Here is a 112,539-nt window from a genome sequence, read left to right as displayed (position 1 = left end):
CTGAGACAAGCATGACCCATACTGATTTTTCGACCCCGCAGCAACCGCCCTTGGACACCGGCCCCCTATCGTGGGTGATGGTGGAAATCCGCGAGTCGCTGGCCCGTTCGCGCACCGCGCTGTTTGAGGCGGGCGGCCGGGAGCCGGAAGATCAGGCCACGCAGCTACAACACGCCAAGTCGCACCTGCATCAGGCGCACGGCGCGTTGCAGATGGTGGATCTGGATGGCGTCAGCCTGATGACCGAGGTGGCCGAGGCGGCGCTGGACCGCTTCAAGGCCGGCACGCTGAAGTGCAGCACCGACAACGCACAGGCGGTGGCGCAGCTGTATCAGGCGCTGGTGGAGTATCTGGAAGAACTGCTGGCGGGCGCGCCATCGCAACCGGCCAGGCTGTTCCCGTACTACCGTGCGGTGCAGGAGATGATCGGCGTGGAGCGCATCCATCCGGCGGATTTGTTCTTCCCCGATTTGTCGCAGCCGGTCGGTTTGCCACCGTCCGAGGCCGCTGCTGAAGCCCCTGCTGAAGCGCCGGACTACGCGGCCTGCCGCCAGCGCTTCGAACGTGCGCTGCTGCCGTATCTGAAGAGTGCCGATCCGGCGCAGCAGCAGGAGCATGCGGCCGCGTTGCTGGATGCCGTCAAGCAGGTGGCCGATGCGCAGCAGGACGGCGCGGCGCGCGCGTTCTGGCTGGCGATGCAGGGTTTTGCGGAACTGGTGGCCGGCGGCCAGCTGACGGCCAGCCTGTACGTCAAGCAGCTGTTCGGCATGATCAATTTGCAGATCCGCCGTTTGAGCCAGGGCACGGCGGCGCAGCGGGAAGCGATGCTGCGCGATGCGCTGTTCTTCATCGCCACCGCTGGTGCGGGATCGCCAGCCAGCACAGTGCAGCAGCTGCGCAGCGCCTACGCGTTGGACGGTTTGGCGCCAGCCGACTATGAAACCCGCCGTTATGGCCAGATCAACCTTGAGGCGCTGGCACGCGCCAAGGCCGGCATCGCGCAGGCCAAGTCCAACTGGGACCGGCTGGCCAATGCGGAAATCGATCCGGACCTGGATGCGGCTTTCGAAGCGGCGCTGTCCGACACGGCGGCCGAATGCGAGACGCTGAACCTGCCGGCGCTGAGCGCTCTGCTGCGCCAACTGGCGGATGTGGCGCGCAAGGCGGTATCGGCCGGCCGCAGCGAGGAGCTGGCGCTGGAGATGGCGACCGCGCTGCTGTTCGCGGAACATGGGTTGCAGCATATCCGCCATTTGCCGGATGATTTCGCCGCCCATGCGGACACCATCGGCGCGCGCTTGCAGGCGCTGGTCGCTGGCGACACGCCGCCTGAACCGGCCCAGTGGCAGCAAGGGCTGACCAATCAGATGCAGCAGGACGACACCGTGGTGGCGCTGGCGATGGAAATGAAGTCCGGCCTGCGCCAAGTGGAAAAGGTGCTGGACGATTACTACGCCGATCCGTCGAAGCGGCCGTCGTTGCAGGAACTGGACCCGGTGTTGCATCAGTTGCAGGGCGCCTTGTCGGTGTTGGATCAGGACGACGCCACGCGCGCGGTGCAGCAGGTGAAGTCCGATGTGCAGGCGCTGCTGCATGGCGACGTCGATCCGTCCGCCGAGCCGAAGGCGCTGGATGATATTGCGCAGAATGTCGGCGCGCTGGGCTTCTTCGTCGATATGCTGGCGCAGAATGCCGATGGTGCGCGCGAGCGCTTTGCGTTTGATGCGGAGCAGGGCAGTTTCCGTTCGGTGCCGTTCAAGAAGATCGCGGCGTCCGAGTCGATTCCGGTGCTGGACGAGCAGGTGCCGGCGCCAGCGCCGGTGTCGATGCCGGTCGAAGCGCCGCCGCCTGCAGCCAGCGATGCGGCGGTCGAGGAGGAGCTGCTCGCCATCTTTATCTCCGAGGCGCAGGAGGTGCTGTTGTTTGTCGGCGAGGCTTTGCCGCAGCCGCGCAGCGAGGAAAATCTGAGCATGCTGCGGCGCTCCTTCCATACGCTGAAGGGCAGTGGGCGCATGGTGGGCTTGAACCAGTTTGCCGATGCGGCTTACGCGATTGAGAAAGTGCTCAATGTGTGGCTGGCGGAGCAGCGTCCGGCCACGGATGCGCTGTATGAGTTGTTGGGTAGCGCGGCGCAGGCGCTGGACGTGTGGGTGGCGGAGCTGGTTGCGAATGGCGTTTCGGAGCGTAATGCCGATGCGCTGATTGCTGCCGCTGCGCGCGTGCAGGATGGCGGTGATGCCGCGCTGGAGGCGGTGGAGCCGGACGTGGCTGAGCCGCCTGCTGTCGAGGAAATCGAGGCCATTGCCGCGCCGGATGAGCCGCCGCTGATTGCGCCGCCCGCGCCGCCGGCCATCAGTCATGGCAACGTGATCGAATTCCCGACCATCACGCCGCCGTCGGTGGAGCGCGACGACAATGTCAAGCATATCGGCGATCTGGAAATCCCTCTGCCGCTGTACAACATCTATCTGCACGAGTCGGATGATCTGGTGCGTAAGCTGGTGCAGGATTTTGGCGAGTGGCGTCATGAGCCGCGTCGTCCGGTGAATCCGGAGGCGCTGCAGGCTGCGCATACGCTGGCTGGCACCTCGGGTACGGTGGGCTTCAAGGCTTTGCGCGAACTGGCGCTGGCGCTGGAGAACACGCTGGAAGTTCTGCTGCCGCCGGCGCCGCATCTGGATCAGGTGCAGCATGATCTGCTGGACTTCACCATGGAGCGCGTTCGCCAGATGCTGCATAGCTTTGCGGCCGGCGAATTGCCGGATGCGCAGCCGGAGTTGATCGGCGCTTTGCAGGGATTGCGTGAAGAGCTGGCGGCGACGCCACCTGCGGCCAGCAATGAAATCGAAGCGCGACTGGATGATCTGGTGTCCGAGACCATGGATGGCATCAATGCGCCGCCGGTGGCGCAGGAGTCGGCACTGGACCAGTTGTTCCGCGAGACTTACAACGCGATCAGCGGAACGGTGCCGGAGTCTGAAGCGCCGGTTGCGCCGCCGTTGAAGAAAAAGCCGGAAGTGCATGTTGATGACGGCATTGATGATCTGTTCAACGCTGCCTTTGACGATGCTTTCGCCGATCCGCCGCTACAGATCGCCGAGCCAATCGCACCCGTACCGCCGCCAGAACCCGCGCCACCCGCCACCGAACCGGAGCCAGAGCCGGAGCCGGAGCCGGAGCCAGACTTCGACGCACCGCTTGCCGCCGAGCCGCTGTCGGAGCGAGAGCCTGACGTGCCGCTCGCCGCCGAGCTAGCGCCCGCGCCAGCCGCCACCGAGCCGGAGTCCGTTCAACCGCCCGTCGCCGAGGCTCCATCTGAGCAGGACGCCACGCCTGTCGAGCCGCCCGTCGCCGAACCGGATGCTGAAGTTATCGCGCTGGCGCCTGCTGCGCCGGAAATCCTGGCTGTCGCTCCCGCCATCTTCAATGATGAACTGGACGCCGATCTGCTGCCGGTCTTTCTGGAAGAAGGTGCGGATCTGCTGCCGCAAGTCGGCGAAGCGCTGCGCACCTGGCAGCACCATCCCGCCGACACCGCGCAAGCCCAAAGCCTGCTGCGTCTCCTGCATACCGTCAAAGGCAGCGCGCGCATGGCCGGCGCGATGCGTCTCGGCCAGCATTGCCACGAGATCGAAACGCACATTGAAAACATGGTGCACGCCGGCTCCGCCACGCCGCAAGCCTTCGATGAACTGCTGGCGCACTACGATCACGCGCTGCTGCTGTTCGAGCAATTGCAAAATCCTCAGGCATTGCAAGCCGGTTTGGCAGACAATGTCGACGCGCTGGCGGATGGCGAGGCTGTAGCCGCGCATCAAGGCGACAGCGCAGCCGGCGGTGCTTCAGCCATGCCGTCCGGCGAAGCTCCACAATCGACAGCGCCGGCCATCACCCATCCTGCCGATGAAGCCCAAGCCGGCGTCAAATCGCCACTGGTCCGCGTGCGCGCCGACATCCTCGACCGCCTGGTCAACCAGGCCGGCGAAGTGTCGATCTCCCGCTCCCGTCTGGAAAACGAAGTAGACACCCTGCGCACCTCGCTGACCGACTTCTCCGACAATCTGGCCCGCCTGCGCCGCCAGTTGCGCGAAGTCGAAATGCAGGCCGAATCGCAAATCGCCTCGCGCATGGCCGTCTCCAGCGACCGCGAATTCGACCCGCTCGAATTCGACCGTTTCACGCGCCTGCAAGAACTCACGCGCATGATGGCCGAAAGTGTCAACGACGTCGCCAGCTTCCACGAAAGCCTCACCCGCAGCGTCGACAACGCCCACAACGACCTGGCGCAGCAGGCCCGCCTGACGCGCGACCTGCAACGTGACCTGATGCGCGTGCGCATGGTGCCTTTCGCCAGCATCTCGGAGCGCTTGTTCCGCGTCGCCCGCCAGAGCGCCAAGGACGTCGATAAGCGCGTCAACCTGGATATCCGCGGCAGCAGCGTGGAACTGGACCGCAGTGTGCTGGAACGCATGGCCGCGCCGTTTGAACACCTGCTGCGCAACGCCATCGCCCACGGCGTGGAAACGCGCGAAGCCCGCACTGCAGCCGGCAAGAACGAAACCGGCGAACTGCTGGTGCAGGTGGCGCAGGAAGGCAATGAGATCGTCATCGAATTCAGCGACGATGGCGGCGGTCTCGATCTGGAGCGCATCAAGGCCAAGGCGATCAGCACCGGCCTGCTGGCGGAAGAAGACGCCGCCTCCGACGCGCAAATCGCCGACCTGATTTTCGAACCTGGCTTCTCCACCGCCGACACGCTGACCGAGTTGTCTGGACGCGGCGTCGGCATGGACGTGGTGCAGTCGGAGGCGCAGGCCCTGGGCGGCCGCGTGGACATGCTGTCGGAGCCGGGCAAGGGCACGCGCTTCACCATCCGCCTGCCATTGACGCTGGCCGTCACCCAGGTGGTGCTGCTGGCCGCCGGCGGCAAGACCTACGCGCTGCCGGCGATTCTGGTCGAACAGGTACTGCAGATGAAGGATGCGGCACTGGCCGAGGCGCGCGAGAACGGCATGCAGTATCTGCCTACGCTGCTGGGCGACAGCGCGCAGCCGCCGGTACAGCGTTCATCGCCGGTGATGATGCTCAAGAACGGCAACGAGCGTCTGGCCTTGCAGGTGGATGAGGTGCTGGGCAACCGTGAAGTGGTGATCAAGAATATCGGACCGCAGTTGGCACGCATGGTGGGGATTGCCGGCGCCACGGTGCTGGGCACCGGCGACATTGTGCTGATCCTGAATCCGGTGGCGCTGGCGCAGCATCTGGCGCATCACCCGGAAGCGCGGCTGGAGTATGCGCAGGCGGCGGCTGAAAGTCCGGCGGTGCTGCCGGCGCTGGGCCGCAGCATCATGGTGGTGGACGATTCGCTGACCGTGCGCCGCGTGACCCAGCGCCTGCTGGAGCGCGAAGGCTATCGCGTGCTGCTGGCCAAGGATGGCGTGGACGCGCTGGAGCAGTTGCAGGAGTCGACGCCGGACCTGATGCTGGTCGATATCGAGATGCCGCGCATGGACGGTTTCGACCTGACGCGCAATGTGCGCGGCGACGAGCGCACCAAAAATATCCCGATCATCATGATCACCTCGCGCAGCGCCGACAAGCACCGCAACGTGGCGCTGGAACTGGGCGTGAACGCCTACTTCGGCAAGCCGTATCAGGAAGCGGTGCTGCTGGAGGCGATTGGCGGCTTGATCGCGCAGTAGCGGCTGGCGCGACTGTTGTACCCCGCACACCGCTGCGGCGCGGGGTCTGACCCCGTCCGGGGTCAGACCCCTTAGGTTGGGGTTTTCTTGACTACTTCGTAGCGTTCCAGCGTCAGCTTGCGCGCTTCGTCGTGCATCACCACTGGCGCTGGATAGCCCGGCGCCAGCATGCGCGGCGCCAGCCATGGCGCGTGGATTTCCTTGTCGCTCAGCTCTTTCAGTTGCGGCAGATAGCGGCGGATGAATTTTCCTTGCGCGTCAAATTTCTGCGACTGCATCACCGGATTGAAGATGCGGAAGTAGGGCTGCGCGTCGCAGCCGGACGACGAGGCCCATTGCCAGCCGCCGTTGTTGGAGGCCAGATCGAAGTCGTTCAGGTGCTGCGCGAAATAAGCCTCGCCGCGCCGCCAGTCTATGCCCAAATCCTTGATCAGGAAGCACGCCGTCACCATGCGCAGGCGGTTGTGCATCCAGCCGGTCTGGTTCAGTTGCAGCATGGCCGCATCCACCAGCGGATAGCCGGTGCGGCCTTCGCACCAGGCTGCGAACAGTTCGTCGGCTTCCGGCCCGGTCTCCCATTCAATCGCGTCATAGGCCGGCTTGTAGGCGCCGCCCACCACGTGCGGATTGTGATACAGGATCATGGCGTAGAACTCGCGCCAGATCAGTTCCGACAGCCAGACGGCTGCGCCTTCGCCGCCGGCGCCGCGTTCCTGCAAGTCCAGCACCGTGCGCACCAGGTGTCGCACCGACAGCGTGCCGAAGCGGAAGTGCACCGACAGATACGACGGTCCCTTCACCGCCGGGAAATCGCGGGCGACGTTGTAGTCGGCCATGCGCGGCAGGAAGTCCTCAAACAGCTGCGCCGCGCCGGACATGCCGGTCGGGATCTTCAGCTCGGCCAGGTTGCTCGGCTCGAAACCCAGTTCGGCCAGGGTCGGCAAAGCCGGTGCAGGCGAGGGCGGCGGCGCCAGGCGCGCGGCATGCGGCTCGATGTTGTACGGCGCCAGCACCGACGGATCGGCCGCCAGCTTTTTCAGCCATGCATTCTTGTATGGCGTGAACACCGAGAACACGCCGCCGGTCTGCGACAGCACTTCGCTGCACTCAAAGATCACCTGATCCTTGTAGCTGAAAAACTTGCGTCCGGTCGCTTCCAGGGTCGCCGCCACCGTGGCGTCACGTTCGATCGCTTGCGGTTCATAATCGTGATTGCAAAACACCGCCTGCACGCCCAGTTCGGCGGCCAGCGCCGGGATCTCGGCGACCGGATCGCCATGCCGCACGATCAGATGGCCGCCCAGTTGCGCCAGTTCGGCCGCCACTTCGGCAATGCTGGCGTGGATGAAGTCGACCCGGCGGTCGCGGCGCGGCAGGCTGTCCAGGATCGTGGTGTCGTAGACAAAAACGCAATACACTTTTTCGCTGCCTAGCAGCGCCTGCTGCAGGGCGACATGGTCGAAAACCCGCAAATCGCGGCGCAGCCATACGAGGGAGGAAGTCAGTTTCATTCGGTCTGTATCAATATTGTGGTAGACGCAATCATGGTCGTCCACGCAATTCAGTGTAAACTACAGGGTAAACATAGTTGCTAGCCGCGCGAATACTACAGTAATTGTCAGCAGCACAGAAAGCACACGCACCCAGCAGAGAGAGCAACTTGTATGAAGAAGAGCAAAATTGGCACAACTCTACCTGTCCCCGGCATGTCGCATGAAGCCGGCGAGTCGGTCGGCGTCGCAAGCAACGCGCTGAATCTGGCTAATCATTTCCTAATAGCAATGCCGTCGATGCAAGATCCAGTCTTCGGCGGCGCCGTCGTGTATGTTTGTGAACACAATGAAAACGGCGTGCTCGGCGTCGTGATCAACAAGCCTACCGACATGACCATGCACACGCTGTTCGAGCGCATCGAGCTGAAAGTGGAGTCCGGCCTGGAAGGCCACGACGACGAGCCGATCATGTTCGGCGGCCCGGTGCAGGACGACCGCGGTTTCGTGCTGCACACGCCCGGTCACCGCTATTCGTCATCGCTGACGGTGACCGACGAAATCGCCTTTACCACCTCGATCGACGTGCTGGAGGCGGTGGCCGCCGGCGAAGGTCCGCCGCGCATGCTGGTGTCGATCGGCTACTCGGGCTGGAGCCCGGGCCAGCTGGAAGACGAAATCGGCCGCAACGGCTGGCTGACGGTTGGCGCCGATCCCGAGATCCTGTTCAATATGCCGATCGAGGAGCGCTACACGGCGGCCATGCGCCTACTGGGCATCGATCCGTTGATGCTGACCTCCGAGGCGGGTCACGCCTAAATGAGCAGTATCGACACCATCTTTGCTTTCGACTTCGGCGTGAAAAGAATCGGCGTGGCCATGGGGAACACCATGCTGCGCCAGGCCGAGCCGCTCAAAGTCATCAGCGCCATCGACAACGCCAAGCGCTTCGCCGACATCCAGAAACTGCTGGACGAGTGGAAGCCGGCCCTGCTGGTGGTCGGCCTGCCGATGCACCCGGACGGCAATGAACACGAGATGACGGCGCGCGCGCGCCGGTTTGCCAATCAATTGCACGGCCGCTTCAGCCTGCCGGTGGAGCTGGTCGACGAGCGTTATTCCTCGGCCGTCATCTCGGCCAAGCGCGGCGAGGTCATCGACGACCGCGCCGCCGCCATCATTCTGCAACAATACTTCGATACCCTGTGACCATGTCTACCCTCAATCCCCACCAACTCGATGCCGAAGCGCTGTACGCGACGCTGCTGGCTGATGTGAAAGCCGGCCTGGCCGGCGTGCCGGACGTTGCCATTGTCGGCATCCATTCCGGCGGCGCCTGGATCGCCGAACGCCTGGCGGCCGACCTAGGCCTGTCGGCGCGCTGCGGCGTGCTGGACGTGTCCTTCTACCGCGACGATTACGCCAAGAAGGGCCTGCCGGCCGACGTCAAGCCGACCAACATCACCTTCGACGTAGCCGCCGCCAACATCCTGCTGGTCGATGACGTGCTGTACACCGGTCGCACCACGCGCGCCGCCATCAACGAGCTGTTCGACTACGGCCGCCCGGCGCGCATCATGCTGGCGGCGCTGGTCGACCGCGGCGAACGCCAGCTGCCGGTGGCCGCCGATTTCGTCGCCGCCAAGGTGGCGGTGCCGGCCGGCCAGGCGCTGGTCCTGAAGCGCGCCGATGATGACAAATTCACGCTAACCATTGAATAACCGCTTAGATCCCACCTATGTTGAATCCGCAACTGAACAAACACGGCGAGTTGCAGCACTTGCTGTCGATCGAGGGCCTGCCCAAGAGCATCCTCAATCACATCCTGGACACCGCCTCGTCCTTCGTCGGCATCTCCGACCGCGACGTGAAAAAAGTGCCGCTGATGCGCGGCAAATCGGTGTTCAACCTGTTCTTCGAGAACTCGACCCGCACCCGCACGACGTTTGAAATCGCCGCCAAGCGCCTGTCGGCCGACGTCATCAACCTGAACATCCAAGCCTCGTCGGCCAGCAAGGGTGAATCGCTGCTGGACACCATCGACAACCTGGCGGCGATGCACGCCGACATGTTCGTGGTGCGCCACGCGCAGTCCGGCGCGCCGTACCTGATCGCCAAGCACCTGATGGAAACCAGGCAGAACCACGTGCACGTGGTCAACGCCGGCGATGGCCGTCATGCGCACCCGACCCAGGGCCTGCTGGACATGTACACCATCCGCCACTACAAGAAAGACTTCACCAACCTGCGGGTGGCGATTGTCGGCGACATTCTGCACAGCCGCGTGGCCCGTTCGGACATCCACGCGCTGACCACGCTGGGCGTGCCGGAAGTGCGCGCCATCGGCCCGCACACCTTGCTGCCGGGCGGACTGGAGCAGATGGGCGTGCGCACCTTCACCAATATGGATGAAGGCCTGAAGGACGTCGACGTGATCATCATGCTGCGTCTGCAAAATGAACGCATGAGCGGCGCGCTGCTGCCGTCGGCCGGCGAATATTTCTCCAACTACGGCCTGACGCCGGAGCGGCTGGCGCTGGCCAAGCCGGACGCCATCGTCATGCACCCGGGGCCGATGAACCGCGGCGTGGAAATCGATTCCGCCGTGGCCGATGGCGCGCAGGCAGTGATCCTGCCGCAGGTGACGTTTGGTATCGCAGTACGTATGGCGGTGATGAGCATCGTAGCAGGAACGCAAGCATGAACGTGACGAAAACTATCCACATTAAAAACGGCCGCCTGATCGATCCCGCCAACGGCATCGACGGCATTCATGACCTTTACCTGGCCGACGGCAAGGTGCTGACCATCGGTGCGCTTCCGGCCGAAATCGCGGCCGGCTTTACGGTCGACCAGACCATCGACGCCACCGGCCTGATCGTCTCGCCTGGCTTCGTCGACCTGTCGGCGCGCCTGCGCGAACCGGGCTTTGAATACAAGGCCACGCTGGAATCGGAAATGCAGGCCGCCATGCAAGGCGGCGTCACCTCGCTGGTGTGCCCGCCGGACACCGATCCGGTGCTGGACGAGCCGGGCCTGGTGGAGATGCTGAAGCACCGCGCGCACAAGCTGAACCAGGCGCACGTGCATCCGTTGGGTGCGCTGACCATGGGCCTGAAAGGCGAGTCGCTGACCGAGATGTCGGCGCTGACCGCCTCCGGCTGCATCGGCTTCTCGCACGCCGAGCAGCCCATCGAAGACACCAACGTGCTGCTGCGCGCCATGCAGTACGCCAAGACCTTCGGCTACACCGTGTGGCTGCGTCCGCAGGATGCGCACCTCGGCCGTGGCGGCGTGGCCGCTTCCGGTCCGCTGGCCTCGCGCCTGGGCCTGTCGGGCGTGCCGGTGATGTCGGAAACCATCGCGCTGCACACCATCTTCGAGCTGATGCGCGCCACCGGCGCGCGCGTGCACCTGTGCCGCATTTCGGCCGCCGCCAGCCTGGAACTGATCCGCAAGGCCAAGGCCGAAGGCCTGCCGGTGACCTGCGACGTTGGCGCCCACCACATTCACATGACCGATGCCGACATCGGCTTTTTCGATTCGAATGCACGCATGGACCCGCCATTCCGCAGCCAGCGCGACCGCGATGCGATCCGCCTCGGCCTGCTGGACGGCACGGTCGATGCGCTGTGCTCGGACCACACGCCGGTCGATGACGACGAGAAGCTGCTGCCGTTCGGCGAAGCCTCGCCGGGCGCGACCGGGCTGGAGTTGCTGCTGTCGCTGACACTGAAATGGGCCGACGATTACGCCTCGAAACAGGACACCGGCGACCACAGTGCGCTGTCGCGCGCCTTATCGCGCATTACGTCGGAAGCGGCGCGGGTGGCGGGGCTGGACGCCGGCACGCTGTCGGTCGGCGCGGTGGCGGACGTGGTGCTGTTCGATGCCGGTGCGCATTGGACGGTGGAGGCGTCGGCGCTGGCCAGCCAGGGCAAACATACGCCGTTCCTGGGTTACAACCTGTCGGGACAAGTCCAAACCACCATCGTGGCCGGCCACGTTGCATATCAACGCTGATCGCGCTGCATGAAACTGTCGACGATATTCCGCCTGGTGCGGGTGCTGCTGCACGTGTTCAAGGGTATGGCGATCTGTGCCACGGTGTTTCCGTGGATCGGCCAGGAGCAGCGCAATGCGCATATCCGGCGCTGGTCCACGCGCTTGCTGAAAATGTGCAATGTGACGGTGTCGCTGGCGCCGGGCAGCGTGCCGGTGCTGGAGCGCGCCATGGTGGTCGCCAACCACGTCTCGTGGCTGGATATTTTTGTGGTGCACAGCCTGTACCCCAGCCATTTCGTGGCCAAGGCGGAGATCCGCTCGTGGCCGCTGGCCGGGTGGCTGGCGGAGAAGGCCGGCACGGTGTTCATCTCGCGCGGCAACCGGCGCGATCTGCGGCATATCTTCAAAGGGCTAGTGACCAGTTTGCAGAACGGCGAGCGGGTGGCGTTTTTCCCGGAAGGGACGACCTCGGCGCAGGGCAGTTTGCTGCCGTTCCACGCCAATCTGTTTGAGGCGGCCATCGACGCGCAAGTGCCGGTGCAGCCGTTTGCGCTGACCTATCGGGATGGCAGCGGCGGTAGCCATCCGTCGGTGGACTTCATCGGCGAGACCAGTTTTGCCGAGAGCATCGCGCTGATTCTCAACGGGCCGCCGGTGCAGGCGCAGCTGGCGATTCTGCCGGCGCTGGACACGGCCGGCGCGCATCGTCGCGATCTGGCGGAAGCCGCGCAGCAGGCGGTGGCTGTAGCGCTCGGCGTGCCGGCCGCCACCCCGTAAATCGGACGTGGGGTCTGACCCCGTACGGGGTCAGACCCCTGTGGCCGCCTTGCGGGGTGAAGGTTCCTTGAACTGCGGACATTGCACCTGCAACAGGCTGCGGTCCTCCAGGCACACGGCGGACAACTGGCCGCCCCACACGCAGCCGCTGTCCAGGCCGATCACATTGGCCTCGATCTTCAAGCCCAGCGCCGACCAGTGGCCGAACACCACGGTGTCGCGCTGGCTGCGGCGGCCCGGCACGTCGAACCACGGCATCAATCCGGTCGACGGATCGACGGTGCCGCTTTCCTTCATCTTGAAGTCCATCACGCCATCGGCGCTGCAAAAGCGTAGCCGCGTCATGGCGTTGATGATGCAGCGCAGCCGGTCGGCGCCCTGCAAATCGTCCGACCATTGCGCCGGCTCGTTGCCGTACATCTCGGCCAGAAACTCCTCAATGCCATCGCCGCGCAGCATTTCCTGCACCTCGCCGGCCAGCGCCATCGCTTGCGCGCCGGTCCATTGCGGCAGCAGGCCGGCGTGCACCAGCACGTGTTCGCCGGAGCGGATCGCCAGTGGCCGGCGCCGCAGCCAGTCAATCAGCTCGTCACGATCGGGCGCGTGCAGGATCTCGGCCAGCGTGTCCGACTTGTGCTCGGGCCGGATGCCGTAGGCCACCGCCAGCAGGTGCAGGTCATGATTGCCGAGCACGCTGTCGACCAGGCCGCCGCTGGCGATGGCCAGCTGCCGCACCTGCCGCAGCGTGGCCAGTGAATCCGGTCCGCGATTGATCAGGTCGCCTGCGAACAGGATCGCCGGATCGGTGACGCCGCTCTCCGCAGCGTGGGTGCGTATGCGGTCGAGAATGGCCAGCGCCTGCTCGTGGCAGCCCTGCAAATCCCCGATGACATAGGTTTTCATCTGTGTGCTCACTTTGTTTTATTTTTACCCGAATGCCGGGTACTTCACATAAAATCCTAGCTACGATTAATTAACGCTTGCTGCGGGATACTAAATGATTTTTGTTACGGGTGGTGCTGGCTTCATAGGCTCGAACTTTGTTCTCGACTGGCTGGCGCAGTCGGATGAGCCGGTTCTCAACTTCGACAAGCTGACGTATGCCGGCAATCTGAACAATCTGGCGTCGCTGAAACAGGACGCGCGTCACACGTTTGTGCGCGGCGATATATGCGACCAGGCCCAGGTGCTGGCGTTGTTTCAACAACACAAGCCGCGCGCCGTGGTGCACTTCGCGGCCGAAAGCCACGTCGACCGCTCCATCGTCGGCCCCGGCGAATTCATCAATACCAACATCAACGGTACCTTCAGTCTGCTGGAAGCCGCGCGCGCTTACTGGTCGGCGCTGCCGGACGACGAAAAAGCGGCGTTCCGCTTCCTGCACGTCTCCACCGACGAGGTGTACGGCACGCTGGGCCCGGACGATGCGCCGTTCAGCGAAACCACCGCGTTTGCGCCGAACAGCCCGTATTCGGCATCGAAAGCCGCGTCGGACCACCTGGTGCGTTCGTACTTCCATACCTACGGCCTGCCGGTGCTGACCACCAACTGCTCGAATAACTACGGTCCGTACCACTTCCCGGAAAAACTGATTCCGCTGATCATCGCCAACGCGCAAGCCGGCAAGCCGCTGCCGATCTATGGCGACGGCCAGCAGGTGCGTGACTGGCTGTACGTCACCGACCACGCCGCAGCGATCCGCCGCGTGCTGGAAGCCGGCCGCCTGGGCGAAACGTATAACGTCGGCGGCTGGAACGAAATGGCCAATCTGGATGTCGTACATACCTTGTGCGACATGCTGGACAAGCTGAAGCCGAAAGCCGAAGGCAGCTACCGCGACCAAATCACCTTCGTCAAAGACCGTCCCGGCCATGACCGCCGCTACGCGATCGACGCGCGCAAGCTGGAGCGCGAACTGGGCTGGAAGCCGGCCGAGACTTTCCAGAGCGGCATCGCCAAGACGGTGCAATGGTATCTGGATAATCAGGCGTGGGTGGCCGACGTGCAGTCGGGCAGCTATGCCAAGTGGGTGGAAACCAATTACTTCAATCGCGAAGGCCAGCAATGAGCACGCTCAAGCGCAAAGGCATTATTCTGGCCGGTGGTTCCGGCACCCGCCTGTATCCGGTGACGATGAGCGTCTCCAAGCAGCTGCTGCCGATCTACGACAAGCCGATGATCTACCACCCGCTGACGGTGCTGATGTTGGCCGGCATGACGGAAATCCTGCTGATCTCGACGCCGCAGGACACCCCGCGCTTCAAGGATCTGCTGGGCGATGGCAGCCAGTGGGGTATCAGCATCAGCTACGCGGTGCAGCCGTCGCCGGACGGCCTGGCGCAAGCCTTCATCATCGGCAAGGAATTTGTCGGCGACGCGCCGTCGGCGCTGATCCTCGGCGATAACATCTACTATGGCAACGATCTGGACGGGCTGCTGCGCCACGCCACCGAACAGACCGATGGCGCCACCGTGTTCGCCTACCACGTGCAGGATCCGGAACGTTACGGTGTGGTCGCGTTCGACGAGCAGCGCACCGCGGTGTCGATCGAAGAGAAGCCGAAACAGCCGAAATCCAACTACGCCGTCACCGGCCTGTATTTCTACGACAGCCAGGTGTGCGATATCGCCGCCAGCATTGAGCCATCGGCGCGCGGCGAGCTGGAAATCACCGACGTGAACCAGGTCTACCTCGACAAGGGCCAGCTGAACGTGGAAGTCATGGGCCGCGGCATGGCCTGGCTGGACACCGGCACCCACGATTCGCTGCTGGAAGCCGGCCAGTTCATCGCCACCATCGAGAAGCGCCAGGGCCTGAAAGTGGCGTGTCCGGAAGAGATCGCCTACCGCAAGGGCTATATCGACACCGACCAGCTGCGCAAGCTGGCCGAGCCGCTGAGGAAAAACAATTACGGTCAGTATCTGCTGCAAATCCTGGAAGACAAGGTCGTGCCGCGACCTAGCCATTAACGCCATCCAGGGAGTTGTATCGATTGGTAAGCATGCTCGGTTGTGCGGGCCGGGGCTGGTATCATCCGGCCGCGTGAATCCTGTACAATCAGCTGTTAGCACGCTGATAATGCTTCGTGTTGCGATACAACGCAGAAATTAAAATAATATGTTTTCCTTCTTACTGAGCTTTATCGCTTCCGCGCTGCTGACACTGCTGGTCATTAAAGAGGCAAGATTGCACGGCCCGGCGCTGGACGCCAATTTCGACGGCGTGCAAAAAGTCCATGCCCACGATGTGGCGCGCATTGGCGGCCTGCCGATTTTTGTGGCGGTGGCGCTCAGTTCGGCCATTTCCATCTGGCGCGTGCCGGTGCTCAGCGACCTGCTGCTAGCGCTGCTGGCCTGCGCCGCCGTCGCCTTCGCCGGCGGCATCGTGGAAGACTATACCGGCCGCGTCAGTCCGACCCGCCGTCTGCTGCTGACCATGGCCGCCGCCACGCTCGGTTACTTCCTGCTCGACGCCCGTATCGACCGCCTGGACTTGCCGTTTGCGTCGTGGGCGTTACCGTATATGTGGATTACGCTGCCGCTGACGGTGCTGGCGGTGGCCGGCATTGCCAATGCGGTCAATATCATCGACGGTTTTAACGGCCTGGCCAGCGTGGTGTGCATCTGCATGCTGCTGTCGCTCGGCTATGTGGCCTTGCAGGTCAACGATATGTTCGTGCTGATCGCCGCACTGATGGTGGCCGGCGCCACTGCCGGTTTCCTGATCTGGAATTATCCGGTCGGCCTGATCTTCCTCGGCGACGGCGGCGCGTATTTCATCGGCTTCATGCTGGGCGAGCTGGCGCTGCTGCTGGTGATGCGCAATCCGCAGGTATCGACCTGGTACGCCGCCTTGCTGCTGATTTATCCGACCTTTGAAACCCTGTTTTCCGTCTACCGCCGCATGTTCGTGCGCGGCAAGTCGCCAGCCATGCCGGACGGCATCCACCTGCACAGCCTGATTTTCCGCCGCATCGTCCAGTGGGCGGTGGGCCGCAAGGAGGCGCGCGCGCTGATCCGCCGCAATTCGCTGACGTCGCCGTATCTGTGGCTGTTTTCGCTGATGGCGGTGATTCCGGCCACGGTATTCTGGCGTCAGACCTGGGTCTTGATGATTTCCTGCCTGCTGTTCATCGGCAGCTACATCTGGATTTACGTGCGCATCGTGCGCTTCAAGGCGCCGCGCTGGATGATACGGCATAAGAAACATTGATTTTTGTGCTGCGCACAATTGCAAGGCTTGCGCGTCGCCATTATCACAATTACTATATGAAAGTTGTGTCTGCTGCAATGCAGGCAAGCTCCTTCCTACTAATCCCGCACGCACACTTCCAATTATGGTCACCTTATCCAAAACTATCTTCAAAGCTTACGATATCCGCGGCATCATCGATAAAACCCTGGACGCCGGCGTGGCGCACCAGATCGGCGCCGCCTTCGGCCGCGCCGCGCTGGCCAAGGGTGAGAAGAAAGTCGTGATCGGCCGTGACGGCCGGCTATCCGGTCCATCGCTGGCCAAGGCGCTGGCCGAAGGCCTGCAATCGTCCGGCGTCGATGTGATCGACCTGGGCGTGGTGGCCACGCCGATGGTGTACTTCGGCACCAATGTACTGGGTGCGGCGTCGGGCATCATGGTCACCGGCAGCCACAATCCGCCGGACTACAACGGTTTCAAGATGGTGCTGGCCGGCGAAGCCATCCACGGCGAGTCGATCACCGGCCTGTTCGACAGCATCGAGGCGCATGACGGTTCGTCGGCGGCCACGCCGGGCGCCTACAGCACCCACGATATCCGCGCCGAGTACCTGCAGCGCATCATCGGCGACGTGAAAATTTCCCGTCCGATCAAGATCGCAGTGGATTGCGGTAACGGCGTGGCTGGCGCATTCGCCGGCGACCTGTATCGCGGCATGGGCTGCGAAGTGGTCGAGCTGTTCTGCGAAGTGGACGGCAATTTCCCCAACCACCACCCGGATCCGGCCCATCCGGAAAACCTGCAAGACCTGATCCGCGCGCTGCAAGAGACTGATGCTGAAATCGGCCTGGCCTTCGACGGCGACGGCGACCGCCTGGGCCTGGTGACCAAGGATGGCCAGATCATTTATCCGGACCGCCAGATGATGTTGTTCGCCGCCGATGTGCTGTCGCGCAATCCGGGCGCCGAGATCCTGTACGACGTCAAGTGCACCCGCCACCTGGCGCCGTACATCGAGAAATCCGGCGGCAAGCCGCTGATGTACAAGACCGGCCACTCGCTGGTCAAGGCCAAGCTGAAGGAAACCGGTTCGCCGCTGGGCGGCGAGATGAGCGGCCACATTTTCTTCAAGGACCGCTGGTACGGTTTCGACGACGGCCTGTACGCCGGCGCCCGCATGCTGGAAATCCTGACCAAGGAACAAGACCCGTCGGCGCTGCTGAACGCGCTGCCGCAGTCGGACAGCACGCCTGAACTGCACCTGCACCTGAAGGAAGGCGAGAACTTCATCGTCATGGACAAGCTGCGCGCCAACGCCGAGTTCCCGGGCAATGAGCGCATCATCACCATCGACGGCCTGCGCGTGGAATACCCGGACGGTTTCGGCCTGGCGCGTTCCTCGAACACCACGCCGGTGATCGTGATGCGCTTCGAGGCGGAAACGCCGGCCGCGCTGGAACGCATCCAGGGCCAGTTCAAGAGCGTGATCCTGGCTGCCAAGCCGGACGCGGAGCTGCCTTTCTAAGTTTGTGATGTCGACGCAAAAGCCGCTGAATATCCTGTTGGTGCGGGTGTCGTCGCTGGGCGACGTGCTGCATAACATGCCCATGGTGGCCGACATCGCCCGCCACTACCCGGACGCGAATATCGACTGGGTGGTGGAGGAGGGCTTTGTCAGCCTGGTGCGGCTGAACGCCCGCGTGCGCAATGTGATTCCGTTCGCGTTGCGGCGCTGGCGCAAGAGCCTCGGCAAGCCGGAGACGCGCGCCGAGATCAAGCACTTCTTCCGCACGCTGCGCCAGCAGGAATACGATTTCGTGTTCGATACCCAGGGCTTGCTGAAGACCGGCATCATCATGGGCGCCGCGCGCGTGGTCAAGGGCGGCCGCAAGGTCGGCCTGGCCAATGGCAGCGAGGGCTCGGGGTATGAGGGCATCTCGCGCATTTTTCATCATCTGAGCATTCCCACCGATCCGCGTACCCATGCGGTGGCGCGCGGGCGCATCGTCGCCGGTGCGGCGCTCGGCTATCCGGTCGATACGCCGGCCGATTTCGGCTTGCCGGCGGTGCCGGACGACACGCCGCGTCCGGAGTGGATGCCGGCATCGTATGCCGTATTCTTCCACGGCACGGCGCGCGACGCCAAGAAGTGGTCGACTGAAAACTGGATCGCGCTGGGCCGCGAGCTGTCGCCGTTGCCGGTGCTGCTGCCGTGGGGTTCGCCGAAGGAACTGGCGGAGGCCGAGCGCATCGCCGCCGGCCTGCCGAATGCGCGCGTGCTGCCCAAGCTGTCGATGGCCGATGCGATCATGGTGGCGCGCCGCGCGTCGCTGGTGATCGGCGTTGATACGGGGCTGGTGCACATTGCCGCAGCCTTCGTGCGGCCGACGGTGGAAATTTATGCGGATTCGCCGCGCTGGAAGACTGAGGGTAACTGGTCGCCGCGCATTATCAATTTGGGCGATCAGGGTACGCCGCCAGCGGTGGCGGACGTACTGGCTGCAGCCCGGAGTTTGCTGGGCTGATTGTATGCGTTTGTTTTATTCCCTGATGTGGTGGCTGGCCTTGCCGCTGGTGCTCACGCGCCTGTGGCTCCGCGGACGCAAGGAGCCGGGCTATCGCCAGCACTGGGGCGAGCGGCTGGGCTTTTACGGTCGCGCGACCGAGTCTTCGGCGGCGCCTGTGCTATGGGTCCACGCCGTCTCGGTCGGCGAAACGCGCGCCGCCGAACCGCTGGTGGACGCCTTGCTGGCCGAGTACCCGCACAGCCGCATCATCCTCACCCACATGACGCCGACCGGCCGCGCTACCGGCAAGTCGCTGTTCGCCAAGCACGGCGAGCGGCTGGTGCAATCCTATCTGCCGTATGACACGGCAAGCATGGTGTCGCGCTTCATCCGCCACTTCAAGCCCAGCGTTTGCATCTTGATGGAGACCGAAGTCTGGCCGAACCTGATTGCCGTCTGCGGCGCCAAGGACGTGCCGGTGGTGCTGGCCAACGCCCGCTTGTCGGAACGCTCGCTGCGCAAGGCCACGCGCTTCGGCTCCCTCCTGACCACTGCCGCGCGCGGCATTACGCTGGTGGCCGCGCAAACCGAAGCCGACGCGCAGCGCGTGCGGTCGCTGGGCGTGCAGCGGGTGGAAGTCACCGGCAGCATCAAGTTTGACGTGGTGGTGCCGGATGCGGCGCTGGCCATCGGCGCCGCGCTGCGCGCCGCCATCGGCGCACGTCCGGTGCTGTTGTGCGCCTCCACGCGCGAAGGCGAAGAGGAACTGATTCTGCAAGCGTATGTAAGCGCCCGCTCCGCCTTGCCGGCAGATGTGCTGCTACTGATCGTGCCACGCCACCCGCAGCGCTTCGACGAGGTGCAACAACTGATCGCCGCGCGCGGCCTGGTGGTAGAGCGCCGCAGCAAGCTGGCGCTGGATGGCGGCGCCATGGCGCACAGCGTCGACGTGCTGCTGGGCGACTCGATGGGCGAAATGTTTGCTTACTACGCGGCGTGCGACGTCGCGTTTGTCGGCGGCAGCCTGCTGCCGCTGGGCGGCCAGAACCTGATCGAACCGGCAGCCTTGGGCAAGCCGGTGCTGATCGGTCAGCACACCTTCAACTTCGAACTGGTAACGGAAGACGCCCTGGCCGCCGGCGGCGCCCAACGCGTCACGGATGCCAGCGACCTGCTCACCACCGCTGGTCGCCTGCTGGGCGACACGGCGGCCCGCAGCACCATGGGCGACAATGCCCTGGCCTTTGCCAACCAGCACCGCGGCGCTACCCGCCGTACACTGGCCCTGCTGCCGGCGCTGATCCGTCGCGCTTAGCCACCGGTGCCTCAGCCGCCACCGATGCCTTCCACGATCACACCGGTGCCGCCGCAATTGACGCAGGTTTGCGGCGCGCCTTCCGCTTCCACCTTGCCGCTGCCGTGACAGACCGGGCATACATCCTCACCGGTGCCCGGCGTACCCGCCGGGGCGTCGTCGCCGGGATTCATTGCTGGATCGGATTCGTTGTTCATGGCGGCCTCGCAAAGAAGTTCAGGCGCCCATTCTGGCACGCCTGACTCCGGAACGATCATTCGTTACGCCGTGACATCTTTTAACGCTGCGGCAGCGGATAGGTGGCGACGCTGACGTTGCCGTCCTTGTCCACCGCCTGCACGCCGAACAGGAAGTTATCCTTGGAGCGTGGCACCACATACTGCGTGGTATTGCCGACGTAGAGCGCGCCTTGCCACTGCGGCGCGGTGGTTTCGCGCCAGACGATGCGGTAGCCGGCCAGGTCCGGTTCCTTGTTGGCCTGCCACACCAGTTCCGTATTGTTATCCAGCTTGGCGGTACGTACCTTGACCTGCTGCGGTGCGGCCGGCGCCAGCGCCAGCGACGACAGCGAGGCCGCATTCACGCGCGCCACCTGGGCGATGTAGTTGAAGTCGTCGTATTCCGGAAGGTCGCCGATTTTCTTGCCGCCTTCTTCACGCAGATCCTGGTGCTGGTGGTTGAAGTCTTCGTTCGGCTCGGTGAAGCGCACCGCTGCGTAGCCGCGATCGAGGAACGGGCTGTGGTCGCCACCGCGCAGGTAGCGGTCGCGCCGGTAAATCACGTTGACGCTGAACTTGTCGACATAGCGTTCGCCGGTTTCCTTGATATGGCGCGCCAGCTGGCGAGTGATGGAGTCGTTCTCGCCGCCGGTGGCCACCAGCGCGCGGTTGGCGTCCGACATCTCCCTGACGGCCGGAACGCCTTCGGCGAACAGGCGCACTTGCGTATTGTCGACATGGCCGTCGTCGGCGCGCGAGCTGCCGATGATGTCGTTGTTCAGCATGCCGGCGATGTTCCAGTTCTTCTGCTTGGCCAACTCGGCCCAGTTGGCCGCGCCCAGCAGGCCTTGTTCTTCCGCCGCCACGGTCATGAAGACTAGCGTGGCGTCGAACTTGTGGCGCGCCATGACGCACGCCATTTCGATCACGGCGGCGGTGCCGGAGGCGTCGTCGTTGGCGCCCGGCGCATCGCTGGTGGCGTTCATGACGTCGGTCACGCGCGAATCGTAGTGGCCGCTGACCACGTACATGCGGTCCACCGATTCCGCCTGCGTGCCCGGCAGTGTGGCGACCACGTTGACGATCTCGGTCGGCTGGCTCAGACGCGCCATCACCGGATGCACATGACTGTCGTAGCTGACCTGCAGCCGGCCGCCGGCCGCCGCGCCGCAACGTTCCAGCTCACTTTTGATCCAGCGCCGCGCGGCGCCGATGCCGCGCGTGTCGGACACCGTGTCGGACATGGTGTGACGGGTGCCGAAGCTGACCAGCTTGCGCACATAGCCTTCGATGCGCTGCGGTGAAATCTCTTTGACGATCTGGTCGATCTCGGCCTGATGGGCGGTGACGTTGGGACCGGCATCGGCGGCGATGGCGCCGGTGGCAAAGCACAGCAGCAGCGCCGCCGGCAGGGTCTTGCGAGGAATGAATTGCATGAACTTCTTTCTGGATTTCAGGGGAACAGCACGGGCAGCTCTTGCGAGCGTTTGCGCAGCAGGTTTTTGGCGTCTTCGTATTCGGGATAAATCAGGCCGACGGTGTCCCAGAATTGCTGGCTGTGATTCATTTCCAGGATGTGCGACAGTTCGTGCGCCACTACGTAGTCGATCAGCGGCAGCGAGAAGTGGATCAGTTTCCAGTTCAGGCGGATCTTGCGGTCGGCGGTGCACGAGCCCCAGCGGGTGCCGGCCGAGGTCAGGCCGAACGAGTGGTATTGCACGCCCAGCCGGGCGGCGTACAAATCCAGGCGCTCTTCAAATAGCGCCTTGGCCTGCTGCTGATACCAGACCTTGACGCGTTCCTTCAGCTGGTTTTCGCTAGCGCCCGGCATCATGGTCATCCACAGCTCGCGGGTGTTGGGATTGTAGATGCTGCGATTGCGGCCGCCCACCAGCAGCCGCAGCGTGATGTCCTGGCCCAGATACGGAATCTGGGTGCCGTCGATCCATTCCACCGGCGGCTTTTGCAGCCGCGCCGCGCGGCGTTCGCGCCGCTCTTTCAGTTTGCTGAGGATCCAGTGCTGCTTGGTGCGGATCGCCTCGTCGATTTCGGCGATGGTGATGCGCTTGGGCGCGGTCACGCGCAGGCCGTCGTCGTCGATCATGAAGCCGATCGAGCGCCGCGTCGAGCGACGCAATTCGTATTCGAGGATGAAATCACCCACCATCAGTTGCCGGCGCGGCGGCAGGTCGGGCGGCGGCGCCACCAGCGGCCGGGTCTTGACCGGCACCGCGGTTTCCGGCGGGGCGACGTAGGGCGATACGGGAGGTGGCTTGGTCGATGTGGCGGGTGTCGGCGGAACCGACCATACCGGCGTGGTGTACACCGGCTTGGGAGGTGCGGAGGCCTCCCGTCCAAACAGGTCCGGCTGATTCGGATCGGGGGACGCCGGTTTGACCAGCGTCGCCAGATCGTCTAACCAGCGTTGTAGGCGTGGGGCGAAATGACGCGCATTTCTGATTCTATCCAAGTTTCCACCTGTTGCATCATGCTGTCCGGGGTTTGACCCTCCGGCGAGATTGGTTTGCCTATCGATACTGTAACAAGGCCGGGCCGTTTGATGAAAGAGTTTTTTGGCCAGCACTCACCCGAATTGTGGGCAATCGGCACAACCACGGCGTTGGTCTCGATCGCCAGCCGGGTGCCGCCGCTCTTGTACTTGCCGGTCTGGCCGACCGGAATCCGCGTCCCTTCCGGGAACATGATAATCCACAGGCCTTGCTCCAGCCGGCGCTTGCCGTGACGGACCACGTGCTTGAAGGCGTGCTTGCCCTGCTTGCGGTCGATCGGGATCATGCGCAGCAGCGCCATGGCCCAGCCGAAGAACGGAATGTACAGGATCTCCTTCTTGAACACGAACACCAGTGGACGCGGCATGTTCGGCAGCAGGAAGATGGTCTCCCACGCCGACTGGTGCTTGGACAGCACGATGGCCGGCGCGTCCGGGAAGTTTTCCTGGCCACGGATTTCGTAGCGGATGCCGCAGATGACCTTCAGGCACCAGATCATGAAGACATTCCAGCGCGACGTGATGAAGAAGCGCTGGCGGTACGGCAGCGGCGCCGCCAGGAAGCAGATGCAGGACCAGAAGATGGTCGACACCACCATGACGATGGTGAAGATCAGGGAACGCAGAAATAAAACGGGATGACCCAATGCAGACTCCAAAAACAATTAACTGACAACGTGCAGCGCCGGCGGCACGCTGGTCTTCAGCAGGTGCGTGACCATCGCGGCCAGATCCGGGAATACCACGGTGCCGGGCGGCAGACCGCCGGTGGACTGGGTCTTTTCGCCTTTGCCGGTTAGGACCAGGTACGGCACGCAGCCGCTGACGTAACCAGCCTGCAGGTCGCGCAGCGAATCGCCGACCACCGGCACGCCTTTCAGGCTGATTTTATAGCGCTGCGAGATTTCTGTGAACATGCCCGGCTTGGGCTTGCGGCAGTCGCAATTGTCGGCCGCGGCGTGGGGGCAGAAGAACACCGCGTCGATGTCGGCGCCGACTTGCTGCGCCAGGTTGTGCATCTTCTGGTGGATGGCGTTGAGGATGGTCATGTCGAAGAACTCGCGGGCGATGCCCGACTGGTTCGACGCCACCACCACCCGGTAGCCGGCCTGGTTCAACCTGGCGATCGCCTCCATCGAGCCGGGGATGGGAATCCACTCCGCCGGCGATTTGATGAAGTCCGGCGAATCGTGGTTGATAACGCCGTCGCGATCGAGAATGATCAGTTTCATGGACGGCGTACCCATTTACGCCGCCAGTTTCGAGATGTCGGCCACGCGGTTCATCATCCCGTGCAGGGACGACAGCAGCGCCAGGCGGTTGTTGCGCAGGGCGACATCTTCCGCCATCACCATCACGTCGTTGAAGAAGGCGTCCACTTCGTCCTTCAGCTGCGCCAGCGTTTTCAGCGTGCCGGCGAAGTCGCCGTTGTTGAAGGCCGCGTCAATTTCCGGCAGCACGCGCACCACGGCGGTGTTGAGGTTTTTCTCGGCGGTGTCCTGCAGCAGCGAGACGTTGACGCCTTGCTCGCCAACGGCGGCCAGGGCTTCTTCATTCTTCTTCAGGATGTTGGTGATGCGCTTGTTGGCGGCGGCCAGCGAGGCCGATTCCGGCAGGGCGGCGAACGCCTGCACGGCTTCCAGGCGCTGCACGATGTCGTCCAGGCGGTCCGGATTTTGCGCGACCACGGCTTCGATCTCGTTGACCGAGAAGCCGCGCTCGCGCAGGATGCCGCGCAGACGGTCGTACATGAAGGTCGCGACGTCGGCCGATGGGTCTTTGAAGCCGGGCACCGATTGGAACAGCTGCGCCGCTTGCGCCAGCAGGCTGCTGATCGACAGCGACAGGCGTTTTTCGATCAGCATGCGCAGCACGCCCAGTGCATGGCGGCGCAGCGCAAACGGATCCTTGTCGCCGGTTGGCGCCAGGCCGATGGCCCAGATGCCGACCAGGGTTTCCAGCTTGTCGGCCAGCGCCACGGCGGTGCCGGTGACAGTGGTCGGCAGGGCGTCGCCGGCGAAGCGCGGCTGATAGTGCTCGGACGCGGCCAGCGCCACGTCTTCCGGCTCGCCGTCGTTGCGGGCGTAATAGGTGCCCATGATGCCTTGCAGCTCAGGGAACTCGCCGACCATTTCGGTGACCAGATCGGCCTTCGACAGTTTGGCGGCGCGTTGCGCCAGCGTGGCGTCGCCGCCGATGGCGGTGGCGATGAAGCCGGCCAGCGCCGCAACGCGTTCGCCGCGCGCGCCTTGCGTGCCCAGTTTGTTGTGGTAGACGATTTTGTCCAGCAGCGGCAGGCGCGATTCCAGGGTTTTCTTCTTGTCTTGCTCGAAGAAGAACTTGGCGTCGGACAGGCGCGGACGCACCACGCGCTCGTTACCGTTGATGATGGCGTCAGGCGTGTCGGTGGCGATGTTGGAGACGATCAGGAAGCGCGAACGCAGCTTGCCGTTGGTGTCGGTCAGCGCGAAATACTTTTGATTGGTCTGCATGGTGAGGATCAGGCATTCCTGCGGCACGGCCAGGAACTCTTCCTCGAAGTTGCATTCGTAGACCACCGGCCATTCGACCAGCGCGGATACTTCGTCCAGCAGCGCTTCCGGCATCAGCACCAGGTCGGCGCCGGCCTTCGCCAGCAGCTCGGCGCGGATCTGTTCCTTGCGCTCTTCAACGGATGCCAGCACTTTGCCTTCGCTCTTCAGCGTGGCGGCGTAGGCGTCGGCTTCCGCGATGGTGACGGCGCGTTGGCCCGGTGCGGTCAAGAAGCGGTGGCCTTCGGTGACGTTGGCGGCGGTCAGGCCGAGCAGGGTCAGTGGCAGCACGGTCGAACCATGCAGCGCGATCAGCGCGTGCGCAGGACGCACGAACTGCACGGTGGCGCCGTCCGGACGCTGGTAGCTCATTACTTTAGGAATCGGCAGCTTGGCGACCGATTCTTCGAGCGCAGATTGCAGCCCGACCAGCAGATTGCTGCCGGCAGCCAGCGAGGTGTAGAAGAAGCTTTCGGCTTTGCCATCCTGAGCGCGCTCCATGTCGGCCACTGTGACGTGCGAAAGGTTCATGGCGGCCAGTTTTTTCAGCAGCGGCGCCGATGGAGACCCGGCGGCATCGAGTGCGACGCTCACAGGCAGGATTTTTTCGCGGATCATTTTATCCGGCGACACGGCGCGCACTTTGGTGATGGACACGGCCAGGCGGCGCGGCGTGGCGTAGGCGGTGGCGACGCTGTCAGCTTCCAGGAAGTCGCGCGATTTCAGGCCGTTGACGATGCCGTCCGCGAAAGCCTTGCCCAGTTTGGCGAGCGCCTTCGGCGGCAGTTCTTCGGTCAGCAGTTCGATGAGCAGAGTTTGAGTCATATCGTTTATATCGTTTATTCAGCGGCGGCAGGAGCGGCGGTCTTCGGGGCCATAGGGAAGCCCAGACGCTCACGCGAATCGTAGTAAGCCTGCGCCACGAGGCGCGACAAAGTGCGCACGCGGCCGATGTAGGCGGCGCGCTCGGTGACCGAGATGGCGCCACGCGCGTCCAGCAGGTTGAAGCTGTGCGAGGCCTTCATGATCTGCTCATAGGCTGGCAGCGTCAGTTGCGCTTCGATCAGGCGTTTGGCTTCCGACTCGTGGTTGTTAAACTGCGAGAACAGCAGCTCGGTGTTCGAGTGCTCGAAGTTGTAGGCCGATTGTTCCACTTCGTTCTGGTGGAAGACGTCGCCGTACTTCAGCGTCTTGGTCTCGCCGTTTTCTTCCCACGTGGTCCACACCAGGTCATACATATTCTCGACGCCTTGCAGATACATGGCCAGACGCTCGACGCCGTAGGTAATTTCACCCAGCACCGGTTTGCAATCCAGTCCGCCCACCTGCTGGAAGTAGGTAAACTGCGTCACCTCCATGCCGTTCAGCCAGACTTCCCAACCCAGGCCCCAGGCGCCCAGCGTCGGCGATTCCCAGTCGTCTTCGACGAAGCGGACATCGTTCTGCTTCAGGTCCAGGCCCAGCGCTTCCAGCGAACCCAGATACAGGTCCAGAATATTTTCCGGCGCCGGCTTCATCACCACCTGGTACTGGTAGTAGTGCTGACCGCGGTTCGGGTTCTCGCCATAGCGGCCGTCTTTCGGGCGGCGCGACGGCTGCACGTAGGCGGCGCGCCAAGGCTCAGGGCCGATCGCGCGCAGGAACGTACCGGTGTGGAAGGTGCCGGCGCCGACTTCCATGTCGTAGGGCTGGAGCAGGGCGCAGCCTTGCTTGTCCCAGTAGGTTTGCAAGGTCAGGATAATTTGTTGAAATGTCAGCATCTTGTATTGTCGGTGGCGCGCCCGGGCAGGGCCGGCGGGCGCGCGGTTGCAGTTTCGCTAAAGGGATGATTTTAGCGGGTTAAGCGGCTTTTGGCTGATTTTTTGCGCGGCGCGTCAAAAACCACGCTGCCGCCAGGGACAGCGCGGTCAGGGCCAGGAACAGCTTGTTCCCCCAGATGATATAGGGCGTGCTGCCCGCCATGCCCTGCACATTGGCGGCCAGCGTGCCGAAGCTGTTGGCCGGCAGCTGCTGTACCACTTTTCCTTCGCCGTTGATGATGGCGGTGGCCCCGGTATTGGTCGCCCGCAGCATGGGGCGGCCGGTTTCCAGCGTGCGCATCTGCGAGATCTGCAAATGCTGCGGAATGGCGATGGTGTCGCCAAACCAGGCCAGGTTGGAGATGTTGAGCAGCAGCGTGGCCGGTTTCTGGTCCTGCGCCGGATGGTTCAGCTGGTCGGCGATTTCCTCGCCAAACAAGTCTTCGTAGCAGATGTTGGGCAGCACGCGCTGGTCCTTGATCGGGAACGCCGGCTGGATGTCGCGGCCACTGGTCTGGTCGCCCAGCGGGATCGACATCAGGTTGACAAACCAGCGGAAGCCGAACGGGATGAACTCGCCATATGGCACCAGATGGTGCTTGTCGTAGCGATAGTAGCCATTACTCTGGCGCGGCGTGATGCCGATCGCGCTGTTGAAATAGGCGGTCTGGCTGTCGGCCAGCGGAATGCCGAGGATCAGGTTGCTGTTGGTCTTGTTGAGGAACTGGGCGATGCCCGGCAGGTAATCCGGCGGCAGCTGCTGCGGCAGCATGACGATGGCGGTCTCCGGCGTGGCGATCAGGTCGGCCGGCGCGGCGGTGATGGCGTCCTGGTACAGCTTGAGCGTCGACATCACCTTGGCGCCGTTGAATTTCTCGTCCTGCGGGATATTGCCTTGCAGCAGACGCACCGAGATCGGCTTGCCTTCCGGGTAAGTCCATTTCAGGAAACTGAGACCGACGCCGGCCACGCCGATGGCGACGATCAGGCCGGCGGCGCGAATACGCGTCCGGTGCAGCAGCAACAGCAGGGCGCCGGCCATGACGGCCGCCAGCCAGCCGAGGCCGTACATGCCGATGATCGGCGCAAAGCCGGCCAGCGGGCTGTGATTATGGGCGTAGCCGGACGACAGCCACGGGAAGCCGGTGAACAGCCAGCCGCGCAGCCATTCAAACAGCGCCCACACGGCCGGGAATACCAGCAGGTTGGCGACCGGCAGCGGCAGCGTCCAGCGCTGGCGCAGCCAGGCGGCGCTGGCCATGGCGGCGGCGCCGTAAATGCCCATGGCGGCGCCCAGCAGCAGCACGGCGGCGGCGGCCAGCGGCGCCGGCATGTCCCCATAGGTATGCATCGACACGTACAGCCAGTGGACGCCGGCGGCGGTCCAGCCGGTGACGAAGGCCCAGCCGATCAGCGCGGCAGCCTTGATGCTGGAGCTGCGCAAGACCTGGTAGAACAGCGTGGCCAGGCCGAGGATTTCGAGCGGCCACCAACCGAACGGCGCAAAGGCGAACACGCACAGTGCGCCGGCCAGACCGGTGATGATCATCCGGCCTCGGGTCGAGCGTTGCGGCTTAGGGGGATCGTTGGGATTGGCGCGGCGAAAGCGCATTATGCGTCGTCGTCGTGGCTTGGCGCCGGCGGCAGTTTTTCCACCGTCAGCACGTGGATCTGGCGGGCGTCGGCGCGCAGCACTTCAAAGCGCAGGCCTTCAAAGTCGAAGGTGTCGCCCTTGTGCGGCATGCGGCCCAGGTGCTTGGCGACCAGGCCGCCGATGGTGTCGACGTCGTCGTCCGGCAGCGCGGTGTCCAGCTCTTCGTTGAACTGTTCGATCTCGGTCAGCGCCTTGACGCGCCAGCGCGGGCCGTGCTGGCCTTCGCGGATCGACAGGATGTTGTCTTCTTCCTCGTCGAAATCGTACTCGTCCTCGATGTCGCCGACGATCTGCTCCAGCACGTCTTCGATGGTGATCAGGCCGGCGACGCCGCTGTACTCATCGACAACGATGGCCATGTGATTGTGGTTGGCGCGGAAGTCGCGCAGCAGCACGTTCAGGCGTTTCGATTCCGGGATGAAGATGGCCGGACGCAGCATGTCGCGCACGTCGAACGATTCTTCGGCGTAATAGCGCAGCAGGTCTTTGGCCAGCAGGATGCCGATCACCTTGTCGCGTTCGCCTTCGATGGCAGGGAAGCGCGAGTGGGCGGTGTCCAGCACCAGCGGCATCCATTCTTCGATCGGCTTGGAGATATCGATGACATCCATCTGCGAGCGCGGGATCATGATATCGCGGGCGGACAGATCCGACACCTGGAACACGCCTTCGATCATCGACAGGGCGTCGGCGTCGATCAGGTTGCGTTCGTGGGCGTCATGCAGAACTTCGAGCAGCTCCGATCGGTTCTCGGGCTCGGGGGAAATCAGTGCGGTCAGCCGTTCAAACAGCGACCTGTGGGGTTTAGCGTCAGTCTTGACGCTACTAGAGTGCTCTTGCATAGGAGGCGTGAGCCATTGTTTTGAAGGGGTATAGGATACACCAAAAGCGCCCGAAGGCCGATTTTGTCAGAAAAGCAGCATTTCTGGAGGCATGCTACATTGGCTTTATGCTACCAGAACCGCCTCATTTACACATCGTACCATTGGCAGATGCAGCGGCGTGCACCGCTGCTTTCCGGGCTGTGGAGAATGCCGATCAAGCGATCGAATGCCTGTCCTGGCTGCGCTGCGCGCCGCCGCCGGAAGTGGCAGCCGAACTGCGCCGCGTGCTGGGCGAGCCGGAGGCCTGGACCGAGCACATTCACCGCAGCCACGCGCTGGCGCGTTGGGCTGGCGCCGGCATCCAGGCGCGGCTGGCGGCGCTGGTGCGCGACCGTTACGCCAACGCCTCTTACCTGTTGCAGGAGCTGGAGCTGTTAAGCCAACTGAGCGATCAATCCGCGCTGGCGCTCGGCGGCTCGCGTTGGTCGATGATTTTCTGGGCCGGGCAGGAAGATGCGGATGCCGATCCGGCGCTGGTGCTGGCGGAAGATGCAGCGTATCTCGACTTCGCCCGTGACATCCTTGAGCAGGCGGGGCGGCGGCTGGATACGATCCACGCCGGCGCCGTGCCGTATGTGGCGGATGGCGCGTTTTCGGTCAACGATACGCCGGTGATTGCCCGCGCGCTGCGGGTAGCGGCCTTGCGCGACGAGCCATGGCTGGCGGAGTTGTTGCCGCGCCTGCTGACCTTATCCTGCGTGGCGCCGGGCGCGGCGAAGACGGCGCCGTCGCAGTCGCTGGCGATTGCGCTCGGCCATTCGATCGAGGGCGTGCCGACGCCGGAAGGCGTGCAGGCCCTGCGTGCGGCGCTGGCGGTGGTGCGGCATGCCGGCGTGCAGAAGAAGCTGGCGCGCAATCTCAAGCCGGCCGAGCGGACGTTGCTGGAGCGGCCGGCAGTGGCGTTGCGGCTCACCGGCATGCTGAAGGCCGGCAAGCGCGAACAGGGTATGGTGGCCGGCAGCCTGGAAGCCGGCTGGTGGCTGGGGACCACCCTGGACATGACGGCGTGGCGCGGCCTGCTGCAATCGGCTGCCGGCGGCCCGGTGGCGCGCACGCTGGTGTGGTGCGCGGCATGGGAAGGAGCGCGCGTCAGCTTTCTGGGCGACGACGAGCCTGATGGTCTGCCGGAGTTGGCGCGGCTGTCCGTGTGGCATCCGCTGCATGCCGACGAGGCGGAGCGCGCGGCATGGCAGGCGCTGGCTGCACAGCGCCGCTTGCGCCAGCCGCTGCGGCAGATTTATCGCGAGTTCTACCTGCCGCCCGAGGACTTTGCCGGCCATGTGCTGGCGGTGCGCCAACTGGTCGGCCTGGCGCGGCGCGAGGGCTGGAAGATCGATGCTTGCGCTGGCCTGGCGCGGCAATTCGGCGCAGTGCGCGTGGTACTCAAGCTCAGTGGCGACATCTATCCCGGCGCCGACGGTTATACGGAAACGCTGGGCCTGGCTTTCCACCTGCGCGACGGCAAGCACTGGCGCGAGCGCGTGCCGGAGCAGATCGATCCTGTGGTGTATTCGGAAGCCTGCCGCGCGGCTGACCTGCTGGTCAGCGTGGCCGGACTGGCGTTGCAGGTTGGGGATGAATTGCCGGATGTAGTGCGTGGACGCCATCTGGCGAACCTGGCGTCGCTGCAGCGCGGGCACATGGTGGCGATGCGCCGGCGTGCGCTGGAACTGGCGCTGGCGCCACTGATTGACGCCGGTAAGGTGATAGTGACGGAGCGGGAAGTGAATCTGGCTGATTACCGAATCAGCCTGGCGACCGGCCGCGTGACACGAGCCGGTGCGCCGGTGGAGATGGACATCAAGGCTGGCGGCAAGCTGGCCGCCGTGCCGTGGCTGCCGTATGACGAAGTGCTGCTGGAGCGCATCGCCGGCGCGGTCAGCGCGCTGCTTCAGGCGTAAGGATCGGCGTAACCAAGTTCCGCCAGGATCTCGGTTTCGATGCCTTCCATTTCGGTGGCTTCCTCGTCGTCCATGTGGTCGTAGCCTTGGGCGTGCAGCACGCCGTGGACGATCAGGTGGGCGGTGTGCTCTTCCACGGTTTTCTTTTGCTCGGCCGCTTCCTTTTCCAGCACGTCGGTGCAGAGGATGATGTCGGCCTGGGTCGGGGCGTCGTCCGGCAGTTCTTCCTCGCCTTCGTTGTAGGCGAAGGTCAGCACGTTGGTGGCGTAGTCCTTGCCGCGGTATTCGCGGTTCAGGGTCTGGCCTTCGGCGGCGTCGACAAAGCGGATGGTCAGCTCGGCCGGCGCGAACAGCGCGGCCATGATCCACTTGCGGATCATGGGGCGGGTGATGCTTTCCTGCAGGCGCGGGTCGGCGTATTGCACCGACAGCGTCAGTTTATTTTTTGCGGACATTTTTCAGGGCGGTAGCTTTGAGGAGCGGAGCGATTTCCGCCTCGTGGTTATGGGCGGTTTCGTAGGCGTCGACGATGCGCGCCACCAGCGGGTGACGCACCACGTCTTCGCTGTTGAAGTGACTGAAGGCGATGCCGCGCACTTCCTTCAGCACCTGGATGGCGTCCACCAGGCCGCTCTTCTGGCTCTTGTGCAGGTCGACCTGGGTGACGTCGCCGGTGATCACGGCCTTGCTGCCGAAGCCGATGCGGGTCAGGAACATTTTCATCTGCTCGACGGTGGTGTTCTGCGCTTCGTCCAGGATCACAAAGGCGTGGTTCAGCGTGCGGCCGCGCATGTAGGCCAGCGGGGCGATTTCAATCACCTGCTTCTCGAACATTTTCTGCGTGCGGTCGAAGCCCAGCAGGTCGTACAGCGCGTCGTACAGCGGACGCAGATACGGATCGACTTTTTGCGACAGGTCGCCCGGCAGGAAGCCGAGGCGTTCGCCGGCTTCCACCGCCGGACGGGTCAGGATGATGCGTTTGACGGCGTCACGCTCCAGCGCATCGACCGCGCAGGCCACCGCCAGATAGGTCTTGCCGGTGCCGGCCGGACCGACGCCGAAGCTGATGTCGTGTTCGAGGATGTTGCGCAGGTAGCGAATCTGGTGCGGCGTGCGCCCTCGCAGGTCGGTGCGGCGGGTCTTCAGCACCGGGCTGTTGATGTCGATGTCGATGGCCGGCACCACTTCGACCTTACGCGGCTTGGTGGCTGGCGCCTCGGCTGTTGCCGTGGCGGTCTCTGGCGCCAGCTCGGCGACGTTATTGGCGTGCATGCTGGCGCGCTGTTCGACCAGCGCCAGTTGCACTTCTTCGATCGGCACGATCTTGTTGGCGATGGCGTAGAAGTGTTCGAGGATCTCGACCGCGCGTTCGGCGTTGTGGCCGCTAACGATGAACTTTTCGCCGCGGCGGAAAATGGTGACGTCCAGCGCGGCGGAAATCTGGCGCAGGTTTTCGTCGAGCGGGCCGCACAAATGGGCCAGGCGCGCGTTATCCAGCGGCTCGGGGACGAAGTAGTGCGGCTGGACTGGAGTTTTGGTTTTCAATGGGTGCTTTGACGAGAGAAGGCCGTAGAAACGGCACAGCCGATAGTTTATCGTATTTGCCGCCAGCAGCACTTGATTTTGCTTGCCGTTGCGCTACAGTGGAGTCATGGCAATTAATGTTACTTCCACCTCCAACGCGAATCCGGTGCAGCTGAACCTGCGCGAGACCCGCGCCAACCGTGCCGAGCAGCGCAGCGAGCAGGCCGGCGAGACGCGTCGCACCGAACAGACCAACCGCGCCCAGAAGGACAACGCGGTGCTCAAGCAGCGCGTCAAGGAAAACACCGAAGCCACCCGCAGCGAATCCCGCAACAACGACCAAGCCGCCGCAGCCGACCGCCGCGCCGCCCAGCAGGCCGACAAAAAAGCCGACACCCAGCGCCGCGACAGCGAAAAAACGCTGGGCCGCAATATCGACACCACCGCCTGATTTTCTCTTCCCTTGCCGCTGTAAAGCTGAACTTGCTTTGTGTAACAGTTTCCTACAAGTTCTTGTGTGCGACAGTCTTCGTTCCCATGTGATGAAATAGCATTGTTGCTAAGGTTTCTAGCCACTGATTGATGTCCAACAATCTTAGCCCCGATGTGGGCTGGTATCTTGTGCAAATAGCAATTCCGTACTCTAAGTTTTGCTTAAGTTCAAACCAGCACTATCTGTTCACCCCAACTCACGAGGAATTTCATCATGGCACATCATGCACTCGCTTCCCAGGAAAGCTACAATCCTAACCACCTGCTGGATATCTTGCTCGGCAAGATGCAGCTGAAGAACGATGCCGCGCTGTCGCGTCTGCTGGAAGTCGCGCCACCGGTGATCAGCAAAATCCGCCACCACCGTCTGCCAGTCGGCGCCTCGCTGCTGATCCGCATGCATGAAGTGACCGGCATGAGCATCCGCGACCTGCGCGACCTGATGGGCGACCGCCGCACCAAGTACCGCCTGTCCGACGCCCAAGGCCGTCCGAAGCCAGAAGATCGTCCAGCAGCTGACAAGGCCTCGGCCGGAAACGCGGCCCATCACTGATGCGCCCCCAGCGCATGCGCCTGCCGGTGCGAGCTTGACCCGTCCCGGCAGGACACCACTTCAGGTTTTCAGGTTAGCAGCACCATAGAGATTTCTTCATACTGCAACTCCGTTTCACGGAAGATCTGCAGATATATTTCTTCATCGAGGCCCAGCGCAGTCCAGGCCACGGTGGATACGGGCGGCACCAGGTCGTCCTGTACCTGCGCCAGATCGAGCGCATGCACGATAGCGTCGGCCACATGAATGATGGCCGCCAAAAATCCCGCGCCCGGCGCTTCCGGGGCGTGATGGCCGCCGATGGCGAGGCGCATCGTATCCGAAAAATTCCAGTGTTCCGCCAGTGCCAGGCCGGCGTCGACATGATCGACGCCCAGCACGGTGCGTTCGGCGTCCAGCATATAGGCGTCATGCTGCTCGCGCCACGCGATGGCTTCCGAATACTGGTTCGGGAAGCACGACACCAGCACCAGCCGGCCGATATCGTGCAGCAGCCCGGCCGTGAAGGCGTAATCCTGGTTGAAACGCATCTGCCGCGCCAGCACCTTGGCGCAGGCGGCGGTGGCGATCGAGTGGCGCCAGAAGGCCTTGTGATCGAAGCCGGGGCAGTGGCCTTCGGCGAAGCAGCCGGTGACGGCGGCCGCCGTGATCAGGTTGCGCGTGGTCTGGAAACCCAGGTAGGTAATCGCCTGCTGGATGGTGGTGACCTTGACCTGCAAGCCATACAGCGACGAGTTGGCCAGGCGCAGCGTCTTGGCCGTCAGCGCCTGGTCGTAGCTGACCTTCTTGGCCAGCACGGAAATGTCGACGTCGTCCTGGTCGATGCTGTTGAGCAGCTCCATCACCACCGCCGGCAGCGAAGGCAGGTCGTCCAGCGTGCGCACCACGTCGTCGTAGCTTAATGTGTTACTCATGTTCCGGCGTCTCCTCTACACCCAGGCGGAAATCGGTGACGAAGCGGCGCAGCGTGGCAGTGGCCCAGTCGCTGCTGCTGTCCGGATCGGTCTTGCGGAACAGCTGGGCGATGCGCGCGTCGTGATGCTGCAGGGTGGCGGCCACCATTTCCGGCGTCACCTGATCCTTGACGATGGGCAGCACGGCGATGCCATGGCGCGGCATTAGCGCCAGCATGGCCTCGGTCAGCACCGTGCCCTGTGGCAGCAGCACATGGCCTTGCACATCCAGCAGAACGTCGGACAAGACCATGCCCGGCCGCACCTCCGCCAGTGTCAGTTGATGGTAATTGCCTGTCATGCCGCCTCCCCGGTTGCCGCTTGGACTATATTTCCCGATCTTACCATTGTCTTGCCAAGATGCAGCCCATACCGTACATTGGGACGTTGCCGTCAAATCCGTGTTGTCGGGAGATCGCTCGATGTTTGGTATTAAAGGCCGCTTGACGCTGCTTTTTGTGGTCATTGTTACCCTGGTGCTGGGCGTCTCCGGCACTTATGCCCAGTACAGTCTTGGTCATGAACTTGAGGTTAGCAGCCAGCGCCTGCGCCAAGGGGTGCTGACGCGCCTGCAAACCAGCCTGCCTTCCGCCCTGTGGGATCTCGATAAAGCCAAGGTCGACAACATCGTCGCGGCTGAGATGATGCCGCCGGAGCTGGTCTCTATCCGTGTCTATGATACGTCGGTTGGCCTGTTTTCCGGCAAACTGCGCAACGAGAACGGCAGCATTTCGTCGATTGAAAACGACGCTTCCGTGCCGGGCACGCCGGTGGTGGCGGATCTGGCGTATCGCGATTCCGGCGCGGCCGGGGCGGCGCTGAAGCCGGTGATCGTCGGCCGCGTGGTGGTCAATTTCAGCCGCGCGCAGATCGACGCCACGCTGGCCGCCGAGGTGCGCCGCAAGGTCACCGAGGTGCTGCTGCTGGACCTGATTCTGGTGGCGGCGCTGGCGTGGTCGCTGCGCATCGTGTTCGATCCGCTCAAGCAGCTGCGCGACGGCCTGTTCGACCTGGCCACGCGCGGCAGCGACGAGGTGGAAGAACTGCCGGACAATCGCCAGGATGAGCTGGGCGAGGTGATCCGCGGCTTCAACGCCATCCAGCGCAAGATCAAATCGAATATCCAGCGCATCCGCGAGGCGGAGGATGAGGCGCGCAAATCGGCGCAGGTCACCGCCAAGGCGATGGCCGATTTGCGCCGCACGCAGGAATCGCTGCTGCAGGCGGAGCGGCTGGCGTCGCTGGGCGGGCTGGTGGCGGGCGTCGCGCACGAGATCAATACGCCGGTCGGCATCGCGCTGACCAGCGCTTCAGTGCTGATGGAGGCTACCGAGAAGGTGCAGGCGTCGGTCGATGGCGGCAACATCAAGAAATCCGATATCACGCGTTATCTGGAGACGGCGGCGGAGAGTACGCGGCTGATCATGAACAATGCCTATCGGGCGGCGCACCTGATCCACAGCTTCAAGCAGATCGCGGTCGACCAGGTGAGCGAGGCGCGCCGGCGCTTCGAGTTGCGCGACTATATCAACGAGGTGGTATCCAGCTTGCAGCCCAAGTTGAAGAAGACGCGCATCACTGTCAGCATCGCCTGTCCGCCGGACATCATGCTAGACAGCTATCCCGGAGCGCTGGCGCAGGTCATCACCAATCTGACCTTGAACTGCGTCGATCACGCCTTCGGGCCGGACGATGAGGGCCGCATCACGATCGGCGTGGCGCAGCAGGGCGACTGGGTCGAGATGCAGGTGACCGATAACGGCAAGGGTATTCCGCCGGATATGCTGGACAAGGTATTCGACCCGTTTGTCACCACCAGGCGTGGTCAGGGCGGCACGGGGCTGGGGCTGAACATCGTGTTCAACCTGATGGCCAAGCAGTTTGGCGGCAGTGTCACCGTGTCGAGTGTGCTGGGGCAGGGCGCCAGCTTTGTGCTGCGCATGCCGTGCGTGACGCCGGTGGACGAGAGTGCACTGCACGCGGACGCCCGCCTGCATGCGTAAGCGCCCCCAAAACAAAAGGGTCTGACCCGGTAGGGGCAGACCCTGGCTTAACGGCTTATGGGTTCAGTCGGAGAACTTGTCGGTCGTCTGGCGGCGGCGCGAAGCCACGCCCAGCACTACCAGACCCAGCATCAACATCACGAAGGTCTGCGGCTCCGGCACCGGCGTCGCCGGCACTGCTTGCTGGCGCTGTTTCGGATCGTTAGGCGGCAGGGCGGTATGATCGGCGTCGTCCACCTTGTCAGTCGGCACGTCGGTGCGGCACGGCACAGTCTCGCCGGACTCGCAGTGGGCTAGGACGATTGTTGCAGGTGCAACATTGCTAGTGACCGGAGCGGCAGGCTGAGCCTGTACGGCGCCGGCGAGGCTTAAAGCTAGTAAAGCAGTCGAAATCAAGGACAGTACTTTCACGATGACACTCCTGGCGTTGCTGCATGAACAGGAAGTTAAGAGCAATCTAATGCACAAACTGTAAAATTTGAGAGGGCAGGTCTAACACTCGCTACCGTTCTGCTATTAAACCATGTCCAATAACAAATTGCCATCAGTTTTTCTTTTGATATAACGAATTTTTGCGCCGCAACAACACCCGCCGGCCGCTTGCCAGTGGCGCAGATGGATATCACTTTTTCAACAAACAATTTTGAAGCATACAGGCGTTCATCAGATGATTTCTACATATACAGGCAAAATTCGATTGACTTCGGCCTTGGCGGCGGCGGTGTTGATGGCTGGCTGCGCCAGCGGCGGCAAGCCGGCCAGCGCGCCGGCAGAGGGATTGCTGGAAGCTAATAATCCGCAAGTGCTGCTGCTTGGCGAGGTACATGACAATGCGCAGGGACACAAGCTGCGCTACGAGCTGCTGCGCCAGCGGGTGGAAGCCGGCTGGCGGCCGGCTATTGTCATGGAGCAGTTCGATCGCGAAAACCAGGATCTGGTCGACAAGGCGCAAAAAGGCTGCGCCGACGCGGCGTGCGTGATCCAGGTGGTGGGCGGTGCGCGCTGGGATTGGCAATTGTATTATCCTGTGATTCAGTTGGCACTGACGTATCACCTGCCGCTGGTGGCGGGCAATCTGTCGCGTGCCGATGCCTCGCGCGTGGTGCGGGATGGCGTGGCGTCCAGCTTCGATCCGAAAAGCGTCAAGGAGTACAAGCTGGAGCAGCCGCTGCCGCCGGCGGTGGCCAGCGCGCAGCAGCAGGAAATCGTCATCGGCCATTGCAATATGCTGCCGGAGATGATGATCGGCGGCATGGTCAACGCCCAGGTGGCGCGCGATATCTGGATGGCCAAGATCATCCGCGACCAGCAGCCGCGCGACGTGGTGCTCATCGCCGGCAACGGCCATGTGCGCAAGGACATCGGCGTGGGCTACTGGATCAACCAGGTGGCGCCGGCACTAAGCGTGCGCAGTGTCGGCTTTATCGAAGACCGCGAAAACGGCGGCCGTTATGACAGCATCCAGACACTGGCGCCGCAGCAACGCGACGACCCGTGCAAACAAGTGAAAAAGGGACGATGAAAACACGCTACATTCCCGAGGCGCCGCAGCGCGCCGAGATCGACGCCAGCAAGGGCCCGCTCTTGCTGGAGTTCGGCGCCAACTGGTGCGGCCACTGCATGGCGGCGCAGCCGCCGCTGGAGCAGGCGTTTGCCGGCGGCGAGAGTGTGACGCATTACAAGGTCGAAGACGGTCCCGGCCGGCCGCTGGGGCGCTCGTTCCGCGTCAAGCTGTGGCCCACCTTCATCTTCCTGCTGGACGGCGAGGAAAAGGCGCGCGTGGTGCGGCCGCTACGGGCCGAAGATCTGTCCGTGGGATTTGCGCAAATCGACCCATAGCCAAGCTTGGCAATCCTGCAATGTGGTGTGTATGATGGCCCGCACACCACACTGCAGGAGCGTCACGTATGAGTCAGCCTCACCAGGGAGCGCCGAAGACCAATTCGCCAGCCACCGTGCTGTTTGCCAGCCTGATCGGCACCACGATTGAGTTCTTCGATTTCTACATCTACGCCACTGCCGCGGTGCTGGTGTTCCCCAAGCTATTCTTCCCCGCCAGCGACCCTGCCGCCGCCACGCTGCAATCGCTGGCCACCTTCGCGATCGCCTTCTTTGCGCGTCCGGTCGGCTCGGCCGTGTTCGGCCACTTCGGCGACCGCATCGGCCGCAAGGCCACGCTGGTGGCGGCGCTGCTGACGATGGGCGTTTCGACCGTGGTGATCGGCCTGCTGCCGACCTACGCTACCATCGGCACGCTGGCGCCGGCACTGCTGGCGCTGTGCCGCTTCGGCCAGGGCCTCGGCCTGGGCGGCGAGTGGGGCGGGGCGGTGCTGCTGGCCACCGAGAACGCACCGCCGGGCAAGCGCGCCTGGTACGGCATGTTCCCGCAGCTGGGCGCGCCGATCGGCTTCTTCCTGTCGGGCGGCATCTTCCTGCTGCTGAGCCAGGTGCTGAGCGACGCCGAATTCTTCAGCTACGGCTGGCGCATTCCTTTCCTGGCCAGTTCGCTGCTGGTGATCGTCGGCCTGTACATCCGTCTGAAAATTCATGAAACGCCGGACTTCCAGAAGGTGCTGGACAAGAACGAGCGGGTCAAGGTGCCGGTGCTGACGGTGTGGCGCGACCATCGCCGCGTGCTGGTGCTGGGCACGCTGATCGCGCTGTGCACCTTCGTGCTGTTCTACCTGATGACGGTGTTTGCGCTCAGCTGGGGCACCAGCGCGCTGAAATTTACGCGCCAGAACTTCCTGATCCTGCAACTGTTCGCGGTGCTGTTCTTCGCGCTGACGATCCCGCTGTCCGCCGTCTGGGCCGACCGCAAGGGCCGCCGCGCGACGCTGATCTGGGTGTCGGCAGCGATCGCCATCTTCGGCCTCGTGCTGGGGCCGATGTTCGGTTCGGGCGACCCGACCGAGGTCACCATTTTCCTGTCACTGGGCCTGGGTCTGATGGGGCTGACCTACGGTCCGCTGGGCACCATGCTGTCGGAATTGTTCCCGGCCGAGGTGCGCTATACCGGCGCGTCACTGACCTTCAACCTGGCCGGCATCCTGGGCGCCTCGCTGGCGCCGTACGCGGCGACGTGGCTGGCGACCCACTATGGCTTGCAGTACGTTGGCTACTATTTGTCGGTGGCTGCGGTCATCAGTCTGCTGGCATTGCTCATGGTAAAAACTCGCTAAGTCATCGTACAACATTTACGGGCAAGCGCATCTTTCCGCTTGCCTCGGGTTCTAAGTAGTTGTACGATGACATACGACTAAGGATGATCTCGTGGAGACCGAGAGATCATCACCATAAACATAAAATAAGTGATGCCATGAACCTGAGCGAGCCTGTCAATGCGCAAGCGGTGGCGCAATCCGTCGGTAAATACCGTTGGACCATCTGCGCCCTGTTGTTTTTCGCCACCACCGTCAATTACCTGGACCGCCAGGTATTGAGTCTGCTGGCCCCGTCCCTTTCGACCGAGTTTGGCTGGAGCAATACCGACTACGCCAACATTGCCGCCGCCTTCCAGTTTGTCTATGCCATCTCGATGCTGTTTGCCGGCCGCGTGGTCGACAAGATCGGCACCAAGGCCGCCTACGTGGTGGCCATCACCATCTGGTCGCTGGGCGCGCTGATGCATGCGTTCTCGGTGCCGATGGGCCATGCGGCAGTGGCGGTGCTGGGCGTGTTCGGCGTGGCGGCTGCGCCGTCCATCGTCGGCTTCATGATTTCACGCGCCGTGCTGGCGGTGGGCGAGGCCGGTAACTTTCCGGCCGCCATCAAGGCCACCGCCGAATACTTCCCGAAGAAAGAACGTTCCTTCGCCACCGGCATCTTCAACTCAGGCGCCAACGTCGGCGCGATCCTGGCGCCGATCACCGTGCCGGTGCTGGCCGCCATCTGGGGCTGGCAGGCTGCCTTCATCATGATCGGCATGCTGGGCTTTATCTGGATGAGCGTCTGGCTGTGGCTGTACGAAAAGCCGGAACAGCAAAAGCGCCTGTCTGCTGGCGAGCTGGCCTACATCCGCAGCGACACGGTGGCGCCGGTGGAAAAGACCGAGGAAGCCTCGATCGCCGCTGCCAAAAAAGTCTCGTGGTTCCAGCTACTGAAGTATCGCCAGACCTGGGCCTTCGCCTTCGGCAAATTCATGACCGACGGCGTGTGGTGGTTCTTCCTGTTCTGGCTGCCGACCTATCTGTCGGCGCAATACGGCATGAAGGGCGAGGCCATCGTGCTGCCGCTGGCCGTGTTGTACAGCATGACCATGGTTGGTTCGATCGGCGGCGGCTGGTTCCCGAGTTACTTCATGGCGCGCGGTTATGCGCCGTATGACGGCCGCATGAAAGCCATGCTGGTAATCGCCTTCTTCCCGCTGGTGGTGCTGCTGGCGCAGCCGCTGGGCGCGATCAGCTACTGGATTCCGGTGCTGCTGATCGGCGTCGGCGCATCGGCGCACCAGGCGTGGTCGGCGAATATCTTCACCACCGTGTCCGATATGTTCCCGCAAAAATCGGTGGCGTCGGTGATCGGCATCGGCGGCATGGCCGGCGGCCTTGGCGGCGTGCTGCTGACCAAGCTGGGTGGCTGGGTGTTCGACTACTACAAGACGATCAACGATATCCATACCGGCTACATGATCATGTTCGGCATCTGCGCGCTGGCTTACCTGGCGGCATGGGTGGTGATGAAGGCGCTGGTCCCGCGCCACAAGGAAATCACGGACCTGTGATGCGGCGCCTGCCGGCTGCCCTGCTTGCCGTCGTCGCCGTCATCACGGCGCCGGCGCTGGCGGGCATCCGCGCCGAGGCATATGGCGTCACGGCTGCCGGCCAGCCGGTCGAAAAAGTCGTGCTTGAAAATGAGCGCGGCATGCGGCTGGCCTACATCGACTACGGCGCCACGCTGGTGGCGGCGGAGGTGGCGGACCACCACGGCAAACGCACCAACATCATTCTCAGCCTGCCCGACCTGGCGGCGTTCGAGCGCACGCGCGGCCGCTACGGCGCCGTGATAGGCCGCTACGCCGGCCGCATCGCCAACGCCCGCTACACGCTGGACGGCAAGACCGTGCAACTGGTCCCCAACGGCAAAGGCATGGCCATTCATGGCGACCCGCAACCCTACGACAAGCGCGTATGGCGGCGCCAGGACTTCGCCGATAAGGAATCGATCGGCTCCATCTACCGCCTGCACAGTCCCGACGGCGACCAGAACTTCCCCGGCGCGATGGACATCACGGTGACTTACCGTCTGCTGCGCAAGCGCGACGAATTTCGCATCGAATACCAGGCCACGACCACCGCACCGACGGTGCTCAACCTGACCAATCACGTCTACCTTAATCTGGCCGGCGCTGCCGCCAATACGCTGGCTGATCATCGCTTCCAGATTTATGCAAACCGCTATCTGGAGACCAACGCCGTGCGCATACCCACTGGCGCGCTGCTGGACGTGGCCGGCACGCCGTTCGACTTCCGCCACGCGGCCAGCGCCAGCGCGCGGTTGCCGTCGGTCCCCGGCGGCTATGACCACACCTTGGTGCTGGCCAAACCGTTGGGCGCTTTCGCCCGCGTGGCCACCATCACCGCCGCCGCACGCCGGCTGGTGGTCAGCACCAGCGAGCCATCGGTGCAGCTATACACCGTCAACGGCTTTGACGGCACGGAGACCGGCAGCGAAGGCGTCAGCTACCAGCGCCACGGCGCGTTTGCGTTTGAAACGCAGCACCTGCCGGATAGCCCGAACCACGCCAGCTTCCCGACCACCGCGTTGTATCCGGGGCAGGTGTTTCGCTCGCAGACCAGCTTCCGCTTCGGCGACGACTGAATAATCATGCCGTCATGATAAGATCGTCCCTTTGGTGCAGTACGCGCCATGCTTTCCGACAGTCTGATCATGAAAAAAAACGTAGCCACCATCCGTGACGTCGCCGCCGCCGCCGGCGTCTCGACAGCCACCGTCTCGAAGTTCGTCAACGGCGCGCAGCGGTTCTCGCCAGCGGTGGAAGCGACCATCACGGAGGTGATTGCCAAACTGGGCTATCGTTCCAATCCACTGGCGGCGTCCATGATCACCGGCCGCACCAAGAGCATCGGCCTGTCGGTGCTGGACGTCAGCAACCCGCACTTCACCAGCATCGTCAAGGGCGCCAACCGCGTGGCGCTGGCCCACGGCTACACGCTGCTGCTGGTCGATACCGAAGAAAATCCCGGCCGCGAACGTCCGCTGCTGGAAGCGCTGAGCCGCCGCGTGGACGGCATGATCGTCTTCTCGCGCATGCTGGAATCGGAAATGGACTGGATGACGGAACTGGGCAAGCCACTAGTGTTCTTCGGCCGTTTGAACCGGCTGGAGATTCCATGGGTGATCAGCGACGACCATCGCGGCGCCTACATGCTGACGCGCCACCTGATCTCACTGGGCCACAAGCGTATCGCCTATCTGAGCTTCCCGCGTTCGCGCCGCGACGAGGAACGTCTCGGCGGCATCCGCGAATGCCTGGCTGCGCATGGCTTGCAACTGACCACGCACGAAGGCAGCGCGCCGACGGCGGCCGAAGGCGAACGCGTATGCTCGGCCATCATGCTGGGCGCTGAACATCCGGATGCGCTGATCTGCTATAACGATCTGATGGCGCTGGGCTTCATGAAAGCCGCGCAGTCGCTGGGCTTCAAGCTGCCGGAGGATATGTCGGTGGCTGGCTTCGACAACATCCACTACGGCTTGTACACCTCGCCGCCATTGACTACGGTGGACCTGCAAAGTGAACGCATGGGCGCCATCGCGATGGAAAAACTGATCGCCACCATCGACGGCAAGGAAGCGCCGTCCACCACCATGGTCGAGCCGCAGTTGATCCTGCGTAGCTCGACCATCAAGCGTAACTAAAAAGCTACTCGATCATGCTGGCGATGCGTGCCGGCGAAATCGGCAGGCGTACCGCGTCGGGACGCCAGCCGTACAGCACTTCGGTGGCGCCGCCGCAGATGCGTCCCTGGCACGGTCCCATGCCGCAACGGGTTTGCAGCTTGGCGCTGCGCCAGCCGGTGTGGGTGCGCAGGTCGCCATGGCAGACGTCTTCGCAGCGGCAGACAATGGTGTCGTCGCCGGCCAGCGTGCGCAGTTCCGAACGCAACGCAAATGCGCGTGCCAGGCGGTCGGCGAATTTTCTCCAGTGCGCGCGGCGGCCCATGGCTTCCTGTGCTTCGTTGGCGTGACCGCTGGCGGCCAGTCCGGCGATGTGGCCTTCGGCCAGCGCCAGGTCAACCCCGCCCACGCCGGTGCCTTCGCCGGCGCAGTAGATGTCCGGCACGGTGGTGCGCTGCATATCGCCGACCTTGACCACGGTCTGGCCGTTATGCGAAGCGGTGGCGCAGCCCAGCGCCTGCGCCAGTTCCACATTCGGCAGCAGGCCGTAGCCACAGGCCAGGTAATCGCATTGCAGGGTTTCGACTTCCGGCACGCCGGTACGCTGGATCTGCACCGATTGCAGCGTGCCGTCGCCATGTGCCGACAGTACGTAGCTGTTGCGCAGATAAGGCACGCCGCGCAGTTGCGTACCCAGATGCAGTGCTTGCGTGATTTTGGACGGCGTCGCCAGCAGGCCGATACCGAAGCGCAGTAACGCCGGCGTGGCCGCCTGCTCGACGATGGCGACGATATGCGCGCCTTTGCTGCGCAAGGTGGCGGCGGCAGCCAGCAGCAGCGGGCCGCTGCCCGCCACCACCACGCGCTTGCCTTGCAGCGGATAGCCGCCCTTGGACAGCGCCTGCAAGCCGCCGGCGCCGGTCACGCCGGGCAGCGTCCAGCCAGGGAAGGGCAGCAGGCGTTCGCGCGCGCCGGTCGCCAGTATCAGTTTATTGTAGTGCAGCGCGGCCGATGCTTCCGGCGTCTGCACCTGCAGGTGGCCCGGCTGTGGCGAGTACAGCACGCGCGTCTGCGGCAGGAAAATCATGCGCCTGGAGTCACGTAATTCGTTCCACAGCCGCTGCCCGCGCTGGTCGGGTTGGATATCGGCGCCACCGCGCCAGATCTGACCACCGGCCAGCGGATTGTCATCGACGATGCCGACCTGCGCGCCATGCGTCATGGCTGCATGCGCCGCCGCCAGTCCGGCCGGGCCAGCGCCTACCACCAATACGTCGAAGCGCTTCATGCTGCCGCTCCTGTCACCACGTGCATGCCGTCGGCGCACAGCGTCTGGCACGACAGCTGGTGCGCGCGGCCGTCGATGGTGACGCGGCATTCCTGGCAAACGCCCATGCCGCACAAGGGCGCGCGCGCCGCGCCGCTGACAGAGCGGCGTGTGATGGTGTTACCCGCCATGGCGATGGCGGCGGCCACAGTCACGCCGTGCGCCACGCTGATGTCGTGGGCGTTGATGCTGATGGTGATCAGGGCGTCAGACATGGAAGCGTCCCGGCAGATAGGGCGCAAACGGGATGCGCGTGCGTTCGTTTTGTATCTGGCCGGCCAGCAGTTGCGCCGTCGCCAGGGAGGTGGTGATACCGAGACCTTCATGGCCGGTGGCCAGCCATAAACCGCGCCTTGCGCTGCAAGGGCCGATCAATGGCAGGCCGTCCGGCGTGGCGGCGCGAAAGCCGGTCCAGGTGCGCAGCACGTTCAATTCCTCCAAGCGCGGCGTGAAGGTAGTGGCGTGGCGCAGCATGCGCTGTAACATCGCCGGTTCCACCGCCGGATCGGTGGTGTCGAACTGGCGCGACGAGCCGATCAGGATTTGGCCGGTTGGACGCGGTTGCAGATTGAAGGCGACCGAATCGCCGCTGGCGGCATGCGCGCTCTTGATATAGCCCAGTTCCACCAGCTGGTGCTTCACAAAGCCGGGATAGCGGTCGGTGATGGCCAGATGGCCTTTCTTCGGCTGGATCGGCAGCTCCGGCAGCAGCGTGCTCGATCGCGCGCCGGCCGCCAGCACGATGTGCTGCGCCTGATGACGGGTGCCGTCGCTCAGCACCACGCCATGGTCTTCGATCGCCGTGACGGTGGCGCGCTTGGTGATGGTGCCGCGACGCATGGCGCGATCCAGCAGAATGCGCGTGGTCTTGGGCGGATAGACCAGGCCGTCGCCGCGCACCAGCAGGCCGCCCGCGAGGCCGGCGCGCAGCTGCGGCTCGCGTGCATACAGCGCCGCAGGCGTCAGCACTTCGCACAGCAGGCCGTGGCCGGACAATGTTTGCGCCTTTTGCAGCGCGGCGTCCATTTCCTCTTCGTCGGCGGCGACCCAGATGGTTCCGCAGCCGCTGTATTCATGACGTTGCGGGCGGTCGCCCACCAGATCCTTCCACAAGGCGACCGAGTAGGCCGACAGTGCCAGTTCGGCTGCGTTGTCGTCCATCACCACCAGGTGGCCCATGCCGGCCGCCGTGGCGCCGCCGCCGGCGATATCCTGCTCGATGACCGCCACGCGCAGCCCGCGCTCACTGAGCGCATCCGCACACGCGGCGCCGACGATGCCGGCGCCGATGACGATCACTTCGGCATTGTTCACCGTATGCCCCAGACGAATGGATCGCTCGGATCGAGGATCAGCTGCGCCTGCGCGTTGACCCACGCCTTGCCGCGGATGCTCGGCAGCAGCTGGCCGTCGCGCACGCGGTAGGACGCTTCGAACACGCTGCCGATCACGCTCTCCTGCTTCCACAAAGCTCCTTCGGCCAGCTTGCCGTCGGCGGCCAGGCAGGCCAGCTTGGCGCTGGTGCCGGTGCCGCATGGCGAACGGTCGTAGGCCTTGCCGGGGCAGAGCACGAAGCTCTGGCTGTCGGCGCCAGTACGCGAATCGGCAAACAGCTCGATGTGGTCGATCAGCGCGCCGTCATCGCCGGTGATGTCCTGGTCGGCCAGCGCGGCGGCGACGGCCACGGTGTAGCTGGTCAGCGCCTCCACATTACGCACGCTGAGTTCCTGGCCATGCTCGGCCACCAGGAAGAACCAGTTGCCGCCGTAGGCGATGTCGCCGGTGACGGCGCCGATGCCCGGCACCTCGACGGTGACGGCGGCGCGGCTTCGGTAGGACGCTACATTATCGACGGTGACGCTGCCGTCGGCATGCAGTTCTGCCTCCACCACGCCGACTGGCGTATCGATGCGATGGCGTCCCGGCCCGATGCGGCCCATGAAGGCCAGCGAGGCCACCAGGCCGATGGTGCCGTGTCCGCACATACCAAGGTAGCCGACGTTGTTAAAGAAGATCACGCCCGCCACGCAGTCCGGCGCATGCGGTGCGCACAGCAGGGCGCCGACCAGCACGTCCGAGCCGCGCGGTTCGCAGACGACGGCGGAGCGGAAGTTGTCATGGGCGGCGCGCAGACGTGCTACGCGTTCGCTGAGCGGGCCGTGGCCCAGATCGGGGCCGCCGTCGATGACCAGGCGGGTAGGTTCGCCGCCGGTATGGGAGTCGATAATCGAGATGGTTTTCATGTTGAAATCTTAGGCTGGCCGCCGTTGCCTGTCTTGCACCGCTTGCGCACGATGGGTGACGAAATCTGCACAATGGTGCAGAATGAAGTCCATGCACACTGCCAACCATGAAACCACGCGCGCCGCGCTGGGCGCCGCCGTCGCCGATCCCTTCTTTGCGGAAGGGCTGTTTGATGCACTGCCGGACGTGGTGTTCTTCGTCAAGGACGGCGAGGGGCGTTACGTGGTGGTCAACCAGACCTTGGTGCAGCGTTGCGGTCAGCGGCACAAGTCTGCGCTGATCGGCCGCACGCCGGCCGAGGTGTTTGCCCATCCTTTCGGCCAGACCTATCATGCGCAGGACTTGATGGTGCTGGCCGGCGATAACGACATTGAAGACCAGCTGGAACTGCACCTGTATCCCAACCGCGATCCCGGCTGGTGCCTGACGCGCAAGACCGCGCTGCGCGACGCCGATGGCCGCATCGTCGGCCTGACCGGCATCTCGCGCGACCTGGCGATGGCAGACAAGAAGAATCCCGCCTACCGCAAAGTGGCGGCGGCGGTCACCGTGATTCACGAACAGTATGGCCAGCCCCTGCAACTGCCGGAGTTGGCCCGCATCGCCAATATGTCGGTGGCGCAGATCGAGCGGTACTTCCTGCGCATCTTCCACCTGACGCCGCGCCAGATGATCATCCAGACCCGCGTAGACGCCGCCTCGCGCATGCTGAACGGCGACGCCAGCGTCGCGGAAATCGCGCAAGCCTGCGGCTACGGCGACCATTCCGCTTTCACGCGCCAGTTCAAGGCTACTACCGGGCTGACGCCCAGCCAGTACCGGCGTGTGGCGTCTGGACGATCAGGCGATTGAGGTGACGTCGGCCTGCTCGACGCGGTTGCGGCCGAGCTGCTTGGCGCGGTACAGCGCCACGTCGGCGGTCTTGATCAGCGACGTAATCGAGTGCTGTTCGTCCGGAGTCACCAGCGCCACGCCGATGCTGGCGGTGAGCACTTTGAACGGAGAAGTGGCGTGCGGCAGATTCAGCGCGGCGATCGCGGCGCAAATCGACTCCGCCATCGCCAGCGCATGTTCTTCATTGACCGACTGCGCGATCACGGCAAATTCCTCACCACCGTAGCGGGCCACGAAATCACCGCCGCGACGCATCTGCTTTGCCAGCTCGTTCGCCACCGCCCGCAGCGCATCGTCGCCGCTCTGGTGGCCGTAGCAGTCGTTGTATTGTTTGAATAGATCGACGTCCAACAACGCCAGCATCAGGGGCTGTTTGTTGCGGCGCGCGCGGCTCCATTCCGCCGCCAGCGTTTCGTCGAAACGGCGGCGGTTGGCGATGCCGGTCAGGCCATCGGTGGCGCTGATATCGGCCAGCCGTGAATTGGATTGTTCCAGTTCGCGCGTGCGTTCGCGCACCCGGCTTTCCAGTTCACGCTCGCGCGTTTGCAGCTCGCTGAGCACCACCGCAAAGCCGATGCCGATGATGCACAGCGTGAGAATGAATTCCTGTGCACGCACCACTTCCAGATGGATCGGCACTTCGCCGAACGGTTTCAAACCGGTAGTCATCAGCATCGCGGTGCTGAGCGAAATCAGCGCCACCAGCAGGGTAGTGAGGCGCACGCCGAAACGGAAGGCGATTACCGCCACCGCCGGCAGCAGCAGCGTTGGCGTGACTGATACGCCATCGATCTCGCCGCCGTGCGCGGACAGCACGGCAACGGCCAGCAGCAGCGTAGTGATCAGCGCCGCATCGTCCCAGCGCGTGAGCTTGGGGCGCTGGTGCTGCGACTGCGTGTAGGCCAGCAGCAGCGGCGTGTAGATCAGCAGTCCCAATCCGTCGCCAAACCACCAGACACGCGCCAAGGTCAGATAGGGCGTGCTCGCGCCGCCCACCTGTTGCAGCACCACCGCCGCAATCAGGCCGGCCAGCATCGCGCCGAACACCGGGCCGGCGAGAATGAATTTGCCCAGGTCTTTCAGACGGTGCAGGCGCGGCGAGGTCTGGCTGCGCTTCATGAGCTGGTAGGTGATCGTCACTTCCAGCACATTGACGGCACTGAGCAGAATCGCCTCGTACCAGGGGAAAGCATTGAGGTTGGCCAGCACGTCGGACGTGAAGGTGAGCGCGGCCAGCAAGGACGCGCGCTGGCCGCGAAAGCGCAGCAGCGCCGCCAGCAGCACGGCATTCGGCAGCCAGACGACGACCGCGTTTTCCGGTGTGACGGCACAGAAGAAAGTCAGCTTGACGCTGGCAAAATGGAACAGCGGTAGCAGCAGGCAAAACAGCCAGCCCGGCTGGCGCCAGAATTTTTCACGTTTGATCATTCGCAACATGATCATCCGGCGCGTGGGATGCTGTCAACGATTGCCGATGGGAAATCCTCAATCTGATCGCAGCCTGTCGCAGTCTGCTGTCAGCCCTCCTTAACCAACCGGTCGCCGATGTAGGCGCGGTAGTGCTTGATGCGGCCGGTAACGCTTTCCGGTCCTTGGCGCGGCGTGTAGCGCAGACCGGCAACGGTGGCTTCGGCGCCGAGGTCGATGATCAGACGGTGCGGATGCTTGCTGCCTGGCGCCGTCGCTGCCTTGCCGCTGTAGGCGGTGTGCCAGAAGTCGGAGGCCTGGCCATTGATGGCGTTGAGCGCGCCGCCGTCTTCCTTGGTGGCTTCCTCGCTGCTGGCGTAGACGATGGTCCAGTTGGACTGGTTGAGCGTCTTGCCATCGACACCCAGCAGCGCCAGTTCGGCCACGGCGGCGTACTGCTTGCCGTCGAACGCATCGAGCGACTCCAGGCAGAACTGCCGGCCTTTCACCGGCTGCGCGAACTTCACGTCCTGCACCGTCGAGCCTTGCGCGAATTCGCCGTCGTGCGCTGGCTTGACGCCGTCCAGGGCCGGTTTCACTTTGCTAGGCGGACGCGCCAGATCCAGCTCTGGCCGCAGCTTGTCGAGAACCGGCATGGTCAGGCCTTCGATGCGGGCGCTGCGCGGGCCGGTCAGGTCCAGCACCACCACTTCGTTGTGGCCCTGTTTTATCCATGGGCCGGGAAGATACATGGTCTGCGTCGGGCCGATGCTCCAGTAACGGCCAAGGCAGCGGCCATTGACCCACACGATCCCCTGGCCCCAGCCGGACATGTCGAGGAAGGTGTCGCCGCTTTCCGTAACATCGAAACCTCCGCGCCAGAAGGCGGCGCCTTGCGCGCGGCCGGTCTTCCACGTCAGCGGCGGAAGTACGGCGTCGGCGTCGAAGTCGATGGCGCGGATGTCCCAGTTTTCCAGCGGCTGGCCGTTGAGAAGCACCGGCCCATGCAGGCCTTTTCGGTCGTGGATTTCGACGCCGAAGTTGACGCGGGCGATGGTGTACAGCAGGATCTCCAGCGTCGCCGGTTTGCTGCGCGCCGGCAGGTCGATGCTGAAGCGGCGGTAGCGCGTGTCCATGGTGCCGATTTGTTTGCCGTCGATGCTGACCCACGCCAGGTCGCGCACCTTGGCCGCTTCCAGCTTGCCGGCCGGGCCGACGGGCAGCGTGACGCGGTAGGCGACCAGGCCGCGGCTGATGTCGTACTGCTCGATCGGCTGCGGCGAGGTGACGCTGAGCGCCTTGGCCGGCATAGCGGCGGCCACCGTGCAGGACTCCTTGAACGCAAACGGTTTGATGGCGATGACCGGATTTTTCGGCGGAGGCGGCGGCAGTGTTTCACCCGCTGGCAGGAAGGGTTTGATGCCGTCGCGGTAGGCCTGGAACTTTTCGCCGGTCCATCCGGCTTCGCTGATCGGCGCGTCGTAGTCGTAGCTGCTGGTGTCGGGACGGAAGGGGCGATCGCAGCCGCCCCACAGGCCGAAGCTGGTACCGCCGTGCGCCATGTACAGGCTGAAGGAGCCATTGGCCTTCAGCATGGTCTGGATGTCGGCCACGGCGCCGTTGGCGGAGCCGCGACGATGCGGCGCGCCCCAGGTGTCAAACCAGCCGGAGTAGTATTCGCCGCACATGCGCGGGCCTTTCTGCACCTGGTCCAGCGCCTTGAAGCCGGTCTGCGGATCGCTGCCGAAATTGACGACGTTGAACAAGCCGTCGATGTGCGACTTGACCACCGAGTTGGTTGGATTGCACTGGAAGAGCGGCACGTCGAAGCCGGCATCTTGCAGCATGCTTTTCATGTCGCGCATGTAGTCCAGGTCTTCGCCGAAGAAGCCGTATTCATTTTCGACCTGCACCATCAGTATCGGGCCGCCGTGGGTGATCTGCTGCGGTCCGAGGATGCGGCCGACTTCCTTCATGTAACGGCGCGCCGGCTGCACGAAGTTGGCGTCGCGTGTCCGCAGGAAGGCGTCGCCGGGTTTCTTCAGCAGCCACCATGGCAGGCCGCCCATTTCCCACTCGGCGCAAGCATAAGGGCCGGGACGCAGGATGACCCACAGGCCTTCCTGCTGCGCGAGTTTGCAGAATTCGGCGGCGTCGCGCTGTCCCTGCCAGTCGTAGCGGCCTTCGCGCCATTCGTGGTAATTCCAGAACAGGTAGGCGCAGACGGTGTTGAGGCCCATCGCCTTGATGGCTTTCAGGCGGTGCTGCCAGTATTCGCGCGGCACGCGGGCGAAGTGCATTTCACCGCAGCGGATTTGCAGACGCTGGCCGTCGAGCATGAAGTCGGTGTCGCTGATGGTGAAGCGGGCGGCGGCTTGCGCCGACAGCGGCAGTATCAGGCTGCCCATGGTGGTTACTGCTGCGGCGGCGCTGGCGCCGCGCAACATGGTGCGGCGGGAGGTGGACTTGATCGTCATTAGTAGTTTACCGGGTAGTCTTTAGGGAAGCGGGCGCCGGAGAAGGCTTTCTTCTGCGTCCAGTCCTGCGCGGGCGCAGTCCAGTAGCTGTCGGTTGGCGGCAGGCCGAGTGGCAGCAGGCTGGCGGAGGCGATATACATGCTGCCGTTGTTGGAGTACCAGTCGCCCAGCTCCGGTTGATGGCCGACGAAGCCGATGGTGAGGTAGCCTTCCTTGTTGAAGTTGGACGGCGCCGACCATACGGCTTTGTGCACCGCTTGCAGCGCGGCGCGGATCTGGCCTTCGGGCAGACTTTGCGGCAGCTGCTTGCGCAACGCCAGCAGCGCCAATGGCTGAAAGGCGGCGGTGCGGTAGGTGAGCGATCGGCCGATCGGCGGGAAGCTGCCATCGGTGGAGATGAAGCGCTCCAGGTGCTCGCTGTAGCGCTGCATGCGTTTGATGGCTTGCGCGCGCAACTCTTCCGGTTTGCCGTTCCAGAACGCGCCTTTTTTCGCATGCAGCACGTCGAGGATTTCGACCAGCATCGGGTGCATGACAAAGGCGTTGTAGTAGTCGAAGTGGAATGCGTCACCGTCCTTGATCCAGCCATCGCCGACATACCATTCGTTGATTTTTCGGATGGCGACGTTCATCCGCAGCGGGTCGAATTCTTCGCCGATGGACATCAGCCAGGCTTCGTTCATGGCGGCGAACAGCATCCAGTTGATGTACGGCGGTTCGATGCGGCGCAGGGATTTGATTTCGGCGATGATGCGCTGTTTGGTTTTGGCGTCCAGCGGTTCCCACAGCGCTTGCGGCGCGCGGATCAGGGCATTGGTGAAGTAGGCGGAATCGACCAGGGTCTGGCCGGGCCCTTGCCACAGCAGGTAATCTGGATTAGATGGCTCGACAGAGTTGGTGTAGCTTTGCAGTGCGAGTTGTTGCAGGCGCTTGCGGGTGCGGCCTTCTGGCGTGCCGTCGTCGGCAAGGGCCAGCCATGGCGCGATGCCGGCGATCAGTCGGCCGAAGCACTCGAGGTAGGCCACGCCTTTGTCGCGGCCATCCCAGGTGGGACTGACTTCGAGGGCGAAATTTTTCTTCAGCGTGCCGGCCGCCATATTGGTCAGCACTGGCTCGGACATTTTTTGCGCCAGTGTGGCGAGTTGTGTGCGGGCTGCGGCACCGCTGGTGTCGGCGCTCGTGGTGGTCAACGTGGCCGCCGTGGCTGGCGCGCTGGCGGTGCCGCCGCCCACCGTCGCTGCGAGGGTCTGGATAAAGTGTCGTCGTTCCATTCAGTCTCCGTTGTTATTGACGCAGCAGGCGCACCAGCTCCGAGGACGCCAGCAGGTAGGCGCCAACACCGAACGCCGTGGTCGAATTCTGGTCCACCACCTGTCCCGGTATGGCGCGGTCGCCGATCGGCTGTACGTAGCCGATTTTGCCGTCCGCTTGCAGTGCGGTTTTGCTCAGGTAGCGCCAGCCTTTGCGCACCACCGGCAGATACTCATCGCGCTCCAGCTGGCCGTTATTGATGCCCCACAGGTAGCCGTAGACGAAGAAGGCGGTGCCGCTGGTTTCCGGTCCCGGTGCGTGCTGCGGATCGAGCAGGCTGCGCGTCCAGTAGCCGTCGTCGGTCTGCGCTTTCTTCAATGCCTGCGCCATGCCTTTGAATTTGGCGATGTAGTCGGCACGATAAGGATCGTCTTTCGGCAGATCATTCAGTACCTTGGCCAGGCCGGCGAATACCCACCCATCGCCGCGCGACCAGAAGTCCTTCTTGCCGTTGACGCTTTGATGTTTGGGATAGACGTAGCGCGCATCGCGGTAGTACAGCTGCGCGTCGCTGTCGTACATGATGCTGTTCGAGTATTCAAAATACTCGTGTAGCTTGTCGAGGTACTGGCGGTTGCCGGTGATCGCATACAGCTTGGTCATTACCGGCATCACCATGTACAAGCCGTCCGACCACCACCAGTAGTCCTTGTTTGGAGTACGCATCTGATACTCCATCACCTCGCGTGCGCGGGCGATCTTCTTCGGATCGGGATCGAGCTTGTACAAGTCCGCATAGGTCTGGAAGCAGATCTGCCAGTCGCCGAACATCACATGGTCGTCGGTCTCGCCATACTGGTACTTCCATGAGGTCTTGTCGGTGGACTTGGCGCCCTGCCAGTTGTTATGCGCCGCCCAGTCTTCGGAATATCTGCGCCACGCGGGATTGCCGGTAATCTGGTAAGCCTCCATATTCCCCGTATGGTAGGCGGCGATATCCCAGAAGGCCCACTTTTGCGGCGCTTCGCGCTGCTGCCAGTAGCCATTGACCTTGTTGATAATGCCGATCACTTCCTGTTCGGACGTGTCGACCGCCGGCGGCGCCGAAGCGCAGCCGGCCAAACTCGCCGCCAGCAGGCCGGCGGCGTAGAGTCGTTTCATCATTTAGAGTTTTCCCCGGATGCCGAATTTGATCGTGCGGCCATCATACTTCGCATAGTCCATGCGGGTCTTCTTGCCGCTGCCGTATTTGCCGCTGGCGTCTTCAAAGTAATCGTAGGCCAGCGTGTTACTCAGGTTGAGCGCATCGATACGGAATTCGAGATTCTCGTTGATCTTGTAGCTGATGTTGGCGTCGAGGTAGCCGCGTCCCGCGCGCCAGCGGATCAGGTCATCGCCCAGGTTGCGCGGGTTATCCGGGTGAAGCGACTTGTCCTTGTAGTTGTAGGACAGGCGCGCCGCCCATGGCCCCTGTTCGTAGTAGACCGTGGTGCTGTAAGCGTACTTCGGCACCGAGTTGACGTCGATGACTTTGCCCGCGTTGGTAATCCACGGTGCGCTGTTGAAGGGATTGATGTGGGTATAGCTGGCGATCGCACCCATGCCGCTCCACGGCGCAGGAAGGAAGTTGAAGGCCTGCTGGTAGGCCAGCTCATACCCTTTCAACGTTTGTTCGCCGGCGTTGGTGTAAGTGCGCAGCGTCATCGCCAGGTTGGGATCGACGTGGCCATTCGCGTCCTGGAACAGCGGTCCCAGTGCGGTATCCGGCAGGCCGAGCGAGGAGAACGGCACCACGGTGGTGTTGGCGACCGTGGCGTCGGTCAGCTTCTTCTGGAACACGGCGGCCGACAGCAGGCTGCCCGGCTTGAAGTACCATTCCAGGCTGGTGTCCAGGTTCTTCGATTGCTGCGGGCGCAGGTTGGGATTGCCCGAGGTGGCCGAGTTGTCGAACTGGTTTGGAATCACCGTTTGCGCTGCGATGATCGACAGCGATGCGCGCGTGATGGTTTTGCCCCACGAAGCACGCCACATCAGGTCATCGGTCAGGTCGAAGGCGCTGCTGAGGGCCGGCAGTACGTTGCTATACGAGCCTTGCTCGTGATTCGGCGAGTAGACCAGGCCCGCGCCTTTCTGCTTGAAGTTGTCGATGTCGGTTTCGGTTTTGGAGAAACGTACGCCGGCGTTGAAGCGCAATTCGTGGCCGCCGATGTCGCCCTTGAAGTCGGACTGCACAAAGGCCGTCTTCACATCCTCTTCCGCTGCGAAGCTTTGCGATGGCGTGAAGGTGGAATCCGGGTTGTACACATTGGGATCGAACTGCGAGTAGAAGTAGTTGCTGTTCCACGTCGCCCAGCTATGCGGCCAGCCGGCGCCGAAGTCGAGGTTATTGATCGGCAGTTGCGACGTCATCGCGCTGCGCAAGCCGGCCGCGCCGATGCTGTTCAGGTGCGCGGTGGCGAGCGCGGTGCCGTTACGCTTGTTGACGCCCTTGATGGTGGCGACGTAGGTCAGGCCTGTTTTCAGGTGGCCGGTCCAGCCGCCTGGCAGATCATAGTCATAGTCGGCGGCCACGCGCGCCTGCTTGCCCTTGTCGGTTTCCTTGGTCCAGCCAGTGCCGATGGTGAAGCCGCTCCAGCTATTCGGATCGGTGTAGCTGGTCGGCGAGGAGATCGATGGGTAGACGTGATCGCTGCCGTAGTCGATGGTCGAGGTGGCGCCGTAGATGTAGCCTGACAGCTGACCGGTGGCGCTGGTGGCGGTGCTTTGATTCAGGCTGGCCTGGCCGCTCAGCGTCAGTTTCGGGCTGGCTTTCCAGCTGGCGTTCAAGGCGCCGTAGCCGAACTTGGTGTCGTCCTTGGTGTAGGCGGCGCCGGCGTTGTAGGTGGTGTTGCCGAAGGTGCCGGTCAGCAGATTGGTGCCCGGGTCGATGTGGACGTCGAGCGGTATCAGGCCGTTGTTGCCGCTGGCGCCGACCGGCGCATTGCGGTTGGTGGTGGCGGTGCTGCGGACCAGGATGCCGAACAGCTGTTCCGCGCGCGTGTTCTCCAGCTTCGAGTACAGCGTGTCGAAGCTGACGTTGAGCGTGGACGTTTTCCACTGCACCGACGACACCAGGCCGTCGCGCGTGCGCTCGTTCTGCGAGCCGTAGAAGCGGTAGATGCGCGGCAGCAGGGCCTGCGCCACCTGGTCGCGCGTGTAGCCTCCGAGGTTGGCCAGCGGGCTGTCGAAGTCCAGCGCGAGGGCGAAGTTGCCCTTGACCGGATTCTGGCTGCCGTTGAAGGAGCTGTTGTAGCCGCCGGTGGCTTCGAAGCCGGAGCGGGTGTTGATGCTGCCGCTGTGCGAGGCGCCGATCAGGAAGCCGAGATTGTCCCAGGTGTTTGAGTACAGCACAAAGCCGTTCGGGTCATTGTGCTTGGAGCTGGTGTTGTAGGTGTCGGTCAGGCCGTAGCGGATGGTGCGCTTGGGATTGTCGAAGGGGCGCGGCGTTTGCAGGTCGACGATGCCACCGAGGCCGCCCTCGGTCAGTTCGGCCAGCGGCGATTTGTAGAAGTCGACGCGACCAAATAATTCGGACGCGAAGACGTCGTAGTTGAAGCCGCGCGCCGCCGAGCCGATGGTGGCGGTGGAGGTGGTGTTGACCGGCGCGCCGTTCAGCGTGGTGACCGAATATTCGGTCGGCAGGCCGCGGATCGAGATGCGCTGGCCTTCGCCGGACGATTCGTCGCGGTTGAGGATCACGCCGGGCACGCGCTGCAGCGACTCGGCCACGTTCGCTTCGGGGAATTTGCCGATGTCTTCGGCGACGATGGAATCGCGCACGCCGATGGCTTGCTGTTTCAGGTTCAGCGCTTTTTGCAGGCTGGAACGGAAGCCGGTGACCACCACGGTGGTGCCGGGATCGTCGGTAGCGGCCGGCGGTTCTGCTTGTGTTGCCTGGGCCGAGGCCGCAGGCGCATACATGGCCGCTAGAGCGAGCGGAACCATGGTCTCCATTATTTTCTTTTTCATGTCTTCCTCAGTCGGTTAGTTCTGGGAGGGTGCAGGTTGTCTGATGACCTGTCACAGTCAAGACTAGCCATTTCGGCAAGCATGGGCAACACGCCTGGGAAAACGTTTTATTGCAGTGCGGCAGAGGCGCGGCGAGGGCGATTTCGCTATGAAATCAGGTGATTTTGTGCGGGTGATTAGCTTGAAAACCGTGGCGATGGGCAGTTTTATCCGCTCAGCTATGCCGACATCGTATAGGCCGATGCAAATTTCCCATACGTCGATGTGGGGAAAAACCGACGCGCCATTTCACGGCAGCGGCGGCGGCCGGACGTTGATCACGCGCGTGGAGGTGACAGTTTCCAGCTCGTAGGAATCCGTATATTGGGGCCTTTGAAATCCCTCTTGTTCCGTGTTACGACGATTAAGCTTCGCGCCTGCGTCGTTGCCAGGATAATTGCTCAGGCAATGCAATTTTCGCCCGCCTGCGGACGCTGGTGCTGCGCAGGCGCGCAGCGATATTGATGATGGTAGTTTAGGCCATTGTCCTGCGCTTGCGGGCGATCAGTTTGATGTGGCGTAGCCGTGGTAAAACTGAGGCTGCACGAAAGGATGAGATATGCGTTACCTGCCAAGTTGTATTTTGCTTGTTGTCTTGCCAGGCATGGTGATGGCGAGCACCTGCTATGGAACGGTTGCGCATGGGCGGCTAGAGCAGGGTGTGCAGTTGCCGAAAGAGGGCGCCAACTTTGCCGCTTACAGTACGCTCGGCGTGCAGCTTGGCCGAACCTTTGTCCATGACGCCGTGCGTGACGTGGTGGTAGCGACATATCGCACATTGGAGCAGGCTGCGCCGGGCAAAACCTTTGTCTACGGCGAGACCGGCTTGGCGCAAGGCGGGCCGATACGGCCGCATAAAACCCATCAGGCTGGATTGTCGGTGGACTTCATGGTGCCGGTGCTGAATGCCGCCGGCGCGTCGGTGCCGCTGCCGGGCAATGTCACCAACAAGTTCGGCTACGGCATTGAGTTCGACAAGTCCGGCAGGTTTGAGGATCTGCGGATTGACTACGAGGCAATCGCCGAACACCTGTACCAGCTATACCGCACTGCCGATGCGCACAACATCGGTATCACCCGCGTGATCTTCGATCCTGTCCTGATGCCGCCACTGTTCGCCACGCGGCGCGGTGCGTATCTGCGACAGCATCTGCACTTCATGAAGGAACGTCCGTGGATACGCCACGACGAGCACTATCACGTGGATTTCGCGGTGGGGTGCCGGTAAAAACAAAAAAGCCGTAAATCATTTAGTATGATTTACGGCTTTCGGAATCTTGGTGGTGATAGGTGGACTTGAACCACCGACCCCAGCATTATGAATGCTGTGCTCTAACCAACTGAGCTATATCACCTGCAACGCGAAGCATTATCGGGGATGGCGCCCGAACTGTCAAGAACGCCCCCAAAGTTTTTTGAAAAAAATGCGCGTTATCGTGTGGCGGTCGTCAAAACGTTGGCATATTGGTATTCTGAGCGCATAACCATTTTTCAATGGAGACGATATGGCCACCAATATCTTCATCAACCTGCCGGTGCGGGATCTGCAGAAGTCCATCCAGTTCTTCACTCACCTGGGTTACAGCTTCAACCTGCATTACACCGATGACTCCGCCACCTGCATGATCGTGGATGAGAATATCTTTGTGATGCTGCTGACCGAAACCCGCTTCAAGGAGTTTACGCCGAAGCCTATCAGCGACGCGCACACTTCAACCGAGGTGCTGGTGTGTTTGCAGATGGAGTCGCGCGAGGCGGTGACGGCGCTGGTCAACAAAGCCATCGAGGCCGGCGGCAGCGCCTACAAGGAGCCGCAGGACCATGGCTTCATGTACGGCCACGGTTACCAGGACCTGGACGGCCACCTGTGGGAACTGGTCTACATGAGCGGCGAACCGCCCAAGACTTAACCCAGGCGGTCGGCGATCTGCGCCAGCATGGTGCTGGCCGGGTCGGGCGCCAGGCAGTCGAGCACCACGCGATCCGGCATTGAACGCAGCCAGGTCAGCTGGCGCTTGGCCAGCTGGCGCGTGGCGATGATGCCGGTTTCACGCATGGTCGGATAGTCAATTGTGCCATCCAGGTATTCCCACGCCTGGCGGTAGCCCACGCAGCGGATCGATGGCAGGCCCAGATGCAGGTCGCCGCGCCGGCGAAGCGTTTCCACTTCGGTGATCAGATTACCGTGCGGGGTTTCTTCCAGCATGATGTCGAAGCGGCGCGCGATGCGCTGATGCAGTACCGCGCGGTCCGACGGCTCCAGCGCAAACGACAGCAGTTCAAACGGCAGTTCGGTTTTTTCGCGCAGCGCCAGCAGCTCGGACATCGGCTTGCCGCTCAGCGCATGAATCTCCAGCGCACGCTGGATTCGCTGCGAATCGGCCGGCGCCAGGCGCGCGGCAGTCTCCGGATCGACGGCGGCCAGGCGCGCGTGCATGGCGGGCCAGCCGATGCGGGCCGCTTCCTCATCCAGCGCGGCGCGCACGGCCGGATCGGCGCCCGGCAAGTCGTCCAGTCCATCGGCCAGGCCTTTGAAGTACAGCATGGTGCCGCCCACCAGCAACGGCAGTTTGCCGCGCGCGCTGATGTCTGCCACCAGCCGCAGCGTGTCCTTGCGAAATTGCGCCACCGAATACGAATCCAGCGGATCGAGGATGTCGATCAGGTGATGCGGCGCGGCCGCCAGTTCGTCCCTGGTCGGCTTGGCGGTGCCGATGTCCATGCCTTTGTAGACCAGCGCCGAATCGACGGAGATGATTTCGGACGGGATGCGGGCCGCAATCGCCAGCGCGGATGCGGTCTTGCCCGACGCCGTCGGCCCCATGATGGCGACGGCCAGTGGTTTGGAGCTCATGATTATTGACCGCGCAGGAAGAGCTTATCGAGCGCGCCGATTTCCACCTGCACCCAGGTCGGACGACCGTGGTTGCACTGGTCCGCACGTTCGGTGATTTCCATCTGGCGCAGCAGGGCGTTCATCTCCTGCAGCGACAGGATGCGGTTGGCGCGCACCGCCGTGTGGCAGGCGAGGGTGCCGAGCAGTTCGTTCTGGCGTTCGATCAGCACGCGCGAGCCGCCGAATTCGCGCACATCGCGCAGCACGTCGCGCGCCAGCGTCTGGGCGTCGGCGTTCTTCAGCAGCACCGGCACCGAGCGCACCGCCAGCGTGGTCGGCGACAGCACGGCGATGTCGAAGCCCAGTGTCTGCAAGGTCTCCTGGTGTTCTTCGGCGGTGCCGACTTCCACCGCGTCGGCGTAGAAGGTGATCGGGATCAGCAGCGGTTGCACCTGCATTTCTTCGCCTGCCACGCGGCTATCCAGCGCATTTTTCAGTTGCTCGTACAGGATGCGTTCATGCGCGGCGTGCATGTCGACCAGCACCAGGCCTTTGACGTTCTGCGCCAGTATGTAGATGCCGTGCAGCTGCGCCAGCGCGAAGCCGAGCGGGAATTCTTCCTGCGCCATGGCGGCGGCGGAGACGGTGAAGGAGCTGGTTTGCGGCAGCGTCATGTCGGCGGCGCGGTCGCCGGCAGGGCGGTCGCTGTCGCGGAACATGGCGCCGTATCGTTCGGTGCTTTGCGCGACACCGCCGCCGGCGCCGAAGCGCGGGCCGGCGTAGTTGCCGCCAAAGCCGCCGCCAATACCGCGGCCAGTCGATGCGCCGCCGTAGCCATTACCATCGGCTGGGCCACCAAAACCGCCACTGGCCGCATCTCTGCCGTCGGCCGCGCCGCTGTCCGTACCGCGCGCGCCGAATGGCGATGGCGAGAACGTCGGTGCGTAATCAGGCGCCAGCAGTGGGCCGAACGAGGTCTGTTCGCCGCGCCACATCGGCGTGGTGTTCAGGCTATCCGCCGCCGGCAGCGGCGATGGCACACTGCCGTGCGCGGTGGCCGAGGTTTGCGCCAGCGCGCGCTGCACTGCGTGGAACACGCATTGATGCACGGCGCGGCCATCGCGGAAGCGCACTTCGATTTTCGACGGGTGAACGTTGACGTCCACCAGCGACGGGTCCATGTCCAGCGACAGCACGTACGACGGGAAACGGTCGCCATGCAGCACGTCCTGGTAAGCCGCTTTGACCGCATGCACCAGCACCTTGTCGCGCACGAAGCGGCCGTTCACGTAGAAGAACTGGCCGTCGGCGCGCGCCTTGGAGGCGGTCGGCAGACCGATGTAACCATGCAGTCGCAAAGGGCCGATGGTTTCATCGACCGGCAGGCGCGCTTCGGCAAAGCCGTCGCCGAGGATCTGCGCGCTGCGGCGGGCGATTTCGCTGACGTTCCAGTGATCGACGGTGCGGCCGTTGTGGGTCAGCGAGAACGAGACGTCGGGCCGCGCCAGTGCGATGCGGCGCACGACCTCGGCGCAATGGCCAAATTCGGTTTGCTCGGACTTGAGGAACTTGCGCCGCGCCGGCGTGTTGTAGTACAGGTCCTTGACGTCGATGGTGGTGCCCAGCGCGCCGGACGATGGCGTCGGCGTGGCGTTGTGCGAGCCGGCGATTTCCCATGCATGGGCCACATCGGTGGTGCGCGAGGTAATGGTCACTTGCGCAACAGAGGCGATGGAGGCCAGCGCCTCGCCACGGAAGCCGAGGGTGCCGACGTTTTCCAGGTCGTCCAGCGAGGCGATCTTGGAGGTGGCGTGGCGCGCCAATGCCAGCGGCATTTGCTCGGGCGGGATGCCACGGCCGTTGTCGGTGATGCAGATGCGTTTGACGCCGCCTTCTTCCAGGCGCACGGCGATTTGCGTGCCGCCGGCGTCCAGCGCATTTTCCAGTAGCTCTTTGACCACGGCGGACGGCCGTTCCACCACCTCGCCGGCGGCGATCTGGGAAATCAGCTGGTCGGGCAGGGCCAGGATGGGGCGTGGGGGACGGAGGTCTGGGGCGTTCATCCCTGCGATTATAGCGTGTGCGGCACCTTTTACCCCGCAAACCAGGGATGGGGGTCTGACCCCGTACGGGGTCAGACCCCCCTCCGGTTGGGGTTACTGCTTTGGACGTTCGCGCACCGGGATGGCGGCGTTGCACAGTTCCAGATAGTTGGCGGCGTATTTGTTCCACGGGCCGCCGCGATTGCGTTGCGCTTCCAGCACCTGCTCGTAGATTGGCGCCTCGCTGCGCATCACTTCAAAGTGGCTGCGCTCCGCTTCCGGCACATCCGCCTCCAGCCGCACCGAGACAATCGGCATGCGCGGCTCGTTCGGGCCGTAGAAGCCCAGCGCTTCGCTGCCGCGCGGCAGGGTAGTCAGCAACGGCATGCCCGAGATCACGCGACCCAGCAGCGTGATATTGCGGTCCAGGTGACGCGGCGCATGGCCGGTGATCGCATACAGCTCGGAGCCGCTGCCGCTGTCGGTGTCGTTGTCGCGGCCCACGCCCACCATGCCGTAACAGTGCGCCAGCCAGGTGGTCTTGGCTTTCGGATCGCGTCCCACCGGGAAACCATTGGAGTGGCCGATCTGCGGCGCGTAGCCATCCGCATCCTTTTGCAGCACGAAGTGCTTGTCGTTCGCCAGCGGCGCAGTGAACTCGCCCGGCACCTTGGCCTTGGCCGTGCCCAGCGACTTGGGCTTGGTCTCGGCATTCGGATCGCCCCACTGCGCCACGTAGTTATCCTGCGAACGGATCACCGCCAGTCCATCGAAGTAGTGTTCGTTGACCATGGTCTTGATATTGGCCACGCCCAGCGGCGCGAAGTCCGGCGCCAGTTCGATGACCACGCGGCCGGTCGGCAGATCCATATACAGCGTGTTGGCCGGATCGGTCGGCCGCCAGTCGGCCGGCTTGGACGTCTTGATGATGTCGCCGGCGCTCGGGCGCTCCGGCAGATCGGCGGCGACAGCGCTGGCGGCGCCGAGGCCCAACGCCAGTGCTGGCAGGGATAAAACACGTAAAGTGCGGAACAAAGCCATCCAAATCTCCTTGGTTGATCGAACCCGCTTGCTGCGGGGCCTGCGACGATTGTAATCTGGATATGACCAGCGCGGAAACCGCCGCCCAGTGACTGGCGGTAGTGTATGATGCCGGCTCACCTTATGGAAAGAATATGGACTTAGTGCATTTTTTTGAGATGATTCTGCATGTCGATAAGACGTTGGAATTGTTGATCCAGCAGTACGGTACGCTGATTTATGTTGTGCTATTTGCCATTATCTTCGCCGAAACCGGTCTGGTAGTTCTGTTCTTCTTCCCTGGGGATACGCTGTTGTTTATCGCTGGCGCGCTGTGCGCGGTGGGCGAGATGAATCTGCCGCTGCTGATGGTGCTGCTGACTACCGCGGCTGTCACCGGCAATACGGTCAATTACTGGATCGGCGAAAAGGTCGGACAGCGGGTATTTACCCATGATTACCGCTGGCTCAATAAAGAAGCGCTCACGCGCACCCACAACTTTTTCGAAAAACACGGCGGCAAGACCATAGTGCTGGCGCGGTTCATTCCGGTGGTGCGCACTTTTGCGCCGTTCGTCGCCGGTGTGTCGGACATGACGTTTGCCCGCTTCCAGCTGTATAACTTCACCGGCGCCATCCTGTGGGTGCTGCTGTTGACCTCGGCCGGCTACTTCTTCGGCAACATCCCGATCGTGCGCGAGCACCTGACCGAAATCGTGCTGTTCGGCGTTGCCCTGGCCGTGGTGCCGATGGTGATCGGCGCCCTGTGGAAATTAACTCGGCGCCTGCAAAGCCGCTGAAACCCGCATGTAGCCATGCTGCGCGGTCGTCGCAGCATATTTTTTTGCTATTTTCTTCGCGCCTTGCCAAGGCGCTGCCCTCAAGTTTTGCCCAAATGCATCCGTATACCAGACTGTAACTGTTACTTCTGGATACTTCATGCGCTCCCTCCTGACCCTGATTGCCTGCTGCTGCGTGGTTTCCGCAGCCACCGGCACTGAAAAAGATCCGCTGCTTTCGCCTTCGACGAAATCGGCGGTGGCCGGGGCTGCGGGTGTCACTGGCGCAGCTGCGTCGGTGTTGGGTGCGTCGTCGGCTTCGTCTGCGGCGTCGAGCGCGCCGCCGCGCAAGATGACCGAGCGTGAAAAAGAAGCGCAGGCGGAGGCCGATCTGACCGCCCGCATCCAGGAACGTCTGGCCATCATGCGCGCCAACCAGGCCGCGCGCGTCGCCGCAGCGGCCAAGGCCAGGAAGCAGGCCGCCGTCAAGGAAGCCGCCGTAGCGGCCATCCCCAAGGTCTACAGCAATGTGTGGTCGTATGAAGGCGAGACCGGCCCGGCCAACTGGGGCAAGATCAATCCGGCGTGGGCCAAGTGCGGCAGCGGCAACCGCCAGTCGCCGATCGATCTGCGCGACGGCATGAAGGTCGATCTGGAGCAGATCACGTTTGACTATCACCCGTCGTCGTTCAATGTGACCGACAACGGCCACACGGTGCAGGTGATGGTTGGCAGCGGCAATTTCCTCACGGTTGGCAATCGCACCTATGAGCTGATCCAGTTCCACTTCCATCGTCCGTCGGAAGAGCGCATCAACGGCAAGGGCTTTGAGATGGTGGTGCACCTGGTGCACAAGGACCCGGAAGGCCGCATCGCCATGCTGGCGCTGCTGCTGGAACGCGGCAAGCCGCAGCCGGTGATCCAGACCGTGTGGAATAATCTGCCGCTGGAGAAGTTCGATACGGCGGCGCCGTCCGAACCGCTCGATCCGCAGGATCTGCTGCCGGCCAAGCGCGAGTACTACACCTTCATGGGATCGATGACCACGCCGCCGTGCAACGAGGGCGTGTTGTGGCTGGTGATGAAGGAACTGCTACAGGCTTCGCCGCAGCAGATGGCGCTGTTCAGCCGCCTCTATCCATTGAATGCGCGGCCGGTCCAGCCTAGCGCTGGCCGCATCATCAAAGAGTCGAATTAGCCGTCATTCCCGCGCACGCGGGAATCTATGCTGACTATGGGTTCCCGCCTGCGCGGGAACCCACGTCAGGTACTGATGGTGTGCTTGCCGGTCCAGGTGGCGCCGGCGGCCAGCGGTTGCTGATAGATGCGCGCCGGTTCGATGCAGACGAAGCGCAGGTATTCGTCGTCAGCCAAATCGGTCAGCGCGGCGGCATCGTCTTTGCCCGGATTCCACACTACCCACTGATCGAAGCCTTGCTGCGCCAGGTGCAGCGTGGCGTCGGCCGTGTTCAGCGTCACGCTCGGCGTGGACTGGTACATGCGGTCGTGCTTCTCGGTGAAGTGCAGCGCCGGCGTATCCTGCACCAGCGTTTGATTGTGGTGATCGAGGAACTGCTGGTGTTGCAGGCCGCTGATGCTGGTCGCATCCAGCTGGCCGACGTCGTAGTACGTATGCAGCGCCACGCCGAAATCGTAAGCCTGCTGGCCCGGATTGTGTGCGCTGTAGCTGATGTCTAGCGCATCGCCGCGCAGCGTGAAGCGCAGCGTCAGCGTAAAGTCGTGCGGCCATGCTTGCGCATGTTCTGCCGACAGGTCGGAAGGCGCCAGGCCGAATTCCAGGAACGAATCACCCTGTCCGGTCAGGCGCCAGGTGCTAACGCGCGCAAAGCCGTGACGCAGGCCGGGGCCGCGCACATTAAACTGCGGGAAGATGACCGGCACGCCGCCGCGGATCGCCTTGCTGCCGTCGAGCGGCGTTTGCGAACTGACGAACAGGCGTTCCTTGCCGTCGGCGGTTTTCCACGACAGCAGGTGCGCGCCGAATAGCGACACCGTCGCTTGCGCGCCATCGGCTGCGGTCAGGTGGACGGCCGGCAGATCGCCGTAGGTGGTCATCGTAACTACAGCCATGGGTCTCTCTTTTTAAGTCAGGCGGTTCTTCGCCAGCGGTGGATTCTTCGAAAAATAGCGGCGGATGCCGGTGACAATGGCGTCCGCCAGCTTATTCTGGTAAGCCTCGTCAAGCAGCTTGGCTTCTTCTTCCGGATTGGAGATGAAGGCGGTTTCGATCAGGATCGACGGAATGTCCGGCGCCTTCAGCACCGCAAAGCCGGCCTGTTCGACCGAACCTTTGTGCAGGCGGTTGATGCCGCCGATTTCGCCCAGCACCGAGCGGCCCAGCTTCATGCTGTCGTTGATCTGCGCGGTGGTGGACAGGTCGAGCAACACGCTGGCCAGCTGGCGGTCGTGGTTCTTGACGTTGACGCCGCCGATGTTGTCGGCCGAATTTTCCTTGTCCGCCAGCCAGCGCGCGGCCGACGAGGTGGCGCCTTTTTCCGACAGCACGAACACCGAGGAGCCGCGCGCGGTCGGCTGCACGAAGGCGTCGGCGTGGATCGACACGAACAGGTCGGCCTGCACCTTGCGCGCCTTGTCGACGCGGGTGCCGAGCGGCACGAAGTAGTCGCCGTCGCGGGTCAGCATCACGCGCACGTTCGACTGTTCTTCCAGCTTGGCCTTGAGGCGCTTGGCGATGGCCAGCACGATGTCCTTCTCGCGGCTGCCGTTCTTGCCGGAGGCGCCGGGGTCTTCGCCACCATGGCCGGGATCGAGCGCGATGGTAATCATGCGCACCATCTTGCCGTTCTTGTCGAATTTATCGGCCTTGGTCTGGGTCTCGGCGGTTTTGAGGTCGGCCTTGAGTTCCTCGCGCGGTTCTGCTTTCAGGTCGGGCTTGAGCTGTTCCAGCTGCTCTTTCGGCGATGACGGCGGCGCGGCGGCCACTTTCTGATCGGCGGTCCAGTCGCCTTTTTCGATCATGGCGGCGATCGGGTCGGCCGCCTTGACCGGATACAGGTCGAAGATCAAGCGGTGCTTGTAGTTGCCGGCCGGCGGCAGCGTGAACACCTGCGGCTTGACTTCTTCTTTCAGGTCGAACACCAGCCGCACCACGTTGGGCCGGTTCTGGCCCACGCGCACCTGCTTGATGTACGGGTCGTTGGACTGGATCTTGGCCACCAGGCTTTTCAGCGTGGGATTGAGCTCCAGGCCTTCGATGTCGACCACCATCCGCTCCGGGTCTTTGACGATGAAGTGGGTGGCTTTGAGCTCGCTGTCGTTTTCCAGCGTGACGCGGGTATAGTCGTCGGCTGGCCAGACGCGCACCGCGAGAATTTGCGCGGCGCTGGCGCGTAGCGGCGCCGTCACGGACAGCAGCAGGGTGGCGCCGGCCTTCAGGACGGTGCGGCGGCTCACATGTTGGGAGCGAATTTGAGGCGTTGAAGGCATGAGTTACCCAAGGCGGTAGACGCCTGCAATTCTACATCACGGCCATGGCCGGCCACAGTCAAAAATACGTTCAGATCGGGCGGCGGCAGCACGCCGTCGGCTTTTTCCGGCCATTCGACGATGCAGATGTTATCGCCGTTGAAGTCTTCGCGGAAGCCGGCGTCGAGGAATTCTTCCGGACTGCCCATGCGGTACAGGTCAAAGTGGATCACGCTGACGGCGCGGCCATCGAGCTGGATGGTGTATGGTTCAGACAAGGTGTAAGTCGGGCTTTTGACGGTGCCGACATGGCCGGCGGCGTGCAGCAGCGCGCGGGTGAGGGCGGTTTTGCCGGCGCCAAGGTCGCCGTGCAGGTGGATCGCCAGGCCCGGTACGAGCGCCCGCGACAACGCCGCGCCGAGTGCTGCGGTGCCTTCTTCGTCGTGGAGATGGGCTGTGAAGTGCTGCATCAATTAAAATGTCATGTTGGTTTGACCGCCATTGTAACCGCCTACGCCGCCTCGAATGCCAAGATGTCCCTGCCTGAATCCAATTTAGCCGAACTCGCCCTCAGCATCAAGCGTTGGGGTGTGGAGCTGGGCTTCGCCGAAATCCGCATCACCGATGTGGACCTGAGCCACGCCGAAGCCGGCCTGCAGGCCTGGCTGGACGCGGGCATGCACGGCGAAATGGACTACATGGCGGCGCATGGCATGAAGCGCGCGCGTCCCGCCGAGCTGGTGCCGGGCACCATCCGCGTGGTCAGCGCCCGCATGAACTATCTGCCGAGGGACACGGAAACCGGGGGCGAACATGACTGGCGCGAGCGCGAGGCGACGCGGCTGGCTGATCCCGGCGCGGCGGTGATCTCGGTGTATGCGCGCGGTCGCGACTACCACAAGGTGCTGCGCGCGCGGCTGCAACAGCTGGCCGACAAGGTGAAGGCGGAAATCGGCGATTTTGGTTATCGCGTGTTTACCGACTCGGCGCCGGTGATGGAGTTGCCGCTGGCCGAGAAGGCGGGGCTGGGCTGGCGTGGCAAGCACACCTTGCTGCTGTCGCGCACTGCCGGCTCGATGTTCTTCATGGGCGAGTTCCTGGTCGACCTGCCGCTGCCGATCGACGAGCCGACCGGCGCGCATTGCGGCCAGTGCTCGGCGTGCATCACCGCCTGTCCGACCCAGGCCATTCTCGGACCGGGCAAGCTGGATGCGCGTCGTTGCATCTCTTACCTGACCATCGAATTGAAGAATGCGATCCCGCTGGAGATGCGGCCGCTAATCGGCAACCGCATCTACGGCTGCGACGACTGCCAGACCGCCTGCCCATGGAACAAGTTCGCGCAGCGCGCGGTGCTGCCGGACTTCGATGAGCGCCATGGCCTGGGCAGCGCGTCGATGATCGAACTGTTTGCGTGGAACGAAGAAGACTTCAACCGCAAGATGGAAGGCAGCCCGATACGCCGCATCGGCCATGAACGATGGCTGCGCAATATCGCCGTGGGCCTGGGCAATGCGGCAGCCGCCGGGGCACGCGGCGACGCCGCCATCGTCGCCGCGTTGGAAGCGCGCCGCGACGATCCGTCCGAACTAGTACGCGAGCACGTGGCGTGGGCGCTGGCTTGCCACGCCTGAAATGACAGCACTAGCGTTTAGCCTTCTTGAGCGTTAAACGCTCGACTTTTTGGAAAGCGTGCTGGCCAGGGGGAATCGTTTTCGCGTCCGCCCAGTATGCATTGAAAGCCTCTGGATCATTCGTATCGTATGGGCAATCAGGATCATCGACACGATCAGGGGCGGCCGCGATCATTGCCTTGATTTCTTGCGGGCTAAAGGAAGGCGTTTTGAAAGTAGGTTTCGTGCTCACGTTTATCACCGTTTCGGCAAGAGATGAGTCTGGCAGTGTTGTTTCGCTCCGTCCAAATCAGCACCACAACTCTGCCCTGAAACAGACAAAGACTGCGGTGCCGTCTTTCGGTGTGGTCGGTCGTCCGATCTTCAGTTGTTTGCATCGGGAAATCGAAGACAACTTCCAGATCGGCAAGATCAATCCCATGCGCCAAGATATTACGTTTGCGTTTTTTTTCGTCCCAGGTAATCATGGGACGATCTTGTCATTTGATGATAGACCGTCATTTGAGCGCTATCAAGCGAGGTGATGCGGTTGAGCGCGTTTAAGCACCAGCACCGTGGCGATGCCCCACACCAGTAGCGTTAGCACCGAGGCTTCGACGCCGTAGGCGCCGCCGGTCAGCCATTCGGGGCCGGGCAGCGAGACTTGCAGCCAGCCGCGCGCTGCGTGGCCGGACAGCGGCACTGCAAACACGCCGTCAAACAGGAAGTTCCAGCCGAAGTGAATGCCGATCGGCAGCCACACGCGGCCGGTCAGCATATACGCGGCGCACAGCGTCAGCGATACCACGGCGGTGTTGAGCACTGCCAGCGCGCTGATGTTGTCGTTGGGCAGATGGGCGAGGGAGAACAGCACGAACGATACCGCCAGCGCGGTGCGCGTGCCCCAGCGCTGGTCGACAATGCGGAACAGCACGGCGCGGAAGATCAGCTCCTCAAACGTCGCCACCATGATCTGCTCCGGCAGGCACTTGAGCAGGAAGTCCCAGCCGGTGCTGGTGCCGGTGACCACAAACGCGCCCATCACCGCCAGGATGACGGCCACCTTCAGCCCCAGCGCCGCACCGGCCACCACGCCGGCGCCAAGGTCGCGTGCGGCGTGCGGCGCCGCCAGTTCGGCCGGCTGGCGTTTCTCGATGCGGATGACGAACAGGCGGTAGCTCAGGAAGCTGAGCACGGCGGCCAGCGGCATCGGCCACACCATGCGCAGCGGCTGCGGCACCAGGGCATGGATCAGCGCCAGCGTTAGCGAAATCGGCAGCATGACGGCGACCACGCCGAGCACGATGCGCAGCAGCGGATGCGTCAACACGCGCGCGCGGAAAGAAGGGATGGGCGTACCTGCGGGTTGGGCGATGCTCATGATGTCTCCTTGGTGATGGCGGCGCGCGCTTTGCGGATGCGGGCGCCGAATGGCTGATGCTGCAAGGCGGCGATGGCGGCCGCCAGGGCTTCGGACAAAGGGTAGGGCAGGTCGCCATCCAGGCTGTCGGCGGCGGCGCGGGTGGCTTGCCAGCACAGGTGCAGTTGCGGCAGCAGGTCTCGGCCACGGGCGCTGAGGCGCACCACTTTCTGGCGCGCGTCACGCACGCCGGGCGACGATTCCAGCAGTCCTTCCTTGATCATTAGCGCGACCGTCTGGGTGGCCGCCGGCTGGGTGATGCCGGCCGCTTCGGCGATCTGGCTGACGGTGTGCGGTTGGCCGCCTTCCAGCGCCCGCATCACCGGTGTATAGCGCGGCCGATAGTCGATGCCCGCCTCGTCGTAGGCGGCGCTGACGGCGCCGTCCAGCAAGTCGATCAAATGGCGCAACTGGGTTCCAAGTCCTTGTCTCATGTTGGAACTTTAACATAATACATAAGTGCTTATGTATTTAATTTAGCCTGGGGTGTGTTCACAAGTTAGCCGAACAACGACTCACGTCTGGGATTATTTGAGCAGGCCCGCCAGTTCAACGGCGGTTTTGACCTGCATCTTGTCGAAGATGTGTGCGCGGTGGACTTCCACCGTGCGCATGCTGATGCCCAACTGGTCGGCCACCACCTTGTTCATTTTGCCGGCCAGGATCAGGTCCAGCACTTCGCGCTCGCGCGTCGACAGCGTGGCCAGGCGGGCGTGGACCGCGGCGGTGTCGCTGGCGCGTCGCGAGTTGGTCAGCGCTTCCTGCACGCGGTCCATCAACTGGTTGTCGTTGAAGGGTTTCTCGAAGAAGTCGAAGGCGCCGCGTTTCAGCGTGTCGACCGCCATCGGCACGTCGCCGTGGCCGGTCAGGAAAATCACCGGCATGCGCTGCGCCAGGCCGCGCGTCAGCAGCTGGTCGAACACCGCCACGCCGTTCATGTCCGGCATGCGCACGTCGAGCAGCACGCAGTCGCCGGCCGCGTCAAAATCACCAATCTGCTGCAGGAACTGCGCCCCCGATTCGTAGGCGCGCGCGGCTATCGCCCGGGATGTGGCCAGCCAGCTCAGTGCGTCGCGCACTACCGCTTCATCGTCGACGATATGCAGCATTTTTCTTATGTCTCCTGTGTCGTGGCGACCGGCGCAGCCGGCAGCACGAACGTAAATATGGTCCCGCCTTGCGGGTTGGCGTGGAAGGTCAGGGCTCCACCGTGGAATTCTATCGCAGTCCGGCAGATGTTGAGGCCCATACCCATGCCTTCGGCCTTGGTCGAGAAGAACGGCGAGAACAGCCGCGCCGCCACGTCTTCCGGGATGCCGTGGCCCTGGTCGATGACGGCGACACTGACTTTGTCCGTCTCGGCGTCATAGGCCGCCACCACGTTGAGGATGCGGCGCTGCGGCGGGATGTGCTGCATGGCTTCGATGCCGTTGCGGGTCAGGTTGAGCAGCACCTGTTCGATCATCACGCGGTCGGCGCGCACCGGCGGCAGGTCGGGCGGAATCTCGGTGCGGAAGGTGACGTAGCTCTGGCGCGCTTGTAGCTCGATCAGCGCGCGGATGCCGTCCAGCAGCGACGGGATGGCCAATGCCTGGCGCAGCGGTTCGCGCTTCTTGACGAATTCGTGCACGCTGCGGATGATCTGGCCGGCCCGCTGCGCCTGCGCGCTGGCCTGTTCCAGCGCCGGCTTGAGGATGGCGCGGTCGACCGGCGCGTCACGATCCAGCACATTCAGCGCGCCGGTGGTGTAGCTGGAGATGGCGGCCAGCGGCTGGTTCAGTTCATGCGCCAGCATCGAGGCGATTTCGCCCATGGTGGCCAGGCGCGCCGACGATTGCAGTTTTTCCTGCTGCTGTCGGTTGACCTCTTCGATGCGCTTGCGGTCGGAGATGTCGAGGATGGAGCCCATCCAGCCGGTCTGCTTGCCGTTGTTGTCCACCAGCGGCGCCTCGAACACCAGCACCGGCACCCGCTCGCCGTTGGGACGCTGGAAGAAGGTCTCGAATTGCGGCGTCACTTTACCTGCGAGGACCGAGGCAAAGCGCGCCTGGTACTCGGACATGGCTTCTTCGGCCCAGTAGGGCATCGGCGGCAGCTTGCCGACGATTTCCTCGGCGGGATAGCCGACGATCTGGCAGAAGGCCGGATTGACATACGTGATGCGGCCTTCCAGGTCGCGCGCGCGCAGGCCGGTCACCAGCGAATTTTCCATCGCGGTGCGGAACGACATCTGCTGGCGCAGCGCGCCTTCCGCCGCCAGCCTTTTCGAGATGTGGCCCCACAAGGCCAGCAGGCTCCATAACAGGCCAAGCGAGAGCACGATCACCGAGCCGACCAGCAGGTTGGGCAGCAGCTGCGGTTCGCTCTTGACGCTGTCGGTCACCAGCGTGACCGAGGCGCCGGGCAAATCCAGCGCGCGCTTGTGGGTGTAGACGCCGTGACCCGGCCCGGCCGCCGCGCGCCGCGCCAGCACCTTGTCGTCGCGGTCCACCAGCGTGACCTGGTTGTCCTGCGCGAACCACCACGGCACCATCTCGTCCAGCAGCGCGGCGGTCTGGTAGGTGGCCACCAGGTCGCCCAGATAGGTGTCGCCGTGGAACAGCGGCACGTGGTAGTCCATCAGCACCGCCGACGGCGCTGCCGACGGGTTGTGCGCCTGCATCTCCGGCTGGGTGTACATCGGGCGCCGGGTCTTGCGCGTGATCTCGGCCGTGGCGCGCGACGCCGCCGTCAGTTCGATCGGCACGGCCAGCGGGTCGCTGCTGCCGCCGGGCCGGCCGTCCGGCGTCAGCCAGACCACGCGCAGCAGTTCATGGCCGTTCTGCAGCAGGCGCGCCATGCGCTCGTGCAGTTCTTTCGGCGACAGGCGACCGGCGGCGATCTCGATCCCCAGCGTGCGCAGGCTTTCCTCGTCGCGCGCCATCTGGAAGCGGATGGTCTGTTCGACCCACAGCGTATCGGCGATCAGCTGTTCCTGGCGCTCGTTGCTCTCCATCTGGCGCGCCTGCCAGGGCAGCCAGATCAGGATTGCCAGGAAAAACAACACCAGCACGATCGGCAGCAGCCAGCGCAGCGAGGTGCTGGAATACGGGCGACGGCGCGGAGCGTGAGGATTGGCGGGGCTGGAGGTCATGGGGGCTCAGGGTAGTCGGTCGGAACCGGGCGGTCATTGTGGTTATCCACAGTTGCATGTGTTGCAGCAATTCATAAGAATCGACCAAAATAGAACAATAGCGCAATTTAACCACCAGGAGACTTCATGAAACTGAAAACCGCACTGCTCGTCCTGAGCGCCGCCCTGAGCTTCAACGTGTACGCCCAGGCGCCGATCGTCATCAAATTCAGCCACGTGGTGGCGACCGACACGCCGAAAGGCCAGGCAGCGGAGCGCTTCAAGCAACTGGCGGAAAAAGCCACCAACGGCCGCGTCAAGGTCGAGGTCTATCCGAACAGCCAGCTGTACAAGGACAAGGAAGAGCTGGAAGCGCTGCAATTGGGCGCGGTGCAGATGCTGGCGCCGTCGCTGGCTAAGTTCGGCCCGCTGGGCGTGAAGGAGTTCGAGGCGTTCGACCTGCCATATATCTTCCCGTCGAAGACCGCGCTGTACAACGTGACCGAAGGCGAAATCGGCAAGTCGCTGCTGAAGAAGCTGGAGCCGAAGGGCATTACCGGCCTGGCGTTCTGGGATAACGGCTTCAAGGTGATGTCGGCCAATAAGCCGCTGCGCAATCCGAGCGACTTCAAAGGTCTGAAGATGCGCATCCAGTCGTCCAAGGTGCTGGACGCGCAGATGCGCGCGCTGGGCGCCAATCCGCAGGTGCTGGCGTTCTCCGAGGTGTACCAGGCGCTGCAGACCGGCGTGGTGGATGGCACCGAGAATCCGCCGTCGAATATGTACACGCAGAAGATGCACGAGGTGCAGAAGTATGTGACGGTGTCGAACCACGGTTACCTGGGCTATGCGGTGATCGTTAACAAGAAGTTCTGGGACGGCTTGCCGCCGGATATCCGCGCCGCGCTGGATAAGGCGATGAAGGATGCCACCACCTTCGAGAAAGCCATCGCGCAACGTGACAATGATCTGGCGCTGGACGCCATCAAGAAGACCGGCAAAACCGAAATCTACACGCTCAGCGTGAAAGAGCAGGCCGACTGGCGTAAAGCGCTGCTGCCGGTGCAGCAATCGATGGAAGGCCGGATCGGCAAGGACCTGATCTCGGCGATCAATAAAGAAGCCTCCAAGTAAGAGCCCGGCGGCCGGGGCGGCGCAAGGCCGTCCCGTTTCCTTTTTCCTCTAAAGGTACACCATGAAATTCCTCGATAAGCTCGAAGAATGGCTGATCGCGTCCCTAATGGGCGTGGCGACGCTATTGATCTTCGTAGCGGTGCTGCACCGCTACCTGTCCGGCCTGCCGATTCCCGGCCTGCAGGATTACCTGATCACCATTAATACCAGCTGGGCCCAGGAGGCCTGCATCTACATGTTCGTGTGGATGGCCAAGTTCGGCGCGGCCTACGGCGTGCGCACCGGAATCCACGTCGGCGTCGACGTGCTGATCAACCGCATGAACACCCCGTGGCGCAACAAATTTATCATATTCGGCCTGCTGGCCGGCGCCACGTTCACCGCCATCATCGGCACGCTGGGCGCCAACTTCGTGCACCACATGTCGCAGACCGACCAGACCTCGGCCGACCTGGAAATTCCGATGTGGATCGTCTACCTGGCGGTGCCGCTGGGTTCCTATCTGATGTGCTTCCGCTTCCTGCAGGTGCTGGTGTCGTTCGTCAAGACCGGCGCGCTGCCTAAGCATGACCACTCGCACGTCGAGGGCCTGGAAAACGAACTGCCAGTGAGCGACAAAGGAGCCCAAGCATGAACGCGCTGATTATTTTCGTGCTGCTGCTGGCGCTGATGCTGACCGGCATGCCGATCTCCATCTCGCTCGGCCTGACGGTGCTGACGTTCCTGTTTACCATGACCGAGGTGCCGATCGACACCGTGGCGCTCAAGCTGTTTACCGGCATTGAGAAATTCGAGATCATGGCCATCCCGTTCTTTATTTTGGCGGGCAATTTCCTGACCCATGGCGGGGTAGCGCGGCGCATGATCAACTTCGCCAGCTCGATGGTCGGCCACTGGCACGGCGGCCTGGCGCTGGCCGGCGTGCTGGCCTGCGCCTTGTTCGCGGCGGTGTCGGGCTCGTCGCCGGCCACCGTGGTGGCGATCGGCTCCATCATCCTGCCGGCCATGGTGCGCCAGGGCTATCCGAAGAGCTTCGGCGCCGGCGTCATCACCACCTCCGGCGCGCTGGGCATCCTGATCCCGCCGTCGATCGTGATGGTGATGTATTCGGTCACCACCAACACCTCGGTCGGCAAGCTGTTCATGGCCGGCGTGGTGCCGGGTGTGATGCTGGCGTTCTTCCTGGGCCTGACCACCTGGTGGCTGGCGCGCAAGCACAACTACCCGCGCATGGCCAAGGCCAGCTGGGGTGAGCGCTGGACCACCTTCCGCAAGAGCGCGTGGGGCCTGCTGCTGATCGTCATCGTGATGGGTGGCATCTACACCGGCACGTTCACGCCGACCGAGGCGGCGGCGATGGCGGCGGTGTACGCGTTCTTTATCGCGGTGTTCGTCTACAAGGACCTGAAGCTGAAGCAGGTGGGCAAGGTGCTGCTGGATTCGGCGGCGATGTCGGCCATGCTGCTGTATATCATCACCAACGCCATCCTGTTCTCGTTCCTGATGACCAGTGAAAACATTCCGCAGGCCATGGCCGAGTGGATCACCGGCCAGGGGCTGGGGGTGGTGTCGTTCCTGCTGGTGGTGAACATCCTGCTGCTATTGGCTGGTAACGTCATGGAACCATCGTCGATCGTGCTGATTATGGCGCCTATCCTGTTCCCGGTGGCGATGAAGCTGGGGATCGATCCGGTGCACTTCGGTATCTTGATCGTGGTCAATATGGAAGTCGGCATGTGCCATCCGCCGGTGGGCCTGAACTTGTATGTGGCGTCCGGCATCACCAAGATGGGCATCACCGAACTGACGGTGGCGGTATGGCCTTGGCTGCTGACCATGCTGGGGTTCTTGATCCTGGTCACATACATACCACAAATTTCCTTGTGGCTGCCAAATTTGATTTACTCTTAAACTAGTTCCGCTTTCCGCTACAAAAAACTTGAGAAAAAGCTTAACGAATACGTTATGATGGCGTCGCTCTCAGGGAAACATGCATATCGATATGCGACCTTGTAGCAAAGAATTGTTAGTGGGGAGTGTGTATAGAAACGGTAACGAATACCGGCAATAGATCGAGGAGACACACGTTTTACAGAATGTTGCTGTTATAGGGTCTGCAGGCCGCCACAAGCGTGCTACGGAACCAAGCAAGCGACCGGGAACGTGAAGCAGGATTTGAAAACGCACCTGAGGGTGCGTTTTTTTTCGCCCCGACGCTTTACAATCTATTAAACGTGGTTTTTTTGCTGTAGTAAGGACGCAACAATATGGTGCGTTCGGACAACTTTGGTACTTTTTTGGTGCAAGTAACTGTGATGAAAATACAACAGGGTAGTGAGTTGTTCGCCGCCGTTCTGGCGTTCCCCTTTGGGAAACTGGGCGTTCGCACGGCTCAGGGCATGATTACCGAGCTGTGCTACCTGCCGCCCCATTTTGAGGCAAAAGCGCCGCAGGACGCGACGGCCGAATTGCTGGCTTACCAAGTAGGCAAGTATTGCGACGACGCCGACTTCCAGTTCTCCCTGCCGCTCAAGCGCAGTGGCACCGAGTTCCAGCAAAAGGTGTGGGATGAGCTGTGCGCGATTCCGCGCGGCAGCACGCGCACCTACGGCGAACTGGCGCGGCACCTCGGGTCGGCGCCGCGCGCGGTGGGGCAGGCGTGCGGCGCCAACTGGTTCCCGGTGGTGGTGCCATGCCACCGCGTGACCGCCGCCACCGGCCTGGGCGGCTTCTCTAACAGCGACGATCCCAACGGTTACCTGCTCGGCATCAAACGCTGGTTGCTGGCACATGAAGGATCGAGTGAATACGCATGGCAGCAGACAACTTTGCTCTGATTGACGAGTTCTGCGACAGCCTGTGGCTGGAAGACGGGCTGTCGAAGAATACGCTGGAAGCCTACCGGCGCGATATGCGTTTGTTCGCCGGCTGGCTGGAAAAGAAGCGGCCGGACGTCGGCGGCCTGCTGGCGGTGGCCGCCCACGATATCGAAAGCTATATCGGCGCGCGCCATGAGCAGGGCAAGGCGACCTCGTCCAACCGGCGACTATCGGTTATCCGACGCTTCTACCAGATGTTGCAGCGGCAGCGCCGTATCGAGGACGATCCCAGCCTGAAGCTGGTGTCGGCCAAGCAGCCGCAGCGCTTTGTGCATACGCTGAGCGAAGCGCAGGTGGAGGCCTTGCTGGCCGTGCCGGATGTCAATACCCCATTGGGCTTGCGCGACCGCACCATGCTGGAGCTGATGTACGCCAGCGGCCTGCGGGTGTCCGAGCTGGTCGACCTGAAGATGCTGGAACTGAGCCTGAACGACGGCGTGCTGCGGGTGACCGGCAAGGGCGCCAAGACGCGGCTGGTGCCGTTTGGTCAGCAGGCGCGGGTCTGGATCGAGCGCTACGTCAATGGAGCGCGCGGCGTCATCCTCAACGGCCAGCAGGACGACGCGCTGTTCGTCACCGCGCGCGGCGCCGGCATGACGCGGCAGATGTTCTGGGTACTGATCAAGAAGCATGCGTTAAACGCGGAGATCAAGACGCCGCTGTCGCCGCACACATTGCGGCACGCGTTTGCCACCCATTTGCTGAACCACGGCGCCGACTTGCGTGTTGTTCAATTGCTACTGGGACACTCCGATATCTCGACCACGCAGATCTATACACACGTCGCCCGCGAACGCCTCAAGCATTTGCATGCGCAACATCATCCTCGCGGGTGAGCAACTTGGTTCATAATGAGGGTTGTGCAGTGCAACGCTTTTAAAGAAGGAGAAGCAAATGGCCAAAACAAACTTCGCATATGAAAAGCGGCAGCGGGAATTGGAAAAGAAGAAAAAGCAGGAAGAGAAGAACCGGCGCAAGGCCGAGTTGAAGAACAACCCGGATTTGGCGCAGGAAGGAGAGGAAGACGTGGCCGAGGGCGAAGCGTCCACCCCCGGCACCGAATAACCCCCGGATCAGGCTACCTCACGCAGCACGTGTTCTTCTTCGTGTTTTCCCTTGAAGAAGCGCGCGCAGCGTTTGCCCCAGCGGTCCAGGTAGGTGTAAGCCACCGGCACCACCACCAGCGTCAGCAGGGTTGAGGTCAGCACGCCGCCGATCACCGCGCGGCCCATCGGCGCTTGCGTTTCGCCGCCGTCCCCCATGCCGATCGCCATCGGCAGCATCCCGAACACCATCGCCAGCGTCGTCATCAGGATAGGCCGCAGCCGCACCTGGCCGGCGGTCATCAGGGCGTCGTACTGGTTCTGGCCTTCCTTCTGCGCATGGTTGGTGAAGTCCACCAGCAAAATCGCGTTCTTGGTCACCAGGCCCATCAGCATGATGAAGCCGATCACCGAGAAGATATTCAGCGTACTCCCCGTTACCAGCAGTGCCACCAGCACGCCGATCAGCGACAGCGGCAGCGACATCATGATCGCCACCGGCTGCAGGAAGCTGCCGAACTGCGACGCCAGCACCAGGTAGATGAAGATCACCGCGATACCCAGCGCCACCATCGCCGAGTTCATCGATTCCGCCATGCTTTGCGCATTGCCGCCAACGTCGAAGCGCACGCCGGCCGGCAGCTCGATTTCCTTCATGACCTTCTTGACGTCGCTGTCGACGTCGCCGCCCGGACGGCCTTCGGTACTGGCGTACACCGCTACCCGGCGTTGCAGCGCCTGGCGCTTGAGCACCTGCGGGCTGAAGGCCGGCACAAATTCCACCACCTGGCGCAGCGGCACCATGATCGGCCGGCCGTCCGGGCCTAGCTTGCTCGACGCCAGCGACAGGTCGGCCAGGTCGGTCACCTTTTGGCGGCCGGACTTGGGCAACTGCACGTTGACGTCGTAGTTCTGGCCGTCCGAGGCCAGGAAGTGCGAGGTGGTGTCGCCTGCCACGAACGGCCGCAGCGCGGCGCCGATCTGCTGCGTGGTCAGTCCCAGGTCGCTGGCCAGCTCGTTGTTGATCTTGATGTTGGTCGACGGATTGGCGCCTTCCTGGCTGTATTCCAGGTCGGCGATGCCCTTGATCTTGCGCATCTTGTCCATCAGCCGGTGCGCCACGTCGTCCAGCTTGCCTTCGTCGGTGCCGAGGATGGCGATGAAGATCGGCTTCTGGCCCATCGACAGCGTGATGCCCGCGATCTGGCTCAGGCGCGCGCGGATCGCCGCTTCCATCTGCTGCTGGGTGCGGCGCTTGTGCAGCTTGCGGTCGAGCAGCTTCATGTCGAGCTGGGCGGTGTTACGGCCGTCCCAGGTGCCGACCACGGTGTTGACGCTGGCGATTTCCGGGAACGCCTTCAGCGCGTCTTCCACCTGGTGCATCTTGTTGTCGGTGTATTCCAGGCTGGAGCCGACCGGCGTCTTGATCATGAAGTTGACCCAGCCGTTGTCCTGCTCCGGCATCATCTCGCCACCGATTTTCGGCACCAGCAGGATGCTGCCGGCGAACAGCGCAAAGGCCAGCAGCAGCGTCATTTTCTTCCAGCGCAGCGCCAGCGCCAGCACTTTGCCGTACACCACGTGCAGCCATTCGACGCCGCCTTCCAGCCAGTGCATGAAGCGGCCCAGCCACGGCACGTACTTGAAGCGGTCCTGCACCGGGTCCGGCCATACCGACGACAGCATCGGGTCCAGCGTGAACGAGACGAACAAGGACACCAGCACCGCCACCGCCACCGTGATCCCGAACTGCAGGAAGAAGCGGCCGATGATGCCGTCCATGAAGGCCACCGGGATGAACACGGCGACAATCGCAAAGGTGGTGGCCATCACCGCCAGGCCGATTTCGTTGGTGCCGTCTTCGGCCGCCTTGCGGTGATTCTTGCCCATGCCGAGGTGGCGCACGATGTTCTCGCGCACCACGATGGCGTCATCGATCAGCAGGCCGATGCACAGCGACAGCGCCATCAGGGTCAGGAAATTGAGCGTGAAGCCGAACGCCTTCATCGCAATAAAGCTGGCCATCACTGAAATCGGCAGCGTCAGGCCGGTGATGATGGTCGAGCGCCACGAGTGCAGGAAGAAGAACACGATCACCATGGTCAGCACCGCGCCTTCGATGATCGTCTCCTTGACGTTATCGAGCTGGCTTTGCACCTTCAGGGATTCGTCATTTAGCACTTCCAGCTTGATATCGGCCGGCAGCGTTTTCTTCAGGTCGGCTGCGACCTGCTGGATGCGGCGGCCCACTTCGACCACGTTGGCGTCCTGCACCTTGGTGATGTCCAGCGTGACGGCGCGCTGGCCGTTGATGCGCGAGATCGACAGCTCTTCCTGCGCGCCGTCTTCCACCGTCGCCACCTGTTCCAGGTAGACCGGGCCGTTGGCGCGGCGCGCCACGATGATCTTGTTGAAGTCGCGCGGGTCTTTCATCTTGCCTTCCACCCGCACCAGCCGCTCGCTGGCGCCGTAGCTGATGAAGCCGGCGGGCAGGTTGGTGTTGGTGTTCTGGATCGCGTTCAGCACTTCATCGACGCCGACCGCCTGCGCGGTCAGGTCGTTGGGCCGCAGCTGGATCAGGATCTGGCGCGCCGCCATGCCGTTGGTACGTACCTGGCCGACGCCGGCCACGCCCTGGAAGCGCTTGGCGACGATCTGGTCGACGATGGTCGACAGGTCGCGCAGCGAGTGCTCGCTGGCGGTCAGGCCGATCTGCGCGATCGGCTGCGCGTTCTCGCCTTCAAAGCGGACGATGAACGGGTCCTTGGCTTCGCGCGGGAAGCGCGGCCGCACCTGCGCCACCTTGTCGCGCAGATCCTGCATGGCGCGGTCCATATCGGTCGACAGTTCGAAGTCGACGTAGACGCCGGCCCGGCCTTCCCACGAGTTGGCGCGTAGCGTCTTGATGCCGCTGACGGTGTTGACCGCTTCCTCGATCGGGCGGGTGATGTCGTTCTCCACCGCTTCCGGCGAGGCGCCCGGGTAATTGACCTCGATGGCGGCGCCGGGAATGCTGATGTTGGGCATGGCTTCCAGCCCGAGGCCGCGGTACGAGAACAACCCCAGCACCATCAGCGCCACCATCACCATGGTGGCGAACACCGGGTTGCGGATGCTGACTTTGGTAATCCACATGATCAGCCCTTCGCCGGTTCAGCGGCCTTGGCCTGGGCCGATGGCGGCGCGCCGCTGCCGGTGCCACTGGCGGCGGCCGGCAGTTTGACGGCGGCGCCGGGCTTCAGGTTGTCCAGCCGCGAGACGATGACGTTGGCGCCTTGCTGCAGGCCTTCGGTGACTTCGGCGTAGCCCTCATCCTCGTTGCGCAGGCCGATCTTGACCGGCTGCGCCACCAGCTTGCCCTGTTCCACCTTGTAGACCAGGTGCTTGCCGTCCTTGTCGCTGCGCACGGCGGCCAGCGGCACGATCGGCGCCACGGCCGAGCGGTCGGTGACGATGCTGCCCTTGGCGAACATGCCGGCGCGCAGCGCGTTGTCGCCATTCGGCACGGCGATATAGACCAGCATGGCGCGCGAGCCGGCTTCGGTGGCCGGATTGATGCGCGCCACCTTGCCGTGGAAGTCGCGCTGGGCATAGCCTTCGACGCGGAATTTGACGTCCTGGCCGACTTTGATGCGCGGGATTTCCGAGGCCGGCACCTGCGCTTCCAGAATCATCTCCGCCAGGTTGACGATGCTGTAGACCGGCATGTCCAGCGCCAGCTTTTCGCCGGCCTGCACGTGACGCTTGCTGACCACGCCGTCGATCGGCGCCTTGATCACGCCGTCGTTGAGGGCGATGCGGGCCAGTTCCACCATGGCGCTGGCGGACTTGACCGAGGCGCGCGCCAGGTCGACCGAGTTCTGCGTGGAGTCGTAGGCGTTTTGCGAGATGTATTTTTGCTTCAGCAGCGCCTGGCTGTTGGTTTCATTCTTGGTGGCCAGCGCCAGCCTGGCCTGCGCCTCGTCCAGCATGGCCTGCTGCTGTTGCAGGCGCGCGCGCAGGTCGGCCTGGTCGACGCGGGCCAGCACCTGGCCGGCGCGAACCGCCATGCCTTCCTGCAACGTGGTCGCTTCCACCACGCCCGAGACCTTGGACTTGATGGTGGCGGAACTCAGGGGCGCCAGCGAGCCGGACAAGGGCAAGCTGACCGCCAATGATCGGGAACTGACGGCGGCGACGTCGCCTGTCGACAGCTCGAAGATCTCTTTCTTTTCCTTGGCTGCAGTGGTGGCAGGGGCGGGCGCGGGCGCCGGCTTGCTGCGCAGGACGGTCCAGCCGCCGCCGGCCAGTGCGACCACGATCAGGATGGCCGCCGGTGTGCGCCAGCGCCGGCTACGGACGGTGGGCTGCGTTTGTGGAGGCAAAGTTTCTAGTCTCATATCGTTTTTCTGGCCTGAAGGAGGTTGCGCATGTTGCCACTTTAGGTATTTCCAAGGGCGACAGCCAGAAAAATGCGATAAGCCGTGCAAAAGCACGGCTGAAATGCAAAAACGCGTGGGTGGCCTAGTAGAGACGCAAGCTGACCAGCACCTGGCCGTGGTCGGACGCGGCCGGCGTGGCCAGCGCCAGGTGCTCGTTGAGGTAGGTCACTTCGGCCACTTCGCCGATCGCGTGGCGCGAGGCTGGATTGAATTCCTCCGACACCAGCACATGGTCGATGGTGGCGTGGCGGCCGTCGTGAGCGATGGTGTAGCCGCTGTCGCGCCGGCGTTCGCGGCCGGACTGGATCTGGCGGCTGTCGAACAGCTGGCCGTGCAACTCCTCGCCCGGCTCGCAGGCGGCGCCAGCGCCCATGACGATGTGAGTGGTCACTGCGTCCACGGTGTCGTTGAAATCGCCGAGCACCACGCGCGGCCGGCGCCGATCCTGCTGCTGCTTGTCCATTGCGCTCAGCAGCGAGCGTAGCGCCACCGCTTCGGTGCCGCGCCGGATCAGCGAGCGCAGGTTGGCCTGCGCGTGCAGCATCGGGTCGTCGCCGGTGTCGCCGCTGCTGTAGTCGGGCCGCTTGGACTTGAGGTGGACCACGATGACGTCGACAATCCGTTCATCCGGCAGCACCACCTGCGCGTGCAGCGGCGCGCGGGCGAAGCGGTCGGCGTCGCGGTGGCCGTCGGGCAGTGATATGCCGGCCGGGAACATAATGTAGGCCTGGGCCGGCGCCGCCAGAGGCAGGCGCGAAATCAGCGCCAGTTCCGGCGTCATGCGCGGCAGGCCGGTGGCCGGATCGGGCGGCGGCGCAAAGCCGGTCAGCGTGGCTTCGCGGTAGCGTCGGCTGTGGGCCAGCACGTCGCGCAGCGCGTCGAGCGAGAAAATTTCCTGCAAGCCGATGACGTCGGCGTCGAGCTGGTCTAGCTGTTGCGCCGTCCAGGCGACTTTCGCTTCATACTCGGCCTCGGTCAGGGGCGCCAGATTGTCGTACAATTTCGCCCCAGGCTGGGAAAGATTGCAAACATTGAAAGTAGCAAAGCGAATTTCCTGCTGCATAATGAACAACTCCGATCGCACCATGGCTAAAAAAGAGCATATCTCCGAAACCCCTGCCACTCAACTACTGCGCAAGCACAAGGTGGCGTTCTCCGAGCACCCGTACAACTACGAGGAGCACGGCGGCACCGGTGTGTCCTCGCGCGAACTGGGCGTCGACGAACATCACGTGGTCAAGACCCTGGTGATGCAAGACGAGGCCGCTAAACCTTTAATTGTGCTGATGCACGGCGATTGCAAGGTCTCCACCAAGAACCTGGCCCGCAACATCGGCTGCAAATCCGTCGAACCATGCAAGCCGGAGGTGGCGTCGCGCCACAGCGGCTACATGATCGGCGGCACCTCGCCGTTCGGCACCAAGAAAAGCATGCCGGTGTATGTAGAGGATAGCATTCTTGCGCTGGAAACGATTTATATCAATGGAGGGCGGCGCGGTTACCTGGTCGGCATTGCGCCGCAGGTGCTGACCGAACTGCTCAATGCCAAGCCGGTGCATTGCGCACTGGCCGAGTAAGGCTGTATATTCAGCGGCCCCGTTAATGTGGGCCCAGAACGATAACTAGAGGAAAAGATGAATACAGTTTGGATGACCGTGGCCGCCTACCTGATCGGCTCGATCTCATTTGCCGTCGTCAGCAGCAAGTTGTTCGGCCTGGCCGACCCGCGCACCTACGGCTCGAAAAATCCCGGCGCCACCAACGTGTTGCGCAGCGGCAATAAGGCAGCCGCCATCGTGACCTTGCTCGGCGACGCTGTCAAAGGCTGGCTGGCGGTGTGGCTGGCGCTGCATTTCCAGGAACGCCTGAATGTCGGCGACGCCACCATCGCGCTGGTGGCGATTGCCGTGTTCCTCGGCCATCTGTGGCCGGTGTTCTTCCGCTTTGTCGGCGGCAAGGGCGTGGCGACGGCGGCCGGTGTGCTGCTGGGCTTGAATGTCTGGCTGGGCGTCGCCACCTTGGTGACGTGGGCCGTGGTGGCGTTCGCCTTCCGCTATTCGTCGCTGGCGGCGCTGGTGGCAGCGATCTTCGCGCCGTTCTATTATGGTTTATTGTTTGGCGTGGAGCCGCAGCTGGCCGCCGTGTTCATCATGAGCGTGCTGTTGGTATTCCGTCATAGCAAAAATATCTCGAATCTGATCGCGGGTAAAGAAAGCCGCATCGGCAGCAAATCGAAAGGCAAACATGGCAACGCCAATAAAAATTGATTTCGTCTCGGACGTCTCGTGCCCATGGTGCGCGATCGGCCTGAACTCACTGAACCAGGCGCTGGACGCCATCGGCGACGACGCCGACGTGCAGATCCACTTCCAGCCGTTCGAGCTGAACGCGGCGATGCCGCCGGAAGGCCAGGACATCACCGAGCACCTGACCGAGAAATACGGATCGACGCCGGAGCAGCAGCAGCAGGCGCGCGAGATGATCCGTTCGCGCGGCGCCGATGTCGGCTTTGATTTCGCCATGGACAAGCGTGCCCGCATCTACAACACCTTCGACGCCCACCGCCTGCTGCACTGGGCCGGGCTGGAAGGCAAACAGAAGGCGCTGAAGGAAGCGCTGTTCAAGGCCTACTTCACGCAGGGCCTGGACCCGAGCGCACACGAGGTGCTGATCTACGTGGCCGGCGAAGTGGGGCTGGACAAGGAAGCGGCGCGCAAGGTGCTGCATTCGAACGAGTACGCAGCCGAGGTGCGCGAAGCGGAGGAATTCTTTCACCGTCACGGCATCAACTCGGTGCCGGCCGTGATCATCAACGAGCGCCACCTGATCTCCGGCGGCCAGCCGGCGGCGGTGTTTGAAAAAGCGCTGCGCGAGATTATGGCCAAATCGGCATAAAAAGTGCCTGCCGGGTGGGAGGGAGCGCTCCCACCGGTCTTGTTTTGCTATAAACTCCTTGGCTAAAGAACACGTCGTTACCATCCAGGGAGGCCCATGCTGGCCGAAGAAAAAGTACACACGCTGATCAACGCCCACTCGCAGGCCGACAACTTCCGCCTGGCCGCGCTGCACCGGTATCACATCCTCGACACTCCCGCCTGCGAAGACTTCAGCTTCCTCACCGAGCTGGCGACCAAGGTCTGCGAGGTGCCTTATGCTTTCATTTCGCTGGTGGACGCCGACCGCGTGTGGATCAAGTCCTGCGCCGGCATGCACATGGGCGAACTGCCGCGCGGCGAGAGCTACTGTTCGTTGGCGGTGCTGGGCGACGCCGCCACTGAAATCCCCGACCTGCGGCTGGACCCGCGCACCACCACCATGCGGCTGACGGTCAGCGCGCCGTTCATGCGCATGTACAGCAGCGTGGCGCTGACGTCGTCCGACGGTTTCGCCATCGGCACCTTGTGCGTGCTCGATACCAAGCCGGGTGGCCTGAGCGCCGACAAGCGCGCCATGCTGGTCAAGCTGGCGCGCCAGGTGATGGCGCTGATCGAATTGCGCGCCAACGAAAAAACGCTGTCGGCGACGGTGCGCGAGCTGGAACTGCTGGCCACCACCGACGATCTGACCGGCCTGCACAACCGCCGTTCGCTGCTGCACCGCCTGAAGTTTGAAACCGCGCGCGCCAAGCGTTTCCGCGCGCCGCTGTCGGCGGTGATGATCGATCTCGATCACTTCAAGAAGGTCAACGACGACCATGGCCACGCCGTGGGCGACCAGGTGTTGACCGCGCTGGGCCGGCTGCTGCGCGACAACGTGCGGGTGATCGACATCCCCGGCCGCTACGGCGGCGAGGAGCTGTGCGTGATCCTGCCGAATACGCCGCTGGACGGCGCCTGCAAGTTCGCCGAAGCGCTGCGCGCCAAGATCGAGGCGCAGGTGCACTACGCCGGCACGCGGCCGCTGCACATCACGGCCAGCCTGGGCGTGGGCTCGTTCGATCACATGGAAATCGATGATGCGGACGGCCTGCTGCGGCAGGCCGACACCGCGCTGTATCGCGCCAAGCACGGCGGCCGCAATCGCGTGGAGTGCGGCACTACATAAAGGAGACTGGTCATGCCTACCGCTAGCTGGAATGGCGTCGTCATCGCGCAGGCGAACGACGACGAGGTTGAAATCGTTGAAAACAATGTCTACTTCCCGCCGTCGAGCGTGAAGCGCGAGTACCTGCAGGACAGCAGCCACACCTCGCGCTGTCCATGGAAAGGACTGGCCAGCTACTATTCGCTCAACGTCAACGGCAAGGTCAACGAAAACGCCGCGTGGTACTACCCGGAGCCGTCCGACAAGGCCGCGCAGATCAAGGACCACGTGGCGTTCTGGCGCGGCGTCGAAGTGCAGCGCTAGTGGGATTGCAGGCCAGGCCCTATCTGCAAAGGATCACCGCGCTGTTCGGTGACGATGTGGACTGGGAGCGCCATCCCTATCGCGTGCCGGCGGTGCGCGATTTGTCAGCGCTCGATTTTCATCCGGACGTGACCTTTTTCATCGGCGAGAACGGCGCCGGCAAATCGACGCTGCTGGAAGCGATCGCGCTGGCGCTGGGCTTCAGCATCGATGGCGGCAGCCGCAATGTCAGCAATCTGAATACGGCGCAGGAGGCGTCACCCCTGTTCCAGTCGCTGCGGCTATCCAAGAGCTTCAAGACGCCGCGCGACCGCTATTTCTTCCGCGCCGAGAGTTTCCATAATGTCGCCACGCGCATGGACCAATATTATGGTCGCGGCGCCTCCAGCGGCGACTCGTTACATGCACGTTCGCATGGCGAGGCGTTCATGTCGGTGCTGCTGAATACTTTTCGCGGCCATGGCCTGTATCTGCTGGACGAGCCGGAGGCGGCGCTGTCGCCGAATCGGCAGCTGGCGGCGTTGCGCGTGATTGACCAGCTAGTGCAGCAGGATTCGCAATTCATCATCGCCACCCACTCGCCGATTCTGCTGGCGTATCCCAACGCGAAGATCATGCTGTTCGACGGCACCGGCATCACCGAGGTGGCGTACGAAGACACGGAGCATTACGCGATCACGCGCGATTTTCTCAACCACTACCCTCAGCGGCTGAAGCAGCTGCTTGCCCCGGACTCAGATGGATAACATCACCCATAGTATTATCGGTTTTAGCGTCGGCGAGGTTGTACATCGCAGCCTGCCTGCGGAAGCCGACGCGCCGGCGCAGCGCGTGCGGCATCGGCTGCTGCTGGTGGCCTGCGCGCTGGCCAGCAATTTTCCTGATCTGGACCTGTTCCTGACCAAGCTGCTGCCCGATCCGCTGGGCTATCTGCTGAATCATCGCGGCCACACACATACGGTGGCATGGGCGGTGCCGCAGGCGTTGCTGCTGGCGGCGCTGTTGTGGTTATGCTGGCCGTCGGCGCGGGCGCTGCTGCGCACCAGCCGGCCGGCGCGGCTTGGGCTGGCGCTGAGCATAGGTCTCGGCTTCGCGCTGCACCTGCTGATGGACTACACCAATTCGTATGGCTTGCATCCGTGGTATCCGCTCGATGCGCGCTGGCTGTATGGCGATATGGTGTTTATCGTCGAGCCGCTGTTCTGGGCGGCGATTGCGGTGCCGATGGCGTTGATCATGCGCTGGCGCGGCGTGCGCATCGCCGGGCTGGCGCTGCTGGCCGCGGCGCTGGTAGCGTTTGCGGCGTTAGGCTATCTGGGCTGGCCGTCGCTGGTCGCATTGCTGGTAATTGGCGTGGTGTGCGGTTGGGCGCAAATGCGTTCCGGCCCACAGGGACGCGGCGGCCTGCTGCTGGCGCTGGGGATCAGCGTTGGCTTTATCGCGCTGCAGGGCGTAGCGTCACATATCGGCCGGGCGCAGATTACGGCGGACTTGCAGCGCATCGACCCGGCGTCGCGCGTGCTGGATCTGGCGATGACGGCGTTTCCGTCTCAGCCTTTGTGCTGGTCCTACGCCAGCGTGGAGAGCAATCCGGCGGCGGACCGCTATCGCTTGCGGCGCGGCGTTGCCAGCATCGCGCCGGACTGGCTGGCGCCATCGGCCTGTCCAGCAGGGCTGGTGGAGAAAAAGCCGGCGCAGACACTGTGGACGGGCGTGCTGCAACACGGTAGCGCGGACGCCAGTCTGTCGCAATTACGCGCGCTGAAGGCGTCCAACTGCGAAGCCGATGCGTGGCTGCGCTTCGGCCGCATGCCGGAGTTGGCGAAGGATGCGCTGTCCGACTACCGTTTCGCCAGCACCCCACGTGGTAATTTCTCTACGCTGCACCTGGCGCCGGCCCCATGCCCGGCGGGTGTGCCGGCATGGGGCTATCCGCGTGCCGACTTGTTTTAGGCGGCCTGCTTCACCACGTCGTCACGGTCGGTAGAGACGGCGACGTCGAGCCATTGCGACATCTCCTGCTCGACGAACTGGTTCTTGGCACGCACGCGCTGCACGGTGTCCGAACCGAGTTGCAGGCGCACCGGCGGCGTGGCGCTGTCGGCCAGTTTCAGCAAGGCGCTGGCTAGCTTGGCCGGATCGCCAGGCTGGGTGTGATGCTTCAGCCAGGCGGCGGTGGAGGCGGGATTGACACCTCAGGCGGTCAGCAAAGCGGTGCGGCAGCTGGAGGAACATCTGGGCGTGCGGCTGTTTCACCGCACCACGCGCAGCCTCAGTCTGACCGACGACGGCACGCGGCTGTTCGAGCTGGCCAATCCCGGCCTGCGGCTGCTGGACGAGGCACTGGAGCAGGTTCAGAGCAGCCGGCTGGAAGTTGATGGCCTGATCCGGCTGGTTGCACCGACCTCGATCGGCAACGCGATCATCGTGCCGCTGTTGCAGGGTTTTCAGCAACTCTATCCCGGCGCGCATTTCGATTTGCAACTGGATGACCATTTCACCGATCTGGTGGAAAACAAGATCGACGTCGGCTTTCGCGCCGGCAGTCCGCCTGAACGCAACCTCGTTTCGCGCAAGCTGGGCGAGATCACGCTGCTGACCTGCGCGTCGCCAGCCTATCTGGCGCAGCATGGCACGCCGAAGCGTGTGGCCGATCTGGCCGGTCATCGCTGCACCGGCTTCCGCCAGCCGAATACCGGCCGCCTGCTGCCGTGGGAATTCCATGTGGACGGCGCCACCGTCTATCAGGACGTGCCGGCGGTGGCCAGTTTCAATACGGTGGAAGGGGAGTTGATGGCTGTGCTCAGCGGCGTTGGCATTGGTCAGGTGCCGGTGTTCATGATCGAGCGGGAACTGGCCAGCGGCGCGCTGGTGCCGCTGATGACGCCGACCATTACCGTCAACAATGGCGTGTTCATGTACTACCAACAGCGCACGCAGATGCCGTTACGTGTGCGGCATTTCATCGATTATGTGGCGGAACACGCGCCGCCACGGCTGCAAGGGCAGCGGCGGGCTGTCAATGCGGCCAAAGCAAGATAGCGTGTGTTTGTGCACGGTTTTAGTGCCCGAAACGTTATATCGTGTGGCAAGTTCACCACAAAAGCGCCTAGAATCAAGCTGACTAGGCAACTTACTGCCTATTTGGTTGGCACAACAATTGCATTGCCCTCCAGAAAGGACGATGATCGATTACATGGAGGCTGTTATGAATACCGTAACTGAAAAAGACAATAAAACCGTGGCGCATGAGTCGCCAGTTGACGAACATCGTCTGCGCAGCGAGCGCATTGCTGCGCGTGGCGTGAGCCTGAGCAAGGGCAAAGCCAAGTACCTGATTCCGCTGGTCGGCCTTGCCGTGCTAGCCGGCATGGCGTTCGCCCAGGCTTAAATGACTTTCAGCTCGTCGAGCGGCCAGCGCGGCCGCACGTTGAACGAGTAATCCTTCTTGGCCGCGTCTGGATTGATCATCAAGCGACGCGCGCCAGCGAAGGCGATCATGGCGCCATTGTCGGTGCAGAATTCCAGCTCAGGGTAGTAGACCTTGAATTTCTTCTTGGCCGCCGCCGCGTTCAGCGAAGCGCGCAGCTGCGCATTGGCGCCGACGCCGCCGGCAATCACCAGCCGCTTCAGGCCGGTGTGCTTGAGCGCCGACACGCATTTTGCGGTCAATACTTCCACAATCGCATCGACGAAGCCACGGGCGATATTGGCCTTGTCCTGATCGCAGATGTTGGCGACGACTTTCTCCTCGTGGTTCTTCACCACCGTCAGCACCGCCGTTTTCAGGCCGGAGAAGCTGAAATTGAAATCCTTGGTGTGCATCATCGGACGCGGCAGCTTGTAAGCTAGCGGATCGCCAAACTCGGCCAGACGCGAAATCGCCGGGCCGCCCGGATAACCCAGGCCCAGCAGCTTGGCCGACTTGTCGAACGCTTCGCCGGCGGCATCGTCCAGCGTCTCGCCCAGCAGCGTGTACTGGCCGACGCCGTCCACCCGCATCAGCTGCGTGTGGCCGCCCGATACCAGCAGCGCGATGAACGGGAATTCCGGCGGCTCCGAGGCTAACAGCGGGGACAGCAAATGACCTTCCAGGTGGTGCACGCCCAGCACCGGCTTGTCCAGCGCCAGGCCGAGGCTGCAAGCCACGGACGAGCCGACCAGCAGCGCGCCGGCCAAGCCGGGGCCTTGGGTGTAGGCGATGGCGTCGATGTCGTCCAGCGTCTTGCCGGCGCCGGCCAGCGTTTGCGTCAGCAGCGGAATGGCGCGGCGGATATGGTCGCGCGAGGCCAGTTCCGGCACCACGCCGCCGTATTCTTCGTGCATGGCGACCTGCGAGTGCAGGGCGTGGGACAGCAGGCCGTGTTGCGTGTCGTACAACGCCAGGCCGGTTTCGTCACAGGAAGATTCAACACCAAGAACGATCATGGAAGCAGCACAAGTCTAAAGGGGAATCCGCCATTGTAAAGGAAAGTGCGTGCAAGCATGCACCAGCACCGCGCCGCGCCGCACTGGCCGGGTGCGGAATTTTGCCAAATGGACAGAAATTCGGGCGTTTTTCCGTGGCATCGGTTTTGCTTAGAAAGTAGGCAAAGCGTAGGAGGAACCATGTCCGCACAATGGAAATTGATTTGCAAAGTGAAGGAAGTGCCCCTTGACGGCGGCGTGCGTCTGGTGCCGCGCGGGCTGGGCTGGCAGGAGTTGCCGGGCGTGGCGCTGTACCGCTCCGATGAGGAAAGCGTGCATGCGGTGCTCGAATGCCAGGGCGCCGACGCCCGCTTCAGTGGCGCGCGCCGGTATTCGGTGAAGGTGGAGAATTGCCGGGTCTATCTGGACCTGGAAGAACTGAGCGCCCCGGCCAGCAAGGCCGAGGCGGCGCTGGCGGGGACGTTTGGCGTGGCCACCAGCCTGGTGGCGTACTGCTACTAACCCCACAGCCGAAGGGGTCAGACCCCGGCCGCAGTGGTGCGCGGGGTTACGGGCGGCCCAGCAGCTGCTTGTGCGCCTCGCGCAGCATCTGCTCGGTGGTGTCCCAGTCGATGCAGCCGTCGGTGACCGAGCAGCCGTACTTCAGCTGACTCAGGTCGGCCGGGATCTTCTGGTTGCCGCCGACGATGTTGGACTCGATCATCACGCCGACCAGCGACTTGTTGCCCTGGACGATTTGATGGATCACGTCCGCCATCACCAACGGTTGCAGTTCCGGTTTCTTGTAGCTGTTGGCGTGCGAGCAATCGACCACCAGGTTGGCCGGCAGCTTGGCCTTGGCCAGCGCCTGTTCGGCAATCGCGATCGACACCGAATCGTAGTTTGGACGGCCATCGCCGCCGCGCAGCACCACGTGGCCGTAGGCGTTGCCGCGGGTCCGCACGATCGACACATTGCCCTGCGCATTGATGCCCAGGAAGGAGTGCGGGTGCGCCGACGACAGGATGGCGTTGATGGCGATGCTGATGTCGCCGTCGGTGCCGTTCTTGAAGCCGACCGGGGTCGACAGGCCGGACGACATCTCGCGGTGGGTCTGCGATTCCGTCGTGCGGGCGCCGATGGCGGTCCAGGCGATCAGGTCGCCCAGGTATTGCGGCGAGATCGGGTCCAGCGCCTCGGTGGCGGTCGGCAGGCCCAGTTCGCACACGTCCAGCAGGAACTGGCGCGCCTTTTCCATGCCGACGTTGACGCGGAACGAATCGTCCATGTCGGGATCGTTGATATACCCCTTCCAGCCGGTGGTGGTGCGCGGCTTTTCGAAATACACGCGCATCACCAGCAACATGGTATCGGCCACTTCGGCCTGCAGCGCCTTCAGGCGGCGTGCATAGTCCAGACCGGCGACCGGGTCGTGGATCGAGCATGGGCCGACGACCACGAACAGGCGCTTGTCCTGGCGGTCGATGATGTTGCGCAGGGCTTCGCGGCCCTGCATCACGGTCTCGGAGGCCAGATCGGTCAGCGGCAGCTTGCTATGCAAGGCTTCCGGCGACGGCATCGGCGCAAACGAGGTGACGTTGACGTTTTCAATGTCTGGGGAAATCATGATCTCTACAATGGTTTTATTTCTGGGGACAGATAGTGTAGCCGAAATGCGCGCCAGTGGTTTAAGCTTGCTGCCATGACCATTATCAATACCGAACCATTCGCCGCCGCCCGCTTCATCAAAGAAATCGGCCGCGGCAAGGCCGGCGCCCGCAGCATGAGCCGCGACGACGCCCACGATTTGTACCAGGCCATGCTGGACGGCCGGGTTTCCGACCTAGAACTGGGCGGCATTTTGCTATCGATGCGCATCAAGGGCGAGTCGGTGGAGGAGATCGCTGGCTTCCTCGATGCGGCCGAGGCCTCGTTCGAGCCGTTCAACGCGCCGCCGGGCCAGTTTGCGCCGGTGTCGATTCCGTCGTACAACGGCGCGCGCAAGATGGCCAACCTGACGCCGCTGCTGGCCTTGCTGCTGGCGCGCGAGGGCGTGCCGGTGCTGCTGCACGGCGTCGCCACTGACCTAGGACGGGTGGCGTCGGCCGAGGTGCTGCACGAGCTGGGCGTGGTGACGGCGCGCCACCGCTCGGAGGCGGAAGAGGCCATGTCGCAGGGCAAGCCGGCCTTTATCACCATCGACACCATGGCGCCCAAGCTGGCGTACCTGCTGTCGCTGCGGCGCAAGCTGGGCGTGCGCAACTCGACCCATACGCTGGTCAAGATCATGCAGCCGTTCGCCGGACCGGCGCTGCGGCTGGTGTCGTACACCCATCCGGAATACCTGGAAATGCTGGGCGAATACTTCACCACGGCGGCGCTGCACGAGCGCGGCGACGCGTTCCTGATGCGCGGCACGGAAGGCGAGACGGTGGCCAACGCCAATAAGGCGCAGCAGATCGACTGGTTCCACGGCGGCCTGCGCACGACCTTGGTACCGAAGCAGACGCTGGTCGGCGAACTGCCGCTGCTGCCGGAAAACAAGGATGCGGCGACCACGGCCGCATGGATCCAGTCGGTGCTGGACGGCGACGTGCCGGTGCCGCCGCCGATCGCCGAACAGGTGGCGCAATGCCTGTTGGTGGCGCGGACGGTGGCCTCGCGCCAGCATGTGAGCGAGCCGATCGAGTAAAATGCGCCCCCTCGTCATCCCCGCGCAGGCGGGGATCCATGCTGAGCCTCCCGGCCGGCGTTCTATGGGCCCCCGCTTGCGCGAGGGCGACGGTTGACTAACTGACGGGAACAACATGGCAAAGTTTGATGTAGCGGTAATCGGCGCGGGCGCGGCCGGCATGATGTGCGCGGCCACGGCCGCCCAGCGCGGCCTGCGCGTGGTGCTGATTGACCACGCCGCCAAACTGGCCGAGAAAATCCGCATCTCCGGCGGCGGCCGCTGCAACTTCACCAATGTGAACGCCGGTCCGGCCAACTTCCTGTCGGAAAATCCGCATTTCTGCAAAAGCGCCTTGTCGCGCTACACGCCGGCCGATTTCGTCGCGCTGGTCAAACGCCACCGCATCGGCTACCACGAGAAGCACAAGGGCCAGCTGTTCTGCACCGAGTCCGCCGAGCAGATCATCGAGATGCTCAAGGACGAGTGCGCCGGCGGCGACGTCCACTGGCGCATGCCGTGCAAGGTCGAGAGCGTGGAGCAGGGCGAACAAGGCTTCGTGTTACAGACCGATAGCGGCGAGATCGAAGCGACCAGCGTGGTGATTGCCACCGGCGGCCTGTCGATCCCGAAAATCGGCGCGACCGACTTCGGCTACCGCATCGCCCAGCAGTTCGACTTGCGCATGGTCGAGCCGCGTCCGGCGCTGGTGCCGCTGACCTTCGACCCGCAGCAGTGGGCACCGTTCGTGGAAATGGCCGGCATCGCGCTGGAAGTCGACGTCGAGACCGGTTCGCTGAAAGGCCGCAACCCGAGCGGCGCGCGCTTCCGCGAAGACCTGCTGTTCACCCACCGCGGCCTGTCCGGCCCGGCGATCCTGCAGATTTCGTCGTACTGGCAGCCGGGCACCCCGATCGTCATCAACCTGCTGCCGGAACTGGACTTGGCCGCGACGCTGATCGAAGGCAAGGGCACCATCAAGAAGCAGCTGGGCAATGTCCTGTCGCAATGGCTGCCGACCCGCCTGGCGGAAGGCTTGCTGCTGGCCCACGGTTTTGCGCTGGACGCCCGTCTGGCCGACATGCCGGATGCGCAACTGCGCAAGCTGGGCGCCGTGATCAACCAGTGGACGCTGACGCCGAACGGCTCGGAAGGCTACAAAAAGGCCGAGGTGACGCGCGGCGGCATCGACACCCGTGAACTGTCGCAGCAGACCATGATGGCGACCAAGGTGCCGGGCCTGTATTTCATCGGCGAAACGGTCGACGTCACCGGGTGGCTGGGCGGCTACAACTTCCAGTGGGCCTGGGCGTCCGGCGTAGCGGCGGGTCAGGCAGTCTGATATACTGGCCGCCTGCACGTTGTTGTTTTTCCTGCGAAAGCCGCATGGCGGGCTGTTCCCGACAGCCCATGACTTCCATTTTCTGGAAAAACCTGCTATAGTCTCTGTCTCCCTATAACCTCCAACGGTTTGAATTTTTACATGACCACTATTCGCCTTAAAGAAAACGAGCCGTTCGAAGTCGCAATGCGTCGCTTCAAACGCACCATCGAAAAAACCGGTCTGCTGACCGAACTGCGCGCACGCGAGTTCTACGAGAAGCCAACGGCTGAACGTAAGCGCAAGCTGGCTGCAGCCGTAAAGCGTCACTACAAACGCATTCGCAGCCAACAGCTGCCGAAAAAACTCTTCTAAGATTGCTTACGCAGGCCAACCTGGCACACGCCGGTTGTGTTTAGCGGCATCTAAGAGATACCCGCTCCGGCTTGGTCCGCAGCGGGTTTTCGCTTTTTCACCGCCACATTTTCTCAAGGAAACCTCATGGGCTTGAAAGAACAAATTACCGAAGACATGAAAAACGCCATGCGCGCCAAGGACAGCGGTCGTCTGGCGACGATTCGCCTGATCCTGGCCGACATCAAGCGCAAGGAAGTGGACGAGCAGATCGAAGTCAGCGATGAGCAGGTGGTGGCCATCGTGGAAAAAATGATCAAGCAGCGCAAGGATTCGATCACCCAGTTTGAAGCGGGCAACCGTCCCGACCTGGCCGATATCGAAAAAGCCGAACTGAGCGTGCTGGTCACCTACATGCCTGCAGGCCTGTCGGACGAGGAAATCGCCGCTGAAGTCGCTGCCGCCGTGGCCGCATCGGGCGCCGCCGGTCCTCAGGACATGGGCAAAGTGATGGGCATCGTCAAGCCGAAGCTGGCCGGCCGTGCCGATATGACCGTGGTGTCCGCCCTGGTCAAGAAAGCGCTGACCCCAGCGTAAGCAACACCGCCGCCGCCGTTTGATGTGCATCAAGGCGCATCGGCGGCGGCGGTATAGTCTGATCCACTCCGAGACCGTCCAGCCCAGTGATACCACAATCTTTTATCGCCGATTTGCTGAACCGCGTCGATATCGTCGACGTGGTCGGCCGTTACGTGCAGCTGAAAAAAGGCGGCGCGAACTTCATGGGGCTGTGCCCGTTTCACAACGAGAAGTCGCCCAGCTTCACCGTCAGCCCGACCAAGCAGTTTTACCATTGCTTCGGCTGTGGCGCGCATGGCACCTCGATCGGTTTCATGATCGAATATTCCGGCATGGGCTTTGTCGATGCCGTCAAGGAACTGGCGCAAAACGTCGGCATGGTGGTGCCGGACCAGGACGACAAGATTCCGCCAGCGCAACGGGCGCAAATGCAGGCCCAGAGCCTGGCGCTGACCGAAGCCATGACGCGCGCCACCGATTTCTACAAGCTGCAACTGCGCAGCGCGCCGGAGGCCATTGCTTACCTGAAACGTCGCGGCCTGACCGGCGAAATTGCCGCCCGCTTCGGCCTCGGCTACGCGCCGCACGGCTGGGACAATCTGCGCTCCGTGTTTCCCGACTATGAAGCGGTGGCGCTGGCCGAATCCGGCCTGGTGATCGACAAAGTGGACGAGGATGGCGGCAACCGCAAGCGCTATGACCGCTTCCGCGAACGCGTGATGTTCCCAATCCGCAATACCAAGGGCCAGGTCATCGCCTTCGGCGGCCGGGTGCTGGATCAGGGCGAACCCAAATACTTGAATTCTCCCGAAACGCCTTTATTTTCAAAGGGCTTCGAGCTGTATGGCTTGTTCGAGGCGCGCCAGGCGATCCGCGACGCCGGCTATGTGCTGGTGACGGAAGGCTATATGGACGTGGTGGCGCTGGCGCAGATGGGCTTCCCGCAAGCGGTGGCGACACTCGGCACCGCCTGCACCACCCATCACGTACAGAAGTTGTTGCGCCAGACCGACACGGTGATCTTCAGTTTCGACGGCGACAAGGCCGGCCGCCGCGCTGCACGCCGCGCGCTGGAAGCGTGCCTGCCGCATGTGACGGACAACAAGACGATCAAGTTCCTGTTCCTGCCGACCGAGCACGACCCGGACAGCTACGTGCGCGAACACGGCAAGGAAGCGTTTGAACAGGAAATTTACGAGGCGATGCCGCTGTCGCAGTTCCTGATCAAGGAAGCCTGCGGCGAGCACGATATGAATAGCCTCGAAGGCCGCGCCCGCGCGCAGTTCGACGCCAAGCCGATGTTGCAGGCGATGACCCCGACCGCGCTGCGCCTGCAGATCGTCCGTGGCCTGGCGCAGCTGACGCAGACCTCGCCGTCGGAAATCGAGGTGCTGTTCGAGCTGTCCAAGCCGGTGGCGCTGAACAAGATCGCGCCGCCACGCGGCGGCCGGCCGCAGCCGAAAGGGCTGGAGCTGCAAATCATGCGCGTACTGGTGGCGCATCCGGCGCTGGCGCTGGAGATCGATGACGCGGCCCAGGCGGCGTTCGGTTTCTTCGGCCAGGAATCGGCCGAGCGGCTGGCGCAGCTGGTGACGACGGCGCGCGAGATGGGCGAGGGTGGCGCGTTTGCCGCATTTGCCCAGCATCTGAAGTCGCTGGGCGACGATTACGACAGCCTCATCGCTGAAATCGTCAAGGAGCCTGAGACTGAGCGCGATACCGAGCGCGTGGTATTGCGGGCGGCGATTCGCCAGGTCAAGCATGATGCGCTCAAGCATGAGTTGAGCCAGTTGTTTGCCGCGGGCCTGTCGTCCGATGAGATTGGAGTGCGCTACCGCGAGCTGACCGCACAGCAGGATCAGCTGTTGCGCGAGGCGCAGGCGGAGTTGCCCATCCGTTAAGTTGTTGTTGGTTTTGTGTCGTAACGTTTCTGTCATTATTCCAGTGGGGGATGTCCCGGTCTTCCCTCTGGAAATTGAAAAGTGACGTGCTATAATAAAACGCTAAGTGTTGTATGTTTTGGCATCGTTTTTCTGTTCAGAGTGTGTTTGTTTTCAGTGAGTTAGGCTCTTGATCGACGCGGAAGGACAGGTGTCGGCGGCCAGGGCCAGCTACGGTTGAGCAAATAGTCTGTTTGCTAGCTCACCGAGCCACGGTTTCTTGCCCCCGCGCACGTGTCTGATGCAGTAGAATTCCTTGGAGTTCTATAGAGGGCGGTCGGCCTGACCCAGGTGTAAGTAAGTCGTAGTATTGTCGGACTTGTGTAGTCGGCAAGTTCGAAGACGTAGTGATCTAAGGATCGAAACTTTATCCGTAATCGAAAGCGCCTGTGCCAATCAAGAAACCTGAATCCAAAGCGGCTGAAAAGCCAGCTAAAGTGAGCGCAAAATCCGCTAAAACGGCTGATAAGCCGGAGACGCGTGTTGCCAGCAATCCGCCGGCGGTCAGCCAGACCACCGACGCGGCGACGCTGGCAGCCATCGACACGTCGGGTTACGTGTTGCCTTCGGTCAAAGTGCCGGGCCGGCGCGGGCGCAAACCTAAAGAATTCCAACCCGAGAACGACGAAGTCGCCGCACTCAACGCGGTCGAACGCGCCGAGCTGAAGGCGGTCGACAAGGCCAAGGCCAAGGACCGCAAGGCCAAGGAAAAAGCGCTGCTCAAAGATGCGTTCTCGTCGGATACGGAAGCGACCGAGGAAGAGCTCGAACGCCGCCGCCAGAAACTCAAGACCCTGATCAAGTTCGGCAAGGAACGCGGTTTCCTCACGTACGCCGAGATCAACGACCATCTGCCAGACAATATCGTCGATCCGGAAGCGATCGAAGGCATTATTGGCACCTTCAACGACATGGGCATCGCCGTCTACGAGCACGCGCCCGATGCCGAGACGCTGCTGCTGTCCGACAATGTCGCCACCGTGACCAGCGATGACGAAGCCGAGGCCGCCGCCGAAGCGGCGCTGTCCACCGTCGATTCCGATTTCGGCCGCACTACCGACCCGGTCCGCATGTATATGCGCGAAATGGGTTCGGTCGAGCTGCTGACCCGTGAAGGCGAGATCGAAATCGCCAAGCGCATCGAAGATGGCCTAAAGGACATGATCCAGGCGATTTCGGCCTGCCCGGTGACGATCGCGGAAATCATCGCCGCGTCCGACCGCATCCGCGCCGATGAGATCAAGATCGACGAAATTGTCGACGGTCTGGTAGACGATAACGAAGACGCGCCGCCGGCGCCGGCGCCCGCCGCCAGCGACGAGGACGAAGAAGAAGAGGAAGAAGAGGAAGAGGAAGAAGAGGAAGAGGAAGAAGCCAGCGCTTCGGGCGCTGCCGCCGGCTACTCGGCCGAACAGCTGGAAGCGATGAAAAACGCTGCGCTGGATAAATTCGACACCATCTCCCTGCAATTCGACAAGATGCGCCGCGCCTTCGAGAAGGAAGGCTACAACTCCAAGGCCTACGTCAAGGCGCAGGAAGCGATTTCCTCGGAACTGCTGGGCATCCGCTTCACCGCCAAAGTGGTAGAAAAGCTGTGCGACACGCTGCGCGGCCAGGTAGACGAAGTGCGTCACATCGAGAAGCAAATTCTCGACGTGGCGGTGAACAAGTGCGGTATGCCGCGCGCGCACTTTATCAAAGTATTCCCGGGCAATGAAACCAATCTGGAATGGGTCGATGGCGAAGTGGCCGCCGGCCACGCCTACAGCGCCATCCTGGGCCGTAACATTCCGACCATCAAGGAACTGCAACAGCGCCTGATCGACCTGCAAGCGCGCGTGGTGCTGCCGCTGCCGGACTTGCGCAACATCAACCGCCAGATGGCGGCCGGTGAAATGAAGGCGCGCAAGGCCAAACGCGAAATGACCGAGGCCAACTTGCGCCTGGTGATCTCGATCGCCAAGAAGTACACCAACCGCGGCCTGCAATTCCTCGACCTGATCCAGGAGGGCAACATCGGCCTGATGAAGGCGGTGGACAAGTTTGAATACCGTCGCGGCTACAAGTTCTCGACGTATGCGACGTGGTGGATCCGTCAGGCCATCACCCGTTCGATCGCCGACCAGGCGCGCACCATCCGGATTCCGGTGCACATGATCGAGACCATCAACAAGATGAACCGCATCTCGCGCCAGATCCTGCAAGAGACCGGCGCCGAGCCGGACCCGGCGACGCTGGCCATCAAGATGGAAATGCCAGAGGACAAGATCCGCAAGATCATGAAGATCGCCAAAGAGCCGATCTCGATGGAAACGCCGATCGGCGACGACGACGATTCGCATCTGGGCGACTTCATCGAGGACAACAACACGCTGGCGCCGTCCGACGCCGCGCTGCACGCGTCGATGCGTGGCGTGGTCAAGGATGTGCTGGACTCGTTGACGCCGCGCGAAGCCAAGGTGCTGCGCATGCGCTTCGGCATCGAAATGTCGACCGACCACACGCTGGAGGAGGTTGGTAAGCAGTTCGACGTCACGCGTGAGCGGATTCGCCAGATCGAAGCCAAGGCCTTGCGCAAGCTGCGTCACCCGAGCCGCTCGGACAAGCTGAAGAGTTTCCTGGAAGGTAACTAAGGCTTGACTGAGATAGGGGGAGCCTATATGCTCCCGTGTTCTTCGGGCCCTTAGCTCATGCTTGGTTAGAGCAGAGGACTCATAATCCTTTGGTGCGCGGTTCGACTCCGCGAGGGCCTACCAATTTTTAATAGCTGCTCTTGGGCAGCTATTATTTCATCTGGCGTTAGATTTTCTGCGCTATCTGCGGCGTCAGCCCCGCAACTTTCTTGAATGCGTTCTCAATATCCTGGCGTAGCTGATCCGGTGATGGATAGTTGCGGTAACGGATGGTCTGGTAACCGGCGTTTCTCAGCATGGCGTCGCGGTCAGCGTCTTTCGCAATCTTGTTGTCATGAGTAGCGTCGTCCAGTTCGATGACGGCGATGGGCGTGAGGGTTTTGGTGCAGATCAGGAAGTCGGCGATTTTGCGGTCGTAGCGGTTGCGGTCTTGATGGTCTGTGGTGGTCAGCAGGGCGGCTAGCGGGACTTGAGCAAACACGGTGCAGTCGGTGAGGGTTTCCGTTAGCCGGAAGAACATTTGCTGTTCGCGCGCGGTCAACGGCCTGCGTGGCTGCACCTTCAGCTGGCTAAGCGGCTTGAGTTTGCTGCGCTTTTTCGGCATCAGCGAAACTGCAATCAGTATCCCGATGATGACGGCGATCAGTAGAGCTGTGCTGTTCATGTCGAACCATAAATAATTGTCTTGCGGCAATTTTACAGTTCGACATGCTTTCAATTCTCATGCTTTGTAACAGCCAGCAATTTATTTTGCCTTGTTGGCCTTGTGCTGTTGGTAATCTTCTCGGAGGCGATGCTGCTGGCGATGACTTTGTCGTAGGCCGACTTGGTCAGGTTGATCGAGCAGAATTTATCGAGCTCACGCTTGATCTTGTCGATGGCCACTTCCAGCGAACATTCCCGTAAGTAATGTTATTATTCCTGCATCCTTAACTTCATTCGAAGGCAAAAATGATTCCGTTTTCTCGCGTCGTGGTGCTGGCTGCTTTGAGCTTGGCCGGAGTGGTGCAGGCGGTGGAATTTGACGATGGCTCGCGTGCCAAGCTGATTGAAGAATACGCAAAGAAGCTGCAAGATAAGTACGTTTTCCCTGCCAAAGGCAAGCTGTTGGCCGATAGTCTGCGAAGCCATCTGAAGCATGGCGACTATGCCGGGCTGGAGGAGAAAGCCCTGGCGGAACAGGTGCAGAAGGATCTGGATGCCGTCGTGCCGGATCAGCACAACGGGCTGGTGTATGTTGAGTTTGATGCGCTGGAGGAGCCGCCACCGCCGCCACCCAAGCCGGCCGTGCCGGTAGCGCGTCCGGGACCGGACAATTTTGGTCTGGCCAAATTCGAGATGAAGGGCAAGGTGGCGTATCTGCAAGTTAGCCGCTTCGGGCCTGTGGATTCATTTGCCACCGAGGCTCTGGCCAAGGTGATGTCGCAGGCGGCCGATAGCCAGGCCATGATCGTTGACTTGCGCGATGGACAGGGTGGCATGCCGCCAATGGTGACGCTGCTGTCCAGCTATTTCTTTGATGACCGTCCTGTGCATTTGCTGGACGAGTTGGACCGCAGTGGCAAAGTCACCGATTCATTTATCACCACCGCCAAGCTGACCGGGCCACGCTACGGCAGCCAGCGCCCGTTGTATATTCTGGTTGACGAAGAAACCGCATCGGCGGCGGAAGCTTTTGCTTACGGTTTGCAGAAGCAGAAGCGGGCGTTGATTGTCGGCCACAAGACTTCTGGCGGTGCGCACAAGCAGTTTGGCGAACCGGTGTCGCATCACCTGATTGCCTTCGTGGCGATTGGCCGCAGTGTCGATCCGATTACCCAGTCCAATTGGGAACGCACCGGCGTGCAGCCGGACATCGAAGTGTCCGCCGCGCAGGCGCTGGACGTCGCCTTGGCGCAAATAGCAAAAGCTCCCGGCGCTCAGTAACAGGTCCCGGTTTATTTCACACGCTTTGCACGGGCCCAGGATACTTAGCTACTACGGGATCTCTATAACCATTGTCAAGCAGTCCGCGTCTCAGCCGGCGCGGATCGACAAGAAAATCGCTGCGTCCGAGGCCGCTTTTGATCGTAATTTCCCATAGGCTGGCAGCACTGAACAACAGCTCGTTATTCGCGTCATCAAGTAAAGTGAACCGAGACGGTGAGTTTGATCAATTTTTGGCGGGTGGAGTGCAGTTACCTTTACAAGAGGTTTCCTCGCCTTTGTGATCACAAACGGCTCTCCTTGGGCAGCTTGCTCAACAAGTCTTGCAAGATGGGTTTTTGCTTCATTGAGATTGACGGTAAGCATGGCTGCCTCTTGCTGGACTCAGTCTTCTTAGTTTGTACTAAAATCGCCTGACAAACTACCAAAAGGAGTGAGGAGATGATTGATTTGAATAGACGCGGCCTTGTGTTGGCTGCTGGTAGCGCTATCACCGTATCGGCGGTGGGTTTGCCGGTGTTGGCGGCAACGCCGGAGCGGAAGCTGGGTTATGCGATTGTCGGGCTGGGCGGCTACGGGCTGGGGATTATTATTCCGCAGTTTAAGAACTGCCAGCACAGCAAGCTGGTGGCGCTGGTCAGTGGCGACCCGGTCAAGGCCAAGCGTGTCGCGGCCGAGTACGGCGTGCCGGAACGCAGCATCTACAATTACCAGAACTTCGACAGCATCAAGGACAATCCGGATATCGACGTGGTCTACGTCTGCCTGCCGGTCTCGATGCACGCCGAGTACACCATCCGCGCCGCGCAAGCCGGCAAGCATGTGATGTGCGAGAAGCCGATGGCGGTGTCGTCCAAAGAGTGCGAAGCGATGATCGCCGCCTGCAAAAAGGCCGGCAAGAAATTGATGATCGGCTACCGCTGCCACTTCGAGGCCAACAATCTGGAAGCGCGCCGCCGCGCCCGTGCCGGTGAGATCGGCAAGCTGCGCTACTTCCGCTCCGAACACGGCTTCACCGCCGGCAATCCCAACTCCTGGCGCCTGAAGAAAGCCATGTCCGGCGGCGGTTCGCTGATGGACATCGGCATCTACGCGCTCAACGCCGCGCGCTATATGACGGCCGAGGAACCGATCGCCGTCTACGCCAAGGAAACCACCGACCGCCACGATCCGCGCTTCCGCGAGGTGGAGGATATGATCGAGTTCGAGCTGGAGTTCCCGTCCGGCGTCATCGCGTCCTGCATGTCGATGTACAGCGCCAACCAGAACCACATTTTGCTGATGGGCGACAAGGGCCGCATCGATATGGAGCCGGGGACGCGCTATGACGGCAACAAGCTGTGGGTGGGCCAAGACCGCAGCAACCTGATCACGCCAGCGCCGGGGCCGGGCGCGACGCAATGGTCCGGCCAGCTGGACCATCTGTCGCTGTGCGTGCTCAATAACAAGGAGCCGATCGTGCCGGGCGAGGAAGGCTTGCGCGATATCCGTATCGTGGAAGCGATCTACCGCTCGGCGCGCGAGCAGAAGCGGATCGCGCTTATTTAGCCAGGTCTTCGACGGCGCGGATATCCAGCATCGACACCACCAGATCCGCGCCGGTTAAAAATTCCTTCAGCGGGAAGCCGTCTTCCAGCGCCACTACAGATCCTTCGACGATGGCCGCCGCCTCGCCGGCCGGACGGTTGGGCGTGTGCGGCATGTAGGCGAATTGCGGAAAGCGGGTCTGGCCGCGCTCGGCGATTTCGTTGAGACTGCGCGGCGCGGCGCGCAACAGGCCGTTACGCACGCTGCGCTGGCGTTCTTCGCTACGCTTTTTCAGCAATTCGCCCAGACGCGCGATTTCTTCGGTCAGCCGGTCGGATTCGGACTGCTGGCTTTGCATTTCCTCGTCGCTCAGCGCTTCTTCCCATTGCGTCAGCTTCAGCAAGCCGCGCTTGTGCATGGTCTGGCGCTGCAAGTCGATTTCCAGCGTGGACTGGCGCGTCTTGTGGCCTTCCAGCGCCTGCACGATGCTGACGTCGCCATTGGCGCGGTGCCATTTGTCGTTGAAGTCGAATACCAGGCCGTCAAAGTAAAAATACATCGGCAGCGCATGTGGCGAGAGCAGCACTTCCTGCGGCAGCAGATTCCAGCGCTCGGCCACTTCGGCCAGGGTCAGGGTGAGGGGTTCTATCGTAGGCATGCGCATATTTTCGCACACAGCCGGTAAAATAATCATCTTGCTGTCGGGGAGTGATTGAAGATGATGTTTTTAAAAGTGCCGTTCGCGGAAAAAGAAGAAGCCAAAGCGCTCGGCGCGCGCTGGAACAGCGAGCGCAAGTCCTGGTACGTGCCAGATGGCAAAGACACCGGCGCCTTCGAGCGCTGGCTGCCGCCCGGCGGCGCCGATTTTGTGCCGGCGGTGGCCAAGCCGTCGCTCAAGTCGCGTCCGGTGATGACGGATTCGTACGCGGGCAAACCGGTCATCGGCCGTTTCTACATCGAGTTGCAGCATGACTGCGATCCGTTTGTGGCATGCCCGGTGTGCGCACCCAAGTTGGCCAGTTCAGGCTGGCAGGCGCATTACGACGATGTTGCAAAGATGCTAAAACCTTTGCGCCCGGCATGATGTTCTATTTACAAAACTGACAGGAAGTGCAATCCTCGTTCTGATGAATAGCACGACTCTGCAGCCCACCTTCCGTACTGAAAACCGGCCGGCCGAGCCGGTTCCTCGCTGTCGCCAGCCGGCTGATATTTTCGAATCCTTGTTCCAGAGTATCCAGGGTGGCGAGGTCCACGCGCGTCCCACGCTGGAGTTGACGCCCGGTTCGCCATTCCTGCCGTTCCTGGAAATCGGCTACGCGCTGCGCGCCTGCCTGGAAAAGCCGAGCCGTCACGATTATCTGATCGAGCGCCTGCGGCCGCACCTGAGCGTGATGATTGGCACGCTGCCGGCCAGCATCCTGCCGATGGGCATGCTGCCCAAGCTGGCGCCGCTGCCCAGTTTTCGCCCGCTGGAAGCCATTTCCGACGAGGAGGTGCGTGACTGGCTGATTCTCGAAGGTGGCCTGATCTACGGCGAAATGCAGCGCTTCGAGCTGGAAAACTACTTCGACGCCATCAAACCGTTTTTGTCGCCGGGCGGCGTGATGGTCGACCTCGGCAGTGGCCTGGGCAAGGTGGTGATGACGGCGGCGCTGACGTTGCCCTTCACGCGCTGCGTTGGCATCGAGCTGATGAATTACCGGCATCGGCTGGCGCAGGAGCGGCTGATCAAGCTGCTGACGCTGACCCGCAAGGGGCTGGAATCCCTGCCGCGACCGCTGACGCTCGATACGCCGCTGCTCTTGCCGTCCGGCCTGCCGGCCAGCGGCAGCCATTTGCTGGAATTGGGTTCGCGCATCGCTTTTGTCGAGAGCGATATGTTCAAGTTCGATGTGCGCGGCGCCAGTCTGGTGTTTTTGTACAGCACCTGCTTCGGTCCGCTGATGGACGCGATCAGCAACAAATTGGCGCGTGAATTGCAGGAAGGTGCGCTGGTCACTACCACCACCTATCCGATCAAGCACCCGGCGTTCCGGCTGCTGCAATCGCATGCGCCGGGCACGCTATCGTGGACCAGCGTGATGATTTACCAGCGCGTCGGCCCGCCGATGATTGAGCCAGCGTCGGAAGTGCGCTATCTGCACCAGCCGGACGTGGCGGCATGGGAAGCCCGTGTGCGTACCGAGTTGGCCGATTAAAGCAGCCATTTGCGTGCAGTAGCGATCAAGTTATCCGACAATGCGCGCGTGAACGGCGTCTGGATGTCCCACATATGCCAGATCAGCGGCACGTCCAGCCATTTTCCCGGCGCCAGGTCGACCAGTTGGCCTTGCTGGAGTTGCCGCTGGCATTGCGGCAGCGGCAGCATGCCGTAGCCAAATCCCGCTTCGACAAACCGCACATACCCTTCCGAGCTGGACAGCGCGTGGTGCGGATAGCGGCCGGTATAGCCGGTATGCTGGGCGATGAAGCGGGTTTGCAGCATGTCCTTGCGGTCGAAGGTCATCACCGGCGCGCGCTGGACGGTTTCCGCAGTCATGCCGTCCGGAAACCAGCGGGCGGCAAACTCCGGTGTCGCTACGCAGAAATAGCGCATGATGCCCAGCGGCGTGGCGGTAGTGCCGGGCACCTGGGCGGTTTCGCTGGTGACGCAGCCGAAAACCCGGCCTTCGCGCAGCATGCTCAGCGTGTGATCCTGGTCGTCCAGCCGGATCTGCAACATGCAGTCGCCGCTGTGCATCAGCGGCGTCACCGCTTCCTGTAGCCAGGTGGCGGCGCTGTCGGCATTGACGGCGATGGCGATTTCGGGACGGATATCGAGCTCGCCGGGGCGCTTGTCCAGCGCCGATTCCAGCAGCCGCACTTGGCGGTAATGGGCGATCAGGCGCTGTCCGGCTTCGGTTGGCGAGGGCGGTTGGCTGCGCACAATCAGCAACTCGCCGGCGCTGTTTTCCAGCATGCGGATGCGCTGCGACACCGCCGACTGGGTGATCGACAGGGCCGCAGCGGCCTTGTCAAAACTGCCATGATCGATGACTGCGTCCAGTGCGGCCAGTCCCCGATAGTCTACACGGCTCATTAGCTCACCTAATATTTAGCAAATAAGATTAATTATACTTATCTTGCGGCGAGCCGTAATCTGGCGTTTTTTTGCACGGAGAAGGCCATGGAAGCCACCGCTTTTTTGAAAGGTATCGGGCTGGGCGGCAGCTTGATCGTTGCCATCGGTTCACAAAACGCGTATTTATTGCGGCAAGCGCTGAAACGCGAATTTGTAATGACCTGCATTGCCATCTGTATTATTTGCGACGTGGTGTTAATTGGTGCCGGCGTAGCAGGCATGGGGCAGATGATTATGGAGGCGCCATCGCTTTTATTCTGGATAAAAATTGCCGGCGCTGGATTTTTGTTCTGGTATGGATTGCGTGCAGCGCGCTCAGCTATTAATCCTTCAGCGATGGAAGAGGATAAAAATACCACTGCGCCTGACCGCAAGACGGTTATCGCCGCTATGTTAGCCTTCAGTTTATTAAACCCGCACGTTTATCTGGACACGGTAGTGTTATTAGGCTCCATCGGCGGTCAACAACCTGGGGATGGTCGGCTCTATTTTGCTTTGGGAGCAATGTTGGCTTCCATCCTATGGTTTAGCAGCCTGGGTCTCGGTGCGCAGTATTTGAGGCCGATATTTTCCCGGCCGAGTGCCTGGCGAATTCTGGATGGGATTATCGCGGTGGTCATGTGGAGTCTCGCCGTCTCGCTGTTTCTGTAGGGCACAAGCTCAAAACTGGCTAGTATGTGCTAATTTTTGGCATGATTCTTCCAGTTAGGCTTACAATGACATGGTCACTTGAACCGCGCCGCACCGGCGCCGCATGTCAATGAGCGCAGATCCAGGCTTTATCACCGCGATGGTGGTGGAATTTACCGCCGATACCATCTTGAGCGCCTTACTGATTTTCCTTTGGCTGATGCAGCGCAAGGAAAAGCATGCGCTATTCTGGGGTATCGGCCAATTGGCGATTATGGCTGGCGGTATCGTCTGGTTTGGCACGGCAGATTTTATGTCGCTGCAATGGCGGCTGTATTTAAGCGCTTTCTTTTTATCGGCCGGCATGGCCGGATATTGGTCCGGCACGCAATTCTTTATCGGAAAATTACGCGCGGTGCATGTGCGCTGGATGGCGCCGGTAGTTCTCATCGTCAGTGGAATATTTTATCTGCTGTGGAATATCGACAATAGCTGGCTGCCGCGCGGCAGCGCCGCCGCTCTAGGATTTATTATGTTATGGGCAGGGACGCGGCTGGTCGGTATTAATAACCGCTACCGTTTCCTCGGCCTGACGCTGATGCTGCGCGGCGGTTTTAATTTATTCGCCGCCGTCAGCCTCAATCAAGATACGTATGTGGTGTGGTTTATCGGCACCAGCGTGCTCAAGGTGCTGACGATGCTTGGTCTGGTCTACGCGGTGCAGGATGAAATCCAGCAGCGCTATGCCCGCACCATCGACAGCCTGAGCCACGGATTCCTGATCCGCGACCGGCGCGGCTATGTCCACGTCGCCAACGAACGTTGCGCCAAGTTGCTGGGTTTTGATAACGCCCAGCAACTGATCGGCAAGCACGTCTGCGATCTGTTGCCGGGGTTGTCGCGCGAAATGGCTGACCATTATTTCTTCCGTTTCGAAGCCGACGGCGTGCAATATCCGATTGCCGATACGGCAACATTTAAACTGCGAAACGGCAACCATCTGCCGGTTGAATTGCTGGGGTCGCCTTACATCGAGCGTGGCCGCTTGTACTGCCTGGTCCAGTTGCTGGACATCAGCGAACGCAAAAAGAAGGATGATCAGTTATTCCAGGCCGCCCGTGTCGACCCGGTGACCGGCTATTCCAACCGCCACGCCTTGTCGGATAGGTTGGCGCTGAAAGTGGCCCGGGCGGCCGAAAACGGTCGCGAATGCGCGGTGCTGTTTATCGACCTGGACAAGTTCAAGCGCGTCAACGATTCCTTCGGCCACGCCGCCGGCGACGAATTGCTGCGCTCGGCTGCTCACCGCCTGCACGCGCTGCTGCGTCCGACCGATGTGCTGGCCCGCTTCGGCGGCGACGAATTCATCATTGTGATTCCGGACCTGGCGCCGAACAGCGCGGAGCAGATGGCGGCCGATTGCGCCGAGGCCATCATTGCAGCCATGGCGCGCGGCTTCGAGCTGTCCTATCACGCCATCAGCGTCACGGCCAGCATCGGCATCTCCTGCTATCCAAAACACGGAACCGATAGCGATACGCTGATACGCAATGCCGACATCGCGATGTACGCGGCCAAGAAAACCGGCCGTGGCGAACAGCGCATGTTCACCGAAGACATGAATGCGGTGGCGCGCGATGGCCTGGTGATTGACGGCGCATTACGTGGCGCCATCGAAGCTAACGAATTTTCGCTGGTCTACCAGGCCATTACCAATGCCCAGACCGGCAAGCTGACCAAGGTCGAGGCGCTGCTGCGCTGGAACAGTTCGCTGCTGGGGCCGGTTCCACCGGACCGCTTCATCCCGGTGGCGGAAGACAGCGGCATGATTATCGAGCTGGGTACCTGGGTGCTGGATCAGGCCTGCCGCCAGGTCGGTCTGTGGAAGCAGAGTGCGCTGGACGACGTCACTATCAGCATCAACGTCTCGTCCTGGCAGCTGGCCGATCCGGGCTTCGTCACGCTGGTGTCGCAGGCGCTGATCCGCAATGGCCTGTCGCCGCACCAGCTGGAGCTGGAACTGACCGAGCGCGTGCTGATCGAGGACACCCTCAACGTGCAGACCGTGCTGGCGCAGCTGCGCGCGCTGGGCGTCGGCATTTCGCTGGATGATTTCGGCACCGGCTATTCCTCGCTCAGCTACCTGACCCAGTTCCACCTGAACACGCTGAAGATCGACCGCGCTTTCGTCATGGATATCGAGCATAGCGAGCGCAGCAACAACCTGGTGCACGCGATTATCGCCATGGGCCACAGCCTCGGCTTGCAACTGGTGGCGGAAGGCGTGGAGACCGCCGGCCAGGCCACCATTCTCGAACAGATGGGCTGTCATTATTTGCGGGGCTATCACATCGCGCGGCCGATTGCGCCGGATGAGCTGTTGCGCTTTGCGGACAGCCGCGCCGGAGCCCTGGCGCAGCAGACGCCGGCCCAGCCCGATTTCGTTATTTAGCGACCGGCACTTTCTGCGCTGCTTCGTCGTCGGTCAGTATCCAGATGCGGTCGATATAGCCCATGCCGTCCACCGTGTAGTTGACCACGATATCGCTACCGCGCACGGCCGCCGGCATTTCAATACGATTGTCCTGATTGAAGATGCGCGCCGACGGCGACAGCTGGCGCGGTTTGCCGTCCAGCATAATGTCCGGGTAGTAGCCGGGCGTGAACTTGCCGCGCAGGATGTTGGCGGGGAAGGGACGGTCGATCGCAAAAGCCGGCAAGGCCAGCATCGCGGCTAATAACAACGCGCTGAGTTTTCGCATCGTCCCTCCTGTGGAAAACGCCAGCTTACCCCAGCGTGCTGAACATCGCCACTACAGCGACCGCCATCACGCCGGTGCACAGCCAGCCCAGCACGCGCAGCCGGCGTGAAATCACCAGCGCGCCCATCACCGACTTGCGCGAGGCCAGCAGCATGACCACCACCATTACGGGCACCGCGATCACGCCATTCAGCACCGCGCTCCAGAACAGCGCCTGGATCGGGTCGACATTGGTGAAGCACAACGCCGTGCCGACCAGCGTGGCGCCGATGATGATGCCGTAGAACTTGCGCGCGCCGGACAGTTGCAGCTCCAGGCTGTTCTTCCAGCGCATGGCGCCGGCGATGGCATAGGCGGCCGAGCCGGCCAGCACCGGCACCGCCAGCAAGCCGGTGCCGATAATGCCCATGCTGAACAGCGCAAACGCGAAGTCGCCGGCGATCGGCCGCAGCGCTTCGGCCGCCTGTGCCGACGAGCTGATGTGCGTGATGCCGTGCGCGCCGAGCGTGGCGGCAGTGGTCAGCATGATGCACATCGCCACCAGGTTGGAGAACCCCATGCCGGTGACGGTGTCGATCTTGATACGCATCAGCTGGTCCTTGGCCTGTTCGCTGGCGCGCTTGAGCGGGTGGGCATCGGGGTCGGCGCGCAGGTCCTCCACCTCCTGCGAGGCCTGCCAGAAGAACAGATACGGGCTGATGGTGGTGCCGAAGATGGCCACCACGGTGGTGATGTAGTCCTTGTTCCAGGTCAGCGGCGGCAGCACGGCGGCATGCAGGATCTGCAGCCACGGCAGCTTGAGCGTGAGCGCGGTGACCACATAGGCCAGCAGCGCCAGCGTCAGCCATTTAAGCACGCGCACGTAGCTGCGGTAGGGCAGCATCACTTGCAGCACGGCCGACAGCACGCCAGCGCCGGCCGCATACCATTGCGCGCCGCCGCCCAGCACCATGCTGGCGGCCTGGCCCATGGCGGCGACGTCGGCAGCGATGTTGATGGTGTTGGCCAGCAGCAGCAGTCCGACCAGTGCGTACAGTAGCCAGGCCGGGAAA

The 112,539-nt window shown here is 62.8% G+C and carries 108 protein-coding genes and 2 tRNA genes (1 of these 110 cut by a window edge); 59 read left to right on the top strand and 51 right to left on the bottom strand.

Annotated features, from left to right (window positions below; genetic code table 11):
* Positions 1-11 precede the first annotated feature (11 nt).
* Positions 12-5,702: a hybrid sensor histidine kinase/response regulator gene (locus HH213_RS06595; protein WP_229263333.1), complete on the top strand. Its 5,691-nt coding sequence runs from the start codon at positions 12-14 to the stop codon at positions 5,700-5,702.
* 71 nt (positions 5,703-5,773) lie between these two features.
* Here HH213_RS06595 and HH213_RS06590 read toward each other — a convergent pair whose 3' ends face one another.
* On the bottom strand, positions 5,774-7,213 hold the full coding sequence (locus HH213_RS06590; protein ID WP_169111586.1) for a cryptochrome/photolyase family protein: 1,440 nt from the start codon (positions 7,211-7,213) through the stop codon (positions 5,774-5,776).
* A 195-nt stretch (positions 7,214-7,408) separates the two neighbouring features.
* Here HH213_RS06590 and HH213_RS06585 point away from each other — a divergent pair, with 195 nt between their 5' ends.
* Genes HH213_RS06585 through HH213_RS06560 form a run of 6 tightly spaced genes read left to right on the top strand, consistent with a single transcriptional unit; the run spans position 7,409 to position 11,974 of the window.
* Entirely contained in the window at positions 7,409-8,011 is a 603-nt protein-coding gene (locus HH213_RS06585; protein WP_229263445.1) for a YqgE/AlgH family protein, read from the top strand.
* A complete protein-coding gene (gene ruvX, locus HH213_RS06580; RefSeq protein ID WP_161055934.1) occupies positions 8,012-8,401 on the top strand; it encodes a Holliday junction resolvase RuvX in 390 nt (129 codons plus the stop codon).
* A gap of 2 nt (positions 8,402-8,403) precedes the next feature.
* Positions 8,404-8,913, top strand: coding sequence for a bifunctional pyr operon transcriptional regulator/uracil phosphoribosyltransferase PyrR (pyrR, locus tag HH213_RS06575; RefSeq protein WP_110845155.1), 510 nt, complete (start codon positions 8,404-8,406; stop codon positions 8,911-8,913).
* Between the two features lie 17 nt (positions 8,914-8,930).
* Complete coding sequence (locus HH213_RS06570; protein WP_169111584.1) at positions 8,931-9,896, top strand: aspartate carbamoyltransferase catalytic subunit; 966 nt, start codon at positions 8,931-8,933, stop codon at positions 9,894-9,896.
* Complete coding sequence (locus HH213_RS06565) at positions 9,893-11,215, top strand: dihydroorotase (RefSeq protein WP_169111582.1); 1,323 nt, start codon at positions 9,893-9,895, stop codon at positions 11,213-11,215. The genes HH213_RS06570 and HH213_RS06565 overlap by 4 nt, the downstream gene beginning before the upstream one ends.
* Positions 11,216-11,224: 9 nt before the next feature.
* Positions 11,225-11,974 (top strand): lysophospholipid acyltransferase family protein, encoded by a 750-nt coding sequence (locus HH213_RS06560; protein ID WP_169111580.1) that lies wholly within the window; start codon positions 11,225-11,227, stop codon positions 11,972-11,974.
* Positions 11,975-12,004: 30 nt separating this feature from the next.
* Here HH213_RS06560 and HH213_RS06555 read toward each other — a convergent pair whose 3' ends face one another.
* Entirely contained in the window at positions 12,005-12,877 is an 873-nt protein-coding gene (locus tag HH213_RS06555) for a symmetrical bis(5'-nucleosyl)-tetraphosphatase (RefSeq protein WP_169111578.1), read from the bottom strand.
* 94 nt (positions 12,878-12,971) lie between these two features.
* On the opposite strand from HH213_RS06555, the gene rfbB reads away from it, so the two are divergent.
* The 6 genes from rfbB (at position 12,972) to waaA (ending at position 19,991) form a co-directional block, all read left to right on the top strand.
* A complete protein-coding gene (gene rfbB / locus HH213_RS06550; protein WP_169111576.1) occupies positions 12,972-14,042 on the top strand; it encodes a dTDP-glucose 4,6-dehydratase in 1,071 nt (356 codons plus the stop codon).
* Entirely contained in the window at positions 14,039-14,944 is a 906-nt protein-coding gene (gene rfbA, locus HH213_RS06545) for a glucose-1-phosphate thymidylyltransferase RfbA (RefSeq protein ID WP_169111574.1), read from the top strand. The genes rfbB and rfbA overlap by 4 nt, the downstream gene beginning before the upstream one ends.
* A gap of 148 nt (positions 14,945-15,092) precedes the next feature.
* Positions 15,093-16,187 (top strand): MraY family glycosyltransferase, encoded by a 1,095-nt coding sequence (locus HH213_RS06540; RefSeq protein ID WP_110845148.1) that lies wholly within the window; start codon positions 15,093-15,095, stop codon positions 16,185-16,187.
* 124 nt (positions 16,188-16,311) lie between these two features.
* A complete protein-coding gene (locus tag HH213_RS06535; RefSeq protein WP_110845147.1) occupies positions 16,312-17,694 on the top strand; it encodes a phosphomannomutase/phosphoglucomutase in 1,383 nt (460 codons plus the stop codon).
* A gap of 7 nt (positions 17,695-17,701) precedes the next feature.
* Positions 17,702-18,694 (top strand): lipopolysaccharide heptosyltransferase I, encoded by a 993-nt coding sequence (gene waaC / locus HH213_RS06530; protein WP_169111572.1) that lies wholly within the window; start codon positions 17,702-17,704, stop codon positions 18,692-18,694.
* A gap of 4 nt (positions 18,695-18,698) precedes the next feature.
* On the top strand, positions 18,699-19,991 hold the full coding sequence (waaA, locus tag HH213_RS06525) for a lipid IV(A) 3-deoxy-D-manno-octulosonic acid transferase (RefSeq protein ID WP_169111570.1): 1,293 nt from the start codon (positions 18,699-18,701) through the stop codon (positions 19,989-19,991).
* 11 nt (positions 19,992-20,002) lie between these two features.
* On the opposite strand, the gene HH213_RS06520 is transcribed toward waaA, so the two are convergent.
* The 9 genes from HH213_RS06520 to HH213_RS06480 form a co-directional block, all read right to left on the bottom strand.
* Positions 20,003-20,188, bottom strand: coding sequence for a hypothetical protein (locus HH213_RS06520; protein WP_169111568.1), 186 nt, complete (start codon positions 20,186-20,188; stop codon positions 20,003-20,005).
* Positions 20,189-20,268: 80 nt separating this feature from the next.
* Entirely contained in the window at positions 20,269-21,645 is a 1,377-nt protein-coding gene (locus tag HH213_RS06515; protein WP_169111566.1) for a M28 family peptidase, read from the bottom strand.
* A 17-nt stretch (positions 21,646-21,662) separates the two neighbouring features.
* Positions 21,663-22,619 (bottom strand): M48 family metallopeptidase, encoded by a 957-nt coding sequence (locus tag HH213_RS06510; RefSeq protein WP_371875707.1) that lies wholly within the window; start codon positions 22,617-22,619, stop codon positions 21,663-21,665.
* A 5-nt stretch (positions 22,620-22,624) separates the two neighbouring features.
* Positions 22,625-23,317, bottom strand: a complete 693-nt coding sequence (locus HH213_RS06505; protein WP_371867980.1) for a lysophospholipid acyltransferase family protein — start codon at positions 23,315-23,317, stop codon at positions 22,625-22,627.
* A 66-nt stretch (positions 23,318-23,383) separates the two neighbouring features.
* Positions 23,384-23,950, bottom strand: a complete 567-nt coding sequence (gene gmhB / locus HH213_RS06500) for a D-glycero-beta-D-manno-heptose 1,7-bisphosphate 7-phosphatase (protein ID WP_110845656.1) — start codon at positions 23,948-23,950, stop codon at positions 23,384-23,386.
* A gap of 15 nt (positions 23,951-23,965) precedes the next feature.
* Entirely contained in the window at positions 23,966-26,074 is a 2,109-nt protein-coding gene (glyS, locus tag HH213_RS06495) for a glycine--tRNA ligase subunit beta (protein ID WP_169111564.1), read from the bottom strand.
* 14 nt (positions 26,075-26,088) lie between these two features.
* On the bottom strand, positions 26,089-27,009 hold the full coding sequence (gene glyQ / locus HH213_RS06490; protein WP_110845140.1) for a glycine--tRNA ligase subunit alpha: 921 nt from the start codon (positions 27,007-27,009) through the stop codon (positions 26,089-26,091).
* A 79-nt stretch (positions 27,010-27,088) separates the two neighbouring features.
* Entirely contained in the window at positions 27,089-28,660 is a 1,572-nt protein-coding gene (lnt, locus tag HH213_RS06485; protein WP_169111562.1) for an apolipoprotein N-acyltransferase, read from the bottom strand.
* Positions 28,660-29,544 carry a CorC family transporter gene (locus tag HH213_RS06480; RefSeq protein WP_110845138.1) on the bottom strand — a complete coding sequence of 295 codons (885 nt, stop codon included), beginning with the start codon at positions 29,542-29,544 and terminating at the stop codon, positions 28,660-28,662. Before HH213_RS06480 ends, lnt begins: the two co-directional genes overlap by 1 nt.
* Before the next feature lie 182 nt (positions 29,545-29,726).
* Between HH213_RS06480 and HH213_RS06475 the strand changes: the two genes are divergently transcribed.
* The gene (locus HH213_RS06475) at positions 29,727-31,487 is read left to right on the top strand and encodes a DUF4132 domain-containing protein (RefSeq protein ID WP_169111560.1); all 1,761 of its coding nucleotides are present in this window, start codon (positions 29,727-29,729) and stop codon (positions 31,485-31,487) included.
* Here HH213_RS06475 and ybeY read toward each other — a convergent pair.
* Together ybeY and HH213_RS06465 are read right to left on the bottom strand one after the other, a co-directional pair.
* Positions 31,478-31,942, bottom strand: a complete 465-nt coding sequence (gene ybeY / locus HH213_RS06470) for an rRNA maturation RNase YbeY (RefSeq protein ID WP_169111558.1) — start codon at positions 31,940-31,942, stop codon at positions 31,478-31,480. The genes HH213_RS06475 and ybeY overlap by 10 nt on opposite strands.
* Complete coding sequence (locus tag HH213_RS06465; RefSeq protein ID WP_169111556.1) at positions 31,926-33,032, bottom strand: PhoH family protein; 1,107 nt, start codon at positions 33,030-33,032, stop codon at positions 31,926-31,928. The genes ybeY and HH213_RS06465 overlap by 17 nt, the downstream gene beginning before the upstream one ends.
* Before the next feature lie 106 nt (positions 33,033-33,138).
* Between HH213_RS06465 and HH213_RS06460 the strand changes: the two genes are divergently transcribed.
* Together HH213_RS06460 and HH213_RS06455 are read left to right on the top strand one after the other, a co-directional pair.
* A complete protein-coding gene (locus HH213_RS06460; RefSeq protein WP_169111554.1) occupies positions 33,139-33,462 on the top strand; it encodes a hypothetical protein in 324 nt (107 codons plus the stop codon).
* 255 nt (positions 33,463-33,717) lie between these two features.
* Entirely contained in the window at positions 33,718-34,056 is a 339-nt protein-coding gene (locus HH213_RS06455) for a hypothetical protein (RefSeq protein ID WP_110845132.1), read from the top strand.
* A 68-nt stretch (positions 34,057-34,124) separates the two neighbouring features.
* Here HH213_RS06455 and HH213_RS06450 read toward each other — a convergent pair whose 3' ends face one another.
* Together HH213_RS06450 and HH213_RS06445 are read right to left on the bottom strand one after the other, a co-directional pair.
* Entirely contained in the window at positions 34,125-34,970 is an 846-nt protein-coding gene (locus HH213_RS06450; protein ID WP_110845131.1) for an HDOD domain-containing protein, read from the bottom strand.
* The gene (locus tag HH213_RS06445; RefSeq protein WP_169111552.1) at positions 34,963-35,310 is read right to left on the bottom strand and encodes a hypothetical protein; all 348 of its coding nucleotides are present in this window, start codon (positions 35,308-35,310) and stop codon (positions 34,963-34,965) included. The genes HH213_RS06450 and HH213_RS06445 overlap by 8 nt, the downstream gene beginning before the upstream one ends.
* Positions 35,311-35,431: 121 nt before the next feature.
* Between HH213_RS06445 and HH213_RS06440 the strand changes: the two genes are divergently transcribed.
* Positions 35,432-37,012 (top strand): sensor histidine kinase, encoded by a 1,581-nt coding sequence (locus HH213_RS06440; protein WP_169111550.1) that lies wholly within the window; start codon positions 35,432-35,434, stop codon positions 37,010-37,012.
* 63 nt (positions 37,013-37,075) lie between these two features.
* Here the strand turns inward: HH213_RS06440 and HH213_RS30075 are convergent, their stop codons facing one another.
* The gene (locus HH213_RS30075) at positions 37,076-37,282 is read right to left on the bottom strand and encodes a PEP-CTERM sorting domain-containing protein (protein ID WP_229263331.1); all 207 of its coding nucleotides are present in this window, start codon (positions 37,280-37,282) and stop codon (positions 37,076-37,078) included.
* A gap of 427 nt (positions 37,283-37,709) precedes the next feature.
* Between HH213_RS30075 and HH213_RS06430 the strand changes: the two genes are divergently transcribed.
* The 6 genes from HH213_RS06430 to HH213_RS06405 all read left to right on the top strand — a co-directional run bounded on the left by HH213_RS06430 (position 37,710) and on the right by HH213_RS06405 (position 43,894).
* Entirely contained in the window at positions 37,710-38,534 is an 825-nt protein-coding gene (locus tag HH213_RS06430) for a ChaN family lipoprotein (protein ID WP_229263330.1), read from the top strand.
* A complete protein-coding gene (locus HH213_RS06425; protein ID WP_110845126.1) occupies positions 38,531-38,851 on the top strand; it encodes a thioredoxin family protein in 321 nt (106 codons plus the stop codon). The genes HH213_RS06430 and HH213_RS06425 overlap by 4 nt, the downstream gene beginning before the upstream one ends.
* Positions 38,852-38,919: 68 nt before the next feature.
* Positions 38,920-40,194: an MFS transporter gene (locus HH213_RS06420; protein ID WP_169111546.1), complete on the top strand. Its 1,275-nt coding sequence runs from the start codon at positions 38,920-38,922 to the stop codon at positions 40,192-40,194.
* Between the two features lie 137 nt (positions 40,195-40,331).
* Positions 40,332-41,735 (top strand): MFS transporter, encoded by a 1,404-nt coding sequence (locus tag HH213_RS06415; protein ID WP_110845124.1) that lies wholly within the window; start codon positions 40,332-40,334, stop codon positions 41,733-41,735.
* Positions 41,735-42,832, top strand: coding sequence for an aldose epimerase family protein (locus HH213_RS06410; RefSeq protein ID WP_169111544.1), 1,098 nt, complete (start codon positions 41,735-41,737; stop codon positions 42,830-42,832). The genes HH213_RS06415 and HH213_RS06410 overlap by 1 nt, the downstream gene beginning before the upstream one ends.
* A gap of 69 nt (positions 42,833-42,901) precedes the next feature.
* Entirely contained in the window at positions 42,902-43,894 is a 993-nt protein-coding gene (locus tag HH213_RS06405) for a LacI family DNA-binding transcriptional regulator (RefSeq protein ID WP_169111542.1), read from the top strand.
* 4 nt (positions 43,895-43,898) lie between these two features.
* Here the strand turns inward: HH213_RS06405 and HH213_RS06400 are convergent, their stop codons facing one another.
* The 4 genes from HH213_RS06400 to HH213_RS06385 are packed head-to-tail and all read right to left on the bottom strand — an operon-like array spanning position 43,899 to position 47,443.
* On the bottom strand, positions 43,899-45,161 hold the full coding sequence (locus HH213_RS06400) for an FAD-dependent oxidoreductase (protein WP_169111540.1): 1,263 nt from the start codon (positions 45,159-45,161) through the stop codon (positions 43,899-43,901).
* Positions 45,158-45,415, bottom strand: coding sequence for a (2Fe-2S)-binding protein (locus HH213_RS06395; protein WP_110845121.1), 258 nt, complete (start codon positions 45,413-45,415; stop codon positions 45,158-45,160). Before HH213_RS06395 ends, HH213_RS06400 begins: the two co-directional genes overlap by 4 nt.
* Complete coding sequence (locus HH213_RS06390; RefSeq protein ID WP_169111538.1) at positions 45,408-46,514, bottom strand: NAD(P)/FAD-dependent oxidoreductase; 1,107 nt, start codon at positions 46,512-46,514, stop codon at positions 45,408-45,410. Before HH213_RS06390 ends, HH213_RS06395 begins: the two co-directional genes overlap by 8 nt.
* A complete protein-coding gene (locus HH213_RS06385; protein WP_169111536.1) occupies positions 46,511-47,443 on the bottom strand; it encodes a 4-hydroxyproline epimerase in 933 nt (310 codons plus the stop codon). The genes HH213_RS06390 and HH213_RS06385 overlap by 4 nt, the downstream gene beginning before the upstream one ends.
* A 91-nt stretch (positions 47,444-47,534) precedes the next feature.
* Between HH213_RS06385 and HH213_RS06380 the strand changes: the two genes are divergently transcribed.
* Positions 47,535-48,296 carry an AraC family transcriptional regulator gene (locus HH213_RS06380; protein ID WP_229263329.1) on the top strand — a complete coding sequence of 254 codons (762 nt, stop codon included), beginning with the start codon at positions 47,535-47,537 and terminating at the stop codon, positions 48,294-48,296.
* Here HH213_RS06380 and HH213_RS06375 read toward each other — a convergent pair.
* The 5 genes from HH213_RS06375 to HH213_RS06355 form a co-directional block, all read right to left on the bottom strand.
* Positions 48,285-49,766, bottom strand: a complete 1,482-nt coding sequence (locus HH213_RS06375; protein WP_169111532.1) for a sensor domain-containing diguanylate cyclase — start codon at positions 49,764-49,766, stop codon at positions 48,285-48,287. The genes HH213_RS06380 and HH213_RS06375 overlap by 12 nt on opposite strands.
* Positions 49,767-49,855: 89 nt before the next feature.
* Positions 49,856-52,222 carry a beta-galactosidase gene (locus tag HH213_RS06370; RefSeq protein ID WP_169111530.1) on the bottom strand — a complete coding sequence of 789 codons (2,367 nt, stop codon included), beginning with the start codon at positions 52,220-52,222 and terminating at the stop codon, positions 49,856-49,858.
* Positions 52,222-53,493 carry a DUF2264 domain-containing protein gene (locus tag HH213_RS06365; RefSeq protein ID WP_169111528.1) on the bottom strand — a complete coding sequence of 424 codons (1,272 nt, stop codon included), beginning with the start codon at positions 53,491-53,493 and terminating at the stop codon, positions 52,222-52,224. The genes HH213_RS06370 and HH213_RS06365 overlap by 1 nt, the downstream gene beginning before the upstream one ends.
* A 13-nt stretch (positions 53,494-53,506) precedes the next feature.
* Complete coding sequence (locus HH213_RS06360) at positions 53,507-54,637, bottom strand: glycoside hydrolase family 88/105 protein (protein ID WP_229263328.1); 1,131 nt, start codon at positions 54,635-54,637, stop codon at positions 53,507-53,509.
* Positions 54,638-57,481, bottom strand: a complete 2,844-nt coding sequence (locus tag HH213_RS06355; RefSeq protein WP_169111526.1) for a TonB-dependent receptor — start codon at positions 57,479-57,481, stop codon at positions 54,638-54,640.
* Positions 57,482-57,629: 148 nt separating this feature from the next.
* Here HH213_RS06355 and HH213_RS06350 point away from each other — a divergent pair, with 148 nt between their 5' ends.
* Entirely contained in the window at positions 57,630-57,833 is a 204-nt protein-coding gene (locus HH213_RS06350) for a hypothetical protein (protein WP_169111524.1), read from the top strand.
* A 297-nt stretch (positions 57,834-58,130) separates the two neighbouring features.
* Complete coding sequence (locus tag HH213_RS06345; RefSeq protein WP_229263327.1) at positions 58,131-58,748, top strand: penicillin-insensitive murein endopeptidase; 618 nt, start codon at positions 58,131-58,133, stop codon at positions 58,746-58,748.
* Positions 58,749-58,798: 50 nt separating this feature from the next.
* Here the strand turns inward: HH213_RS06345 and HH213_RS06340 are convergent.
* Positions 58,799-58,875 (bottom strand) — tRNA-Met (locus HH213_RS06340).
* A gap of 150 nt (positions 58,876-59,025) precedes the next feature.
* On the opposite strand from HH213_RS06340, the gene HH213_RS06335 reads away from it, so the two are divergent.
* Entirely contained in the window at positions 59,026-59,430 is a 405-nt protein-coding gene (locus tag HH213_RS06335; protein WP_110845112.1) for a VOC family protein, read from the top strand.
* Here the strand turns inward: HH213_RS06335 and miaA are convergent.
* The 3 genes from miaA to HH213_RS06320 all read right to left on the bottom strand — a co-directional run bounded on the left by miaA (position 59,427) and on the right by HH213_RS06320 (position 63,439).
* On the bottom strand, positions 59,427-60,374 hold the full coding sequence (gene miaA, locus HH213_RS06330) for a tRNA (adenosine(37)-N6)-dimethylallyltransferase MiaA (protein WP_169111520.1): 948 nt from the start codon (positions 60,372-60,374) through the stop codon (positions 59,427-59,429). The genes HH213_RS06335 and miaA overlap by 4 nt on opposite strands.
* 2 nt (positions 60,375-60,376) lie before the next feature.
* Complete coding sequence (mutL, locus tag HH213_RS06325; RefSeq protein ID WP_169111518.1) at positions 60,377-62,419, bottom strand: DNA mismatch repair endonuclease MutL; 2,043 nt, start codon at positions 62,417-62,419, stop codon at positions 60,377-60,379.
* Between the two features lie 93 nt (positions 62,420-62,512).
* Positions 62,513-63,439: a peptidylprolyl isomerase gene (locus tag HH213_RS06320; protein WP_169111516.1), complete on the bottom strand. Its 927-nt coding sequence runs from the start codon at positions 63,437-63,439 to the stop codon at positions 62,513-62,515.
* Between the two features lie 134 nt (positions 63,440-63,573).
* On the opposite strand from HH213_RS06320, the gene HH213_RS06315 reads away from it, so the two are divergent.
* The gene (locus HH213_RS06315) at positions 63,574-64,218 is read left to right on the top strand and encodes a VTT domain-containing protein (RefSeq protein ID WP_110845108.1); all 645 of its coding nucleotides are present in this window, start codon (positions 63,574-63,576) and stop codon (positions 64,216-64,218) included.
* Here the strand turns inward: HH213_RS06315 and HH213_RS06310 are convergent.
* Positions 64,192-64,359, bottom strand: a complete 168-nt coding sequence (locus tag HH213_RS06310; protein ID WP_169111514.1) for a hypothetical protein — start codon at positions 64,357-64,359, stop codon at positions 64,192-64,194. The genes HH213_RS06315 and HH213_RS06310 overlap by 27 nt on opposite strands.
* Here HH213_RS06310 and HH213_RS06305 point away from each other — a divergent pair.
* Positions 64,358-65,395: a carbonic anhydrase gene (locus tag HH213_RS06305; protein ID WP_169111512.1), complete on the top strand. Its 1,038-nt coding sequence runs from the start codon at positions 64,358-64,360 to the stop codon at positions 65,393-65,395. The two genes, HH213_RS06310 and HH213_RS06305, sit on opposite strands and share 2 nt — an antisense overlap.
* Before the next feature lie 65 nt (positions 65,396-65,460).
* On the opposite strand, the gene HH213_RS06300 is transcribed toward HH213_RS06305, so the two are convergent.
* From HH213_RS06300 to tsaE, 3 genes are read right to left on the bottom strand one after another with little or no spacing between them, the layout of a single operon-like run.
* Entirely contained in the window at positions 65,461-66,288 is an 828-nt protein-coding gene (locus HH213_RS06300) for a D-hexose-6-phosphate mutarotase (RefSeq protein ID WP_169111510.1), read from the bottom strand.
* A gap of 12 nt (positions 66,289-66,300) precedes the next feature.
* Complete coding sequence (locus HH213_RS06295; RefSeq protein WP_169111508.1) at positions 66,301-67,665, bottom strand: N-acetylmuramoyl-L-alanine amidase; 1,365 nt, start codon at positions 67,663-67,665, stop codon at positions 66,301-66,303.
* Positions 67,629-68,114, bottom strand: coding sequence for a tRNA (adenosine(37)-N6)-threonylcarbamoyltransferase complex ATPase subunit type 1 TsaE (gene tsaE / locus HH213_RS06290; RefSeq protein ID WP_169111506.1), 486 nt, complete (start codon positions 68,112-68,114; stop codon positions 67,629-67,631). The genes HH213_RS06295 and tsaE overlap by 37 nt, the downstream gene beginning before the upstream one ends.
* Positions 68,115-68,177: 63 nt before the next feature.
* On the opposite strand from tsaE, the gene queG reads away from it, so the two are divergent.
* Positions 68,178-69,278, top strand: a complete 1,101-nt coding sequence (gene queG / locus HH213_RS06285; protein ID WP_169114996.1) for a tRNA epoxyqueuosine(34) reductase QueG — start codon at positions 68,178-68,180, stop codon at positions 69,276-69,278.
* 194 nt (positions 69,279-69,472) lie between these two features.
* Here the strand turns inward: queG and HH213_RS30640 are convergent, their stop codons facing one another.
* From HH213_RS30640 to HH213_RS06260, 5 genes are all read right to left on the bottom strand, one after another.
* Positions 69,473-69,745 carry a BrnT family toxin gene (locus tag HH213_RS30640; RefSeq protein WP_169111493.1) on the bottom strand — a complete coding sequence of 91 codons (273 nt, stop codon included), beginning with the start codon at positions 69,743-69,745 and terminating at the stop codon, positions 69,473-69,475.
* Positions 69,746-69,789: 44 nt separating this feature from the next.
* Positions 69,790-70,638, bottom strand: a complete 849-nt coding sequence (locus HH213_RS06275) for a CPBP family intramembrane glutamic endopeptidase (protein ID WP_169111491.1) — start codon at positions 70,636-70,638, stop codon at positions 69,790-69,792.
* Positions 70,635-71,111: a MarR family winged helix-turn-helix transcriptional regulator gene (locus HH213_RS06270; RefSeq protein WP_169111489.1), complete on the bottom strand. Its 477-nt coding sequence runs from the start codon at positions 71,109-71,111 to the stop codon at positions 70,635-70,637. Before HH213_RS06270 ends, HH213_RS06275 begins: the two co-directional genes overlap by 4 nt.
* Positions 71,112-71,204: 93 nt before the next feature.
* Positions 71,205-71,786, bottom strand: coding sequence for a response regulator transcription factor (locus HH213_RS06265; protein ID WP_169111487.1), 582 nt, complete (start codon positions 71,784-71,786; stop codon positions 71,205-71,207).
* A gap of 5 nt (positions 71,787-71,791) precedes the next feature.
* Positions 71,792-73,810 (bottom strand): two-component system sensor histidine kinase NtrB, encoded by a 2,019-nt coding sequence (locus HH213_RS06260; protein WP_169111485.1) that lies wholly within the window; start codon positions 73,808-73,810, stop codon positions 71,792-71,794.
* A 126-nt stretch (positions 73,811-73,936) separates the two neighbouring features.
* Between HH213_RS06260 and HH213_RS06255 the strand changes: the two genes are divergently transcribed.
* From HH213_RS06255 to HH213_RS06230, 6 genes are all read left to right on the top strand, one after another.
* Entirely contained in the window at positions 73,937-74,923 is a 987-nt protein-coding gene (locus HH213_RS06255) for a TRAP transporter substrate-binding protein (protein WP_110845098.1), read from the top strand.
* Positions 74,924-74,984: 61 nt separating this feature from the next.
* Positions 74,985-75,557, top strand: a complete 573-nt coding sequence (locus HH213_RS06250) for a TRAP transporter small permease (RefSeq protein ID WP_110845097.1) — start codon at positions 74,985-74,987, stop codon at positions 75,555-75,557.
* Complete coding sequence (locus HH213_RS06245; RefSeq protein ID WP_169111483.1) at positions 75,554-76,834, top strand: TRAP transporter large permease; 1,281 nt, start codon at positions 75,554-75,556, stop codon at positions 76,832-76,834. Before HH213_RS06250 ends, HH213_RS06245 begins: the two co-directional genes overlap by 4 nt.
* 404 nt (positions 76,835-77,238) lie before the next feature.
* Entirely contained in the window at positions 77,239-77,760 is a 522-nt protein-coding gene (locus tag HH213_RS06240; protein ID WP_110845652.1) for a methylated-DNA--[protein]-cysteine S-methyltransferase, read from the top strand.
* The gene (xerD, locus tag HH213_RS06235) at positions 77,736-78,638 is read left to right on the top strand and encodes a site-specific tyrosine recombinase XerD (RefSeq protein WP_169111481.1); all 903 of its coding nucleotides are present in this window, start codon (positions 77,736-77,738) and stop codon (positions 78,636-78,638) included. Before HH213_RS06240 ends, xerD begins: the two co-directional genes overlap by 25 nt.
* Before the next feature lie 58 nt (positions 78,639-78,696).
* Complete coding sequence (locus HH213_RS06230) at positions 78,697-78,867, top strand: hypothetical protein (RefSeq protein WP_169111479.1); 171 nt, start codon at positions 78,697-78,699, stop codon at positions 78,865-78,867.
* An 8-nt stretch (positions 78,868-78,875) separates the two neighbouring features.
* Here HH213_RS06230 and HH213_RS06225 read toward each other — a convergent pair whose 3' ends face one another.
* From HH213_RS06225 to HH213_RS06215, 3 genes are all read right to left on the bottom strand, one after another.
* Positions 78,876-81,980 carry an efflux RND transporter permease subunit gene (locus HH213_RS06225; RefSeq protein ID WP_169111470.1) on the bottom strand — a complete coding sequence of 1,035 codons (3,105 nt, stop codon included), beginning with the start codon at positions 81,978-81,980 and terminating at the stop codon, positions 78,876-78,878.
* 2 nt (positions 81,981-81,982) lie between these two features.
* Positions 81,983-83,224: an efflux RND transporter periplasmic adaptor subunit gene (locus HH213_RS06220; RefSeq protein WP_169111468.1), complete on the bottom strand. Its 1,242-nt coding sequence runs from the start codon at positions 83,222-83,224 to the stop codon at positions 81,983-81,985.
* A 124-nt stretch (positions 83,225-83,348) separates the two neighbouring features.
* The gene (locus tag HH213_RS06215) at positions 83,349-84,329 is read right to left on the bottom strand and encodes an endonuclease/exonuclease/phosphatase family protein (RefSeq protein ID WP_169111466.1); all 981 of its coding nucleotides are present in this window, start codon (positions 84,327-84,329) and stop codon (positions 83,349-83,351) included.
* A 22-nt stretch (positions 84,330-84,351) separates the two neighbouring features.
* Between HH213_RS06215 and ybaK the strand changes: the two genes are divergently transcribed.
* From ybaK to HH213_RS06180, 7 genes are all read left to right on the top strand, one after another.
* A complete protein-coding gene (gene ybaK, locus HH213_RS06210; RefSeq protein WP_110845650.1) occupies positions 84,352-84,843 on the top strand; it encodes a Cys-tRNA(Pro) deacylase in 492 nt (163 codons plus the stop codon).
* A gap of 57 nt (positions 84,844-84,900) precedes the next feature.
* Positions 84,901-85,533 (top strand): glycerol-3-phosphate 1-O-acyltransferase PlsY, encoded by a 633-nt coding sequence (gene plsY / locus HH213_RS06205; RefSeq protein ID WP_169111464.1) that lies wholly within the window; start codon positions 84,901-84,903, stop codon positions 85,531-85,533.
* Entirely contained in the window at positions 85,511-86,161 is a 651-nt protein-coding gene (locus tag HH213_RS06200; RefSeq protein ID WP_110845091.1) for a DsbA family oxidoreductase, read from the top strand. The genes plsY and HH213_RS06200 overlap by 23 nt, the downstream gene beginning before the upstream one ends.
* Before the next feature lie 96 nt (positions 86,162-86,257).
* Positions 86,258-87,310: a GGDEF domain-containing protein gene (locus tag HH213_RS06195; RefSeq protein WP_169111462.1), complete on the top strand. Its 1,053-nt coding sequence runs from the start codon at positions 86,258-86,260 to the stop codon at positions 87,308-87,310.
* 12 nt (positions 87,311-87,322) lie between these two features.
* A complete protein-coding gene (locus tag HH213_RS06190; RefSeq protein WP_169111460.1) occupies positions 87,323-87,613 on the top strand; it encodes a DUF427 domain-containing protein in 291 nt (96 codons plus the stop codon).
* On the top strand, positions 87,613-88,359 hold the full coding sequence (locus HH213_RS06185; protein ID WP_169111458.1) for an AAA family ATPase: 747 nt from the start codon (positions 87,613-87,615) through the stop codon (positions 88,357-88,359). The genes HH213_RS06190 and HH213_RS06185 overlap by 1 nt, the downstream gene beginning before the upstream one ends.
* Complete coding sequence (locus HH213_RS06180) at positions 88,352-89,566, top strand: metal-dependent hydrolase (RefSeq protein WP_169111456.1); 1,215 nt, start codon at positions 88,352-88,354, stop codon at positions 89,564-89,566. The genes HH213_RS06185 and HH213_RS06180 overlap by 8 nt, the downstream gene beginning before the upstream one ends.
* Here the strand turns inward: HH213_RS06180 and HH213_RS06175 are convergent.
* Positions 89,563-89,730: a hypothetical protein gene (locus tag HH213_RS06175; protein WP_371875696.1), complete on the bottom strand. Its 168-nt coding sequence runs from the start codon at positions 89,728-89,730 to the stop codon at positions 89,563-89,565. The two genes, HH213_RS06180 and HH213_RS06175, sit on opposite strands and share 4 nt — an antisense overlap.
* Before the next feature lie 70 nt (positions 89,731-89,800).
* Between HH213_RS06175 and HH213_RS06170 the strand changes: the two genes are divergently transcribed.
* Positions 89,801-90,655 carry a LysR family transcriptional regulator gene (locus tag HH213_RS06170; RefSeq protein ID WP_229263325.1) on the top strand — a complete coding sequence of 285 codons (855 nt, stop codon included), beginning with the start codon at positions 89,801-89,803 and terminating at the stop codon, positions 90,653-90,655.
* 166 nt (positions 90,656-90,821) lie between these two features.
* Entirely contained in the window at positions 90,822-91,004 is a 183-nt protein-coding gene (locus HH213_RS06165; protein WP_110845649.1) for a hypothetical protein, read from the top strand.
* Here HH213_RS06165 and tsaD read toward each other — a convergent pair.
* Entirely contained in the window at positions 91,001-92,041 is a 1,041-nt protein-coding gene (gene tsaD / locus HH213_RS06160) for a tRNA (adenosine(37)-N6)-threonylcarbamoyltransferase complex transferase subunit TsaD (RefSeq protein WP_169111452.1), read from the bottom strand. The two genes, HH213_RS06165 and tsaD, sit on opposite strands and share 4 nt — an antisense overlap.
* Before the next feature lie 180 nt (positions 92,042-92,221).
* On the opposite strand from tsaD, the gene HH213_RS06155 reads away from it, so the two are divergent.
* The gene (locus HH213_RS06155; protein ID WP_110845083.1) at positions 92,222-92,542 is read left to right on the top strand and encodes a hypothetical protein; all 321 of its coding nucleotides are present in this window, start codon (positions 92,222-92,224) and stop codon (positions 92,540-92,542) included.
* 46 nt (positions 92,543-92,588) lie between these two features.
* On the opposite strand, the gene HH213_RS06150 is transcribed toward HH213_RS06155, so the two are convergent.
* Positions 92,589-93,647: a 3-deoxy-7-phosphoheptulonate synthase gene (locus HH213_RS06150; protein ID WP_110845082.1), complete on the bottom strand. Its 1,059-nt coding sequence runs from the start codon at positions 93,645-93,647 to the stop codon at positions 92,589-92,591.
* Positions 93,648-93,722: 75 nt separating this feature from the next.
* On the opposite strand from HH213_RS06150, the gene ybiB reads away from it, so the two are divergent.
* The 7 genes from ybiB to HH213_RS06115 all read left to right on the top strand — a co-directional run bounded on the left by ybiB (position 93,723) and on the right by HH213_RS06115 (position 101,641).
* The gene (gene ybiB / locus HH213_RS06145) at positions 93,723-94,712 is read left to right on the top strand and encodes a DNA-binding protein YbiB (protein ID WP_169111450.1); all 990 of its coding nucleotides are present in this window, start codon (positions 93,723-93,725) and stop codon (positions 94,710-94,712) included.
* A 115-nt stretch (positions 94,713-94,827) separates the two neighbouring features.
* Positions 94,828-96,033, top strand: coding sequence for a BaiN/RdsA family NAD(P)/FAD-dependent oxidoreductase (locus HH213_RS06140; protein ID WP_169111448.1), 1,206 nt, complete (start codon positions 94,828-94,830; stop codon positions 96,031-96,033).
* 141 nt (positions 96,034-96,174) lie between these two features.
* Positions 96,175-96,387 carry a 30S ribosomal protein S21 gene (gene rpsU / locus HH213_RS06135; RefSeq protein WP_008451879.1) on the top strand — a complete coding sequence of 71 codons (213 nt, stop codon included), beginning with the start codon at positions 96,175-96,177 and terminating at the stop codon, positions 96,385-96,387.
* 126 nt (positions 96,388-96,513) lie between these two features.
* The gene (locus HH213_RS06130) at positions 96,514-96,963 is read left to right on the top strand and encodes a GatB/YqeY domain-containing protein (protein ID WP_110845079.1); all 450 of its coding nucleotides are present in this window, start codon (positions 96,514-96,516) and stop codon (positions 96,961-96,963) included.
* Between the two features lie 86 nt (positions 96,964-97,049).
* Entirely contained in the window at positions 97,050-98,846 is a 1,797-nt protein-coding gene (gene dnaG / locus HH213_RS06125) for a DNA primase (RefSeq protein WP_169111446.1), read from the top strand.
* 428 nt (positions 98,847-99,274) lie between these two features.
* A complete protein-coding gene (rpoD, locus tag HH213_RS06120; RefSeq protein WP_110845077.1) occupies positions 99,275-101,518 on the top strand; it encodes an RNA polymerase sigma factor RpoD in 2,244 nt (747 codons plus the stop codon).
* Between the two features lie 44 nt (positions 101,519-101,562).
* Positions 101,563-101,641, top strand: a tRNA-Ile gene (locus tag HH213_RS06115).
* A 43-nt stretch (positions 101,642-101,684) separates the two neighbouring features.
* Here the strand turns inward: HH213_RS06115 and HH213_RS06110 are convergent.
* Both HH213_RS06110 and HH213_RS30065 read right to left on the bottom strand, forming a co-directional pair.
* On the bottom strand, positions 101,685-102,212 hold the full coding sequence (locus tag HH213_RS06110; RefSeq protein WP_169111444.1) for a DUF2726 domain-containing protein: 528 nt from the start codon (positions 102,210-102,212) through the stop codon (positions 101,685-101,687).
* Between the two features lie 20 nt (positions 102,213-102,232).
* On the bottom strand, positions 102,233-102,403 hold the full coding sequence (locus tag HH213_RS30065) for a hypothetical protein (protein WP_229263323.1): 171 nt from the start codon (positions 102,401-102,403) through the stop codon (positions 102,233-102,235).
* A 66-nt stretch (positions 102,404-102,469) separates the two neighbouring features.
* On the opposite strand from HH213_RS30065, the gene HH213_RS06100 reads away from it, so the two are divergent.
* A complete protein-coding gene (locus HH213_RS06100) occupies positions 102,470-103,444 on the top strand; it encodes a S41 family peptidase (protein ID WP_169111442.1) in 975 nt (324 codons plus the stop codon).
* 90 nt (positions 103,445-103,534) lie between these two features.
* On the opposite strand, the gene HH213_RS06095 is transcribed toward HH213_RS06100, so the two are convergent.
* Positions 103,535-103,810, bottom strand: coding sequence for a type II toxin-antitoxin system Phd/YefM family antitoxin (locus HH213_RS06095; RefSeq protein WP_169111441.1), 276 nt, complete (start codon positions 103,808-103,810; stop codon positions 103,535-103,537).
* A gap of 75 nt (positions 103,811-103,885) precedes the next feature.
* On the opposite strand from HH213_RS06095, the gene HH213_RS06090 reads away from it, so the two are divergent.
* Entirely contained in the window at positions 103,886-104,992 is a 1,107-nt protein-coding gene (locus HH213_RS06090) for a Gfo/Idh/MocA family protein (protein WP_169111440.1), read from the top strand.
* Here the strand turns inward: HH213_RS06090 and HH213_RS06085 are convergent.
* Positions 104,985-105,629, bottom strand: coding sequence for a hypothetical protein (locus HH213_RS06085; protein ID WP_169111438.1), 645 nt, complete (start codon positions 105,627-105,629; stop codon positions 104,985-104,987). The genes HH213_RS06090 and HH213_RS06085 overlap by 8 nt on opposite strands.
* A gap of 60 nt (positions 105,630-105,689) precedes the next feature.
* Between HH213_RS06085 and HH213_RS06080 the strand changes: the two genes are divergently transcribed.
* Positions 105,690-106,055: a DUF5710 domain-containing protein gene (locus HH213_RS06080; RefSeq protein WP_110845069.1), complete on the top strand. Its 366-nt coding sequence runs from the start codon at positions 105,690-105,692 to the stop codon at positions 106,053-106,055.
* A gap of 43 nt (positions 106,056-106,098) precedes the next feature.
* Positions 106,099-107,172, top strand: a complete 1,074-nt coding sequence (locus tag HH213_RS06075; protein WP_169111436.1) for a class I SAM-dependent methyltransferase — start codon at positions 106,099-106,101, stop codon at positions 107,170-107,172.
* On the opposite strand, the gene HH213_RS06070 is transcribed toward HH213_RS06075, so the two are convergent.
* A complete protein-coding gene (locus HH213_RS06070; RefSeq protein WP_169111434.1) occupies positions 107,169-108,053 on the bottom strand; it encodes a LysR family transcriptional regulator ArgP in 885 nt (294 codons plus the stop codon). The genes HH213_RS06075 and HH213_RS06070 overlap by 4 nt on opposite strands.
* Positions 108,054-108,140: 87 nt before the next feature.
* On the opposite strand from HH213_RS06070, the gene HH213_RS06065 reads away from it, so the two are divergent.
* A complete protein-coding gene (locus HH213_RS06065; protein WP_169111432.1) occupies positions 108,141-108,746 on the top strand; it encodes a LysE/ArgO family amino acid transporter in 606 nt (201 codons plus the stop codon).
* A 109-nt stretch (positions 108,747-108,855) separates the two neighbouring features.
* Positions 108,856-111,177 carry a putative bifunctional diguanylate cyclase/phosphodiesterase gene (locus HH213_RS06060; protein ID WP_229263322.1) on the top strand — a complete coding sequence of 774 codons (2,322 nt, stop codon included), beginning with the start codon at positions 108,856-108,858 and terminating at the stop codon, positions 111,175-111,177.
* On the opposite strand, the gene HH213_RS06055 is transcribed toward HH213_RS06060, so the two are convergent.
* Both HH213_RS06055 and HH213_RS06050 read right to left on the bottom strand, forming a co-directional pair.
* A complete protein-coding gene (locus HH213_RS06055; protein ID WP_169111430.1) occupies positions 111,170-111,487 on the bottom strand; it encodes a hypothetical protein in 318 nt (105 codons plus the stop codon). The genes HH213_RS06060 and HH213_RS06055 overlap by 8 nt on opposite strands.
* Positions 111,488-111,512: 25 nt before the next feature.
* Positions 111,513-112,539 carry the 3' portion of an NRAMP family divalent metal transporter gene (locus HH213_RS06050; protein ID WP_169111428.1) on the bottom strand. Its footprint extends 290 nt past the window's final position, so only the last 1,027 of its 1,317 coding nucleotides appear in the window; its start codon lies beyond the right edge, outside the window; the stop codon is at positions 111,513-111,515.

The sequence above is a fragment of the Duganella dendranthematis genome, from assembly GCF_012849375.1.
GTDB lineage: Bacteria > Pseudomonadota > Gammaproteobacteria > Burkholderiales > Burkholderiaceae_D > Rugamonas > Rugamonas dendranthematis.
Note: the sequence above shows the minus strand (reverse complement) of the source record. Positions and strands in the feature narration are given on the sequence as shown.

Bases quoted from the DNA above. Each gene is read 5' to 3' on its own strand.
- queG (WP_169114996.1), top strand. From the start codon at position 68,178: ATGTCCCTGCCTGAATCCAATTTAGCCGAACTCGCCCTCAGCATCAAG.
- HH213_RS06070 (WP_169111434.1), bottom strand. From the start codon at position 108,053: ATGAGCCGTGTAGACTATCGGGGACTGGCCGCACTGGACGCAGTCATC.
- HH213_RS06060 (WP_229263322.1), top strand. From the start codon at position 108,856: ATGAGCGCAGATCCAGGCTTTATCACCGCGATGGTGGTGGAATTTACC.
- HH213_RS06130 (WP_110845079.1), top strand. From the start codon at position 96,514: ATGGGCTTGAAAGAACAAATTACCGAAGACATGAAAAACGCCATGCGC.
- HH213_RS06420 (WP_169111546.1), top strand. From the start codon at position 38,920: ATGAGTCAGCCTCACCAGGGAGCGCCGAAGACCAATTCGCCAGCCACC.
- HH213_RS06355 (WP_169111526.1), bottom strand. From the start codon at position 57,481: ATGAAAAAGAAAATAATGGAGACCATGGTTCCGCTCGCTCTAGCGGCC.
- HH213_RS06275 (WP_169111491.1), bottom strand. From the start codon at position 70,638: ATGAGCATCGCCCAACCCGCAGGTACGCCCATCCCTTCTTTCCGCGCG.
- HH213_RS06555 (WP_169111578.1), bottom strand. From the start codon at position 12,877: ATGAAAACCTATGTCATCGGGGATTTGCAGGGCTGCCACGAGCAGGCG.
- HH213_RS06450 (WP_110845131.1), bottom strand. From the start codon at position 34,970: ATGAGTAACACATTAAGCTACGACGACGTGGTGCGCACGCTGGACGAC.
- HH213_RS06385 (WP_169111536.1), bottom strand. From the start codon at position 47,443: ATGAAAACCATCTCGATTATCGACTCCCATACCGGCGGCGAACCTACC.
- HH213_RS06220 (WP_169111468.1), bottom strand. From the start codon at position 83,224: ATGAGACTAGAAACTTTGCCTCCACAAACGCAGCCCACCGTCCGTAGC.
- HH213_RS06100 (WP_169111442.1), top strand. From the start codon at position 102,470: ATGATTCCGTTTTCTCGCGTCGTGGTGCTGGCTGCTTTGAGCTTGGCC.
- glyQ (WP_110845140.1), bottom strand. From the start codon at position 27,009: ATGCTGACATTTCAACAAATTATCCTGACCTTGCAAACCTACTGGGAC.
- HH213_RS06360 (WP_229263328.1), bottom strand. From the start codon at position 54,637: ATGATGAAACGACTCTACGCCGCCGGCCTGCTGGCGGCGAGTTTGGCC.
- HH213_RS06445 (WP_169111552.1), bottom strand. From the start codon at position 35,310: ATGACAGGCAATTACCATCAACTGACACTGGCGGAGGTGCGGCCGGGC.
- HH213_RS06570 (WP_169111584.1), top strand. From the start codon at position 8,931: ATGTTGAATCCGCAACTGAACAAACACGGCGAGTTGCAGCACTTGCTG.
- HH213_RS06310 (WP_169111514.1), bottom strand. From the start codon at position 64,359: ATGAAGTATCCAGAAGTAACAGTTACAGTCTGGTATACGGATGCATTT.
- HH213_RS06400 (WP_169111540.1), bottom strand. From the start codon at position 45,161: ATGAAGCGCTTCGACGTATTGGTGGTAGGCGCTGGCCCGGCCGGACTG.
- HH213_RS06395 (WP_110845121.1), bottom strand. From the start codon at position 45,415: ATGTCTGACGCCCTGATCACCATCAGCATCAACGCCCACGACATCAGC.
- HH213_RS06460 (WP_169111554.1), top strand. From the start codon at position 33,139: ATGGCAATTAATGTTACTTCCACCTCCAACGCGAATCCGGTGCAGCTG.
- HH213_RS06520 (WP_169111568.1), bottom strand. From the start codon at position 20,188: ATGAACAACGAATCCGATCCAGCAATGAATCCCGGCGACGACGCCCCG.
- HH213_RS06140 (WP_169111448.1), top strand. From the start codon at position 94,828: ATGGCAAAGTTTGATGTAGCGGTAATCGGCGCGGGCGCGGCCGGCATG.
- HH213_RS06335 (WP_110845112.1), top strand. From the start codon at position 59,026: ATGGCCACCAATATCTTCATCAACCTGCCGGTGCGGGATCTGCAGAAG.
- HH213_RS06345 (WP_229263327.1), top strand. From the start codon at position 58,131: ATGGCGAGCACCTGCTATGGAACGGTTGCGCATGGGCGGCTAGAGCAG.
- HH213_RS06245 (WP_169111483.1), top strand. From the start codon at position 75,554: ATGAACGCGCTGATTATTTTCGTGCTGCTGCTGGCGCTGATGCTGACC.
- HH213_RS06075 (WP_169111436.1), top strand. From the start codon at position 106,099: ATGAATAGCACGACTCTGCAGCCCACCTTCCGTACTGAAAACCGGCCG.
- HH213_RS06505 (WP_371867980.1), bottom strand. From the start codon at position 23,317: ATGGTGGTGTCGACCATCTTCTGGTCCTGCATCTGCTTCCTGGCGGCG.
- tsaE (WP_169111506.1), bottom strand. From the start codon at position 68,114: ATGCAGCACTTCACAGCCCATCTCCACGACGAAGAAGGCACCGCAGCA.
- HH213_RS06440 (WP_169111550.1), top strand. From the start codon at position 35,432: ATGTTTGGTATTAAAGGCCGCTTGACGCTGCTTTTTGTGGTCATTGTT.
- HH213_RS06585 (WP_229263445.1), top strand. From the start codon at position 7,409: ATGTCGCATGAAGCCGGCGAGTCGGTCGGCGTCGCAAGCAACGCGCTG.
- HH213_RS06300 (WP_169111510.1), bottom strand. From the start codon at position 66,288: ATGGCTGTAGTTACGATGACCACCTACGGCGATCTGCCGGCCGTCCAC.
- HH213_RS06415 (WP_110845124.1), top strand. From the start codon at position 40,332: ATGAACCTGAGCGAGCCTGTCAATGCGCAAGCGGTGGCGCAATCCGTC.
- HH213_RS06365 (WP_169111528.1), bottom strand. From the start codon at position 53,493: ATGGAACGACGACACTTTATCCAGACCCTCGCAGCGACGGTGGGCGGC.
- HH213_RS06090 (WP_169111440.1), top strand. From the start codon at position 103,886: ATGATTGATTTGAATAGACGCGGCCTTGTGTTGGCTGCTGGTAGCGCT.
- HH213_RS06540 (WP_110845148.1), top strand. From the start codon at position 15,093: ATGTTTTCCTTCTTACTGAGCTTTATCGCTTCCGCGCTGCTGACACTG.
- ruvX (WP_161055934.1), top strand. From the start codon at position 8,012: ATGAGCAGTATCGACACCATCTTTGCTTTCGACTTCGGCGTGAAAAGA.
- lnt (WP_169111562.1), bottom strand. From the start codon at position 28,660: ATGCGCTTTCGCCGCGCCAATCCCAACGATCCCCCTAAGCCGCAACGC.
- rfbA (WP_169111574.1), top strand. From the start codon at position 14,039: ATGAGCACGCTCAAGCGCAAAGGCATTATTCTGGCCGGTGGTTCCGGC.
- HH213_RS06425 (WP_110845126.1), top strand. From the start codon at position 38,531: ATGAAAACACGCTACATTCCCGAGGCGCCGCAGCGCGCCGAGATCGAC.
- HH213_RS06535 (WP_110845147.1), top strand. From the start codon at position 16,312: ATGGTCACCTTATCCAAAACTATCTTCAAAGCTTACGATATCCGCGGC.
- waaA (WP_169111570.1), top strand. From the start codon at position 18,699: ATGCGTTTGTTTTATTCCCTGATGTGGTGGCTGGCCTTGCCGCTGGTG.
- xerD (WP_169111481.1), top strand. From the start codon at position 77,736: ATGGCAGCAGACAACTTTGCTCTGATTGACGAGTTCTGCGACAGCCTG.
- HH213_RS06270 (WP_169111489.1), bottom strand. From the start codon at position 71,111: ATGAGACAAGGACTTGGAACCCAGTTGCGCCATTTGATCGACTTGCTG.
- HH213_RS06180 (WP_169111456.1), top strand. From the start codon at position 88,352: ATGGATAACATCACCCATAGTATTATCGGTTTTAGCGTCGGCGAGGTT.
- miaA (WP_169111520.1), bottom strand. From the start codon at position 60,374: ATGAGCTCCAAACCACTGGCCGTCGCCATCATGGGGCCGACGGCGTCG.
- HH213_RS30640 (WP_169111493.1), bottom strand. From the start codon at position 69,745: ATGATTACCTGGGACGAAAAAAAACGCAAACGTAATATCTTGGCGCAT.
- ybiB (WP_169111450.1), top strand. From the start codon at position 93,723: ATGACCATTATCAATACCGAACCATTCGCCGCCGCCCGCTTCATCAAA.
- HH213_RS06295 (WP_169111508.1), bottom strand. From the start codon at position 67,665: ATGCCTTCAACGCCTCAAATTCGCTCCCAACATGTGAGCCGCCGCACC.
- HH213_RS06255 (WP_110845098.1), top strand. From the start codon at position 73,937: ATGAAACTGAAAACCGCACTGCTCGTCCTGAGCGCCGCCCTGAGCTTC.
- HH213_RS06265 (WP_169111487.1), bottom strand. From the start codon at position 71,786: ATGCTGCATATCGTCGACGATGAAGCGGTAGTGCGCGACGCACTGAGC.
- HH213_RS06320 (WP_169111516.1), bottom strand. From the start codon at position 63,439: ATGGCTTTGTTCCGCACTTTACGTGTTTTATCCCTGCCAGCACTGGCG.
- HH213_RS06165 (WP_110845649.1), top strand. From the start codon at position 90,822: ATGAATACCGTAACTGAAAAAGACAATAAAACCGTGGCGCATGAGTCG.
- tsaD (WP_169111452.1), bottom strand. From the start codon at position 92,041: ATGATCGTTCTTGGTGTTGAATCTTCCTGTGACGAAACCGGCCTGGCG.
- HH213_RS06085 (WP_169111438.1), bottom strand. From the start codon at position 105,629: ATGCCTACGATAGAACCCCTCACCCTGACCCTGGCCGAAGTGGCCGAG.
- HH213_RS06480 (WP_110845138.1), bottom strand. From the start codon at position 29,544: ATGCAAGAGCACTCTAGTAGCGTCAAGACTGACGCTAAACCCCACAGG.
- HH213_RS06055 (WP_169111430.1), bottom strand. From the start codon at position 111,487: ATGCGAAAACTCAGCGCGTTGTTATTAGCCGCGATGCTGGCCTTGCCG.
- HH213_RS06515 (WP_169111566.1), bottom strand. From the start codon at position 21,645: ATGCAATTCATTCCTCGCAAGACCCTGCCGGCGGCGCTGCTGCTGTGC.
- HH213_RS06370 (WP_169111530.1), bottom strand. From the start codon at position 52,222: ATGACGATCAAGTCCACCTCCCGCCGCACCATGTTGCGCGGCGCCAGC.
- HH213_RS06405 (WP_169111542.1), top strand. From the start codon at position 42,902: ATGAAAAAAAACGTAGCCACCATCCGTGACGTCGCCGCCGCCGCCGGC.
- glyS (WP_169111564.1), bottom strand. From the start codon at position 26,074: ATGACTCAAACTCTGCTCATCGAACTGCTGACCGAAGAACTGCCGCCG.
- HH213_RS06305 (WP_169111512.1), top strand. From the start codon at position 64,358: ATGCGCTCCCTCCTGACCCTGATTGCCTGCTGCTGCGTGGTTTCCGCA.
- HH213_RS06350 (WP_169111524.1), top strand. From the start codon at position 57,630: ATGAAATCAGGTGATTTTGTGCGGGTGATTAGCTTGAAAACCGTGGCG.
- HH213_RS06195 (WP_169111462.1), top strand. From the start codon at position 86,258: ATGCTGGCCGAAGAAAAAGTACACACGCTGATCAACGCCCACTCGCAG.
- HH213_RS06190 (WP_169111460.1), top strand. From the start codon at position 87,323: ATGCCTACCGCTAGCTGGAATGGCGTCGTCATCGCGCAGGCGAACGAC.
- rpsU (WP_008451879.1), top strand. From the start codon at position 96,175: ATGACCACTATTCGCCTTAAAGAAAACGAGCCGTTCGAAGTCGCAATG.
- HH213_RS06200 (WP_110845091.1), top strand. From the start codon at position 85,511: ATGGCAACGCCAATAAAAATTGATTTCGTCTCGGACGTCTCGTGCCCA.
- mutL (WP_169111518.1), bottom strand. From the start codon at position 62,419: ATGAACGCCCCAGACCTCCGTCCCCCACGCCCCATCCTGGCCCTGCCC.
- HH213_RS06260 (WP_169111485.1), bottom strand. From the start codon at position 73,810: ATGACCTCCAGCCCCGCCAATCCTCACGCTCCGCGCCGTCGCCCGTAT.
- HH213_RS06560 (WP_169111580.1), top strand. From the start codon at position 11,225: ATGAAACTGTCGACGATATTCCGCCTGGTGCGGGTGCTGCTGCACGTG.
- HH213_RS06595 (WP_229263333.1), top strand. From the start codon at position 12: ATGACCCATACTGATTTTTCGACCCCGCAGCAACCGCCCTTGGACACC.
- HH213_RS06095 (WP_169111441.1), bottom strand. From the start codon at position 103,810: ATGCTTACCGTCAATCTCAATGAAGCAAAAACCCATCTTGCAAGACTT.
- HH213_RS06215 (WP_169111466.1), bottom strand. From the start codon at position 84,329: ATGCAGCAGGAAATTCGCTTTGCTACTTTCAATGTTTGCAATCTTTCC.
- HH213_RS06150 (WP_110845082.1), bottom strand. From the start codon at position 93,647: ATGATTTCCCCAGACATTGAAAACGTCAACGTCACCTCGTTTGCGCCG.
- HH213_RS06080 (WP_110845069.1), top strand. From the start codon at position 105,690: ATGATGTTTTTAAAAGTGCCGTTCGCGGAAAAAGAAGAAGCCAAAGCG.
- ybeY (WP_169111558.1), bottom strand. From the start codon at position 31,942: ATGTCCGCAAAAAATAAACTGACGCTGTCGGTGCAATACGCCGACCCG.
- rfbB (WP_169111576.1), top strand. From the start codon at position 12,972: ATGATTTTTGTTACGGGTGGTGCTGGCTTCATAGGCTCGAACTTTGTT.
- HH213_RS06240 (WP_110845652.1), top strand. From the start codon at position 77,239: ATGAAAATACAACAGGGTAGTGAGTTGTTCGCCGCCGTTCTGGCGTTC.
- ybaK (WP_110845650.1), top strand. From the start codon at position 84,352: ATGGCTAAAAAAGAGCATATCTCCGAAACCCCTGCCACTCAACTACTG.
- HH213_RS06315 (WP_110845108.1), top strand. From the start codon at position 63,574: ATGGACTTAGTGCATTTTTTTGAGATGATTCTGCATGTCGATAAGACG.
- plsY (WP_169111464.1), top strand. From the start codon at position 84,901: ATGAATACAGTTTGGATGACCGTGGCCGCCTACCTGATCGGCTCGATC.
- HH213_RS06455 (WP_110845132.1), top strand. From the start codon at position 33,718: ATGGCACATCATGCACTCGCTTCCCAGGAAAGCTACAATCCTAACCAC.
- HH213_RS06410 (WP_169111544.1), top strand. From the start codon at position 41,735: ATGCGGCGCCTGCCGGCTGCCCTGCTTGCCGTCGTCGCCGTCATCACG.
- HH213_RS06250 (WP_110845097.1), top strand. From the start codon at position 74,985: ATGAAATTCCTCGATAAGCTCGAAGAATGGCTGATCGCGTCCCTAATG.
- HH213_RS06225 (WP_169111470.1), bottom strand. From the start codon at position 81,980: ATGTGGATTACCAAAGTCAGCATCCGCAACCCGGTGTTCGCCACCATG.
- pyrR (WP_110845155.1), top strand. From the start codon at position 8,404: ATGTCTACCCTCAATCCCCACCAACTCGATGCCGAAGCGCTGTACGCG.
- HH213_RS06375 (WP_169111532.1), bottom strand. From the start codon at position 49,766: ATGATCAAACGTGAAAAATTCTGGCGCCAGCCGGGCTGGCTGTTTTGC.
- HH213_RS06590 (WP_169111586.1), bottom strand. From the start codon at position 7,213: ATGAAACTGACTTCCTCCCTCGTATGGCTGCGCCGCGATTTGCGGGTT.
- HH213_RS06065 (WP_169111432.1), top strand. From the start codon at position 108,141: ATGGAAGCCACCGCTTTTTTGAAAGGTATCGGGCTGGGCGGCAGCTTG.
- HH213_RS06230 (WP_169111479.1), top strand. From the start codon at position 78,697: ATGGCCAAAACAAACTTCGCATATGAAAAGCGGCAGCGGGAATTGGAA.
- HH213_RS06155 (WP_110845083.1), top strand. From the start codon at position 92,222: ATGTCCGCACAATGGAAATTGATTTGCAAAGTGAAGGAAGTGCCCCTT.
- HH213_RS06565 (WP_169111582.1), top strand. From the start codon at position 9,893: ATGAACGTGACGAAAACTATCCACATTAAAAACGGCCGCCTGATCGAT.
- HH213_RS06380 (WP_229263329.1), top strand. From the start codon at position 47,535: ATGCACACTGCCAACCATGAAACCACGCGCGCCGCGCTGGGCGCCGCC.
- gmhB (WP_110845656.1), bottom strand. From the start codon at position 23,950: ATGAAACTGATCATTCTCGATCGCGACGGCGTTATCAACCACGATTCG.
- waaC (WP_169111572.1), top strand. From the start codon at position 17,702: ATGTCGACGCAAAAGCCGCTGAATATCCTGTTGGTGCGGGTGTCGTCG.